Source organism: Actinomadura mexicana (assembly GCF_900188105.1).
Lineage (GTDB): Bacteria > Actinomycetota > Actinomycetes > Streptosporangiales > Streptosporangiaceae > Spirillospora > Spirillospora mexicana.
This window is the reverse complement of record NZ_FZNP01000006.1, coordinates 338,319-450,413: the sequence shown is the minus strand read 5'-3', so window position 1 is coordinate 450,413 and position 112,095 is coordinate 338,319. Positions and strand designations below refer to the sequence as shown.

108 protein-coding genes, 6 tRNA genes and 4 pseudogenes (2 of these 118 running past the window's edge) are annotated in these 112,095 nt (G+C 72.3%); 85 read left to right on the top strand and 33 right to left on the bottom strand.

What is annotated here, in order from left to right; genetic code table 11:
- Together ligA and CHC11_RS18550 are read left to right on the top strand one after the other, a co-directional pair.
- A protein-coding gene (gene ligA, locus CHC11_RS18555; protein ID WP_089312979.1) for an NAD-dependent DNA ligase LigA crosses the window boundary here: on the top strand, nt 1-799 show its end. The gene continues 1,370 nt to the left of window position 1, outside the view; 799 of the gene's 2,169 nt are visible here — the last part of the coding sequence; the start codon falls outside the window, past its left edge; the stop codon is at nt 797-799.
- Between the two features lie 258 nt (nt 800-1,057).
- A complete protein-coding gene (locus tag CHC11_RS18550; RefSeq protein ID WP_089312978.1) occupies nt 1,058-3,172 on the top strand; it encodes a putative bifunctional diguanylate cyclase/phosphodiesterase in 2,115 nt (704 codons plus the stop codon).
- 167 nt (nt 3,173-3,339) lie between these two features.
- Here the strand turns inward: CHC11_RS18550 and CHC11_RS18545 are convergent, their stop codons facing one another.
- Nucleotides 3,340-3,588 (bottom strand): DUF6458 family protein, encoded by a 249-nt coding sequence (locus CHC11_RS18545; RefSeq protein ID WP_089312977.1) that lies wholly within the window; start codon nt 3,586-3,588, stop codon nt 3,340-3,342.
- A 176-nt stretch (nt 3,589-3,764) separates the two neighbouring features.
- Between CHC11_RS18545 and gatC the strand changes: the two genes are divergently transcribed.
- The 3 genes from gatC to gatB all read left to right on the top strand — a co-directional run bounded on the left by gatC (nt 3,765) and on the right by gatB (nt 7,160).
- Nucleotides 3,765-4,064, top strand: coding sequence for an Asp-tRNA(Asn)/Glu-tRNA(Gln) amidotransferase subunit GatC (gatC, locus tag CHC11_RS18540; protein ID WP_089312976.1), 300 nt, complete (start codon nt 3,765-3,767; stop codon nt 4,062-4,064).
- Nucleotides 4,065-4,161: 97 nt separating this feature from the next.
- Entirely contained in the window at nt 4,162-5,661 is a 1,500-nt protein-coding gene (gatA, locus tag CHC11_RS18535) for an Asp-tRNA(Asn)/Glu-tRNA(Gln) amidotransferase subunit GatA (RefSeq protein ID WP_089312975.1), read from the top strand.
- Nucleotides 5,662-5,675: 14 nt separating this feature from the next.
- A complete protein-coding gene (gatB, locus tag CHC11_RS18530) occupies nt 5,676-7,160 on the top strand; it encodes an Asp-tRNA(Asn)/Glu-tRNA(Gln) amidotransferase subunit GatB (protein WP_089313052.1) in 1,485 nt (494 codons plus the stop codon).
- A gap of 204 nt (nt 7,161-7,364) precedes the next feature.
- On the opposite strand, the gene CHC11_RS18525 is transcribed toward gatB, so the two are convergent.
- A complete protein-coding gene (locus CHC11_RS18525) occupies nt 7,365-8,471 on the bottom strand; it encodes a PQQ-dependent sugar dehydrogenase (protein WP_089313051.1) in 1,107 nt (368 codons plus the stop codon).
- 405 nt (nt 8,472-8,876) lie between these two features.
- Here CHC11_RS18525 and CHC11_RS18520 point away from each other — a divergent pair, with 405 nt between their 5' ends.
- The 14 genes from CHC11_RS18520 to CHC11_RS18460 all read left to right on the top strand — a co-directional run bounded on the left by CHC11_RS18520 (nt 8,877) and on the right by CHC11_RS18460 (nt 27,041).
- A complete protein-coding gene (locus CHC11_RS18520) occupies nt 8,877-11,705 on the top strand; it encodes a putative bifunctional diguanylate cyclase/phosphodiesterase (protein ID WP_089312974.1) in 2,829 nt (942 codons plus the stop codon).
- A complete protein-coding gene (locus CHC11_RS41375) occupies nt 11,702-11,854 on the top strand; it encodes a hypothetical protein (RefSeq protein ID WP_179278888.1) in 153 nt (50 codons plus the stop codon). The genes CHC11_RS18520 and CHC11_RS41375 overlap by 4 nt, the downstream gene beginning before the upstream one ends.
- Before the next feature lie 62 nt (nt 11,855-11,916).
- On the top strand, nt 11,917-13,788 hold the full coding sequence (locus CHC11_RS18515) for an acetolactate synthase large subunit (protein WP_281258341.1): 1,872 nt from the start codon (nt 11,917-11,919) through the stop codon (nt 13,786-13,788).
- 5 nt (nt 13,789-13,793) lie between these two features.
- Nucleotides 13,794-14,318, top strand: a complete 525-nt coding sequence (ilvN, locus tag CHC11_RS18510) for an acetolactate synthase small subunit (RefSeq protein ID WP_089312972.1) — start codon at nt 13,794-13,796, stop codon at nt 14,316-14,318.
- Nucleotides 14,319-14,390: 72 nt separating this feature from the next.
- A complete protein-coding gene (ilvC, locus tag CHC11_RS18505) occupies nt 14,391-15,374 on the top strand; it encodes a ketol-acid reductoisomerase (protein ID WP_089312971.1) in 984 nt (327 codons plus the stop codon).
- 322 nt (nt 15,375-15,696) lie between these two features.
- Nucleotides 15,697-16,302 (top strand): PadR family transcriptional regulator, encoded by a 606-nt coding sequence (locus CHC11_RS18500; protein ID WP_089312970.1) that lies wholly within the window; start codon nt 15,697-15,699, stop codon nt 16,300-16,302.
- Nucleotides 16,299-17,015, top strand: a complete 717-nt coding sequence (locus CHC11_RS18495; protein ID WP_089312969.1) for an ABC transporter ATP-binding protein — start codon at nt 16,299-16,301, stop codon at nt 17,013-17,015. Before CHC11_RS18500 ends, CHC11_RS18495 begins: the two co-directional genes overlap by 4 nt.
- Nucleotides 17,012-18,991 carry an FtsX-like permease family protein gene (locus CHC11_RS18490; RefSeq protein ID WP_089312968.1) on the top strand — a complete coding sequence of 660 codons (1,980 nt, stop codon included), beginning with the start codon at nt 17,012-17,014 and terminating at the stop codon, nt 18,989-18,991. Before CHC11_RS18495 ends, CHC11_RS18490 begins: the two co-directional genes overlap by 4 nt.
- 55 nt (nt 18,992-19,046) lie before the next feature.
- Nucleotides 19,047-20,588, top strand: a complete 1,542-nt coding sequence (locus CHC11_RS18485; RefSeq protein WP_089312967.1) for a DUF2079 domain-containing protein — start codon at nt 19,047-19,049, stop codon at nt 20,586-20,588.
- Nucleotides 20,589-20,994: 406 nt separating this feature from the next.
- Nucleotides 20,995-21,687, top strand: a complete 693-nt coding sequence (locus CHC11_RS18480) for a thymidylate synthase family protein (protein WP_245919389.1) — start codon at nt 20,995-20,997, stop codon at nt 21,685-21,687.
- A 172-nt stretch (nt 21,688-21,859) separates the two neighbouring features.
- Nucleotides 21,860-23,449 carry a phosphoglycerate dehydrogenase gene (serA, locus tag CHC11_RS18475; RefSeq protein WP_089312966.1) on the top strand — a complete coding sequence of 530 codons (1,590 nt, stop codon included), beginning with the start codon at nt 21,860-21,862 and terminating at the stop codon, nt 23,447-23,449.
- Nucleotides 23,450-23,986: 537 nt separating this feature from the next.
- Nucleotides 23,987-24,664, top strand: coding sequence for a (2Fe-2S)-binding protein (locus tag CHC11_RS18470; RefSeq protein ID WP_089312965.1), 678 nt, complete (start codon nt 23,987-23,989; stop codon nt 24,662-24,664).
- A 58-nt stretch (nt 24,665-24,722) separates the two neighbouring features.
- Nucleotides 24,723-25,772, top strand: coding sequence for a 3-isopropylmalate dehydrogenase (locus tag CHC11_RS18465; protein ID WP_089312964.1), 1,050 nt, complete (start codon nt 24,723-24,725; stop codon nt 25,770-25,772).
- A 165-nt stretch (nt 25,773-25,937) separates the two neighbouring features.
- Nucleotides 25,938-27,041: a branched-chain amino acid aminotransferase gene (locus CHC11_RS18460; protein WP_089312963.1), complete on the top strand. Its 1,104-nt coding sequence runs from the start codon at nt 25,938-25,940 to the stop codon at nt 27,039-27,041.
- A gap of 56 nt (nt 27,042-27,097) precedes the next feature.
- Here CHC11_RS18460 and CHC11_RS18455 read toward each other — a convergent pair whose 3' ends face one another.
- Together CHC11_RS18455 and CHC11_RS18450 are read right to left on the bottom strand one after the other, a co-directional pair.
- Entirely contained in the window at nt 27,098-27,661 is a 564-nt protein-coding gene (locus CHC11_RS18455; RefSeq protein ID WP_089312962.1) for a hypothetical protein, read from the bottom strand.
- Nucleotides 27,662-27,738: 77 nt separating this feature from the next.
- Entirely contained in the window at nt 27,739-27,978 is a 240-nt protein-coding gene (locus tag CHC11_RS18450; RefSeq protein ID WP_089312961.1) for a cold-shock protein, read from the bottom strand.
- A 395-nt stretch (nt 27,979-28,373) separates the two neighbouring features.
- Here CHC11_RS18450 and cimA point away from each other — a divergent pair, with 395 nt between their 5' ends.
- From cimA to CHC11_RS18400, 10 genes are all read left to right on the top strand, one after another.
- Nucleotides 28,374-29,951: a citramalate synthase gene (gene cimA, locus CHC11_RS18445; protein ID WP_089312960.1), complete on the top strand. Its 1,578-nt coding sequence runs from the start codon at nt 28,374-28,376 to the stop codon at nt 29,949-29,951.
- Nucleotides 29,952-29,987: 36 nt separating this feature from the next.
- Complete coding sequence (locus CHC11_RS18440) at nt 29,988-30,266, top strand: GNAT family N-acetyltransferase (protein ID WP_089312959.1); 279 nt, start codon at nt 29,988-29,990, stop codon at nt 30,264-30,266.
- Between the two features lie 350 nt (nt 30,267-30,616).
- Entirely contained in the window at nt 30,617-30,985 is a 369-nt protein-coding gene (locus CHC11_RS18435) for a hypothetical protein (protein WP_089312958.1), read from the top strand.
- Between the two features lie 81 nt (nt 30,986-31,066).
- The gene (locus tag CHC11_RS18430) at nt 31,067-32,569 is read left to right on the top strand and encodes a cellulose binding domain-containing protein (RefSeq protein WP_143227166.1); all 1,503 of its coding nucleotides are present in this window, start codon (nt 31,067-31,069) and stop codon (nt 32,567-32,569) included.
- Nucleotides 32,570-32,652: 83 nt separating this feature from the next.
- A complete protein-coding gene (locus tag CHC11_RS18425; RefSeq protein ID WP_089312956.1) occupies nt 32,653-33,420 on the top strand; it encodes a fumarylacetoacetate hydrolase family protein in 768 nt (255 codons plus the stop codon).
- Nucleotides 33,421-33,430: 10 nt separating this feature from the next.
- Entirely contained in the window at nt 33,431-34,066 is a 636-nt protein-coding gene (locus CHC11_RS18420; protein ID WP_089312955.1) for a DUF2461 domain-containing protein, read from the top strand.
- Nucleotides 34,067-34,167: 101 nt separating this feature from the next.
- A tRNA-Gln gene (locus CHC11_RS18415) sits at nt 34,168-34,239 on the top strand.
- A gap of 24 nt (nt 34,240-34,263) precedes the next feature.
- Nucleotides 34,264-34,336: transfer RNA gene (locus CHC11_RS18410), tRNA-Glu, on the top strand.
- A gap of 786 nt (nt 34,337-35,122) precedes the next feature.
- Nucleotides 35,123-35,195: transfer RNA gene (locus tag CHC11_RS18405), tRNA-Glu, on the top strand.
- 164 nt (nt 35,196-35,359) lie between these two features.
- Nucleotides 35,360-36,058 carry a phosphatase PAP2 family protein gene (locus tag CHC11_RS18400; RefSeq protein WP_143227165.1) on the top strand — a complete coding sequence of 233 codons (699 nt, stop codon included), beginning with the start codon at nt 35,360-35,362 and terminating at the stop codon, nt 36,056-36,058.
- Here the strand turns inward: CHC11_RS18400 and CHC11_RS18395 are convergent.
- On the bottom strand, nt 35,961-36,683 hold the full coding sequence (locus tag CHC11_RS18395) for a TioE family transcriptional regulator (RefSeq protein ID WP_218826151.1): 723 nt from the start codon (nt 36,681-36,683) through the stop codon (nt 35,961-35,963). The genes CHC11_RS18400 and CHC11_RS18395 overlap by 98 nt on opposite strands.
- A 90-nt stretch (nt 36,684-36,773) precedes the next feature.
- Between CHC11_RS18395 and CHC11_RS18390 the strand changes: the two genes are divergently transcribed.
- The 3 genes from CHC11_RS18390 to CHC11_RS18380 all read left to right on the top strand — a co-directional run bounded on the left by CHC11_RS18390 (nt 36,774) and on the right by CHC11_RS18380 (nt 38,858).
- A complete protein-coding gene (locus CHC11_RS18390) occupies nt 36,774-37,913 on the top strand; it encodes an erythromycin esterase family protein (protein WP_089312952.1) in 1,140 nt (379 codons plus the stop codon).
- 119 nt (nt 37,914-38,032) lie between these two features.
- On the top strand, nt 38,033-38,512 hold the full coding sequence (locus CHC11_RS18385; protein WP_089312951.1) for a MerR family transcriptional regulator: 480 nt from the start codon (nt 38,033-38,035) through the stop codon (nt 38,510-38,512).
- Nucleotides 38,513-38,525: 13 nt separating this feature from the next.
- Complete coding sequence (locus CHC11_RS18380; protein ID WP_089312950.1) at nt 38,526-38,858, top strand: YnfA family protein; 333 nt, start codon at nt 38,526-38,528, stop codon at nt 38,856-38,858.
- A gap of 96 nt (nt 38,859-38,954) precedes the next feature.
- Here CHC11_RS18380 and CHC11_RS43895 read toward each other — a convergent pair.
- The 3 genes and pseudogenes from CHC11_RS43895 to CHC11_RS18370 all read right to left on the bottom strand — a co-directional run.
- Nucleotides 38,955-39,251, bottom strand: a pseudogene (locus CHC11_RS43895) (TipAS antibiotic-recognition domain-containing protein); the annotation flags it as partial.
- Nucleotides 39,252-39,644: a MerR family transcriptional regulator gene (locus CHC11_RS42105; RefSeq protein WP_218826140.1), complete on the bottom strand. Its 393-nt coding sequence runs from the start codon at nt 39,642-39,644 to the stop codon at nt 39,252-39,254. It abuts the pseudogene before it with no gap.
- Nucleotides 39,645-39,907: 263 nt separating this feature from the next.
- Entirely contained in the window at nt 39,908-42,277 is a 2,370-nt protein-coding gene (locus CHC11_RS18370) for a hypothetical protein (protein ID WP_143227164.1), read from the bottom strand.
- A 79-nt stretch (nt 42,278-42,356) separates the two neighbouring features.
- Between CHC11_RS18370 and CHC11_RS18365 the strand changes: the two genes are divergently transcribed.
- Together CHC11_RS18365 and CHC11_RS18355 are read left to right on the top strand one after the other, a co-directional pair.
- Nucleotides 42,357-42,665 (top strand): hypothetical protein, encoded by a 309-nt coding sequence (locus CHC11_RS18365; RefSeq protein ID WP_089312948.1) that lies wholly within the window; start codon nt 42,357-42,359, stop codon nt 42,663-42,665.
- Nucleotides 42,666-43,577: 912 nt separating this feature from the next.
- Nucleotides 43,578-43,961, top strand: a complete 384-nt coding sequence (locus CHC11_RS18355) for a CPCC family cysteine-rich protein (protein WP_089312946.1) — start codon at nt 43,578-43,580, stop codon at nt 43,959-43,961.
- A 69-nt stretch (nt 43,962-44,030) separates the two neighbouring features.
- Here CHC11_RS18355 and CHC11_RS18350 read toward each other — a convergent pair whose 3' ends face one another.
- Together CHC11_RS18350 and CHC11_RS18345 are read right to left on the bottom strand one after the other, a co-directional pair.
- Nucleotides 44,031-45,299, bottom strand: coding sequence for an HNH endonuclease signature motif containing protein (locus CHC11_RS18350; RefSeq protein WP_179278887.1), 1,269 nt, complete (start codon nt 45,297-45,299; stop codon nt 44,031-44,033).
- A gap of 178 nt (nt 45,300-45,477) precedes the next feature.
- The gene (locus tag CHC11_RS18345) at nt 45,478-46,431 is read right to left on the bottom strand and encodes an MDR family NADP-dependent oxidoreductase (protein ID WP_218826150.1); all 954 of its coding nucleotides are present in this window, start codon (nt 46,429-46,431) and stop codon (nt 45,478-45,480) included.
- Nucleotides 46,432-46,525: 94 nt separating this feature from the next.
- Between CHC11_RS18345 and CHC11_RS18340 the strand changes: the two genes are divergently transcribed.
- Nucleotides 46,526-47,503, top strand: a complete 978-nt coding sequence (locus tag CHC11_RS18340; RefSeq protein WP_089312944.1) for a helix-turn-helix transcriptional regulator — start codon at nt 46,526-46,528, stop codon at nt 47,501-47,503.
- A 49-nt stretch (nt 47,504-47,552) separates the two neighbouring features.
- Here the strand turns inward: CHC11_RS18340 and CHC11_RS43685 are convergent, their stop codons facing one another.
- The 4 genes from CHC11_RS43685 to CHC11_RS18325 form a co-directional block, all read right to left on the bottom strand.
- A complete protein-coding gene (locus tag CHC11_RS43685; protein WP_342749995.1) occupies nt 47,553-47,630 on the bottom strand; it encodes a hypothetical protein in 78 nt (25 codons plus the stop codon).
- A 10-nt stretch (nt 47,631-47,640) separates the two neighbouring features.
- Nucleotides 47,641-47,865, bottom strand: coding sequence for a hypothetical protein (locus tag CHC11_RS44045; protein WP_179278868.1), 225 nt, complete (start codon nt 47,863-47,865; stop codon nt 47,641-47,643).
- Between the two features lie 819 nt (nt 47,866-48,684).
- Nucleotides 48,685-50,751: an MMPL family transporter gene (locus tag CHC11_RS18330; protein WP_089312942.1), complete on the bottom strand. Its 2,067-nt coding sequence runs from the start codon at nt 50,749-50,751 to the stop codon at nt 48,685-48,687.
- A 115-nt stretch (nt 50,752-50,866) separates the two neighbouring features.
- On the bottom strand, nt 50,867-51,427 hold the full coding sequence (locus tag CHC11_RS18325) for a winged helix-turn-helix domain-containing protein (protein ID WP_089312941.1): 561 nt from the start codon (nt 51,425-51,427) through the stop codon (nt 50,867-50,869).
- Nucleotides 51,428-51,636: 209 nt separating this feature from the next.
- On the opposite strand from CHC11_RS18325, the gene CHC11_RS18320 reads away from it, so the two are divergent.
- The 9 genes from CHC11_RS18320 (at nt 51,637) to CHC11_RS18280 (ending at nt 59,678) form a co-directional block, all read left to right on the top strand.
- On the top strand, nt 51,637-52,083 hold the full coding sequence (locus CHC11_RS18320) for an XRE family transcriptional regulator (RefSeq protein ID WP_143227163.1): 447 nt from the start codon (nt 51,637-51,639) through the stop codon (nt 52,081-52,083).
- Nucleotides 52,084-52,171: 88 nt separating this feature from the next.
- A complete protein-coding gene (locus CHC11_RS18315; RefSeq protein ID WP_089312939.1) occupies nt 52,172-52,516 on the top strand; it encodes an NADH-quinone oxidoreductase subunit A in 345 nt (114 codons plus the stop codon).
- Nucleotides 52,507-53,385, top strand: coding sequence for a hypothetical protein (locus CHC11_RS18310; RefSeq protein WP_245919384.1), 879 nt, complete (start codon nt 52,507-52,509; stop codon nt 53,383-53,385). Before CHC11_RS18315 ends, CHC11_RS18310 begins: the two co-directional genes overlap by 10 nt.
- Nucleotides 53,378-54,241 carry a complex I subunit 1 family protein gene (locus tag CHC11_RS18305; protein WP_089312938.1) on the top strand — a complete coding sequence of 288 codons (864 nt, stop codon included), beginning with the start codon at nt 53,378-53,380 and terminating at the stop codon, nt 54,239-54,241. Before CHC11_RS18310 ends, CHC11_RS18305 begins: the two co-directional genes overlap by 8 nt.
- Nucleotides 54,242-54,257: 16 nt before the next feature.
- Nucleotides 54,258-54,842 carry an NADH-quinone oxidoreductase subunit J gene (locus CHC11_RS18300; RefSeq protein ID WP_245919382.1) on the top strand — a complete coding sequence of 195 codons (585 nt, stop codon included), beginning with the start codon at nt 54,258-54,260 and terminating at the stop codon, nt 54,840-54,842.
- Nucleotides 54,839-55,144 (top strand): NADH-quinone oxidoreductase subunit NuoK, encoded by a 306-nt coding sequence (nuoK, locus tag CHC11_RS18295; protein WP_089312937.1) that lies wholly within the window; start codon nt 54,839-54,841, stop codon nt 55,142-55,144. The genes CHC11_RS18300 and nuoK overlap by 4 nt, the downstream gene beginning before the upstream one ends.
- A gap of 40 nt (nt 55,145-55,184) precedes the next feature.
- On the top strand, nt 55,185-56,822 hold the full coding sequence (locus CHC11_RS18290; RefSeq protein WP_089312936.1) for an NADH-quinone oxidoreductase subunit 5 family protein: 1,638 nt from the start codon (nt 55,185-55,187) through the stop codon (nt 56,820-56,822).
- Between the two features lie 4 nt (nt 56,823-56,826).
- On the top strand, nt 56,827-58,311 hold the full coding sequence (locus CHC11_RS18285; RefSeq protein WP_089312935.1) for a complex I subunit 4 family protein: 1,485 nt from the start codon (nt 56,827-56,829) through the stop codon (nt 58,309-58,311).
- Nucleotides 58,308-59,678, top strand: coding sequence for an NADH-quinone oxidoreductase subunit N (locus CHC11_RS18280; protein WP_089312934.1), 1,371 nt, complete (start codon nt 58,308-58,310; stop codon nt 59,676-59,678). Before CHC11_RS18285 ends, CHC11_RS18280 begins: the two co-directional genes overlap by 4 nt.
- Here CHC11_RS18280 and CHC11_RS18275 read toward each other — a convergent pair.
- Together CHC11_RS18275 and CHC11_RS18270 are read right to left on the bottom strand one after the other, a co-directional pair.
- Nucleotides 59,675-60,748, bottom strand: a complete 1,074-nt coding sequence (locus tag CHC11_RS18275; RefSeq protein WP_218826139.1) for a glycoside hydrolase family 113 protein — start codon at nt 60,746-60,748, stop codon at nt 59,675-59,677. The genes CHC11_RS18280 and CHC11_RS18275 overlap by 4 nt on opposite strands.
- Nucleotides 60,749-60,968: 220 nt before the next feature.
- Entirely contained in the window at nt 60,969-61,376 is a 408-nt protein-coding gene (locus CHC11_RS18270) for an NUDIX hydrolase (RefSeq protein ID WP_089312933.1), read from the bottom strand.
- A gap of 67 nt (nt 61,377-61,443) precedes the next feature.
- Between CHC11_RS18270 and CHC11_RS18265 the strand changes: the two genes are divergently transcribed.
- A complete protein-coding gene (locus CHC11_RS18265) occupies nt 61,444-62,454 on the top strand; it encodes a LysR family transcriptional regulator (protein WP_245919380.1) in 1,011 nt (336 codons plus the stop codon).
- Here CHC11_RS18265 and CHC11_RS18260 read toward each other — a convergent pair.
- From CHC11_RS18260 to CHC11_RS18240, 5 genes are all read right to left on the bottom strand, one after another.
- The gene (locus CHC11_RS18260; RefSeq protein ID WP_089312931.1) at nt 62,451-63,683 is read right to left on the bottom strand and encodes an NAD(P)-binding domain-containing protein; all 1,233 of its coding nucleotides are present in this window, start codon (nt 63,681-63,683) and stop codon (nt 62,451-62,453) included. The genes CHC11_RS18265 and CHC11_RS18260 overlap by 4 nt on opposite strands.
- Before the next feature lie 111 nt (nt 63,684-63,794).
- Entirely contained in the window at nt 63,795-64,097 is a 303-nt protein-coding gene (locus tag CHC11_RS18255; RefSeq protein WP_089312930.1) for a DUF202 domain-containing protein, read from the bottom strand.
- Complete coding sequence (locus tag CHC11_RS18250) at nt 64,094-64,483, bottom strand: YidH family protein (protein WP_089312929.1); 390 nt, start codon at nt 64,481-64,483, stop codon at nt 64,094-64,096. Before CHC11_RS18250 ends, CHC11_RS18255 begins: the two co-directional genes overlap by 4 nt.
- Before the next feature lie 65 nt (nt 64,484-64,548).
- On the bottom strand, nt 64,549-65,238 hold the full coding sequence (locus tag CHC11_RS18245) for a MerR family transcriptional regulator (protein WP_089312928.1): 690 nt from the start codon (nt 65,236-65,238) through the stop codon (nt 64,549-64,551).
- 127 nt (nt 65,239-65,365) lie between these two features.
- Nucleotides 65,366-66,085 (bottom strand): IclR family transcriptional regulator, encoded by a 720-nt coding sequence (locus tag CHC11_RS18240; protein WP_089312927.1) that lies wholly within the window; start codon nt 66,083-66,085, stop codon nt 65,366-65,368.
- A gap of 133 nt (nt 66,086-66,218) precedes the next feature.
- On the opposite strand from CHC11_RS18240, the gene leuC reads away from it, so the two are divergent.
- The 4 genes from leuC to CHC11_RS18220 all read left to right on the top strand — a co-directional run bounded on the left by leuC (nt 66,219) and on the right by CHC11_RS18220 (nt 69,096).
- Nucleotides 66,219-67,670 (top strand): 3-isopropylmalate dehydratase large subunit, encoded by a 1,452-nt coding sequence (leuC, locus tag CHC11_RS18235; protein ID WP_089312926.1) that lies wholly within the window; start codon nt 66,219-66,221, stop codon nt 67,668-67,670.
- A 9-nt stretch (nt 67,671-67,679) separates the two neighbouring features.
- Nucleotides 67,680-68,267 carry a 3-isopropylmalate dehydratase small subunit gene (gene leuD / locus CHC11_RS18230; RefSeq protein WP_089312925.1) on the top strand — a complete coding sequence of 196 codons (588 nt, stop codon included), beginning with the start codon at nt 67,680-67,682 and terminating at the stop codon, nt 68,265-68,267.
- Between the two features lie 158 nt (nt 68,268-68,425).
- Complete coding sequence (locus tag CHC11_RS18225; protein ID WP_089312924.1) at nt 68,426-68,659, top strand: SCO5555 family protein; 234 nt, start codon at nt 68,426-68,428, stop codon at nt 68,657-68,659.
- A gap of 158 nt (nt 68,660-68,817) precedes the next feature.
- Nucleotides 68,818-69,096 carry an HU family DNA-binding protein gene (locus tag CHC11_RS18220; RefSeq protein WP_026403810.1) on the top strand — a complete coding sequence of 93 codons (279 nt, stop codon included), beginning with the start codon at nt 68,818-68,820 and terminating at the stop codon, nt 69,094-69,096.
- A 115-nt stretch (nt 69,097-69,211) separates the two neighbouring features.
- Here CHC11_RS18220 and CHC11_RS18215 read toward each other — a convergent pair whose 3' ends face one another.
- Both CHC11_RS18215 and cofC read right to left on the bottom strand, forming a co-directional pair.
- A complete protein-coding gene (locus tag CHC11_RS18215; RefSeq protein WP_089312923.1) occupies nt 69,212-69,424 on the bottom strand; it encodes a hypothetical protein in 213 nt (70 codons plus the stop codon).
- A gap of 10 nt (nt 69,425-69,434) precedes the next feature.
- Entirely contained in the window at nt 69,435-70,112 is a 678-nt protein-coding gene (gene cofC / locus CHC11_RS18210) for a 2-phospho-L-lactate guanylyltransferase (RefSeq protein ID WP_089312922.1), read from the bottom strand.
- 84 nt (nt 70,113-70,196) lie between these two features.
- Here cofC and CHC11_RS18205 point away from each other — a divergent pair, with 84 nt between their 5' ends.
- From CHC11_RS18205 to CHC11_RS18195, 3 genes are all read left to right on the top strand, one after another.
- A complete protein-coding gene (locus tag CHC11_RS18205; protein ID WP_089312921.1) occupies nt 70,197-71,171 on the top strand; it encodes a lysophospholipid acyltransferase family protein in 975 nt (324 codons plus the stop codon).
- Between the two features lie 17 nt (nt 71,172-71,188).
- The gene (locus CHC11_RS18200; protein ID WP_089313046.1) at nt 71,189-72,178 is read left to right on the top strand and encodes an NAD(P)H-dependent glycerol-3-phosphate dehydrogenase; all 990 of its coding nucleotides are present in this window, start codon (nt 71,189-71,191) and stop codon (nt 72,176-72,178) included.
- Nucleotides 72,179-72,249: 71 nt separating this feature from the next.
- Nucleotides 72,250-73,374: a D-alanine--D-alanine ligase family protein gene (locus CHC11_RS18195; RefSeq protein WP_089312920.1), complete on the top strand. Its 1,125-nt coding sequence runs from the start codon at nt 72,250-72,252 to the stop codon at nt 73,372-73,374.
- On the opposite strand, the gene CHC11_RS18190 is transcribed toward CHC11_RS18195, so the two are convergent.
- The gene (locus CHC11_RS18190) at nt 73,371-75,221 is read right to left on the bottom strand and encodes a beta-propeller domain-containing protein (protein WP_179278886.1); all 1,851 of its coding nucleotides are present in this window, start codon (nt 75,219-75,221) and stop codon (nt 73,371-73,373) included. The genes CHC11_RS18195 and CHC11_RS18190 overlap by 4 nt on opposite strands.
- 174 nt (nt 75,222-75,395) lie before the next feature.
- Here CHC11_RS18190 and CHC11_RS18185 point away from each other — a divergent pair, with 174 nt between their 5' ends.
- Nucleotides 75,396-75,968 (top strand): acetamidase/formamidase family protein, encoded by a 573-nt coding sequence (locus CHC11_RS18185; protein WP_089312918.1) that lies wholly within the window; start codon nt 75,396-75,398, stop codon nt 75,966-75,968.
- On the opposite strand, the gene CHC11_RS18180 is transcribed toward CHC11_RS18185, so the two are convergent.
- From CHC11_RS18180 to CHC11_RS18165, 4 genes are all read right to left on the bottom strand, one after another.
- Nucleotides 75,965-76,306 carry a carboxymuconolactone decarboxylase family protein gene (locus tag CHC11_RS18180; protein ID WP_245919378.1) on the bottom strand — a complete coding sequence of 114 codons (342 nt, stop codon included), beginning with the start codon at nt 76,304-76,306 and terminating at the stop codon, nt 75,965-75,967. The two genes, CHC11_RS18185 and CHC11_RS18180, sit on opposite strands and share 4 nt — an antisense overlap.
- A gap of 133 nt (nt 76,307-76,439) precedes the next feature.
- Nucleotides 76,440-77,327 (bottom strand): NAD(P)-dependent oxidoreductase, encoded by an 888-nt coding sequence (locus CHC11_RS18175; RefSeq protein WP_089312916.1) that lies wholly within the window; start codon nt 77,325-77,327, stop codon nt 76,440-76,442.
- Nucleotides 77,324-78,058 (bottom strand): SDR family oxidoreductase, encoded by a 735-nt coding sequence (locus CHC11_RS18170; RefSeq protein ID WP_089312915.1) that lies wholly within the window; start codon nt 78,056-78,058, stop codon nt 77,324-77,326. Before CHC11_RS18170 ends, CHC11_RS18175 begins: the two co-directional genes overlap by 4 nt.
- The gene (locus tag CHC11_RS18165) at nt 78,055-79,515 is read right to left on the bottom strand and encodes an aldehyde dehydrogenase (RefSeq protein ID WP_089312914.1); all 1,461 of its coding nucleotides are present in this window, start codon (nt 79,513-79,515) and stop codon (nt 78,055-78,057) included. The genes CHC11_RS18170 and CHC11_RS18165 overlap by 4 nt, the downstream gene beginning before the upstream one ends.
- Before the next feature lie 103 nt (nt 79,516-79,618).
- On the opposite strand from CHC11_RS18165, the gene CHC11_RS41365 reads away from it, so the two are divergent.
- A complete protein-coding gene (locus tag CHC11_RS41365) occupies nt 79,619-79,777 on the top strand; it encodes a hypothetical protein (protein WP_179278885.1) in 159 nt (52 codons plus the stop codon).
- A 64-nt stretch (nt 79,778-79,841) separates the two neighbouring features.
- Here CHC11_RS41365 and CHC11_RS18160 read toward each other — a convergent pair whose 3' ends face one another.
- Nucleotides 79,842-80,546 (bottom strand): enoyl-CoA hydratase-related protein, encoded by a 705-nt coding sequence (locus CHC11_RS18160; protein WP_179278884.1) that lies wholly within the window; start codon nt 80,544-80,546, stop codon nt 79,842-79,844.
- 76 nt (nt 80,547-80,622) lie between these two features.
- On the opposite strand from CHC11_RS18160, the gene CHC11_RS18155 reads away from it, so the two are divergent.
- The 11 genes from CHC11_RS18155 to CHC11_RS18110 all read left to right on the top strand — a co-directional run bounded on the left by CHC11_RS18155 (nt 80,623) and on the right by CHC11_RS18110 (nt 87,959).
- A complete protein-coding gene (locus CHC11_RS18155; RefSeq protein ID WP_089312912.1) occupies nt 80,623-81,198 on the top strand; it encodes a TetR/AcrR family transcriptional regulator in 576 nt (191 codons plus the stop codon).
- Nucleotides 81,199-81,294: 96 nt separating this feature from the next.
- Nucleotides 81,295-82,758, top strand: coding sequence for a protein kinase domain-containing protein (locus CHC11_RS18150; RefSeq protein WP_179278883.1), 1,464 nt, complete (start codon nt 81,295-81,297; stop codon nt 82,756-82,758).
- Between the two features lie 229 nt (nt 82,759-82,987).
- Nucleotides 82,988-83,061 (top strand) — tRNA-Leu (locus CHC11_RS18145).
- A gap of 5 nt (nt 83,062-83,066) precedes the next feature.
- A tRNA-Leu gene (locus tag CHC11_RS18140) sits at nt 83,067-83,139 on the top strand.
- A gap of 25 nt (nt 83,140-83,164) precedes the next feature.
- A tRNA-Tyr gene (locus tag CHC11_RS41360) sits at nt 83,165-83,248 on the top strand.
- A 58-nt stretch (nt 83,249-83,306) separates the two neighbouring features.
- Nucleotides 83,307-83,894: a TetR/AcrR family transcriptional regulator gene (locus CHC11_RS18135; protein WP_245919376.1), complete on the top strand. Its 588-nt coding sequence runs from the start codon at nt 83,307-83,309 to the stop codon at nt 83,892-83,894.
- Nucleotides 83,895-83,904: 10 nt separating this feature from the next.
- Nucleotides 83,905-85,101, top strand: coding sequence for a cytochrome P450 (locus tag CHC11_RS18130; protein ID WP_218826138.1), 1,197 nt, complete (start codon nt 83,905-83,907; stop codon nt 85,099-85,101).
- On the top strand, nt 85,101-85,880 hold the full coding sequence (locus CHC11_RS18125; protein WP_089312908.1) for an SDR family oxidoreductase: 780 nt from the start codon (nt 85,101-85,103) through the stop codon (nt 85,878-85,880). Before CHC11_RS18130 ends, CHC11_RS18125 begins: the two co-directional genes overlap by 1 nt.
- Entirely contained in the window at nt 85,877-87,217 is a 1,341-nt protein-coding gene (locus tag CHC11_RS18120) for a cytochrome P450 (RefSeq protein ID WP_089312907.1), read from the top strand. The genes CHC11_RS18125 and CHC11_RS18120 overlap by 4 nt, the downstream gene beginning before the upstream one ends.
- Nucleotides 87,214-87,408 carry a ferredoxin gene (locus tag CHC11_RS18115; RefSeq protein ID WP_089312906.1) on the top strand — a complete coding sequence of 65 codons (195 nt, stop codon included), beginning with the start codon at nt 87,214-87,216 and terminating at the stop codon, nt 87,406-87,408. The genes CHC11_RS18120 and CHC11_RS18115 overlap by 4 nt, the downstream gene beginning before the upstream one ends.
- Nucleotides 87,405-87,959 carry a Cif family virulence factor gene (locus CHC11_RS18110; RefSeq protein ID WP_218826137.1) on the top strand — a complete coding sequence of 185 codons (555 nt, stop codon included), beginning with the start codon at nt 87,405-87,407 and terminating at the stop codon, nt 87,957-87,959. Before CHC11_RS18115 ends, CHC11_RS18110 begins: the two co-directional genes overlap by 4 nt.
- Nucleotides 87,960-87,991: 32 nt before the next feature.
- Here CHC11_RS18110 and CHC11_RS18105 read toward each other — a convergent pair whose 3' ends face one another.
- Together CHC11_RS18105 and CHC11_RS18100 are read right to left on the bottom strand one after the other, a co-directional pair.
- Nucleotides 87,992-88,465: a DUF3515 domain-containing protein gene (locus tag CHC11_RS18105; protein WP_281258342.1), complete on the bottom strand. Its 474-nt coding sequence runs from the start codon at nt 88,463-88,465 to the stop codon at nt 87,992-87,994.
- Nucleotides 88,458-88,691 (bottom strand): Lrp/AsnC family transcriptional regulator, encoded by a 234-nt coding sequence (locus CHC11_RS18100; RefSeq protein ID WP_089312903.1) that lies wholly within the window; start codon nt 88,689-88,691, stop codon nt 88,458-88,460. Before CHC11_RS18100 ends, CHC11_RS18105 begins: the two co-directional genes overlap by 8 nt.
- A 133-nt stretch (nt 88,692-88,824) precedes the next feature.
- Here CHC11_RS18100 and CHC11_RS18095 point away from each other — a divergent pair, with 133 nt between their 5' ends.
- From CHC11_RS18095 to thiD, 3 genes are all read left to right on the top strand, one after another.
- Nucleotides 88,825-89,745 carry a thiamine-phosphate kinase gene (locus tag CHC11_RS18095; protein ID WP_089312902.1) on the top strand — a complete coding sequence of 307 codons (921 nt, stop codon included), beginning with the start codon at nt 88,825-88,827 and terminating at the stop codon, nt 89,743-89,745.
- A 102-nt stretch (nt 89,746-89,847) separates the two neighbouring features.
- Nucleotides 89,848-90,744: a cellulose binding domain-containing protein gene (locus CHC11_RS18090; RefSeq protein ID WP_089312901.1), complete on the top strand. Its 897-nt coding sequence runs from the start codon at nt 89,848-89,850 to the stop codon at nt 90,742-90,744.
- Between the two features lie 56 nt (nt 90,745-90,800).
- Complete coding sequence (thiD, locus tag CHC11_RS18085; protein WP_089312900.1) at nt 90,801-91,604, top strand: bifunctional hydroxymethylpyrimidine kinase/phosphomethylpyrimidine kinase; 804 nt, start codon at nt 90,801-90,803, stop codon at nt 91,602-91,604.
- A gap of 153 nt (nt 91,605-91,757) precedes the next feature.
- Here thiD and rpmB read toward each other — a convergent pair whose 3' ends face one another.
- The gene (gene rpmB / locus CHC11_RS18080) at nt 91,758-91,952 is read right to left on the bottom strand and encodes a 50S ribosomal protein L28 (protein WP_030164391.1); all 195 of its coding nucleotides are present in this window, start codon (nt 91,950-91,952) and stop codon (nt 91,758-91,760) included.
- A 185-nt stretch (nt 91,953-92,137) separates the two neighbouring features.
- Here rpmB and CHC11_RS18075 point away from each other — a divergent pair, with 185 nt between their 5' ends.
- The 15 genes and pseudogenes from CHC11_RS18075 (at nt 92,138) to smc (ending at nt 109,564) form a co-directional block, all read left to right on the top strand.
- Nucleotides 92,138-93,733, top strand: coding sequence for a DAK2 domain-containing protein (locus CHC11_RS18075; RefSeq protein WP_089312899.1), 1,596 nt, complete (start codon nt 92,138-92,140; stop codon nt 93,731-93,733).
- A 32-nt stretch (nt 93,734-93,765) separates the two neighbouring features.
- Nucleotides 93,766-95,487, top strand: a pseudogene (locus CHC11_RS42715) (LAGLIDADG family homing endonuclease); the annotation flags it as partial.
- 135 nt (nt 95,488-95,622) lie between these two features.
- Nucleotides 95,623-96,978 (top strand): annotated as a pseudogene (locus CHC11_RS42710) (ATP-dependent DNA helicase RecG); the annotation flags it as partial.
- A 57-nt stretch (nt 96,979-97,035) separates the two neighbouring features.
- Nucleotides 97,036-97,116: a putative leader peptide gene (locus CHC11_RS43890; RefSeq protein ID WP_143227168.1), complete on the top strand. Its 81-nt coding sequence runs from the start codon at nt 97,036-97,038 to the stop codon at nt 97,114-97,116.
- Nucleotides 97,117-97,180: 64 nt separating this feature from the next.
- The gene (locus CHC11_RS43455) at nt 97,181-98,044 is read left to right on the top strand and encodes a HEAT repeat domain-containing protein (protein WP_089312897.1); all 864 of its coding nucleotides are present in this window, start codon (nt 97,181-97,183) and stop codon (nt 98,042-98,044) included.
- 406 nt (nt 98,045-98,450) lie between these two features.
- The gene (gene rsmD, locus CHC11_RS18060; protein ID WP_089312896.1) at nt 98,451-99,017 is read left to right on the top strand and encodes a 16S rRNA (guanine(966)-N(2))-methyltransferase RsmD; all 567 of its coding nucleotides are present in this window, start codon (nt 98,451-98,453) and stop codon (nt 99,015-99,017) included.
- 30 nt (nt 99,018-99,047) lie between these two features.
- Nucleotides 99,048-100,499, top strand: coding sequence for a penicillin-binding transpeptidase domain-containing protein (locus CHC11_RS18055; protein WP_089312895.1), 1,452 nt, complete (start codon nt 99,048-99,050; stop codon nt 100,497-100,499).
- Between the two features lie 93 nt (nt 100,500-100,592).
- Complete coding sequence (coaD, locus tag CHC11_RS18050; RefSeq protein ID WP_089312894.1) at nt 100,593-101,075, top strand: pantetheine-phosphate adenylyltransferase; 483 nt, start codon at nt 100,593-100,595, stop codon at nt 101,073-101,075.
- A gap of 106 nt (nt 101,076-101,181) precedes the next feature.
- The gene (locus tag CHC11_RS18045) at nt 101,182-101,826 is read left to right on the top strand and encodes a YceD family protein (protein WP_089312893.1); all 645 of its coding nucleotides are present in this window, start codon (nt 101,182-101,184) and stop codon (nt 101,824-101,826) included.
- 1 nt (nt 101,827) lies between these two features.
- Nucleotides 101,828-102,007 (top strand): 50S ribosomal protein L32, encoded by a 180-nt coding sequence (gene rpmF / locus CHC11_RS18040; RefSeq protein WP_089312892.1) that lies wholly within the window; start codon nt 101,828-101,830, stop codon nt 102,005-102,007.
- A gap of 275 nt (nt 102,008-102,282) precedes the next feature.
- Nucleotides 102,283-103,143: pseudogene (rnc, locus tag CHC11_RS18035) on the top strand (ribonuclease III); the annotation flags it as partial.
- On the top strand, nt 103,139-104,032 hold the full coding sequence (mutM, locus tag CHC11_RS18030; RefSeq protein WP_089312891.1) for a bifunctional DNA-formamidopyrimidine glycosylase/DNA-(apurinic or apyrimidinic site) lyase: 894 nt from the start codon (nt 103,139-103,141) through the stop codon (nt 104,030-104,032). The pseudogene rnc and the gene mutM, both read left to right, overlap by 5 nt.
- 18 nt (nt 104,033-104,050) lie before the next feature.
- The gene (locus CHC11_RS18025) at nt 104,051-104,356 is read left to right on the top strand and encodes an acylphosphatase (RefSeq protein WP_089312890.1); all 306 of its coding nucleotides are present in this window, start codon (nt 104,051-104,053) and stop codon (nt 104,354-104,356) included.
- Between the two features lie 178 nt (nt 104,357-104,534).
- Complete coding sequence (locus CHC11_RS18020) at nt 104,535-104,732, top strand: hypothetical protein (RefSeq protein WP_089312889.1); 198 nt, start codon at nt 104,535-104,537, stop codon at nt 104,730-104,732.
- 1,169 nt (nt 104,733-105,901) lie between these two features.
- Entirely contained in the window at nt 105,902-109,564 is a 3,663-nt protein-coding gene (gene smc, locus CHC11_RS18015; protein ID WP_089312888.1) for a chromosome segregation protein SMC, read from the top strand.
- Nucleotides 109,565-109,576: 12 nt separating this feature from the next.
- On the opposite strand, the gene CHC11_RS18010 is transcribed toward smc, so the two are convergent.
- Entirely contained in the window at nt 109,577-110,680 is a 1,104-nt protein-coding gene (locus CHC11_RS18010; protein WP_089312887.1) for an RICIN domain-containing protein, read from the bottom strand.
- A gap of 179 nt (nt 110,681-110,859) precedes the next feature.
- Here CHC11_RS18010 and CHC11_RS18005 point away from each other — a divergent pair, with 179 nt between their 5' ends.
- A complete protein-coding gene (locus CHC11_RS18005; protein ID WP_089312886.1) occupies nt 110,860-112,077 on the top strand; it encodes a sensor histidine kinase in 1,218 nt (405 codons plus the stop codon).
- On the top strand, nt 112,077-112,095 hold the start of the coding sequence (locus CHC11_RS18000; protein ID WP_089312885.1) for a response regulator transcription factor. It continues 653 nt past the right edge of the window; 19 of the gene's 672 nt are visible here — the first part of the coding sequence; the start codon lies at nt 112,077-112,079; the stop codon falls past the right edge of the window. The genes CHC11_RS18005 and CHC11_RS18000 overlap by 1 nt, the downstream gene beginning before the upstream one ends.

Here is a 112,095-nt window from a genome sequence, read left to right as displayed (position 1 = left end):
CGAGGCGCTCGGGTACGTCGCGGCGACCGCGCTCACCCAGCCGCTGGAGCCGAGCGACCCGCCGGTGAAGGACGAGGGCGACCTGTTCCACATCACCGTCGACCAGCTGCTGCCGATCAGGAGCCTCGTGCTCGACCAGCGGACCGGCACGACCAAGACCGACCCGAAGACCGGCGAGCCGAAGGTGGTCTCGTTCTTCGCCAACAAGGAGGGCGAGCCGAAGAAGACGGTCGAGATCCTCTTCGAGGAGCTGGAGAAGGCCAAGCGGCAGCCCCTGTGGCGGGTGCTGGTGGCGCTGTCGATCCGGCACGTGGGGCCGTCCGCCGCCCAGGACCTCGCGCGCGAGATGCGCTCGCTGGACGCGATCGCCGAGGCGACGCAGGAGGAGCTCGCCGCGGTCGACGGCGTCGGGCCCACCATCGCCGCGTCGATCAGGAAGTGGTTCGAGGAGCCCTGGCACCGCGAGATCGTCGACAAGTGGCGGGCCGCGGGGGTCCGGATGGAGGACGAGGGCGCCGCGGGCCCGCGCCCGCTGGAGGGCGTCAGCGTCGTGATCACCGGATCGCTGGAGGGGTTCAGCCGCGACTCGGCGACCGAGGCGGTGCAGCGGCTCGGCGGGAAGGTGTCCGGCTCGGTGTCGAAGAAGACGGGCTTCGTGGTCGTCGGCGACAGTCCAGGGTCGAAATACGACAAGGCGGTCAAGTTGGGCGTGCCGGTCCTGGCCGAGGAGGGGTTCCGGGTCCTGCTCGCCGATGGGCCAGATGCGGCCAAAAACGTAACTATGCGCGCCGACGCCTAACAGGGTGTGGTTGCGGGGGTTTCGACCAGGGTTGCGTTACTCAGGGGTACACTTCCACTACCCACCGACGAGGGACGGGCGTGGAAAGGAAATAACGGAACGTACGCAACCGGTTTCGCGAAGTTGAGCAAAGGCCGTACTCTCCCTCACATCACGACCCACACCTGAAATCTCCGGACGTAACACCCGGGGGGCGTCCCCCGAGGTCGGGGACGCCCGGTGCCGGGGGCCGACCCCCCGAAGCCCCCCGAGGATGTGATGAAGGACCCGAACAACACGCGGAACACGGCGCCACGCCGCGGCTCCCCGTTGTGGATCTACTTCGTCGTCGTCATCCTGCTCGGCGCCGCCGCCGGGGCCACCGCGTTCTCCGGGCTGACCCGCGCCGACCTGGACGCGCTCGCCGGAACCCCCGTGTTCTGGCTCCTCGGCTGCTTCATCATCTTCGGTGAGCTGCGGCCGATCATCACGCCCGGCAGCACCGAGAACAACGGCGCCACCACCTCGACCACGTTCTCGTTCGCCGCGCTGCTGTACGCGGGGCTGCCCATCGCCGCCGCCCTCCAGGCCGTCGCCGTGATCACCTGCGGGATCTTCCGCGCCCGCTCCCCGCACCGCATCGCCTTCAACGTCGCCCAGTACACCCTCAGCCTGGCCGCCGCCCAGCTCGTCCTCGCGCTCTCCGGCGACCTCGCGACCCCCTCGCAGCTCTGGGTGCCGCACGGCTCCGACCTGCCCGCGATCGCGCTCGCCGGCACCGTCTACTTCGTCTGCAACGACACCCTCGTCGGCGCCGCCGTCGCGCTGCACGCCCGCGTCTCGCTCGTCAAGGCGCTCCGCTGGGACCTCGCCTACCAGGTCCTCGTGCACCTGGCGCTGCTCGGCCTCGCCCCGCTGATGGTCATCGCGATGGACCGGTCCGCCGTCTTCGTGCCGCTGATCGTCCTGCCGTTCATCGCCGTCTACCTCAACGCCTCCGTCTCGGTCCGGCGCGAGCACCAGGCGCTGCACGACGGGCTGACCGGCCTGCCCAACCGCAAGCTGCTGATCGTCCGCACCGAGGAGGCCCTCGCCGAGGCGCGCGGCGCGGACCGGCGGCTCCCGCGCGCCGCCGGCCTCGGGGCCCGGCGGCGCAAGGCGGCCGACCCGCCGGACCACCGCGCCGGGCTGTTCCTGCTCGACCTCGACCGGTTCAAGGAGGTCAACGACACCCTCGGGCACCCCACCGGCGACCGGCTGCTGCAGCTCGTCGCGCACCGGCTCACCCACAGCGTCCGCCCCGGCGACCTCGTCGCGCGGCTCGGCGGCGACGAGTTCGCGGTGCTGCTGCCCACCGTGCGGGACGAGGCCGCCGCCCGCGAGGTCGCCGCCCGGCTGCGCGCCGCGCTCTCCGAACCCGTCCGGCTGGACGGCATGTCGTTCGACCTGGAGGCCAGCGTCGGCATCGCGCTGTTCCCCGACCACGCGCCCGACTTCGAGCTGCTGCTGCAACGCGCCGACGTCGCCATGTACAACGCCAAGGAGGCCCGGTCCGGCGTCGAGACGTACTCGCCCGGCAAGGACCGCAACTCCCCGGCCCGGCTCAGCATGCTCGGCGACCTGCGCCGCGCCATCGACCGCTCCGAGCTTGAGCTGTTCTACCAGCCGAAGATCGCGCTGCGGGACGGCCACCTCGTCGGCATGGAGGCCCTGCTGCGCTGGCGCCACCCCGACCAGGGCCTCCTGGAGCCCGCGGCGTTCCTGTCGGTCGCCGAGCAGACCTACCTGATGCGCTCGATCACCCACTACGTCGTGCAGGCCGCGCTCGCGCAGACCGCCGCGTGGTGGCGGGCGGACATGCCCGTCCAGGTCGCGGTGAACGCCTCGGGACGCGACCTGCTCGACACCGGCCTCACCGAGGTCATCGAGGAGGGCCTGCTGGCCCGCGGCCTGCCCGCCGCCGCGCTCCAGCTGGAGATCACCGAGCGCATCCTGATGAACGAGCCCGCCTACGCCTCCGACACCGTGAGCGCCCTCGCCGAGCTCGGCATCCCGCTCAGCCTGGACGACTTCGGCACCGGCTACTCCTCCCTCGTCCGGCTCAAGCGCCTGCCCGTCGAGGAGATCAAGATCGACTCCTCGTTCGTGCGGCGCCTGGCCGACTCGCCCGACGACGCCGTCATCGTCCGCTCGATCGTCGACCTCGTCCGCACCCTCGGCCTGCGGTCGGTCGCCGAGGGCGTGGAGGACCTCGCGACCGCCGAGAGGCTCCGCGAGATGGGCTGCGACGCCGCGCAGGGCTGGCACTTCTGCCACCCCATGGACGCCGCGACCGCCACCGACTGGCTGTACTCCGTCGCCGTCCCCTCGGTCAAGGCCCCCGGAGGCGCCTGACCCCGCCCGGCGCGCCGCCGCCCTCCAGCAGCCCTGTCAGGAGTGTCGTGCTCTGCCAGGGCGAGCGAGCGCCGTCTTGCAGTAGACGCCCGAACAGGGTGCCGCCTTGATGAAGGCGGCACCCTGCCGTCGGGCGTGCGCGTGCGGCGGTACCCGCGGCGCCGCGGTCAGTAGCGGCGGCGGGCCTCGTAGTCGTCGGGGTAGTACTCCTCGCGCACGGCCGCCGGCGGGGGGCGGCGATCGACGGCGCGGCGGGCGGACATGATCCGCACGATGCCGACGACCAGGCCGATCAGGCCGCCGATCATCAGGATGACGCCGACCAGCCGGATGTCGATGCCGCTGAACTCGTAGTTGACCGCATAAGCCAGGATCGCGCCGATGATGATCAGGGCGATGCTGCCGCCGATGGTCACGGCGGTCTCCTCTCGTCGTCCCGAGGGTGGACGCAAGAACCGTTCCCTCCGTGCGGGGATGAAACGGGCGACCTCGCCGACCTGCCGCGGGCGCGCCCGCGTAAACGGGTCGGGGCGCGGGGGTGCGGGCCCATAGGATGGTCGTGAACCCACTTCATCGCAGGAACGGTTTCTCAATGTCCGCCATCACCCGTGACGAGGTGTCGCACCTCGCCCGGCTGTCCCGGCTGGCGCTCGGCGACGATGAGCTCGACCATCTCGCCGCCCAGCTCGACCAGATCATCTCCGCGGTCGCGCGGGTGCAGGAGGTCGCGGCGGAGGACATCCCGCCCACCTCCCACGCGCTGCCGCTGACCAACGTCTACCGGACGGACGAGGTGCGGCAGTGCCTCCGGCCCGAGCAGGCCCTCGCCGGCGCCCCGGCCGCCGAGGAGCAGCGCTTCCGCGTGCCGCGGATCCTCGATGAGGAGGCCTGACCGGTGACCGGAACGGAGCGCAGCGGAGTGGAGGGCACCGGTCAGGCGGCACGGCCGGGGGGCCTGGGGGGTCGTCCCCCCAGAAAGGACACGACCGGTGAGTGAGCTGGTGAGGAAGAGTGCGGCGGAGCTCGGGGAGCTGATCGCCGCCGGTGAGGCGTCGGCCGTCGAGGTGGCCGAGGCGCACCTGGAGCGCATCGCGGCGGTGGACGGCAGCGTCAACGCGTTCCTGCACGTCGACCGCGAGACGACGCTGGCGCAGGCCCGCGGGGTGGACGAGCGGCGCGCGGCGGGGGAGGAGCTCGGCCCGCTGGCCGGCGTCCCCATCGCGCACAAGGACGTGTTCACCACCGCGGACATGCCCACCACCGCCGGATCCAAGATCCTTGAGGGCTGGCGGCCGCCGTACGACGCGACCGTGACGGCGCGGCTGCGGCAGGCCGGGCTGGTGATCCTCGGCAAGACGAACATGGACGAGTTCGCGATGGGCTCGTCCACGGAGAACAGCGCCTACTTCACCTCCCGCAACCCGTGGGACCTGGAGCGGGTCCCGGGCGGATCGTCCGGCGGGTCGTCGGCGGCGGTCGCCGCGTACGAGGCGCCGCTGTCCACCGGCACCGACACCGGCGGCTCGATCCGGCAGCCCGCCGCCGTCACCGGCATCGTCGGCATGAAGCCCACCTACGGCGGCTCGTCCCGCTACGGCGTCATCGCGTTCGCGTCCTCGCTCGACACGCCCGGCCCGTTCGCCCGCAACGTGCTCGACGCGGCGCTGCTGCACGAGGCGTTCAGCGGCCACGACGTGATGGACTCGACCTCGGTGGACGAGGCCGTCCCGCCGGTCGTGGAGGCCGCGCGCCGCGCCGACGTCAACGGGCTGCGCGTCGGGGTCGTGAAGGAGTTCGCGGGCGAGGGCTACCAGGCGGGCGTCTCCGCGCGCTTCAGCGAGGCGGTCGAGCTGCTGGAGTCCCTCGGCGCGAAGGTCGTCGAGGTGTCCTGCCCGAACTTCTCCTACGCGCTGCCCGCCTACTACCTGATCGCGCCTTCGGAGTGCTCGTCCAACCTGGCGCGCTTCGACGCGATGCGGTACGGCCTGCGCGTCGGCGACGACGGCAGCCGCAGCGCCGAGGAGGTCATGGCGCTGACCCGCGCGGAGGGCTTCGGGCCCGAGGTCAAGCGGCGCATCATGCTCGGCACCTACGCGCTGTCGTCGGGCTACTACGACGCCTACTACGGCAAGGCGCAGCAGGTCCGCACCCTGATCAAGCGCGACTTCGAGGCCGCGTTCGAGCAGGTGGACGTGCTGGTCTCGCCGACCACGCCGACCACCGCGTTCCCGATCGGCGAGCGCGCCGACGACCCGATCGCCATGTACCTGGCCGACCTGTGCACGATCCCGGCCAACCTCACCGGCAACGCCGCGATCTCGGTGCCGTGCGGCCTGGCGGACGGCCTGCCCGTCGGCCTGCAGATCATGGCCCCCGTCCTCGGCGACGACCGCGTCTACCGCGTCGGCGCCGCCGTCGAGCGGGCCCTCGAAGACCGCTGGGGCGGCCCGCTGCTGGCCAAGGCCCCGGAACTGGTGGAGGCGAAGTGACCACTCCGGCCCTGATGGACTACGACGAGGCGCTGGCGAGGTTCGAGCCGGTGCTCGGCATCGAGACGCACATCGAGCTCGACACCGCGTCCAAGATGTTCTGCGGGTGCCCGACGGCGTTCGGCGCGGAGCCGAACACGCAGGTGTGCCCGGTGTGCCTGGGACTGCCGGGAGCGCTGCCGGTCACCAACCACGCCGCGATCGAGGGCATCATCAAGATCGGCCTCGCGCTGAACTGCGACATCGTGGAGTGGTGCCGGTTCGCCCGGAAGAACTACTTCTATCCGGACATGCCGAAGAACTTCCAGATCTCGCAGTACGACGAGCCGCTCTGCGTCGACGGCCACCTGGACGTCGAGGTCGACGGCGAGACGTACCGGATCGGGATCGAGCGCGTCCACATGGAGGAGGACACCGGCAAGTCGCTGCACGTCGGCGGCTCGACGGGGCGCATCCACGGCGCCGAGTACTCCCTCGTCGACTACAACCGGGCGGGCATCCCGCTGGTGGAGATCGTCACCAAGCCGATCCCCGCGACCGGCGACCGGGCGCCGCTGGTGGCGCGGGCGTACGCGACGGAGCTGCGCGAGCTGGTCCGGTCGCTCGGCGTGTCGGACGTGCGCATGGAGCAGGGCTCGATGCGCTGCGACGTGAACGTCTCGCTGATGCCGCGCGGCGCCGAGAAGTGGGGCACGCGGACCGAGACCAAGAACGTCAACTCGCTGCGGTCGGTCGAGCGGTCCGTCCGGTCGGAGATCGAGCGGCAGGCGGGCGTGCTGGACGCCGGCGGCACCATCGTCCAGGAGACCCGGCACTTCCACGAGGACACCGGCCGCACCACGAGCGGGCGCAGCAAGGAGGAGGCGCAGGACTACCGCTACTTCCCCGAGCCCGACCTGGTGCCGATGGCGCCGGCGCGGGAGTGGGTGGAGCGGCTGCGGGCGACCCTGCCGGAGCTTCCGGCCGCGCGCCGCGGCCGCATCCAGCGGGAGTGGAGCCTTTCCGACCTGGAGCTGCGGGACGTCGTGAACGCCGGCGCCGTCGACCTCATCGAGGCGACGATCGCGCAGGGCACCGACGCCGCCGCGGCCCGCAAGTGGTGGATGAACGAGCTGTCGCGGCGCGCCACCGAGCAGGGCGTCGAACTGGCCGACCTGCCGATCACCCCCGAGCAGGTCGCCCGCGTGCAGGCGATGATCACCGCGGGCGAGCTGAACGACAAGCTGGCCCGCAAGGTGTTCGAGGGCGTCCTCGCGGGCGAGGGCGGCCCGGACGAGGTCGTCGCCGCCCGCGGCCTGAAGGTCGTCAGCGACGAGGGCGAGCTGTCCTCGGTCGTCGACCAGGTGATCGCCGGCAACGCGGACGTGGCCGACAAGATCCGCGCCGGAAAGGTCGCCGCCGCCGGCGCCCTCGTCGGCGCCGTGATGAAGGCCACCCGCGGCCAGGCCGACGCCGGCCGCGCCCGCGAACTGATCCTGGAAAAGCTCGGCGCCTCCTGACCCGCGCTGGTCCGGTGGCCCGGGCGGTGGCCCGGGGCGCCTCCGGAGGGGCGAGGACGTCTCGGCGAAGCTCGGGCGCAGGAATGTCGGGCCGTCTCGGCGGTGCCGGACGGCCCGACAGCACCGGGCCGTTCCGGCGATGCCGAGCGTCTCAGCGGAGTCAGGCTTCCTGAGCGCGCCGGGAGGCCCGGTCGCTGTGGGCGCTCAACCGAGGGGGAAGTCGAGGATGCGGTCGTCGCCTGATCTGGGGGTGCCTCGGCCGTCCTGGTTGCTGGTCGTCACCCACAGCGAGCCGTCGGGCGCGCGGACGACTGCGCGTAGCCGTCCGTAGCGGCCCTGGAGGCGGGCGATGGGGCGCCCCGCCCCGCCGTCGTCGAGCGGGATCTGCCAGAGGCGCTCGCCGCGCAGCGCGGCGGCCCACAGGGAACCGTCCGCGTAGGCGAGGCCGGACGGCGACGCCTGGTCGGTCGTCCAGGTCAGGAGCGGGTCGGTGAAGCCCTTGCGGTGGCCGACCCCCTCGACCACGGGCCAGCCGTAGTTGCGGCCCTTGGTGATCAGGTTGATCTCGTCGAAGTGGTCCTGGCCGAACTCGGTGGCGTACATGCGGCCGGCGGCGTCCCAGGCGAGGCCCTGGACGTTGCGGTGCCCGTACGTCCAGACGCGGGTACCGAACGGGTTGCCGGGCGCGGGCGCGCCGTCGGGGGTGACGCGCAGGATCTTGCCGCCGAGGGAGTTCCTGTCCTGCGCCTTGTCGCCCTCGCCGGTCTCGCCGGTGGCGATGTAAAGCATCTCGTCGGGTCCGAACGCCAGGCGCCCGCCGTTGTGGATGCCGCCCTTGGGGATGCCGGTGACGATCGGTCTCAGGTCGCGTAGACGGCCGTCATAGGTGGCGCGCACGACACGGTTGTCGGACGCGGCCGTGTAGTACAGGTAGACGAATTGGTCGGTGTCGTACGACGGGGAGACCGCGACGCCGAGGAGGCCGCCCTCACCTTGCGCGTCCACGCCGGGCACCGTGCCGACCGTCGTCCTGCGGCCGGACGGCGTGACGCGCAGGAGCCGGGCGGTGTCCCGTTCGGTGACCAGCGCGTCGCCTCCGGGCAGGAACGCCACGGCCCAGGGCACCTTGAGGCCGTCGGCGACGGTGCGGGGCGTGCCCGGCTCGCCGCTCGCCGTTCCGGGCGGGGTCCTGGACGCCGGCGGCGGGGTCCGGCCCTCCCCGCCCCCGGACGGCGAGGACGAGCAGGCCGCGAGGAGCGCGGCCGCCGAGACCAGGACGGCCGGGACGAGGATGGTCGTGTGCTGTCGCATGAGCGCCTCCCGCAGGTAGTACGGATGCCCGGTGCTCACCGTTCCCCGTAACGCAGCGTGATCCCGGGCAGGGCGGCGATCCGGTGACGATCGGCTTTCGGACGTCCCAAACGGATCCGCGACGAGGCCGTTCGTCGCGGGAAGGTCGCCCAGCCTCAATCGCTCCGTGACCTACCGAACGTACAGTGAGCGACACGGTGATCCCGTAGTGCAGCAATGTCGCTGATACCCGGCAGGCGAGGCCGGTGCGCTCGCCACCGGTCCGCGCCGATCCGGCGCGGGGCACGATCCGTGACCTTCGGGCCGTTATCCAGGCGGCGGGGGTCGTGGACCCCACTCTCCCCTGGCACGGCGCGGCCTCAGCCAGGGCCGACCGGCCCATCGGGCAGGAAGGGACACGGCGCGATGAGCGGCGACTACGCCAGGCGGGTACGGCCGCGTGCGCTGCCGGTCGCCCTGGCGGCGATCGTCGGTGTGCTGTACGCCACCGGCTCGCTGCTCGGCTGGGGCGGCCGCGCCTTCATCGCCTGGACCGAGGCCGGCGCCGCGGGCGCCGCCGCGATCTCCCTTCTGCTGTCGTCCCGGCGCCCCGACGGCCCGTCCGCCGACCCGGCCGGTGCTCCCGGCGGCATCTGGCGCGCGTCCTGGCGGTGGTACGGCATCGCCGCCGCCTCCTGGTTCGTCGGCGCGGTCGGCGGCGCGCTGGCGTACGGCTCGGGCCGCAGCGCCCTGTCGCTGTCGGTCCCCGACCTGTTCTACCTGGTCGCGCTGGTCGCGCTCGTCATCGGCCTGGTCGCGCCGATCCGGCTGCCCCGCGACGCGGGGACGTGGCTGCGCTACGCCGCCGACACCTACGTCTGCGCCTGCGCGCTGTTCGTCCTCGGCTGGGTGGCCCTGTTCGGGAACCTGTACCACCGGTCGGGGGAGTCGCCGCCGGAGTTCCTGCTGGAACTGCTGTACCCGCTGATCGACATCGTGTTCGTCTGCGGGGCGCTGCCGTTCGTCCTCGGCGCCGCGCGCGGGCACCGCCGCCTCGCCTGGATGGGGTACGGCGCGCTGGCCGCCATCGCGGCGGCCGACATCGTGACCACGTTCGTCCGGCTGGACGGGGGCGGGTCCGCCGAGGACCCCTCCGACATCCTGCGCCTGGCCGGCCTGCTGCTCCTGCTGCTGGTGCCGTGGACGGGCCCGGCCGCCGAGCCGGCGCTGCCCGTCGACGACATCCCCGAGGACGTCGCGGTGCCCGCCGAGGAGTGCGGCCGCATGATCGGCCCCGGCCTCGCGCCCGCCGCGGTGGCCGCCGCGGCCGCGCTGTTCATCGCGGGCCACTCGATCGCCGGCAACGACGGCCTGGAGCCGGCGATCTCGATCGCCGCGGGCTCGGCCGCGCTGGTGCTGATCGCGCGCCTCGCCGCGCTGCTGCGGGAGAACGAGGCGCTGCGCCGGGCCGTGGACACCGGCGAGGAGCACTTCCGGGCCCTGTCGGAGAGCATCAACGACGCGGTGCTCATCTGCGACCTGGACGCCACCGTCCGGCACGCCAGCGCGGGCGCCCTGCGGACCTACCGCTACACCCAGGACGAGCTGCTCGGCCGCCCGCTGAACGAGATCATCCACCCGGAGGACCTGCCGCGCGTCCAGCAGGTGTTCACCGAGTTCCTCGACGAGCCGTCCGGCGACGTCGGCCCGCAGGACGCGCTGCGCGTGTCGTGCCGGCTGCGCGCGGCCGACGGGACGTGGCTGCCGACGGAGTCCACGATCTCCCGCTACAAGGGCTCGGACGGGGCGCCGTCCCGGCTCCTGGTGACCACCCGCGACCTGAGCGAGCAGGCGGCGCTGCAGCGGCAGGTCGCCCATCTGACCTTCCACGACGGGCTGACGGGCCTGCCGAACCGGTCCTACTTCGAGGAGCGCACGCGGGAGGTGCTGTCGCGGCAGGCGTCCGGCGGCAAGGCCGCGGTCGTGTTCGTCGACCTGGACGGGTTCACCGCCGTGAACGACTCCGACGGGCACGCCGCCGGCGACCAGGTGCTCGCGCAGGCGGCCCGGCGGCTGCGCGCGAACGTCCAGGCCGACGACACGGTGGCGCGGTGGGGCGGCGACGAGTTCGCCGTCCTGGTGCAGCTCCCGCCGGACGATCGTGAGACGCGCGCCACAGTCGAACTCGCCGGTCGGCTCCTTCGCGTACTTTCGGTCGACCCATACCAGGTCGGTAACAAGCACATCGTGCTGACGGCGAGTGTCGGCATCGCGTTCGCCGCCGACGCGGAGCAGCCGCACGGCGGCGGATCGGACGCGGGACGCCGGCTCCGCCGCGGCGCCGCCGAACTGATCCGCAACGGCGACCTGGCGATGGCCCGGGCGAAGGAGCTCGGCGGCGGGCGCGTCGAGGTGTACGCGCCGCACATGCACGCCGACGTCGTCCGGCGGCTGGAGCTCGGCAGCGACCTGCAGGCGGCGCTCGCCGAGGAGCAGTTCTCCGTGGAGTTCCAGCCGGTGGTCGAGCTGGCCACGTCGCGGGTGACCGGCGTGGAGGCGCTGCTGCGCTGGCGCCGGGGGAGCGAGGCGGTACCGCCGGAGGAGTTCATCGGCCTGGCCGAGGAGTCCGGCCTGATGATCCCGCTCGGCGACTGGATGCTGCGGGAGGCGTGCCGGGAGGTCGCCCGCTGGCGCGGCGACTCGTGGGACGTGGGCCTGTCGGTGAACTTCACCGCCCGGCAGATCGCCGCGCCCCGGTTCGTGGAGTCGGTCGCGGCGGCGCTGGCGGAGACGGGGCTGCCGCCGCAGGCGCTCACGCTGGAGGTGCGCGAGGAGGTCCTCGTCGAGGACGCCGACCAGAACGTCGAGCGCCTCTCCCAGCTGCGCGACCTCGGCGTCCGGCTCGCGATCGACGACTTCGGCACCGGGTACGCCTCGCTGGCCTACCTCGGGCAGCTCCCGGTCGACATCATCAAGATCGACCCGTCGTTCGTGGCGGGGCTCGGCTCGGACGAGACCCTGACGCTGCTCACCCGGACGATCGTGCGGCTCGGCAGCGACCTCGGGCTGACCGTGGTGGCGGAGGGCATCGAGCGGCCCGAGCAGCTGGAGCTGCTGCGGGAGATGGGGTGCCCGCGCGGCCAGGGGTTCCTCGTGGCGCGGCCGATGGCGGCGCAGCGGGTCGAGTCGCTGGTGCGGACGAACCTCGCCGGCAAGGCCCGTCCGGGCGACGTCCCGCTCCCGCTGCCGGGATGACCGCGGTGCGCGACACGGTCATGGGCGACACGGTCATGGGCGACACGGTCATGGGCGACACGGGCATGCGCGACACGGGCATGCCGGACACGGGCGTTACGGGCGACACACTCGTCTCGACATATGAGACAAAGCGTCCAAGGATTTGACCGGTGGCCGGACATCGGCGAAAGTGGGCACGTGCAGAGCACCTCCACCATCCTCGTAGTACTTGGTCGGCGCGCAGGCTGACCAAGTTTTCCGTCCTGCGCGCCTCCCCTCGACCGCCTCACGGCGGCGGGGGTTTTTTGTTGCCCGGCGAGCCAACACTCACTCCCCAAGGAACCGCAGAATCATGACGACCGAACAGATGACGGGAGCTCAGGCGCTGGTCCGCGCCCTGGAGAACGTCGGCGTCGACACGGTGTTCGGCATCCCGGGCGGCGCGATCCTCCCGGCGTACGACCCGCTGTTCGACTCCAGGAAGCTGCGCCACATCCTCGTCCGGCACGAGCAGGGCGCCGGCCACGCCGCCCAGGGCTACGCGATGGTGACCGGCAGGGTGGGCGTCTGCATGGCCACCAGCGGTCCGGGCGCGACCAACCTCGTCACGGCGATCTCCGACGCCTACATGGACTCGGTGCCGATCGTGGCGATCACGGGGCAGGTCGCGTCCTCCCTGATCGGCACCGACGGCTTCCAGGAGGCCGACATCGCCGGCATCACGATGCCGATCACCAAGCACAACTTCCTGGTCACCCGGGCCGAGGACATCGGGCGCACCATCGCCGAGGCGTTCCACATCGCGGGCACCGGGCGGCCCGGCCCCGTCCTGGTCGACATCGCCAAGGACGCCCTGCAGGCGACGGTCGGGTTCGAGTGGCCGGTCGCGCTGCAGCTGCCCGGGTACCGGCCCGTCACCCGGCCGCACTCCAAGCAGGTCCGCGAGGCGGCACGGCTGATCGTCCAGGCGCGGCGCCCGGTGCTGTACGTCGGCGGCGGGGTGCTGAAGGCGGGCGCGGCCGCCGAGCTGAAGGTGCTCGCCGAGCTGACCGGCGCGCCGGTCGTCACCACGCTGATGGCCAAGGGCGCCCTGCCCGACAGCCACCCGCTGAACATGGGCATGCCGGGCATGCACGGCGCGGTCGGCGCGGTCGGCGCGCTCCAGCGGGCCGACCTGCTGGTCGCGCTCGGCGCCCGCTTCGACGACCGCGTCACCGGGAAGCTGGACGGGTTCGCGCCGCACGCCAAGGTCGTGCACGCCGACATCGACCCGGCGGAGATCTCCAAGAACCGGCACGCCGACGTCCCGATCGTCGGGGACGCCCGCGAGGTGATCGCCGACCTGATCGTGGCCCTGCAGAACGAGCAGGAGGCGGGCCGCAAGGGCGACTACACCGACTGGTGGCGCCAGCTCGGCGCCTGGCGCGACACCTATCCGCTGGGCTACGACACGCCCGCCGACGGCTCGCTGTCGCCGCAGTACGTCATCGAGCGGATCGGCCGGATCGCCGGGCCGGAGGCGTACTACGTCGCGGGCGTCGGCCAGCACCAGATGTGGGCCGCGCAGTTCATCAAGTACGAGCGGCCGGGCGCGTTCCTGAACTCCGGCGGCGCCGGGACGATGGGGTACTCCGTCCCGGCGGCGATGGGCGCCAAGGTCGGCGCGCCGGACTCCACGGTCTGGGCGATCGACGGCGACGGCTGCTTCCAGATGACCAACCAGGAGCTCGCGACCTGCGCGATCGAGGGCATCCCGGTCAAGGTCGCCGTGATCAACAACGGCAACCTCGGGATGGTCCGGCAGTGGCAGACGCTCTTCTACGAGGGGCGCTACTCCAACACCGACCTGCACTCGGCCAAGCGGATCCCCGACTTCGTCAAGCTCGCGGAGGCGTACGGTTGCGTCGGCCTGCGCTGCGAGAAGGCCGAGGACGTCGACGAGGTCATCGCCAAGGCCATGGAGATCAACGACGCCCCCGTCGTGATCGACTTCGTCGTCCACCAGGACGCCATGGTGTGGCCGATGGTCGCGGCCGGCACCACCAACGACGACATCAAGATCGCCCGGGACATGGCGCCCGAGTGGGAGAACGGAGACTGACCCCGATGAGCCTGCACACCCTCTCGGTGCTGGTGGAGAACAAGCCCGGCATCCTGGCTCGGGTCGCGGCGCTGTTCTCCCGGCGCGGCTTCAACATCGAGTCCCTCGCGGTGGGCACCACCGAGCATCCGGAGATCTCCCGGATGACGATCGTGGTGAACGTCGCCGACCTGCCGCTGGAGCAGGTCACCAAGCAGCTCAACAAGCTGATCAACGTGCTGAAGATCGTCGAGCTGGATCCCTCGGCGTCCGTCCAGCGCGAGCTCGTGCTGGTCAAGGTGCGCGCCGACGCCGAGACCCGCTCGCAGGTCCTGGAGACCGTGACGCTGTTCCGCGCCAAGGTGGTGGACGTCGCGCCCGACGCCGTCACGATCGAGGCGACCGGCAACCGCGACAAGCTGGACGCGTTCATCAAGATCCTGGAGCCGTTCGGCATCAAGGAACTGGTGCAGTCGGGCATGGTGGCCGTCGGCCGCGGCGCCCGGTCCATCACCGACCGCTCGCTGCGGGCCATCGAGCGCAGCGCCTGACCCCGCGACCCGGACCGCCGCCCGCGGGCGGCACCAACCACACCAACGAAAGGCAACAGCACTGTGGCTGAGATGTTCTACGACGACGCCGCCGACCTGAGCGTGATCCAGGGCCGGCACGTGGCGATCATCGGCTACGGCAGCCAGGGGCACGCGCACGCGCTCTCGCTGCGCGACTCCGGAGTCGACGTGCGGGTCGGGCTCCGCGAGGGGTCGGCCAGCCGGGAGAAGGCGGAGGCCGAGGGCCTGCGCGTGGTCACCCCGGCGGAGGCCGCCGAGGAGGCCGACCTGATCATGCTGCTGGCCCCCGACCACCACCACCGGGAGATCTTCGAGAAGGACATCAAGCCCGCCCTCGTCGAGGGCGACGCGCTGTTCTTCGGCCACGGCTTCAGCATCCGCTACGACCTCGTCCAGCCGCCGGAGGGCGTGGACGTGGCCATGGTCGCGCCGAAGGGCCCGGGCCACCTCGTGCGCCGCCAGTTCGTCGCCGGGCGCGGCGTGCCGGTGATCGTGGCCGTGGAGAAGGACGCGTCCGGCAACGCCTGGCCGCTGGCGCTGTCCTACGCCAAGGCCATCGGCGGCCTGCGCGCGGGCGGCATCAGGACGACCTTCACCGAGGAGACCGAGACCGACCTGTTCGGCGAGCAGTCGGTGCTGTGCGGCGGCGTCTCCGAGCTGATCAAGACCGGGTTCGAGGTGCTGACCGAGGCCGGCTACCAGCCGGAGGTCGCCTACTTCGAGGTCCTGCACGAGATGAAGCTGATCGTCGACCTGATGTACGAGGGCGGCGTGTCCAAGATGTACTGGTCGGTGTCCGACAACGCCGAGTACGGCGGCTACAGCCGCGGCCCGCGCGTGATCACGCCGGAGACCAAGGCCGCGATGAAGAAGATCCTCGGCGAGATCCAGTCCGGCGAGTACGCCAAGGAGCTGGTGGACGAGTTCGAGGGCGGCCAGAAGAAGTTCACGCAGTACCGCGAGGAGCTGGCCCAGCACCCGATCGAGAAGACGGGCGCGGAGCTGCGCCCGATGATGAGCTGGCTCAACGACTGAGCCCTTCCGCGGCGGCGCGGGGACCGGTGCACGGTCCCCGCGCTTTCGCATGTCCGGGGGGTGCAGGCTCCACGCGCGGGCTCGCGTGCTCGGCGGCGGAAGCGGATCCTGCCGCGATGCGACGCGGGCTGTGCTCTCTGCCGGACGCGCGTCCTCGCAGGATGACGTCGACGAACGTCCGGCCGGACTCGACGCGCGGGGGGAGGCCGCGCTCAGCGTCAAGGCCCCGCTCCGTCGGCCACGGCGAATGCCGGACGGTGCGTCTCCTCGGATGCATACTCGGTATTGCCTGGCGCATACTCGGTATGCATACTTGGTAGGCATGTCCATCCGTCACGGTCTGCTGGCCCTGCTCTCCCAGGGGCCCCGCTACGGCTACCAGCTGCGCGCCGAGTTCGAGTCGTCCACCGGCGCCACCTGGCCGCTCAACATCGGCCAGGTCTACTCCACCCTGTCCCGCCTCGAACGCGACGAGCTCGTCACGCGCGTCGGCGCCGACGACGAGGGCCGGTTCGTCTACCGGATCAGCCCGGCGGGGGAGGAGGACGTGCGGCGGTGGTTCTCGACCCCCGTCGCCCGATCCGACCGGCCCCGCGACGAGCTGGCGATCAAGCTGGCGATGGCCGTCACCACGCCCGGCGTCGACGCCGCGCACGTCGTCCAGACCCAGCGCACCGCCACGCTGCGCACCCTGCAGGACCTCACCCGCCTCAAGGCCGACGCGCCCGCCGTCCCCGCCGACCAGGGCGACCGCGCGTGGCGGCTGGTCCTGGAATCCATGATCTTCCAGGCGGAGGCCGAGGTCCGCTGGCTGGACCACTGCGAGGCCTACGTCCGCCGCGCCGAGCCCGCTGCGCCGTCCGCCCCCGCAGCACCGTCCGCCCCGGGCGAGGCGGCCGCTCCGGCCGACGAGGAGGCGCGGCGATGAGCGCGCTGGCGATGCGGGTGGTGTCCCGCGACCACGGCGCCGGCCCGTCCCTCGTCCACGCGCTGCGCGAGGTGACGCTGGACGTTCAGGCGGGCGAGTTCGTCGCCGTGATGGGCCCGTCCGGCTCCGGCAAGTCGACCCTGCTGGCGCTGGCCGGCGGGCTCGACCGTCCCACGGCCGGGCAGGTCCTGGTGGACGGCGCCGACCTCGGCGGGCTCGGCCGGGCCGGGCGGGCCGCGCTGCGCCGCCGCGGCGTCGGCTACGTCTTCCAGGACCTCAACCTCATCCCGAGCCTCACCGCGTGCGAGAACGTCATGCTGCCGCGCGAGCTGGACGGCGCCCGCGCCCGCACGGCCCGCAGGGAGGCGCGGGAGGCGCTCGCGGAGGTCGGCGTCGCCGAGCTGGCCGACCGGTTCCCCGACGAGATGTCCGGCGGCCAGCAGCAGCGCGTCGCGATCGCCCGCGCGCTGGTCGGCGAGCGGCGGCTCGTCCTGGCCGACGAGCCCACCGGGGCGCTCGACAGCCACACCGGCGAGGACGTCCTGCGCGTCCTGCGGGCCCGCTGCGACGCGGGCGCGTCCTGCCTGATGGTCACGCACGAGTCGCGGCACGCCGCCTGGGCGGACCGGATCGTGTTCCTGCGCGACGGCCGGATCGTCGACGCCACGCCCCGCCCGACCGGCCCCGAGAGCCTCCTGCAGGAGAAGCTGTGAACCGCTACGTCTTCGCGCTGCGCATGGCCCGCCAGGACGCGCTGCGCGCCAAGGGCCGCACGGCGCTCGTGCTGTCCATGATCGGCCTGCCGATCGGCGTCGTCGTCGCCCTGGCCGTGCTGCGCTCGACCTCCGCGGCGGGGATCGAGGAGGGGGGGTCCGGCGCCCCGAGCGGCGCCGAGTCGGCCGTGCTCGCGATGATCATCGCGATGGTCGCGCTGGAGGTCGTCCTGCTCGCCGGGCCGGCGTTCATGGTGGACGTCCGGCGGCGGCGCCGCGACCTCGCGCTCGTCGCGGCGTCGGGCGGCGCGGGCCGGCATCTGCGCGCCGTCGTCCTGGCGAGCGGCCTGCTCCTCGGCGGGACCGCCGCGGTGGCCGGGGCCGGGCTCGGCATCGCCGCCGCGGCCGTCGTCGCGCGGGCCGCGGGCGGACCGGGCGGGTACGGCCCGTTCACCGTGCCGTGGACCATGGTCGCCGTGACGATGCTGCTCGGCGCGGGCAGCGGCCTGCTCGCCGCCCTGGTGCCCGCGTGCCAGGCGGGCCGGATGGACGTCGTCGCCGCCCTCGCCGGGCGCCGCGAACCGCCCGGCCCGGCGCGGCGCGGCCTGCCGATCGCCGGCGGCCTCCTCGTCCTGGCGGGCCTGGCGACGTCGCTGGAGGGCGTCCGGGCGCTGCGCGAGTTCGGCGCCGCGCTCGGCGCCGCGGCGATCATCGTCGGCCTCGTGCTCGCCTCCCCCTGGATCGTCGGGGCGACCGGGCGGCTCGCGCCGCGGCTCCCGCTGCCGCTGCGCCTCGCCGTCCGGGACGGCGCCCGCAACCGGGCCCGCACCGCGCCCGCGGTCGCCGCGATCATGGCGGCCGTGGCGGGCGTCACCGCGCTGGCCATCGGGGGCGTCAGCGACTACCGGCAGCGGCAGGTGGAGTACCAGGCGCAACTGCCGCACGGCTCGGCGCTGATCCGGCTGCCGCAGGACGGGAACGACGGCGCCGCCGCGGCCGCCGTCCAGCGCGACCTGCCGGGCGTGCCCGTCATCCCGCTGCGCACCCTGCCCGGACCGGACGGGGTCTGCCTGTTCGAGGACACATCGAAATGCCCTAGTTTGTCCTTCTCCGCCAAGCCGGACGGGACGGCCTCCGCCGAGATCCTGCAGACCGTGGTCGGCGGCCCCCGGGAGGCCCGGCTGCTGCTCGGCCGCGACGATCCCGCGGTGTCCTCGGCGCTGGCCGCGGGCAAGATCGTCCTGTTCCGGGTGCGCCCGCTCGACCGCGGCACGGTCACCGCCGACGTGACCTACTGGGACGACGACCGCCGGCACACGCTCGCGACCATCAAGGACCTGCCGGCCGTCGCCGCCGAGGGGGACCCGCACGTGCGCGCGATCGTCCCGCCGAAGGCCGCGGAGGACCTCGCCGCGAAGGGCGGCGTGCGCATCCGAACGGAGGCGTACGGGGTGGACCGCGCCGACCACCGGGTCACCGAGGCCGAGGAGACCCGGCTGACCAAGACCATGGGGACCTTCGGCCACGACTCCAGCGCCGTCCACGTCGAGCGGGGCTTCACCGAGTCGTTCGGCAGGATCACGCTGGCGCTCGGCGCGGCCGCGGCCGTCCTGGCGCTCGGCGCCACCCTGATCGCCACCGGGCTCGCCGCCGCCGACGCCCGTCCCGACATGGCCACCCTGCGCGCCGTCGGCGCCCGGCCCCGCACCGGCCGGCTGCTGACGATGGGCCGGGGCGCCTTCATCGCCGCGCTCGGCTGCTGGCTCGGCATCGCCGGCGGGCTCGTCCCCGGCCTCGCGGTGACGCGCCCGCTCACCGACAGCGTGGAGGAGACCGGCGCCGCCCCGCACGGCACGATCGTCGACGTCCCGTGGCTGCTCCTGCTGGCGCTCGCGGTCGGCGTCCCGCTCGTCGCGGCCTGCGCCACCGGCGCGGTGACCGGCGGCCGCCTCCCGGCCCGGCGCACCCCGGGTTAGCGGAGCCCGCCGAGCCGCTCGGCCACGCGCCGCCGCTGGTGATAGCGTCCGGCGCGTGGTCGAGGCGACTGCGGTGCAGGGACCGGCCGGCGGCTCCGCCGCAGGCCGCGGGGGCGCCGCCCGGCGCCGGCGCGCCGCCCTGACGGCGCTGGTCGCGGCGAGCGCGCTGCTCTACGGGGCGTACTCGCTGATGCGGCTGCGCGCCTTCCGGACGGGCAGCTACGACCTGGTGATCTTCGACCAGGCGATCCGGTCCTACAGCCGGTTCGGCGCGCCCGTCGCCATCGTCAAGGGCGTCCACAACGACTTCGGCCCGGACTTCTCGATCCTCGGCGACCACTTCTCGCCGATCCTCGCGCTGCTCGCTCCGCTCTACCGCGTCCACGACGGCCCGGCGACCCTGCTGGTCGCGCAGGCCGTCCTGCTCGCGCTCGCGATCCCGCCGATCTGGCGGTACACCGAGCGCAGGCTCGGCGCCCGCGCCGCCTACTGCGCCGCGGGCGCCTACGCGCTGTCCTGGCCGATCGCCGAGGCGCTCGCCTTCGACTTCCACGAGGTCGCCTTCGTGCCGCTGCTGTCGGCGCTGCTGGTCGAGCGGCACGACGCGGGGCGGCGGCTCCAGGCGGCCGCCGCCGCGTTCGCCCTGCTGCTGGTCAAGGAGGACATGGGGCTGCTGCTCGCGGGCTTCGGCCTCTACCTGCTCACCCGTCCCGCCGGAGGCGGGCGGCGGGGCCTGCGCGGCGTCCTGCCGCCGGGCGACCGGCGGACGGGCCTGGCCTACGTCGCGGTGGGGCTGGCCGCGACCTGGGCCTGCTCCCGCGTGGCCATCGCGGCGTTCGGCGGGGACAACGACTACTACTGGGCGTACGGGGCGCTCGGCCCCGACCTTCCCCACGCGGCGGTGCACGCCGTCACCCACCCGTGGGACGTCGCCAGCGTCCTCGGAACTCCGCCGCAGAAGCTGCTCACCATGGCCCTGGTGCTGCTCCCGCTGCTCCTTCTTCCGCTGGCGTCCCCGCTGACCCTCACCGCCGTCCCGCTGCTCGCCGAGCGGATGCTCGCCAGCCGGTTCGGCAACTGGTGGGAACCGCATTACCACTACAACGCCTTCATCGTCGCCGTGCTCGTCCTGGCGGCGGCGGACGGCGCGACGCGGCTGCGCGGCCGGGCCCGGTTCGCACGAGGCGGTCTGGGACGGCTGCCGTCCGCCGCGCCGATGGCGGGAATCCTCGCGGTCACGGTCGCGTGCGTGCCGTTCTTCGCCTACCGCCACCTGGCCGATCCCGCGCTGTGGCGGCCGAACGAGCGGGCCCGGGCGGCGTCCGCGGCCGTCGCGCGCATCCCGGACGGCGCGCTCGTCGAGGCCGCCAACGGCCTCGGCCCGGCGCTGACGTCCCGCGCCCGCGTGCTGCTGTGGGACGACCGCTCGCACGGCGCGCCCTGGGTGATCGCCCAGGTGGAGCGGTTGGAGTTCCCCTTCGGTTCGCCCGCCGAGCAGCGGCGGAGGGTCGAGGGGCTGAAGGCGGAGGGGTACCGGGAGGTCTTCCGGAGGGACGGTTACGTCGTGCTGCACCGGGACGTCCCCGACCCCTGGTGAGGCGGGTCCTCGGGAGGGCGGATCCGGTAAGGGAACCGCTGATAAGGCGAAACGCGGCTTTTGGACGGATTGTCCGATGACCGATCATCGTCGCACGGGTAAGAATTCCAGTGAAGGCGCCGCCCGGCCAATCATCCCTATCCTTTCTGGGTACTTTGCCAGATACTTGAAGAAAGCCGTTACGACCGCGGTCGGCGCGGGAGAACCCGCGCGAACACCCCGCGACCTCGGCCGGAGCGGGCCTTGGGGCGTGGCATGAGCGGTGTGAGGCTGAACGGCGGCGAGGCGAGGGCACGGGTGGGCGGTGGCCCGGAATTCCTCGCCCGGCGGGCAATGCGACGAGCTGGTGGATCTCCGATGATCCGCGCGGCGGACCGGGGAACCGATCACGGCGAGGAGCCGTGACATGCCGGGGCGGGAGGACATGCCGGGGCGGGCGGACACGCCGGGGCGGGCGGACACGCCGGGGCGGGCGGACAAGGACGTTAGGCGCTTCGAGACGTGCGGGCGGGCGTGGATCGGCGTCCTGCGGCACGTGTGGGCGGCCGGGGAGGCGGGGCTGGAGGACGGCGGGCCCATCATCGAGGGGCCCCCGCTGCTGTTCGAGATCTGCTCCCTGAGCTGGGAGGACCCGATCCTGCGCGAGTACGGCGACCGGGCGCGGCTCGTCCGCAGGGCGCAGGAGCGCACCCGCGGGGTCGTCCGCGGGCGGTTCTGGCCGCGGCTGCACGACCTGCAGGGCCACGACCAGGTCCGGTGGGTGGTGGACCTGCTGCGCGCGAGGCCGTGGACCACCAGCGCGTGGATCTCGCTGACGATCCCCGGCGAGCCGGCCGACGGGCTGCCGGCGCTGACCGCGCTGTCGTTCCGCATCCGCGGCTACCGGCTGATCATGACGGCGATGTTCCGGTCGCAGAACGTCCACCGCGCCTACCTGGCCTACATCCCGCTCCGCGAGGTGCAGGTCCGGGTCGCCGACGAGCTGGGGCTGCCGCCCGGACCGCTGCGGGTGTTCGTGGACGTCCCGCACGTGCACATCGGCGACGCCGAGCGGGTCGCCTCGGTGCTGGCCTCGGTGCCGGAGCCGAACGCCGCCTGACGAAACCGGCGCTGCGGGACGAACCGGAGTTACTGGCGGGTCTTTCCCTGCCGCGAACCGCCGCCTCCGGCGGGTTATACACTCACCGGAGGGGGCGAGGGCACGACGAGGTGACTCGCGACTTCACCTGCACAGCACACGGACATCTACTTTTTCGAAGGACTGTTTTCACTTGAGCAAGCTCGTCGTCCTCGTCGCAGAAGAACTCTCCCCGGCCGGCATCGCCGTCCTGGAGGCCGACTACGACGTCCGCCAGGTCGACGGCAGCGACAAGGACCAGCTGCTGCCCGCCGTCGCCGACGTGGACGCCCTGATCGTCCGCAGCGCCACCAAGGTCACCGCCGAGGTGTTCCAGCACGCCAAGAAGCTCCGGGTCGTCGCCCGGGCCGGCGTCGGCCTCGACAACGTCGACGTGGAGGCCGCCACCAAGGCCGGCGTCATGGTCGTCAACGCGCCCACCTCCAACATCGTCACCGCCGCCGAGCACGCGATCGCGCTGCTCCTGGCCACCGCCCGGAACGTGCCGCAGGGCCACTCCGCGCTCAAGCAAGGCGAGTGGAAGCGCTCCAAGTACACCGGCGTCGAGCTCCAGGGCAAGACCGTCGGCGTGCTCGGCCTCGGCCGCATCGGCGTCCTCGTCGCCCAGCGCCTCGCCGCCTTCGACATGAACGTGGTCGCGTTCGACCCCTACGTCCAGGCCGCCCGCGCCGCGCAGCTCGGCGTGCAGCTCGTCACCCTCGACGAACTGCTCCGCGAGAGCGACTTCATCACCGTCCACCTGCCGAAGACCCCCGAGACCCTCGGCCTCATCGGCGACCGCGAGCTGCAGCAGGTCAAGCCGTCCGTGCGCATCGTCAACGCCGCCCGCGGCGGCATCGTCGACGAGGCGGCCCTCGACCTCGCGCTCAAGGACGGCCGCGTCGCCGGCGCCGGCATCGACGTGTTCAGCACCGAGCCGTGCACCGAGAGCCCGCTGTTCCACCACGACAGCGTCGTCGTCACCCCGCACCTCGGCGCCAGCACCCACGAGGCGCAGGAGAAGGCGGGCACCCAGGTCGCCCGCTCGGTGAAGCTCGCGCTGTCCGGCGAGTTCGTCCCGGACGCGGTGAACGTGCAGGGCGGCGCCGTCGCCGAGGACGTCAAGCCCGGCCTGCCGCTCGCCGAGAAGCTCGGCCGCATCTTCACCTCCCTCGCCGGCGGCGTCCCCGTCCGGCTGGACGTGGTGGTCCGCGGCGAGATCGCCGAGCACGACGTCAAGGTGCTGGAGCTGGCCGCGCTCAAGGGCGTCTTCGTGGACGTCATCGAGGAGGCCGTGACCTTCGTCAACGCGCCGCTGCTGGCCCGCGACCGCGGCGTCGAGGTCACCCTCACCACCAGCGAGGACAGCCCCGACTGGCGCAACGTCGTGCAGGTGCGCGGCACGATGTCCGACGGCTCCGTCGTGTCGGTGTCGGGCACCCTCACCGGACCCAAGCACGCCGAGCGGATCATCGAGATCAACGGCTACAACATGGAGCTCGTCCCGACCGAGCACATGGCGTTCTTCTCCTACGTCGACCGCCCCGGCATCGTCGGCGCGGTCGGCAAGCTGCTCGGCGACGAGCAGGTCAACATCGCCGGCATGCAGGTCGGCCGTGACGCCAAGGGTGGCAAGGCGCTCATCGCGCTCACCGTCGACTCCGCCATCGCGCCCCAGCTCGTCGACGCCATCACCCGCGAGGTGGGCGCCGACATGGGCCGCCGCGTCGACCTGGAAGGCTGACCGGCGCCGTCAGCACGGCTGAGCTTCGGGCGGGCGTCCGGCCATGGGCCGGACGCCCGCCATCTCATATGCCGAGATTTTGAGCCACGGATCGGGACAACCCGCCGGACCGGGGGTAGCCTCGCAGTAGTCATGCGGCGCTTCGTGGTAATCCTTCGCTGCCGCAGCGGGGCCTGATCATCGGCAGGCCGGCACCCGCTGCGGAGGCTCTGCCCGGCCATGAGTCCGATGCCCCCGCCGGACCGTGCGAACCACGGCCCTCCGGCGACGGCCCCTCTGGTCATCAGCTGAGCGATCGGAGCAACCATCATGAACGACATCCAGAACAACGCCCCCGCCGAAGACGCCCAGGAAGAAGCCGCCCGGGCCCTGCAGACGGCCCTGGACAGACGAGCCGATTGATCTTCACCTCCTTCGGGTCCGGCGTTCCTCCACCGCCGAAGAAGCGGGGCGATCGCCGGCCTCGCTCCGGCTCGCCCTGCGGCTCACTGCTGTGCCCAGGGCACTGCCATGAGCACGGCAAATAGCATGGGTGGAGTGACGGGCGAGGTCAGTGGCTTCGAGGTTTCAGGCGTGCTGCGGCGCGTCGCGGGGGCTGGGCCCTACTTCGAGCTCGTCACGGAGGGTGTCTCCGGCGATTCTGCGTGGGGGGCGTTTCCTGGGGATGCCGGGCGGCTGCGGGAGATCGCCCGCGACCATGCCGGCCGGCTCGGGACGGATGAGACCCGGGTGGCGGCCTCGCTGCTCTTCCAGGGGCTTGCGGCGCGGGTGTGGTCGCCGGTCGTCGCGGCGGCGGCGCTCGGGGTCGTCCCCGATCTTTCGGGGGTGCGCTGGCGGGGGGCTCCGGGTGATCCGATCATGCTGGGGCTCGCCGAGGTCCGCGGGTGGCGGGTGGGGAGCGCGGCCGAGGCCGTCGAGATCATCCATCCCATGGTCGTGGACGGGCTGCTGCGGCCGCTGCGGGAGGCGATGCTGGGCTTCGTCAAGCTCGCGGACGGGCTGGTCTGGGGCAACGCCGCCTCGGCTCTCGCCGGGAGCCTGAACGTCGGGCCCGCCGATCCCGGGCGGGCCGCGATCGTGCGGGCGTTGCTCGCACGCGAACCGCTGACCGGGGCCGGCTCTTTCGGGCCGCGCGGGTTCGTCCGGAACAACTGCTGCCTGTACTACCGCGTCCCTGGTGGCGGTATGTGCGGCGACTGCGGGCTCGTGCGTTGAATGCCCGCGATGTGAGACGGAAGCCCAAGCACTGAGACGTTTGGAGTAGAGTGCGCGCATGGCTTCGCGCAGCATTCGTCTGGCCGTCATCCCGGGTGACGGGATCGGCCCCGAGGTCGTCGCCGAGGGACTGAAGGTCCTCGACGCCGTGTCCGGCGACCTCACGTTCGAGCAGACCTCCTACGACCTGGGCGCCGCCCGTTGGCACCGGACGGGGGAGACGCTGCCCGACTCGGTCCTGGACGAGCTGCGCGAGCAGGAGGTCATCCTGCTCGGCGCCGTCGGCGACCCGAGCGTGCCGAGCGGCACCCTGGAGCGCGGGCTGCTGCTGCGGACCCGGTTCGAGCTCGACCACTACGTCAACCTGCGCCCGGTGAAGCTGTTCCCGGGCGTCGGCACCCCGCTGGCCGGCGTGACCCCGGACGACATCGACATGGTCGTCGTGCGCGAGGGCACCGAGGGCCCGTACACCGGCGTCGGGGGCGTCCTGCGCAAGGGCACGCCCCACGAGGTCGCCACGCAGGAGAGCGTCAACACCGCCCACGGCGTCGAGCGCGTCGTCCGGTACGCGTTCGAGGTCGCGGCGTCGCGGCCGCGCAAGCAGCTCACGCTCGTCCACAAGGACAACGTGCTCACCTTCGCCGGGGACCTCTACCAGCGGACCCTGAAGCGGGTCGCCGAGGAGTACCCGCAGGTCACGACCGACTACTGCCATGTGGACGCGGCCACGATGTTCTTCGTGAGCCAGCCGCGGCGGTACGACGTGATCGTCACCGACAACCTGTTCGGCGACATCATCACCGACATCGGCGCCGCGATCGCCGGCGGCATCGGGCTCGCCGCGTCCGGGAACGTCAACCCCGACCGCACCGCGCCGTCGATGTTCGAGCCGGTGCACGGCAGCGCCCCCGACATCGCGGGGCAGGGCAAGGCCGACCCGACCGCCACGATCCTGTCGGTCGCCATGCTGCTCGACCACGTCGGCGAGGGCGACGCCGCCCGCCGCGTCGAGCAGGCCGTCTCGGACGACCTGGCCGAGCGCGCCGCGCTGGGCGCCCGGTCCACGTCCCAGGTCGGCGACGCGATCGCCAAGCGAGTATCCGGCTAGGGGCACGCCGCCTCCGGCCAGACCGGGCGTGCCCTCGCGGCGCGCCCGGTTTTCCGTATGCGCCGCGCATGGAGGAGCAGGTCTAGACGAAGTAGGACAATGGGGACTAGGAAGCCGCTGCGGCGATGGGGCCGCCTGGGCGATCCGCGAGAGGACGAGACCGCGATGAGCGACACCCTGGAATTCGAGATCACGCGCACCGAGCGGCCCGCGACCGCCGAGGACCGCGCGCGGATCATGGCTGATCCCGGTTTCGGCCGGCACTTCACCGACCACATGGTCACGATCCGGTACTCGGCCGATCGCGGCTGGCACGACGCGAAGCTCGAACCCTACGGGCCGATCCCGATGGACCCGGCCTCGCAGGTGTTCCACTACGCCCAGGAGCTCTTCGAGGGTCTCAAGGCCTACAGGCAGCCGGACGGCTCGGTCGTCACCTTCCGGCCGTACATGAACGCGGCGCGGATGAACCGGTCCGCCAGGCGGATGGCGATGCCGGAGATCCCCGAGCAACTGTTCGTGGACGCCGTCGAGCTGCTCGTCCGCACCGACAAGGACTGGGTGCCCGACACCGAGGGGCACAGCCTCTACCTGCGGCCCTTCATGTTCGCCACCACCCGCGCGCTCGGCGTCAACAGCCCGGCCAACGAGTTCCTCTTCATGGTCATCGCGTCCCCGTCCGGCCTCTACTACCCGCGCGGCATCAAGCCCGTCTCGGTGTGGCTGTCGCAGGACTACACCCGCGCGGCGCCCGGCGGCACCGGGGAGGCCAAGTTCGGCGGCAACTACGCCGCGTCGTTCGCCGGCCAGGCCGAGGCCGTCGCGCAGGGCTGCGACCAGGTCGTCTGGCTCGACGCGGTGGAGCACCGCTGGGTCGAGGAGGTCGGCTCGATGAACCTCATGTTCGTCTACGGTTCCGGCGCGCGGGCCCGGCTCCTCACCCCCGCGCTCACCGGCACCCTGCTCGCCGGCGTCACCCGCGACTCGATGCTCAAGCTGGCGCCCGACCTCGGCGTCCCCACCGAGGAGGGCAAGATCAGCATCGACGAGTGGGAGGCGGGCTGCGCCTCCGGCGAGATCACCGAGGTGTTCGGCTGCGGCACCGCCGCGATCATCAGCCCGGTCGGCCGGGTCAAGGGCCGCGACCGCGAGTGGACGATCGGCGACGGCGAGCCCGGGGAGATCTCGATGCGGCTGCGCCAGGAGCTGGTCGGCATCCAGTACGGCACCCGTCCGGACCCCTACGGCTGGGTCCACAAGATCGTCTGATCGGCGGCGCCGGCGGCGCGCGCTCGCAGGCGAGGCGCGCCGCCGGGCCGGGCCGCTCAGCGCCGGATGTGCACCGAGGTCTTGACGACCGGACCCTTGTTCGCCGGGCCGGCGCCCCGCGAGAACGGGTTGACGGCGTAGTGGAACGAGAAGCCGACGAAGGCGCGGCCGGGCCGGCCGCCGACCTGCACCGCGAAGGTGCAGGTGCCCGAGAGCGTGTACACCTTCCGGGCGCGGTGCGGTGCGACGGTGGAGTGCCAGACGTAGCCGACGGGGATGACGTGCCGGTCGTGGTACCGGCCGTTCAGCCCGGTCGCCGTGCAGACGGCGTTGCCGCGCGCGATCGCCCGCAGCTTCGCGCTGGTGATCTGGAACATCCACGGCATCGGGTATCGCCTGGAGTGCGGCCCGGCCAGCTTCACCTGCGCGCGGAACGTGCCGACCGAGTCGTGGTAGGCGAAGGACTGGTTCCGTGGTGTGAACACGTAGTAATGGATGGGTGCGGCGCGTTCCGGGCGGTCGACGGCGGTCGCGGCGGTCGCGGCGGGCGCGATGCCGAGCGCCATCACCAGGGCCGTTCCGGAGGCGGCCGCGGTCCGGCCGAATGAGTGCATGCGCATTCCAGGAATTCCCTTCGAAAAGGTTCGCCGTCCCCCACGGCGGGTGGACGGCCGTGATCAGCCCGCCGTCCCGGTGCTCAGCCGCGGCCGGCCGACCGCACGTCCAGCGCGCGGTAGGCGTAGCCGTCCTGTTCGGCCTCCTCCCAGGTGAAGAGCACGCTCTCGCCCGGATCGAGGGAGGCGAAGGCGCCCGGTTCGGCGCGTACGGCCGAGAAGTGCGCCCAGACCTCGCCGGGCACGTCGGGTGAGACCAGCACCCCCCAGCCGGCCTCGTCGTCCCAGGACGCCACCGTCCCCTGGACCGGTTCGCCGCTCATCGGATCCCCTTCCTCCGGCGGACAGTGCGATCATTCTTCGTTTTACCGTGCAAGCGCAAGTGCATTTCGAGGTGACAAATGTATGGCCTTGAAATTTTGCTTGGTAATCGTTTTTTATTGTGCAATGAACTCCAAGTGGAGAAAAGCGCGATATGGCTTTTCGGTGGTGGGCGGCCGCCGGCGCGGGGGCGGGTCCGGCGGGCGACGTCCCAGAGTGTGAGACGGATGTCCCAGATCCGCGGGCGGTGTGGCAGACTGGGCGCATCATGCGCCACAGCCTCGTGATTATCGGCTGGCGCGCCGGCAGCTAACGGGACAACGCCGGCGCGCAGACCTCTCACGTCCGTGAGGGGTCTTTTTTGTGTCCTGGCGCTGATCCCCCTGGGGGTTCTCACATGCAAGGCGACGCGTTCCACGTCTACGACACCACCCTGCGCGACGGCTCGCAGCAGGAGGGGCTCAACCTCTCCGTGCCCGACAAGCTCGCGGTCGCGCGGCATCTGGACGACCTGGGCGTCGGCTTCATCGAGGGCGGCTGGCCGGGCGCCAACCCCAAGGACACCGAGTTCTTCAGGCGGGCTCGAACAGAGCTCGACCTGAGGCACGCGCAGCTCACCGCGTTCGGCGCGACCCGCCGGGCCGGGGTGAAGGCGGCCGACGACCCCCAGGTCGCCGCCCTGCGCGACTCCGGCGCGTCCGTCGTGACCCTGGTCGCCAAGAGTCACGACAGGCACGTCGAGCTGGCCCTCCGCACCACCCTGGAGGAGAACCTCGCGATGATCCGCGACACGGTCTCCCACCTGCGTGCGGAGGGCCAACGGGTCTTCCTGGACGCCGAGCACTTCTTCGACGGCCACAAGGCCAACCGCGCCTACGCGCTGGAGGCGGTCCGCACCGCAGCCGAGGCCGGCGCCGACGTCGTCGCGCTCTGCGACACCAACGGCGGCATGCTGCCGGACGAGCTGGCCGAGGTCGTGCACGAGGTCGTCGGCCACGGCGTCCGCGTCGGCATCCACTGCCACGACGACTCCGGCTGCGCCGTCGCCAACACGCTCGCCGCCGTCCGGGCGGGCGCGACGCACGTCCAGGGCTGCGCGAACGGGTACGGCGAGCGCAGCGGCAACGCCAATCTGTTCACCGTCGTCGGGAACCTCCAGCTCAAGCGCGGCATGAGCCTCGTCTCCGACGCCCAGCTCGCCGAGATGACGCGGATCGCGCACGCCGTCTCCGAGGTCACCAACGTCGCGCCGAGCTCGCAGCAGCCGTACGTGGGCGTGTCCGCGTTCGCCCACAAGGCCGGGCTGCACGCGTCCGCCGTCAAGATCGACCCCGACCTGTACCAGCACATCGACCCGGCGGCCGTCGGCAACGACATGCGGATGCTGGTGTCCAGCATGGCCGGGCGCGCGTCGGTCGAGCTGAAGGGCCGCGAGCTCGGCTACGACCTGTCCGGCGAGAAGGCGAAGGCCGTCGTGGACAGGGTGAAGGAGCTGGAGTCCACCGGCTACACCTTCGAGGCCGCGGACGCCTCGTTCGAGCTGCTGCTGCGCGAGGAGCTGACCGGCGTCCGGCAGCGGCACTTCGAGGTCGAGTCGTGGCGGTCGATCGTGGAGCGCCGCCCGGACGGGTCCATGGTCAGCGAGGCCACCGTCAAGCTGCACGCCAAGGGCGAGCGGATCATCGCGACGGGCGAGGGCAACGGCCCCGTCAACGCCCTCGACAACGCGCTGCGGATCGCGCTCGGCCGCCTCTACCCGGAGCTGGCGCGGCTGGAACTGGTCGACTACAAGGTCCGCATCCTGGAGGGCGCGCACGGTACCGACGCGCGGACCCGGGTCCTCGTCGAGTCCAGCGACGGCGAGCGCGAGTGGGGGACCGTCGGCGTCGAGGACAACGTCATCGCCGCGTCCTGGCAGGCCCTGGAGGAGGCCGTCACCTACTGCCTGCTCCGCGCCGGATACGAGGCGGGCTGAGGGGAATCTCCTCGCCTGCGCGGGCATTATCAGGGCATGAGCACTGAGATCACCGACAACGCCGAGCAGGGCCGGTACGAGATCAGGCTGGACGGAGACCTCGCCGGGTTCGCCGAGTACGAGCGGGGCGAGGGCGCCGTCGTCTTCACCCACACCGAGGTCGACTCGGCGTTCGAGGGCAAGGGCGTCGGAAGCGCGCTGGCCCGCGGCGCGCTGGACGACGTCCGATCCAAGGGCCTGTCGGTCGTCCCGCTGTGCCCGTTCATCAAGAAGTGGATCGGCAAGCACCCGGATTACCATGATCTGGTGCGTTAGCGGTGCAGCCGGGTGTGTCGGGCCGGTGCTCGCGGATATGCGGGGAGTCATCCCGCTCGTTCGAATGAACGAGCATCTTTCCGTGAGTATCGGTACGGTCACGCAGAAAGTTCGTCAAAGCGGCGAAACCGGTAGCGGATTTCAGTTGAAGGATCCACTATGGGAGCGTGCACGGCACGTGCGAGGCTTCCGCGCGCCGTGTCCCCGAAAGACAGTGTCCTGTAAGACAGTGCCCGGTAAGACAGTGTCCCGTAAGACAATGCCCGGTAAGACAATGCCCGGTAGACAGTGCCCCGTGCCTTGCCCCCGTGACCCGACATCCCTACGACCCGAACTGCCGGAGTGATCGAATGCCTGTCCGCCCCTGGAGCCCCGCGGACCTCGGGCGTCCCACGAACGGGACCTGGGCCGACATGGCGTTCGGCCTCGGCGAGACGTACGAGCGCGAGGGTCGTCTGGAGCAGGCGGCCGGCTGGTACCGGCGGGCGGCCGAGTCCGGGAGCGCCGACGCCGCGCTGCGCCTCGGCGCCGTCCTCGGACGGATGGCCGACGCCGGAGCCGACCACGCGGCCGACGAGCTGCTGGCGGAGGCGACCCGGTGGCTCAGCGGCGCGCAGGACGCCACGACTCCCGACGCGATCGAGCTGATCACCGCTACGCTCAACCGGCAGATGCGGCAGGCCGCGCGCCGCGGACTCGAACCTGCCCCCGCCGGCTGACGCCTTCGGGCGGGTGGTGAACCGATCCGTCGCGCCGGTCGTCGGACTCCATGAGATCGGTGTCAGTGGAAGGTGGACGAGTTGAGCGGCGAGGACTCCGGGTACGTGCCCCCGGACCACAAGACGACCGCCGAGTTCGGCGTCACCAGGAAGTCCGCGGCGCCCGGAGAGCCGGCCCTGCCGGGGACGGCGGCCGAACCGGCCGTCGACGACGATCTGGTGGACGACCTCTTCGACGGGGACGCCACGACCCACGACGTCCCCCAGGCGTACGGCGTGGGGTTCCAGGACCTCCCCTCCGACGACCCTGAAGACGATCTGGAGACGACGTACCAGGACGGCTCGGGCGACGAGCCGGAGGACGACTTCGACACGACGCTCCAGGACGGCCCGCCCGACATCGCCTTCCAGAAGCAGCCGCCCGCGGACACCGTGGACGAGCTGGACATGACCGCGTTTCAGGCACCGGTCACCTTCGCAGACATCCCCATGGAGCAGCCCTCCAAGCCCGCTCCGGTCGTCCCGCCCCAGGCGGCTCCGGCCGTCCCGCCACCGGCGCAGCCGGCCGCCTTCGAGCACGGCGCGAACCCGGCGCCGGTGTACGCCCAGCCTCCCGCTCCTTACCAGGAGCGCGTTCCGGAGCCGGCGCCCTTCCCTGAGCAGATGCCGCCTTCGGAGCAGGCGCCGCCCGCGCAGGTGGCCGCCCAGGCGGCCGCCCCGATGCCGGCCGAGGCGCCGTGGACGGAGCAGTTCGCCTCCGGGGAGGAGGCGGCGAACCGGGCGGGGAGCGGCCCGGCGTTCGCCTACGGGATGCCCGGGGCCCCGCCTCCCGCCCAGAGCACGATGCCCCCGCACCACGAGGCGACCGTCCCGCCGATGCCGCCGCCCGCGATGGTCTCGCCGTCCGGCGGGCTGCCCGGCGGGCCGCCCGCCGGGCCACCGCCGTCCCGCTCGCGGCGGCCGGTGATCCTCATCCTGCTGATCGCCCTGGTGGTGGTCCTCGTCCTGGTCGGCGTCGTGGTGCTGCTGCTCGGCCGCGGCTCCGAGTCGGGGGGCAAGACCGCACCCCAGGCGTCCCCGGCGGGGAGCACTCCGGCGACGGAGGGCGGCGGCGCGACACCCGCGTCACCCGGCGCGCCCTCGCCCGGGGGCGGCGCGCCCGCGACGCCCCCGCAGTCCGGGGTCCCCACGAACCAGCCGCCCGGCGGGCAGCAGCCGGGCGTGCAGCCCGGCGCCCCGCCTCCGGTGACCACCGCCCCGATCGGGCCGCTCGTGCAGGGCAAGGGCATCACGTACCAGCTCGTCCAGCAGGACAGCGGGTACTTCGAGGGCAAGATGGTCATCACGAACCGCACCAAGAAGCCCCTGAAGGCGTGGAAGGTGACGTTCAAGGCCCCGGGCGCGGACGTGAAGAACATCTGGGGCGCCCGGCTCGTGCACGGCGGCTCCACCGTCGAGATCAGGAACCTGGACGGCGTCCCCGCGATCCAGCCCGGCGCGACGTGGGACATCCAGTTCGGCGCGGCCGGAGCGGCGTCCACCCCGAAGTCCTGCGAGCTGAACGGCAGGGCCTGCGGCTTCTGACCGCCCGCGCCCGCGGCCGGACGGCAGAGCCCGGGACCGACCGGCCGGGCTGCGGCTTCTGGTCGGCGTACTAGGCTTTGACCATGCGTATCGCCAGATTCTCCACCGACGACGGCATGTCCTTCGGTGTGGTGGAGGAGAACACCGTCGCCGTCATCGCGGCCCACCCCTTCGGGGAGCTGACCTTCACCGGGCAGCGCCTCCCGCTCGCCGACGTCCGGCTGCTCGCGCCGATCCTGCCCAGCAAGATCATCGCGATCGGGAAGAACTACGCCGACCACGTCCGCGAGATGGGCGGGGACGAGCCGCCCGCCGAGCCGGTGCTGTTCTCCAAGCCGTCCACCGCCGTGATCGGCCCGGGAGAGGCGATCGCGTACCCGCAGAAGCTGTCCGAGCGCGTCGACCACGAGGGCGAGCTCGCCGTCGTCATCGGCCGGATGTGCCGCGAGGTCCCGGCGTCCCGCGCCGCCGACGTCATCCTCGGCTACACCTGCGCCAACGACGTCACCGCCCGCGACCTCCAGGCGAAGGACGGGCAGTGGACGCGGGCCAAGGGCTTCGACACGTTCTGCCCGATCGGCCCGTGGATCGAGACCGAGATCGACCCCGCCGACCTGGCGATCTCCACGACCGTCAACGGGGAGGTCCGGCAGGAGGCCCGCACGTCCCTGCTGCTGCACGACATCCCCACACTGGTCCAGTACGTCAGCCAGGTCATGACGCTGCTGCCCGGCGACGTCATCCTGACCGGCACCCCCGCCGGCGTCGGCCCCCTGGACATCGGGGACGAGGTCACCGTCACCGTGGAGAACATCGGCAGCCTCACCAACCGGGTCATCGCCCGCGACTGAGGGGGCCCAGGTGTTCACCGGCTTCAGCGACGAGGCCTTCGCCTTCTACGAGGGCTTGCAGGCCGACAACAGCAAGACCTACTGGACGTCCCACAAGGTCGTTTACGAGCGCCACGTGCGGGACCCTCTGAGCGAGCTGTGCGCCGAACTCGAAGACGAGTTCGGCGCCGTGAAGCTCTTCCGCCCGTACCGCGACGTCCGGTTCAGTAAGGACAAGTCGCCGTACAAGACCCATCAGGGCGGCCACACCGGCGAAGGCTTCTACCTCCAGGTCGACGCGGACGGGCTCATGGTCGCGGGCGGCATGTACGCCCCGACCCCCGACCAGCTCCGCCGCTACCGCGAAGCCGCCGCCTCCGACGTCTACGGCGCCGAACTGCAGGCCATCGTGGACGGCCTCCGCGCCGCCGGCATGGAGATCGCCGGCGACCGCCTCAAGACCCGCCCGCGCGGCACCGACCCCGGTCACCCCCGGCTGGACCTCCTGCGGCACCGCTCCCTCTACGCCAGGGAGGGCTGGCCCGCCGACCCGTGGATGTCCGACCCCGACGAGGTCATCGCCCGGGTCCGCGCGTCCTGGCGTCGCCTCCGCCCCCTCGTGGCCTGGGGCCACGACCACATCGGACCGCCCGACTTCACGCGCTGACCCTCCGGTCGGCCAATCGTTTTGGCCCAACTCCCGCTGTCCTGTATTCTCATCGAGGCGCGAGCGACCAGCCGGAAACGGCTCGGGAGCGCGTACCTCTCTGGGGTATGGTGTAATCGGCAGCACGAGTGATTCTGGTTCACTTAGTCTAGGTTCGAGTCCTGGTACCCCAGCTGCGTCCGCCCAGGCGGACACACGCCCCCGTCGTCTAGTGGCCTAGGACGCCGCCCTCTCAAGGCGGTAACGGCGGTTCGAATCCGCTCGGGGGTACGTGGCGGTCTTCCCTGCTCGTTGAGCCTCCGGCTCACCTTCGCCGGGGCCCGCAGTGTCTTCCCAGGGGGCGACCCCCTGGAACCCCGACGTGGCGGTCTTCCCTGCTCGTTGAGCCTCCGGCTCACCTTCGCCGGGGCCCGCAGTGTCTTCCCAGGGGGCGACCCCCTGGAACCCCGACGTAGCGGTCTTCCCTGCTCGTTGAGCCCCCGGCTCACCTTCGCCGGGGCCCGCAGTGTCTTCCCAGGGGGCGACCCCCTGGAACCCCGACGTAGCGGTCTTCCCTGCTCGTTGAGCCTCCGGCTCACCTTCGCCGGGGCCCGCAGTGTCTTCCCAGGGGGCGACCCCCTGGAACCCCCCACGTGGCGGGGCGTGCGCCTGGAGGGTTTCATTCTGTGACGTCCAAGAGGCATTTCTTCTGCCGGCGTTCGTGCGGTTTCTTTGTGTCGTGCGTTGGCCGAATTCGGGTCATTCGCGGTGTGTCGGATGCTGGATCCCTTCCTCGCCCAGCTGCGGTTCGCCCGGCTGGACAGCATGTCCAGCGCCCGGGTCGCTGACTTCCTGTCGTGGCGGATCCAGGCTTGTGGTCGTCGCGGAGGTGGGCGCGAGAGGCCGCAGCGCTCGCTCAGGCGGACCGGGGGGCGACCGAGGGACGCGGTCGCGCGGTTGTGGCGCCCTCTGGCGGGGGTGTCTGGGCCTGTGGGCGGTCGAAACCGGTTCGAGGTGGGCGCCGGGTTCCGGTAAGCTAGGCGAGGCCGCGCGGGAGACCGCGAAGGTCATGGTCCTGCCCCCGTCGTCTAGTGGCCTAGGACGCCGCCCTCTCAAGGCGGTAACGGCGGTTCGAATCCGCTCGGGGGTACCTGGCAGATCCAGGACGCGGTTCTGTGCGTCCCCTCTTCGTACAGGTTCTACGAAGAGCACTTTCAGCGCTTCACCAGCGGTTCGATGTGCTCCTTCACGGGGCGCGCCATCCTGACGTCCTGATGAGGGTGCTTCCGGCGCGGGCCGGGGAATGTTCCGGCCGTGAGGTGGGGGTCCAAGGGCTGGTACGCGGTGCTGATGGCGGCCATGGTGCTGGTCACGGCGGACGTCCTGCTGAACGGTCCGCTCCGCCACCTCGACCACGTCGTCCACGACTGGAGCGACGCGCAAGTCCAGGGCCGGCGGCTCACGGCCGTGGACGTCTTCACGACCCTCGGCCAGCGGGGCCACCTGGCGAGAGTCATCGTCCCGCTCTCGGTCATCGCCGCGTTGCGGGCCCGTTCGATGCGGTACCCGCTGGCGAGCGTGCTGATCGTGGGCGTCCTCTCGCTGCTGCAGGTGCTGCTGAAGGCGGCGATCCCCCGGACGTTCCCGATCAGCGACACCGATGTGCTGTTCGTCCGCAGTGACGCCTACCCGTCCGGCCACACCCTCAACGGGATCGTGCTCGTCTGGATCATCCTCGAACTGGTGGCCGTCGCGTTCCCCGCGTCATCCGGGGCCCTGCCGCCGCGCCGCCGCCGCGACATCGCCACGGTGACGGGGACGGTGACGGCGGTGGCCCTCACGGTGGTCGACAAGCACTGGCTCACCGACTGCCTGTTCAGCCTCGCCCTCGGCCCCGTCCTGCTGCAGGGCCTGCTCATCCTGGAACCCTTCGCCATCCGGCGCGGTCGAGAACGCTCAGATAAAGGCTCAGCCGGCCGGACGCGTCGAGCATGGCGCGGCCCCGCGTGGTGAGCCTGCGCCGCCAGTCGTCCAGCGCCTCGGCCAGGGGCCCGGTGCCGCCCGCCGTCCGCACCTGCCGGACCACCATGGCGATGTGCTCCAGCGGGTAGCCGCCGCGCCTGAGGAGGTGGGCGAGCTCGGCGTCGCGGACGTCGCTCGCGCGGAAGACGCGGTAGCCGGTCGCCGGGTCCCGAGCGGGGACGAGGATGCCGGAGCCTTCCCAGTTGCGCAGCGTCGCGGGCGTGACGTCGAGCCGGTGGGCGAGCTCGCCGATCGTCCGCGGCCCGGGGGCGTCCGGCCGCTCGATACCGGGCTCCGCCAGCAGATGGTCCACCGCGTTCTTCACCGCCGCGAGCGTCTCGCGGTCGCGGAGCACCTGCTCGTGGCCGCGGTCGATGACCAGCAGGGCGTCGTCGAGGTCGCCGTCGTGGACCGCGTTCATGATCCGGCCGCCTGCCGCGTGCCCGTACGCCGGGACGAGGGCGAGGAAGGCGCGCAGGGCGGCCGCGTGCACCTCGGTGTAGATCCGGTAGCCGGTGGGCGTGCGCTCCGCGGGCGGGAGGAACCCGTCGCGCTCGTAGTTGCGCACGGCCTGCGCCGAGAGGCCGTGCTCCCGCGCGAGGTCGGACGGTCGCAGGGTGATCACCGCTTTGAGACTTGGGAGGGATGATGGACGGTCACAGGCGGAAAAGTATCAACCGTTTTTTCAACGATACGATTTCACCACATGAGTCAAGACATTCGCGACTTCGTGACCGCTTCATGTGACCTGCTGGCGTTCGGCGAGCCGACGCACCGGGAACCGTCCTTCGGGCGGATCCGCAACGACTTGTTCGCACGGCTGGCCGACAACGGCTTCCGGTCGATCGCCATGGAGACCGACCGGGTGGCCGCACTCGCCGTCGACGACTACGTCCGGGAAGGGAAGGGAAGCCTCGACGCGGTGATGAGCGAAGGCTTCTCGCACGGCTGGGGAGACGTGGACGCCAACCGGCGGCTGGTCGCCTGGATGCGTGAGTACAACGAGGGCCGTCCCTCGCACGAGCGGCTGGCCTTCCACGGCTTCGACGCTCCGATGGAGACCCTCAGCGCCCCCAGCCCGCGCGCCTATCTCGAACACGCCCGCGACTACATGGGACTCGACCTCGACATCGCGGCCCTCGCCGGCGACGACCGGCGGTGGAGCCGCGCGGAGGCGGTCATGGACCCGGCCATGTCGATCGGCGCGACGCCCGAGGCCGGAAAGCTGCGGACGATCGCCGACGACATGCTCACCGCGCTCTACGAGCGGGCCCCGAAACTGATCGCGGCGACGTCGCGATCAGAATGGTCCAGGGCCGAGATCCACCTCACCGCCGGCCTCGGCCTGCTGCGGTACCACAAGCGGGCGACCCAGCGCCTGGATCGGGACGCGCGCATCTCGCGCCTGGCGGCGGCCCGGGACGCGCTCATGGCCCAGAACCTCCTGGCCATCCGGAACGCCGAGGACCGGCGCGGCCCGACGTTCGTCTTCGCGCACAACACCCACCTGCAGCGCAACCCGAGCCTCATGCGCATGGCGGACCTGGAGCTGACCTGGTTCGGCACCGGCGCCATCCTCGCGTCCCTGCTGGACGAGCGGTACGTCTTCGTCGCCGGCAGCCTGGGCCGCAGCGAAACGATCAAGCTCGGGGAGCCGGAGCCGGACACCTTCGAGGGCGGCATGCAGGGCCGCATCACCACCTGGGGCCTGACGCCGGCCGCCGCGGTCCCGTCCGCCCGGCGGCGCGCCGACGCGATCCCCGAGCAGGGCTACTTCCCCCTCGACCAGGCGGTCCTCGACACGGCCGACGCGGTCCTGCACATCAGCGACGGCGCGACCGTCTGAACGTCCCGCCGCCACGCGGCCACCGGCGGCGGGATGCTCTCGGCGGCCTGCGGGGTTGCAACCGGGAGCGAGGTACAGGCTTACCGTCGGAACGTGGGCGGCTAGGACGAGGAGCAGGGATGGCCGAGACACCGATCGCCGTGGGCGGCGGGTACGAGGGGCTGCGATCCGGTCAGGTCGCGGAGGCGGCCGGGGTGAACCCGCAGACGCTGCGCTACTACGAGCGGCGGGGGCTGCTGGCCGAGCCCGCACGGACGCTGGGCGGGCACCGGCTCTACCCGGCCGAGGCCGTCACGGTCCTGCGCGTGATCAAGACGGCGCAGCGGCTCGGGTTCACCCTGGAGGAGGTCTCCGGGCTGCTGGACGCCGCGCGGCACCGGCACGGCCGCCGCGACGCCGGGCTCGCCGCCCGGGCCCGCGCGAAGCTGGAGGAGGTGGAGCGGCGCATCGGCGACCTGGAGGTCATCCGGTCCGCGCTCCGGGGCGCTCTCGACGCCGGCTGCGACGACCTGATCGCCTGCGCGGGGGAGCCGTACTGCCCGCTGCCGTTCGCCGGGCTCGCGGGTCCCGGGGCCGCGCCGGAGCGTTCCCGCACATGAGTACCGTTCCCGTATGACGATCGCCCGCTCCCTGGTCCTGTTCGCCCTCGCCGCGGTCGCGGAGATCGGCGGCGCCTGGATGATCTGGCAGGGCGTCCGCGAGCACCGGGGCGGCTGGTGGATCGGCGCGGGCCTCGTCGCCCTCGGCCTGTACGGGTTCGTCGCGACCTTCCAGCCCGACGCCCACTTCGGCCGCGTCCTGGCCGCCTACGGGGGCGTGTTCGTCGCGGGGTCCCTGGCCTGGGGCATGGTCGTGGACGGTTTCCGTCCCGACCGCTGGGACGTGGCCGGCGCGGCCGTCTGCGTCCTCGGCGTCCTGGTCATCATGTACGCCCCGCGCGGCTGACCCCACTCCCACGTCGCGGCCCGCGGGCCCACGCCGCGGGCCCCCGCGTTCGCGAAGATCACGTCGCGCAGCCAGGCCCCCCAGGCCGAACGCGGACGCGTCGTAGTGCTCGGCGAAGCGGGGGTCGGTGCCGAACGTCCGGCCGAGGCAGACCTGTATAGAGGGCGTGCAGTCGAAATACCGCGAGAGCAGCGCGCGGTGCCGCTCGGCGAGGACGCTCGCCTCGGCTGAGCCGGGCGCGACACCGGCCTCCTTCGCGGCGGCGAGGTCGGCTTCGAGCGCTTTCATCTCCGCCGTGACCTCTTTCCAGTCCTCGGGGGTCATCCCGGCCGCCCGCTCGGCGTACTGCGCCCACCGCGCGCTGTCGTCCCAGCGCTGCCCGGCCTCCTCCACTCAGGAGGGGCGCCCGTCGTCCCCGAAGATCGCGATCTGCTCCGCCGGGCTCAGCCGCATGCCCGTCGCCGGCGCCTCCATCAAGCGGTCGACTGCCGACACCGTCTCCTGGAGGCGAGCGATGCGCTCTGTGAGCTGCGCCCCCCGGTGGCGCAATGGACGTGCGCGTCCGTGCCCGCGTCGTCGAGCGACCGGCCGCTCGGCGAGCGGAAGCCCGAGCTCGCGGTAGACGAAGACCAGGTGCGTCCGGGCGACGTCCTCTCCCGAATACACCCGGTACCCGGCGACGGTGCGCCCGCTCGGCTGAACGAGGCCGATCTTCGAGGTCGTCCGCCGGGCGACCGACGAAGGCTCCGAACCGGACGACCTACGGGAGCGGTGCGTAAACAACACCTCCGGGTTCCACGCCCGGCCACCGCGACACGTAGCCCGAACCCCCACTGAGATGATCTAGCGCTCCATGAGGCCGGCGCGGCCGGAGGGCCCGCGAGGCACGCCTGTCTCGATGCCGGCCCACTCGCGAATCAGCAGCCAGGCGAACGGCTACGCCTGGCCGTGGTCTGGGACGAAACCCATGCCGTAACGCCGGCCCAGCGAAAGTGAGCAGCCGTGGCGGCGTGGATCCGGAGGAGTGGCTTCGTGAGCATCGCCTCAGGTCAGGACCGTCGAAACTCGTTCGCTCGCTCAGCGAACGTGACCGCCTTTTCAGGTATTCCTGCAGCAAGGATCGCATCTCGGAAACTGGCCATGGCGACCAGGTCGTGAATGGGAGCTTCGGCGGCTACTCGTCTGGCGAAGGCCAATGCCTGTTCATCCGCCCCCGACATCTGCATTGCGTTGATGTAATGGGCCACGCTGGAGGCGCTGCGGATAGGCGCATGGATGGCGATGCGGGTAGCGAGCATCGTCGCCTGCTTGTCCGCACCGGCCTTGTGCATTACCTCCAGGAGGCGAGCCATCGCCCCCGCATCTCGAACGGGAACACGCCGAGCCACGCGTTCGGAGAGGGTGCGGATCTGGTCGAACATACCCCCATTGAACATGGCGTCCAGTAGTCGGACGGCATCCGTGGGCTTCCGGACCGATGCGTTAGCGGCAACCCGCCTGGCCAGCGTCTCAGCTTGTTCCCGCATTCCAGCCCCAAGCATCGTGTCGAGGAAGCGGATCACGTCGGTGACGTGGCGGATCGGGGAATCGACGGAAAGAAGGCTCGCGAGTATCACTACTTGCCTCTGCGCCCTTGCACCTAGCAGCAACTCCAAGAGATGCAATGTCGCGGCGACGTCCCCCACCGACCGGGTGTCTATAATGCGCCCCGCCAAAGTTATGGCGTGTTCTACCATCCCCGCGTCCAACATCGTGGCCACCAGGCGTACCGCGGCGGCGACATCCCGCACAGAGCCGGTGAGCGCCGTGCGCCCAGCGAGAGTTATGGCGTGTTGTTCCATTCCCGCGTCCAACATCGTGGTGAGAAGGCCTGCCGTGGCAGTGGCGTCGTGGGTGGGGGTGTGGGTGGCTATCTGTTGGGCGAGTACTAGTGCTTGTTCTTCGGCGCCCATTTTCCACATGGCGTCCAGGAGGCGCGCTGCGGTGCTCGCATCGCGGGTGGGGGCGTGCGTGGCTATCTGTTGGGCGAGTACTAGTGCTTGTTCTTCGGCGCCCATTTTCCACATGGCGTCCAGGAGGCGCGCTGCGGTGCTCGCATCGCGGGTGGGGGCGTGCGTGGCTATCTGCTGGGCGAGTAGTAGCGCCTGCTCCTCGGCACCCGCTTTTCGCATGGCTTCCAACAGGCGGATGAGATCAGCCGTGGAGTGGTTGGATGTAAAGTTGATTTTCGTCTCCACCGCTGCCCGCTCAGCAAACAACACGGCGGGCTCCTGTGCCGATGTGCGGGCTATCGCCTCTAGGAGACGGATCGCGTCGGGAACGCCTCGAACAGGGGTATTGGTGGCAGCGCGCATCGCATAAGACGCGGCATGCTCCTGTGCGCCCGCGTTCAACATCGCCTCCAGCAGGCGGATCACATCTGCGGAGTAGAAGACGGGGGTGTCGATGGCTGCGCGGCTGGCAAGGGTTACCGCCTGCTTTCGTGTGCCGGCCTTCAGCATTGATTCCAGTAGAGAGACCACGTCCGCGGTATCGCGGACGAAGGCTTCGGATGCCACATGTTCCGCGAGAACTACAACCTGCTCCCACATGGCCGCCTTCAGCATCGCGTCCATCAAGCCGGTGACGGCGATCGGATCAGTAAGATCAATACCTTTCAAGATGTCGTCTGGAGCAGTAAGTGAGGGGCTCTCCAGTTGGTCGAGCAGTCTTTCCAGGGTCTGGCAGCGGTTCTCGGCCTCAATGGCCCGCTCCCGGGCCTGACTGAGATGGCGTGCGAGGTTGTCGACCTCACGATCCAGGTGATCTTTCTCGCCCTGCAGTGAGGCTCGGTCGGCGTCCCAGGCCGCCCGCATGCGGCCGTTCTGATCTTTGAGTTCCTCCACCTGACGGATGCGGTCCGCCAATTCCTCTTCTAGGTTTCGAGCATAACGTTCGGCAGCATCGCGTCTGAGGACGGCCAACTCTAGTTCGTCGCTGGCACGACGCACCCGATATTCGCCCGGATGGGCACTTCGTAGCGCGTCCAACTGTAAATGGATCAGGTGGTCGCGGACTTCTTGGGAGACCTCCCGCCCCCGCCCGGCCATGACGGTGAAGAGGGCGTCGAGGAACCACTGACCCGGGGGGACGCGCTTGCCGTTGAGATAACGTGACAAGGTGCCCTTGTCGACGGGGAAGCGGCTGGCGAACCGGTTGATCGAGATCTCTGCCGCACGCCAGATTATGCGCAATTCGGTCGTCCATGCCAAGACTTCGGGGCTCAATGCCGGGTCCAAGGGTTTAAATCCCGTTGATGTTCGGGTCGCTGCCGATGGACTAGAGGCGAGGTCAGTCATGTGCTTCATCATCAGCGGTGAAGCCCGCCTGTGTGAGCCGAAGCGGCGCATTAGCGTTGCCATCTGCTGCAACGCTTCCACGCGTAGCCGTTGCGGCGTGGCGCAACACTCAGCGCATATGGCTTCCTGGTAGCCCTACCATGCGCGACAAGGAGGCTCCATGCGACTGTCTTCTCGCTCAAATGGCCTGATCAGCTTCCGGGCTGCCGCCATCCTGGCGATGGCCCTCGTCGTTGGTGCAATCGTCGGCGCCCTTACCTACTGGTCCGCCCGTTCGATCATCCAGGCGCTGCTTGCCGTCGGCACCACGATCGGCGGCACGAGCGACGTGCTGGACCGGCTTCTCGGAGGAGGCCCGGCGGCCACCGTGTGCCGACTGGAACATCAGCAGTCGTGCTCATGCGGCGGTGAGCGATCTAGCAGGCCTGATCGCCAGGACAGCGGCCGCAGGAGACCGGAGCCCGGGTGAGCCGGACCCGAGAGGTTGAGCGTCGTTTCCTTTGGCGAGTCTGCGCCGGCGGATACGGGTGGCGAGGCGGCGAGAACTAGGAACTGTCCGGGTTTGCTTTTCGGGGGCACTGGTGAGTAGCAGGCCATCCGATAGTTCCACGCCCTGGCCGTCGTCCTGGATTGAGCGTCCAGGTCAGCGCTTGCGAATCAGGACAAGTACGTCACATACCTGATGTACCTGATCTCGTGTCCTGCTGAGGAGCGAACCGAGGGAGACCAATGGAGGGGCTGCGATGTCCGCTGTCACCACGACGGCTACACCGAGGCTCGCAAGCACCTCACGACGCTTTGGGACGCTGTTGAGAGCGGACGCATGGCGACCGTACGGCGCGACTCGTCTTGGGCCACGTACTCGGTCCGCTTGCTCGCCAGGTCGATCCAGCGCAGGAGATCGAGGTAGGCGTCTCTGCGTTCCTTGAAGAAGCGCGCCTTTTCGTCCGCCAAGCGAATTTGCTCGACCATGTGTTCGGCGTGGATGCGGCTCTGTGAGCCGGCAAGCAAATGAAACCCACTCCTATGGCGCCAGCGGCGCCTGTGACGACAGGTGCGACCCACTCCCAAGCCATCCGTTAGTCCTCTTTCTCCGGTGTCCGGTCGCCGGGGCGGGTTCCGGTCCGGGCACGGATCAGGATCAGGCGCCAGCGGCCAGGGCCGAGCGTGTGTTGAGAATCGATCGTTACTCGGACACCGAGACTCCCCAGCTTCCTCGACGGAGGGGGCGGTAGGGGCTCTCGACTGGATCGCCGAGCCGGGCGAACCAGGATCGCCCGGCGCCGTGGCGGGCGCCGGGATCGGTCAGGTCCCAGCTGGTGAACGCGCGGTCACTGCGGCGGCCGCCGCCCGCTTCGGTGGTGTCCGGCAGGATGTTGGCATGAAGCTGAGATATCCATGCGTGTGCTGCGGTCACCTGACCATGGGTAAAGCGCCCGGCTCTTATCAGATCTGCCCGGTCTGTTTTTGGGAGGACGACGATGTGCAGCTGCGCTGGCCCGACTGGGCTGTCGGAGCCAACCGAACCTCACTGATCGAGGCTCAGCAGAATTTCCAGGACTACGGGGCTTGCGATGAGGGTGTACTGGAACACGTCCGGCCGCCCGAGGACGGCGAGTCGTTGGACACCAGCTGGCGCCCTATCGATCCAGAGCGCGACCATTTCGAGCCCCGGGCCGTTCAGCTGGCAGCGTGGCCCGGCGACAGGACTTTCCTGTACTGGTGGCGCTATCGGAATACCGGATTCTGGCGCCCTGCCGGGTGAACCAGGTCATCCGGTCTGCTCATCTACCGAGACAGCCCGAGGCCGGTGGCGCGGAGAGCAGCACGCTTGCTACGCGGCCCGGCTGAGCGTGTTGGGGGGATCGGCGGTTCGTGTGTCGGGTGTTCGCGGGCTGGCTGTGGGTGGGCTGGCTGTTCGTGGGTCGGGTGGTGGGAGGAGGTGGTAGGTGTAGCCGCCGGCGGTATCTCGGTTGGTGTGTATTCGGTGGGGTTTGGTGTGTTTGTAGCGGTTGTGCCATCCGCAGCACAGGGCGAGTTGGTCGATGTCGGTGGGGCTGTTTCCGAGGGACCATCCGTTGACGTGGTCGACCTCGCACAGCGTCCCGGGAACCTCGCACCCTCGTACCGCGCAGGTGGGGTAGAGGGTTTCCAGGACGTGGCGTTGGGCGGCGGTGGCGAAGCGGACCTTGTGACCCAGGTAGAGGGGTGTGTGGCCGCCTGTGAGCAGGAGGGGTGAGACTCCGGCGGCGAGCGCGATGCGGCGGGCCTGGGGTGCGGGGATGGGGGTGCCGTCGGTCAGCCGCGCCGGGGTGTGGCCGCCGGTGAGGGTGTCCAGGTCGCAGATGACGGTGACCTTGGTGGCCTTGTGCCCGCCCGACAGGACGCTGGACAGCGCGGCGGCTGTTCGTTCGGGCAGGTCGCGGTGGTCGTCTTGGCCGGCCGGTTTGACCAGGGGTGCCAGGGTGCCGTCCCAGCTGGCGGTGTCTTCGGGGTTGAGCCAGCCTCGGATGTAGCGGCCGCCGTCCAGGGAGCGGGTGGAGGTGATCCACGACCGCCCATACCCACGCTCAGCGTCCTGGGGAGCGTGCTCTTGTCCGTCGCGTTCGGTGATGACGTCGCGGATGCGGTGTCCGAACGCGGCGACCTTCCCGGGTGGGAAGCCCTGGCCGACCAGGTCCAGCAGCAGCGTCTCGGCCTTGGTGCAGTCCTCATCATCAAGCCGCGCGACGGCGTCGGCGACCGTGGTGGCGTAGCCGTAGGACAACTCGCCTCTGGTCAGCAGCTCGGCCACCGCGGGCAGTCGGTGGCGTTGACGGGCCAGGGTGATGCGTTCTTTGGCGCGCGTGTCGCGCATGCCTATCCGTGACCGCAGCCACGCCTGGGTGGAGGGGAAGCCCCAGCGGCGCATCTCCCCGGCCCCGTCCACTCGCTCGATGAGCCCGGCCAGTGCGCTTTCGTGGACGTCGGAGGCGGCCGCCAGCGTCTCGGCGAGTTCCATGCAAGCCGCAGGCGATTCGGGTGCGGGGCGGGTGGCGAGTTCGGCGGCGATCGCGGCGGCGGCGTTCACCAGTTCTCTGGTGGACGCCTCACCGAGATCCATATCCGTGACCGAACACATACGCAGAGTATATCGAACTGACTATCGAGCGACACCAGAGGTGGGGCTTGATTAGTGTCACCACTGGGATAGCCGGAGCCCAAGGAACTTCGAAATCTGTTCGCGATCTTGACAGTGGACCGCGTCAGCGATCCGGCCGGGCCGACCGCCGGGAGGGTGGTCATGTCAGCCGCACGGAGACGTTGCCTCGGTGGTCGCCGCGGAGCATGGACAGGAAAGCGCCGGGCACGCCGTCGATGCCGGTCTCGACCACGGTCCGCGGATACACGAAGCGACCCTGGTCCAGCGACGTGCGGAAGTGGTGGTGCCAGGCGGAGATCTGCTCGGGCGTGTGGTGGCAGGAGAACGGCAGCAGTTCGACCTGCCTGGCCTGGGCCGCGGTGCGGTCGGGCTCGGGGAAGCGATCGGGTGCACCGCCCAACTGGGTGGACAGTGATCCGCACAGGGCGAACCGTGCTCCTGGCGCGGCGACCTCGAAAGCGGCGTCGTACAGCGGCCCGCCGACGGTGTCGAAGAAGACGGTGATGCCCTCCGGAGCCAGTTCCTTGAGCGCGGCGACCGGGTCGTGGTGGTAGTCGAAGGCGGCGTCGAAGCCGAGCTCGTCGACGAGGTAGTCCGCCTTCGCCTGGCTGCCCGCACTGCCGATGAGCTTCTTCGCGCCCAGGTTGCGGGCGATCTGACCGGCCAGCGAGCCGACGCCCCCGGCCGCGCCGGAGACGAACAGGGTGTCGCCCTGGCCGACCTTCGCCACCTCGGCGATGCCGTAGTAGGCGGTCGGCCCCTGGCCCAGGTGGTAACTGGGGGCGGGGTAGGCGTCCGGGTCCAACGTGAAGTAGGAGGCCGCCGGGCCCGCAGAGTGCGTGCTCCAGCCGCTCATCGACTGGACCAGGTCACCCTCTTTCAGGTCCGGGCAGGCCGAGCGCAGCACGGTGCCGATCGCCATGGCGCCGATCCGCCGGCCCGGCTGCCAGGCCGGGATCGGAAGGTGGCAGTCGGGGCGCATGAGTTCGAGGTAGGTGGCGGCGAGGCCCAGGCAATCGGTGCGCACCACGACCTCGCCGTCGATCTGACTCTGAGCGACGGTGAAATGCTCAGGGCCGGGGACGCCTGCGATCTAGGCGGTCAGGTGGATCTCGCGAGTCATCATGCTGACGACGCTATCCGGCCTTCCGGCCACTTTCTGACCGGAAGTCGAGGATGATGGGGATATGGCCAACACCAGTTCCCGCACCCTCACGCTGCTGTCGTTGCTGCAGTCCCACCGCCACTGGTCGGGCGCCGATCTGGCCGACCGTCTCGGGATCTCCGAGCGCACGCTGCGCCGGGACGTCGATCGCCTGCGTGAGCTGGGATACCCGGTGCGGGCGTCCCGGGGCACCGATGGCGGCTATCAGCTGGCGCCCGGCGCCGTCCTGCCGCCGTTGCTGCTCGACGACGAGGAAGGGGTGGCGCTGGCGGTCGGCATGGGGAATGCCGCGCAGAGCGGGATCGCGGATGTGGAAGAGGCGGCGGTGCGCGCGTTGACCAAGGTGATGCAGGTCCTCCCGCCCCGTCTGCGGGCTCGGGTGAACGCGCTGCGCGCCATGACCGTCTCCGCGACGCCCACAGGACCGGTCGTCCCGGCGGATGTCCTGACAGCGATCGCCCAGGCGTGCCGGGACCAGGAGCGGCTGTGCTTCCAGTACACGGCGCGCGGGGGTTCGCAGACCGAACGTGAGGTGGAACCGCATCGTCTCGTGGCGCTCGGGGGCCGCTGGTATCTGGCGGCCTACGACCTGGCCCGGCACGACTGGCGCAGCTTCCGCCTCGACCGGCTGACCCGGCCGCGCAGCACCGGTGCGGGTTTCCGGCAGCGGCCCCTGCCCGGCGGGGACGCCGCCGCGTTCGTGCGGGCCTCGGCCCAGGTGCCCACCGCTCACACGGTCGTCGCGTTGGTCCACGCCCCCGCCGATCAGATACGCCCGATGGTCGGCCAGTGGGGCAGGATCGAACCGGTCGGCCAGGACCGTTGCCGGCTCACGATGGTGTCCACCAGCCTGGACTGGCCCACGCAGGCGCTCGGCAATGTCGGCGCCGCATTCGACGTGATCGAGCCGCCTGAGTTCGTCGATCACCTGAGGGACTGGGGGACGCGGTTCCTCGACGCCGTCGACAGATCAGCCGCCCCAGCCGAGGACAGGCCCTAGCGGTTCGGGGGAGCCGCCGCGTGGACGGCGGTGCGGAGGGCCTCGCGGGTCAGGAGCAGGACGGGCCGTCCGGGGCCTTGCTGTCCCGCACCGCGACCGCGCTCGGCATCCCCGCCAGCCCGGCCATCTCGACGCAGTCACCGCCGTTGGAACCGCTGTGGGTGCTCTTCCGCCATCGGACTGCTGTCAGGTCCATTTTTCTGGATCACCTTTCTCATCACTTCGCGCGACATCTGCTCTGTGAGTGCCTGTGCACGAAGAACGATCAGGGTCTTGGCCAGGACGGACAGGTCTGCCGGAGCGTCCGTCGTGATGGGACGTATCCCGGTCTCGACATAGGCGATCTCGCTGCGATCATCCATCGTTGCGACCACGAACGCGCCGCTCCGGTACGCGTCGGGGGAGGGCGATGAGGTGATCTTCCGGATCGGGCGGGCCCGGGACGGGGCGGTGTGGGTCGAGGTCCAGGACTCCGACTGCGTGATGCCCCGCGTCCAGAGCGCGGACCTCAACGGGGAGTCGGGTCGGGGACTGTTCGTCGTGGAGGAGCTCACCCGGTGCTGGGGTGCTCGGCCCTGGCGGAGGGCGCCGGCAAGGTCGTCTTCGCGATCCTCGACCTGTGACGGACATGCGAGAGGGGCGGCCCCCCCGACCGCCCCTCCGCGTCCTCGAAAGGACTCTCCGCCCAGCGGGGCCATTCCCGGTCCCCGGGGCGTTCGAACAACATGTTAGTCGAATGGACGTTGTCGAAGAACGGGAAATGAAGAATCTCGTAAGTGAGGAGTAAGGTGACCGGCTTTACCCGTCTGGCCTATTCTCGTACCACTTGGCCGTATGTGTCGGAGAGGTCCCGTCCGTGAGGATGATGGGTGAGGGGAGGTCATTGACGATCACGTCTCTCCGGACGGGGTATTTATGCGGGAATCCTCTCCTGACCTCGGGCGTTACCTGTCATCATGTGCCGGTGTAAGGGTGTGGCGGATGGGCTGTGTGGGCTCACCGCCGTAAGGTGATTCGCGTGTGGTTGGACGTCGGGTTTGTCGCGATCGTCGCATCGGATAACGCGCTTCATAATGGATTCTTCGACGTGATGTGAACCGAGATCTTTGGTTAGGCTTCCCTATGGTGAAAGAAGGAGCGGGCTCTCGGGGGTGGTCGGGTACCGAGAGCCCGCGCGCAATTCACGGCAATTTCGCGCCGATGACTTCCGTCGGCCGCGTGGTCGGGGACGGGGTCTCCGGCCGGCGGGCGGGCCACCAGAAGCGGTGTCCCGCGTCCAGGGCCAGGGCGGGGACGATGACGGAGCGGACGAAGAAGGTGTCCAGCAGTACCCCGAGGGACACCAGGACGCCGATCTGTACCATCATCGTGATCGGCATGACGCCGAGGACGCCGAACGTGGCGGCCAGGACGAACCCGGCGCTGGAGATGACGCCGCCGGTGAGGCCGAGGCCGCGCAGGACGCCCGCGCGGTGTCCCGCAGCGGCGACCTCCTCACGGATCCGGGAGACGAGGAACAGGTTGTAGTCCACGCCCAGCGCCACCATGAACAGGAAGCCCATGAGGGCGACCTGGATGTCCAGGGCGGGGAAGCCGAACCCGTACCGGAACAGCAGCCAGGCGGCGCCCAGCGCGGCGAAGTAGGACGCGACGACCGTGGCGACCACCAGGAGGGGCGCGACCACCGCGCGGAGCAGTGCCGTCAGGATGAGCAGGACGACCCCCAGCACGAGCGGGATCACCACCCGCCGGTCGTGGGACTGCGCGTCGGCGAGGTCGACCAGGAGCGCGGTGCTCGCCCCGAAGTCCGCCTCCGGGACCGCTGCCCGCAACGCACGGACCGTGCCCTTCGCCGCCTCGCTGTCGGGTGGGTCGGACAGGACGACGTCGAGCTTGGTCAGCCGTCCGTCCGTCGAGCGTTCCGGCGTCCCGACGCGGGCGACGCCGGGGGACGTGCGGAGTGCGGCGGCCACGGTGTCCGGTTCGTCGGTGACGACCTGGAGCGGACGCCCTTGGCCGCCCGGGTAGTGCTGCGCCAGCAGCCGTTCTCCGATCGTCGAACCGGGCGTCGTGGTGAGGAAGTGGCCGCGGTCCAGGCCGGTGTTGATGCCGAGGCAGCCTGCGGCGAGGGCGGCGAGCACCGCCAGCCCGCCCACCCAGACCACGCGGGGACGTGCGGCGATGCGGGCGCCGACGCGGTCCCACAGGCCGCGCGAGGGCGGGGCGTCGCCGTAGCGGGGGATGCGGGGCCAGAACACCCAGCGGCCGAGGATCACCAGAAGGGCGGGCAGCAGCGACATGACGACGACGAGGCCGCCGAGGACGCCGATGGCGCCGATCGGCCCGAGCGCGTAGTTGAAGCCCATGCGGGCGGCGAGCAGGCACAGCAGGCCGAGCGACACCGTCGCGGCGGACGCGGCGATCGGGGCGGCGGCGCGGCGCAGCGCGGCGGCCATCGCGTGGTGGCGGCCCGGATGGCGGCGCAGCTCTTCCCGGTAGCGGGCGAGCAGGAGGAGTGCGTAGTCGGTCGAGATGCCGAAGACCAGCGCGTTCAGGATGGTGGACGTCCCGTCCGCGACGTAGAGGCCGGCGTGCTTGCCGAGGAGGTAGACCACGGCGCCCGTCGTCTGGAGCGCGATCGCCGCGTTCACGATCGGCAGCAGCCACAGGATCGGGCTCCGGTAGGTGAGCAGCAGGGCCAGAGCGACCAGGACGACCGTGACGATCAGGACGGGTTTGTCGACCTTCTGGAACGCGTCGCCCACGTCCAGCGCGGATCCGGCCGGGCCTGTGAGCCTGACGTCGAGTCCCGGTGGCCGGTCCCGGTTCGCCTGGTCGCGGAGCTTTCCCGCGTTGCCGACGAGGCCCTCGTCCCGCAGCGGGACGGTCAGCATCAGCGCCTTGCCGTCACGGGACGGGACGGGCGCCGCGATCGGCCCGGCCGCCACCGGGGCGAGGGCACGGCGGTCGGACTCGGCCTTCGCGCGGTCCGCGCCGGTGAGGCCCGACGGCCGGATGTAGGCGAGGATGCCCGGCGCCAGGTCGCCGTCCGCGAACCGGGCCTCCAGTTCGGCGACCTTCGTTGACTGGGCGCCGCGCGGAAGTTCGGCGGACGAGTCGGCCTGCACGACGTCGGGCAGCCGGCTCGCCAGCGGCACGGCCAGCGCCGTGACCGCGACCCAGAAGGCCAGGACCGCCCATTCCAGCAGGCGCCGTCTCGGTGAGGGGCGTTTGCGTGAGAGCAGCATGAGGTGCTCTCCTTTCGGTGGGGGTTCGCGTTGCGTGGAAACACGCCGTTCGGCGTGGTGATGCGGGCTTCCGCCCGTCCGGGCCGGCGAGCGGCAACTCGGCGGCCCGGACTTCTCAGACCTCCGGGAACGCCAGGAACCTGGCGTGGAGGGTGCGCGCGTCGGGCGGCGGATCGTCGTCCGTGCGCTTGTAGCGGTAGAGGAGCGCGATGTACTCCTCGAAGAAGGGACGCACCTGCTCCGGCGTCAGCGTGAGGGTGGAGAACGAGAAGAGCAGGGCGTCCGCCCACGGGCCCATCCCGTCGCGTTCCCGCAGGTAGCGGTCCAGCATCTCCATCTCGTTCGCGAACTCCCGCTGGGTCAGCTCCTCCACGGCCTCGCGCATCCCCGGCGACTGCTCGCTGTAGGCCGGCAGCCGCCGGTCGCCGGGCACCGCCCGCCACCAGCGCTCCCGCCCGCGCGCCAGCTCGGGGACCTCCTCCACGAACCCGTGCCTGGCGAGCTGCCGCAGGTGGTAGCTCGTCGCGCCGGTGCTCTCGCCCAGCTCGCGGGCGAGGGTCGTGGACGAGACGGGCCCGCGCCGCATGATCTCGGCGATCCGCCGCCGCAGCGGGTGCGCGAGCAGCCGCACCCGCTGCGGGTCGGTGATCGTCTCCGGGGCCGGCTGTTCCTTCATGCCCGTGACACTAGAAGTTGCAAAGAGCCTTTGCAAAGTTTCTTTGCGAAGTTCACCGGACAGGACGAGCCGCCGCGACCTGAGAGGGAGCCGCCGTGTGGCTCGCGGGTAGCGGCGCGCCGCGATGGGCCGCGTCCGGGCGCATGTCCTTGGCTGACGGGGGAGGCTGTGGTCAACTTAAATCACCGGCGATGGGGGAGGGGAGCCGAATGCAGCGTCGTGTGGACGAGGTGCCACCGGGAGCGTCGCTCGCCGAGAAGGTCGAGTGGCTGATCCAGAACCTCTGGCCGGCGGACGCGGAGCCGCCGCGCAACAACGTGGAGACGGCCGCGGCCATCGCGCACGCCACCGGTGAGGACATCTCGTCCACCACCGTGTGGAAGCTGCGCACCGGGCGGCAGGAGAACCCGCAGCTGAAGACCCTGACGGCGCTCGCCACGTTCTTCGGCGTGCCGATCGGCTACTTCGGCTTCGCCGGGGAGTCCGAGCCCATCGGCGAGGACCTCACGCTGAAGGCCCTGCGCCGGGACGTCGAGCAGGGCATCATCCGGCCCGAGGTGCTGCGCGCCCTGGTCGACCTGTCCCCGGAGGCGCGCTGGGTCGTGGACGAGATGATCCTCGCCGCCGCCGAGGCCGACCGCGTGCGCCACGGCTGACGCCGCGCGGGCGGTGCCGGGCGATGTTTCACCGGGGACTTGATCAGGTAGAGGGCGACTAGCACCTCACCCGTACTCCGGAGGGGCAATGCCGTCGATCGCCGTCGCCCTCTCGGTACTCGGGCTGGTGGCCGCCCTGGTCGCCGGGGTCTACGCGGTCTCGTTCGCGGTGGCGCCCCGCGGGTTCGAGAGCGGGCCGTTCCTGTCGGGGGCGCGCCCGGCCGAGCACGCGGTGTCGCGCTACCACGTGCGCTGGTACACGGCGTCGATGGTCTTCCTGGCCTTCGACATGGAGATGGTCTTCATGTACCCGTGGGCGCTCGTCGTCGCGTCGATCGGCGTCAAGGCGGTCGTGGAGATGTTCGCCTTCCTGGCGTTGCTGCTGGTCGGCGTCCTCTACGCGTGGCGGGAGGGGGCGTTCCGGTGGGCCTGAGACGGTCCCTGGGACTGGGACGGATCGCCGCGAGGCGCCCGTTCGTCGTCCCGGCGGCGGACGGGACGCGCGACCGGCTCGCGGTCGAGCGCGCGCTGCGCGGACGCCGGTGGCGTCCGGCCCTCTCGCCCGCGGAGACCGGGATGCTCGTGGTGTGCGGGAACCCCGGACCCGCGCTGGCCGAGGCCATCGACGTGGTCTGGCGGGACATGCCGGAGCCGCGCGTGCGCGTCTCGGCCGCCGACCTGGAGGGCGTCGCCGGAGGCCCGCGACCCGCGCTCGACCTGGACGCGGACATGGCCGACCGGGCCGGCGACCGGGACGGACTGAAGCTGGACGTCCTGCATGTGCCGCTCGGGCCCGTGCTGTCGTCCTGGCCGGCGGGCCTGCGGGTGGATCTGACCATGCAGGGCGACGTCGTCCAGGAAGCCGAGGCCACCGCCGTCGACACCGGTGGCGGGACGTTCTGGACGGAGGGGCGCCAGGCCGCGTCCCGTCTCGACGGCCTGTCCCGGCTGCTGCGCGTGGCGGGATGGGAGGCGGCCGGGGAGCGCGCCGCCGTGCTGCGCGATGACGTCCTGGACGGGGCCGCCGGCGACGCGCTGGCGCGACGGTTCGCACCGTTCGCCCGGAAGGTCGGGCGGTCGCGCACCCTGGCATGGATGACGAGGGGCTTCGTCAAGGACCGGCTGGACGGCTGGCTCCGCGACATCGGCGCGGCCCTGGAAGGGCGGCCCGTCCAGCCGCGGGAGACCTGGGACGAGGTGGCCGTCGTCCTGCCGGTGCTCCTCGAAGGGGCGGAACTGGCCCAGGCCCGGTTGATCGTGGCGAGCCTGGACCCCGATCTCGGGGCGGTCGGCGATGGTTGAGGTGCTGGTCCTCGGCGTCCTCGCTGTCGCGGCGGCGGCGCTCGGCGGCGCCCTCGCGGGACGTCCGGCCGAGCCGTTCCGCGAGGCCGCGCGGCTACTGACGGTGCAGCGGCGCGTCACGGCGAGGGCGGACGTGCCGCTCACCAGGATCGGGGTCGTGTCGCTGCCGGTGGCGGCGGCGCTGGCGGCGCTGGTGGTGCCGTTCGGCGACCGCGTCGCGGCCGGGTCGCGGGTCGGCGTCGTCTGGTTCAACGCGATGGAGGTCGTCGCGTGGGGGTCGGTGTGGCTCGCGGGCTGGGGCGTCAACTCGGCGTTCGGGCTGGTCGGCGGGTACCGGTTCCTCGCGCAGGGGCTCGCCTACGAGCTGCCGCACATGTTCGCGCTCATCACCGCCGCGCTCGCCGCGCACTCGCTCGACCTGCGCGCCATCGGGCAGGCGCAGGACGGGCTGTGGTTCGCGGTCTGGATGCCGGTCGCGTTCGCCGTCTACCTGGTCTCGGCCGCGGCGATGGCGTTCTGGGGGCCGTTCGACCATCCCGTGGGCGACGACGTGGCCGGGGGCGTCCTGGCCGAACTGTCCGGGCCCGACCGGCTCGTCTTCCTGGCGGGACGCTACGGGCTGCTGGCGGTGGCCTCGGCCGTCGCCGTCCCGCTGTTCCTCGGCGGCGGCGCGGGGCCGCTGCTGCCGGCGTGGCTGTGGTCGCCGGTGAAGACGTGCGCCGTTCTGGCGCTGCTGGTCTGGACGCGGCGGCGCCTGCCGGTGCTGCGCATGGACCGTGCCATGACCGTGGCGTGGACGGTCCTGATCCCGGCCTCGGTGCTCCAGATGCTCGTCGTCGCCATCGTCGTCGTGTGAGGGGGGAGGAGACCGTGTGAAGGGGGAGACCGTGGAGGCCGTCGCGTTCTGGGTGCTGGCCGTCGCCGCCGTCGGGGCGGGCGTCGCCGTGTTCGTCGTGGACTCGATGGCGCGGGCGACGTTCGCGCTCCTGGCGTCGTTCCTGTGCGTCGGCGGTGAGCTGCTCCTGATCGACCTGCACTACCTCGGCGTCCTGGTCGTCCTCATGATGATCATGGAGATGCTGGTGATGGCCGTCTTCATGGTCATGTACATGATGAACCCGGCCGGGCTGATGCCGATGACGATGCTGCACAACGTGCGCGGTGCGCTCGCCGTCTCCGGTGCCGCCTTCGCCGCCCTGGCCGCCGGGGTGTTCGCCGTCCCGTGGCCGGACCGCGCGGGGCGCCCGCCGCGCGACCCCACGGTGGCGCTCGGCGAGGCGATCATGGGACCGAAGATGCCGGTCATGATGGTGATCGGCGTCGCCATCCTGGCCACCATGATCGCGACGGTGGTGCTGGCCGCGCACCGGGGCCGCTACGACACGGGCCCTGACACACGCCGCCCTGACACGCGCCGCCTTGACACGGGCCGCCATGCCAGGGGCGGATCGCGATGACGCTGGAGGCGTCCCTGCTGCTCGCCGCCGCGCTGTTCTGCACGGGCCTGTTCGGGGCGCTGTCGCAGCAGTCGATCGTGATGGTGATGATGGGCCTCGAACTCATGATCAACGGGATCGTGGTCGCCGGGGGCGCGTTCTGGTTCTGGGTGTCGCCCGGCATGGCCGACGGGCAGGTGCTCGTCCTCGTCGCGATCACGGTGATGGCGCTGGAGATGGCGATGGGGTTCGCCGTGGTCACCGCCCTGTTCCGGGCCCGCGACGTGGACATGACCGACGACGCGGGGGACCTCAGGGGATGAGCGGAGCGAGCAGGGCCGTCCGCCGGCGGGGAGCGTGCGGATGACGTTCCTTCCCGGGTGGCCGGGCGGGCTCGCGGTGGACGGGCTGTCCGCCGTCCTGCTCGTGACGCTCGGCGCCGTCGTGGTGGCGGTCCTCGCCTTCGCGGCGGGGGAGGGGTACGGCGCCCGCTTCTTCGGCCTGATGCTGCTGTTCGCGGCGGCGATGGCCGTCACGGTGACGGCGACCGACCTGGTCCTGCTGCTCACGGGGTGGGAGGTCATGGGCGCGATGTCGTACGCGCTCATCGGCTACGAGTGGTGGGACGCGCGACGAGTCGGGTCGGCGGGCGTCGCGTTCCTGACCACCCGGGCCGCCGACCTGGGCCTCTACGCGGCGGCGGGCTTCGCGGTCGCCGGGGTCCACTCCCTCCGGCTGGACGACCTCGCCGCGGCCGACACACCCTGGCGGGACCTGATCGCCGCCGGACTAGCGGTGTCGGCACTCGGGAAATCGGCGCAGCTCCCGTTCTCGTTCTGGCTGTCGCGCGCCATGGACGGCCCGAGCCCGGTGTCGGCGCTCCTGCACTCGGCCACGATGGTCGCCGCCGGCGCGTACCTGCTGATCCGCGCGCATCCGCTGCTGGCCGCGACCGGCTGGGCCGCCACGCTCGTGACCTGGGCCGGGGCCGTGACCGCGCTGGTCCTGGGCGCCGTCGCGCTCGCGCAGCGCGACCTCAAGCAGCTTCTCGCCGCGTCCACATGCGCGCAGATCGGGTTCATGGTGCTCGGAGCCGGCGCCGGTGCGCTGGACGGCGGCACGGCGCACCTCGTAGCACACGCCGCGGTGAAGAGCCTGCTGTTCCTCTGCGCGGGCGTGTGGCTCGGGGTGCTCGGGACGAAGCGGTTGGACGCGTTGCAGGGCGCGGCGCGGCGCCATCGGACGGTCGGCGCGGCGTTCGGCGTGGGCGCGCTCGCGCTGGCCGGCGTACCGCCGCTGTCGTTGTGGGTCACCAAGGACGAGGTCCTCGCGGGCGACGGCGGCTCGCCGGCCCTCCTCGCGGTGGGGCTCGCGGCGTCCGTCCTGTCGGCCGCCTACGCCGCGAAGGCGTTGCTCGCCGTGTTCCGTCCGGTGGGCGGAGGCGGTGCGTTCCGGGTGCCGTTCGCGCAGCAGGCGCCGCTGGTCCCACTGGCCTTCGCCGCGGCCGTGCTCGGGGCGCTCGGCCTTCCCCCGGTGGCGGACGCCTGGGAGCGGCTGCTCGGCCTGCCCGACGGGAGCGGGCCCGGGCCGTGGACGGCCGCGCTCTCCGGCGTCCTCGCCGTGCTCACGGTGGGCGCGGTCATGGCCGTCCGGCGGATCCCGGAACCCTCGTGGGCGCTCCACTGGCTCTGGCTGGAGGACGCCGCGTCGGTCGTGGTGGTCCGTCCGGCGTTCGCCGCGGCCCGGGCGCTGGCCCGGTTCGACGACCGGGTCGTCGACGGCGCGGTCCGGGGCATCGCACGCGGGGGCCAGGCGATCGCCGGGCTGGCCGGGCGCCGCGTCGAGTTCCGGGTGGACGGCCTCGTCGCCGCGGTCGGCCGGGCGGCGCGCGGCCTGGGCGCCCTGGCGCGGCGCCCGCAGACCGGGCAGGTCCACCTGTACTACGCCCAGGCCGCGGTGGTGCTCGCGGTGCTCGTCGTCGTCGCCGTGCTGGCCGGGTGAGCCGGTGCTGAGTCTGGTGATCTTCCTGCCGCTGGCGGTGGCGCTCGCGCTGCCCGCCGTCCCGCGCCGCGCGGTCCCCTGGACGTGGACCGGTGTCAGCCTCCTGGACCTCGCGCTCGTCATCGGGATGTGGGCCGCGCGCGGCACCGGCGGCGGGATCGCGTACGAGACGAACGTGCGGTGGATCCCGTCCGTCCGGGCCGGTTACCACGTCGGCGCGGACGGCCTGTCGCTGCCGCTGCTGGCCCTGACCGCCGCCCTGTTCGCCGCGTGCGCGGTGTACTCGCTGCGGCACACCCACCGGGCGCGGGCGTTCGCGATCCTGTTCCTCTTCCTGGAGACCGTCTGCCTGGGCCTGTTCGCGGCGCTCGACCTGCTGCTGTTCTTCGTCTTCTTCGACCTGTCGATCGTCGGCATGTACTTCGTGATCCTGCTGTGGGGGCACGGTGACCGGTCGCGGTCGGCGCTGGTGTTCTTCCTCTACACGTTCCTCGGATCGCTCGTCCTGCTGCTCGGATTCATCGGCCTCTACCTGGGCGCCGACCCCCACACGTTCGACATGGTCGAACTGACCCGCATGCCGCCGCTGAGCGGCGGCCCGGCAGGGCTGACGCTCCTCGCCGTCGGGGTCGGCCTCGGCATCAAGACGCCGGTCGTGCCGTTCCACACCTGGCTGCCGCCCGCGCACACCGACGCACCCGCCGCCGGGTCGGCGATCCTCGCCGGGGTCATGCTGAAGATGGGCACCTACGGGCTCATCCGGATCGCGATGCCGATGCTGCCGGACGCCTGGCGGCGCCACGCGCCGGTGTTCCTGATCGTGGGGCTGGTCGGCGTCCTGTACGGGGCGCTGGTCGCGCTGGCCCAGGACGACCTCAAGAGGCTCGTCGCCTACACCTCGGTCAACCACATGGGCTACGTCGTCCTCGCGCTGGGGGCGGCCGGATACGCCACCGGGGACGCCGACGCACGGCGGCTCGCCGTGACCGGCGCGGTCACGCAGATGGTCAGCCACGGCCTCGTCACCGGCGCGCTGTTCCTGCTGTGCGGCGTCCTGTACGACCGGGCCGGCGGCTACGACCTCGGGCGGTTCGGCGGCATCGCGCGCGGCGCGCCCGTCTTCGGCGCGCTGACCGCGGTGGCCGCGTTCGCCTCGCTCGGGCTGCCGGGGCTGTCCGGGTTCGTCGCCGAGTTCCAGATCTTCGCCGGGACGATCGGGAGCGGCACGGCCGCGACGGCGGTGACCGGTGCGCTGGCCGTCCTCGGCATCCTCGTCACGGCCGGGCTGTTCCTGCGCGTCCTGCACCGCGCCGTGCTCGGGCCGCCCGGCGAGCTGACCCCGCTCGTCACCGACGTGCGGCGGCCCGAACTGGCGGCGCTCCTCCCGCTGCTGGCACTGTCGCTGGTCATCGGCGTCGCGCCGCGCGTGCTGCTCGACACGATCGAGCCGCTGTCGGCGGCCGTCGTCGCGCTGGTGGGCCGCCGATGAACGAGAACCCCGCCGACCTCGCCCCCGAACTGTGCGTGCTGGCCGCCGCCGTGGCCGGGCTGGCGGCGGGGATGTTCCTGCCCCGCGCGCGGCAGTGGCCGGTCGCGGCGGTCTGCTCGGCCGGGCTCGTCGCGGGCCTGGCCTTCGCGGGGGCCGCGGCGTCCGGCCCCGGCCTCATGGCGTTCGACGCCTTCTCCGTCGACCCGATCACGCACGTCACCCGGATCGCCGTGCTCGGCTCGACGCTCGCCGCCGTCCTCCTGGCCGCCGGGCCGGTCCGCGGCCATCCGAGGGAGAGCGAGCACCACGTCCTGATGCTGCTGTCCGCGCTCGGGGCGATCATGCTCGGCGCCTCGTCCGACCTGCTCGTCCTCGTCGCCGCGTACCTGCTGGCGAGCATTCCCGCGTACGCGCTCGCCGGATTCGGCAAGGACGCGCTCGGGACCGAGGCCGCGCTGAAGTACTACCTGATGGGCGCGCTGCTGGGCGTGTTCATGCTCGGCGGGGTGACGGTGCTGTCCGGTGTGGGGCGCGGTTCCGCCTACGCGGCGCTGCGGACCGGGCTCGCGGACGCGCCCCCGGCGGCGGTCGCGGCGGGCGTCGTCGCGCTCCTCGCCGGGCTGCTGTTCAAGGCGGGCGCCGTCCCGGGCCACTACTGGGTGCCGGACGTGACCGAGGGCGCCCCGCCCGCCGTCGCCGCGTACGTCACCACCGTCCCCAAGATCGGCGCGTTCGCCGCCCTCTACCGGTTCGGCGCCGAGACCTCCCCGGACGGCTGGCCCGCCCTCCTCGCCGTGATCGCGGCGGCGACGATGACGCTCGGCAACCTCGCCGCGTTCGGGCAGGACAACGTCCGGCGCCTGCTGGCGTACTCGACCGTGAGCCAGGCGGGCTACCTGCTCGTCCCGGTCGCGATGGCGGGACGCACCGATCTGGCACGGCCCGCGCTGCTGTACTTCGTCGCCGCCTACGCGGTGACGAACCTGGGCGCCTTCGCGGTCGTGGTCGCCGCCGGCCGCGACGACCTGGCCGGATACGCCGGGCTGCTGCGCGCCTCCCCGCCCCTCGGCCTGTCCCTCGTCGTCTGCCTGCTCGGCTTCGTCGGGACGCCGCCGACCGCCGTGTTCGTCGGGAAGGTCCTGATGTTCGGCGCCGCCCTCGACGGCGACCACGCATGGCTCGCGGTGGTCGCCGCCGTGAACACGGTCGCCAGCGTCTTCTACTACCTGCGCTGGATCGTCCCGCTGTTCCGGCGACCGTCCGGCCCGCCGCCCCGAGCGCGCGGCGCCACGGTGGTCGCCGCTGCCGCCGCCCTGCTCTCCCTCGCCCTGGGCATCGCCAGCGGAGCCGCCCTCGCCGCCTACTAGGGGGCGTAGCGGCGGGCGAGGGTGCGGAACGCGAGCTTCGGCTCGAAGTGGCCGGTCTTCTCGTAGCCCAGGCCCGTCTCGGGCGGGAGCACCTTGACCAGGGAGAACCCGGCCATGTCGAGATCCCTGGTGGGGTCGGGGGAGTAGGAGCCGTCGGGTTCGATGAAGTCGTAGACGAACGCGCCGTACACGCCCTCGGCCTCGTAGACGTCCAGCAGTTCGGAGATGTAGCGGGCCTGCGCCCCCTCGTCGCGGACGTAGCCCGCCGGGATGACGGGCGGGTCCTGCGACCAGTCGACGATGTCGAACCCTTCGCCGCCGCGCTTGTCCGCGCCCCGGTAGGTGCAGCATCCGAACTCGGTGATGACGACCGGCTTGCCGAACCGGTGCAGGGCCCGGACCTCCTGGACGTAGGTCGCCTCGTTCGTCTCGTCCCGGTACAGGTCGACGCCCACGACGTCGAAGCCGCGCCAGGCGACCTCCTCCCAGACGCCGGAGGTGTAGGTGAGGCGACCGCCGAACAGCGGCCGGACGGTCCTGAGCGCTCGCGCGAGGAACGCGTTCAGCCGCTCGTTGTAGCCCTCGCTCGCCGGGGTCCCGAGGTTGGCCGCCCGCTCCCGCCAGTCCTTGCCGGGCACCAGCCCGTCCATGAAGATCGTCAGCTCGCAGCCCACCGAGATGCCGACACCGGGGTGGGTGCGGCGCAGGCCCTCGGCCGCCTCGGCGACGGCGGTGAGGAACGCCAGCGTCGTCCGCGCGTCCTGGTCGAACTGGCGGGCCTCGAACCACACGAACATGCCCTCCCGCGCCGCGCAGCGGGCCGCGAGCATGAGGCGCCGCAGATCGGAGCCGAGCAGGATGACCGCGCTGCAGTGCAGGTCGCGGCGGATCGCCCGGATCTCGCGTCGCACGTACGCGGGCTTCCACACCTCGCGTTCGGTGTCGTAGTTGACGCCGTGCTGCGGCAGCGGCCGCCCCCGGGCCGGGGCGGCCTGCGCGGTACCGGTCATGGCGTCGTAGGCGATCACCGCCGCCCCCGAAACGGCGGCCGCCGCCGTTCCTGCGAGCACCGTCCTGCGGCTTATCCGTGCCGCGGGTTTCGTCTGTGCCGCGGGTTTCGTCTGTGCCGCGGGTTTCGTCTGTGCCGCGTTCCTGGCCTGTGACAAGGTCTGCTCCTCGCTGGTCGAGCCGCCCGCCACCGAGCCTTCCGGGGACGCCCGTGCCAGGGCAGCGGCCACCGGACCACGCCCGCGGCGACCAAAGTCGCCGGGCGCGGGGTCCGAAGGTCGATCAGGCGAGCAGGCCGTGCCGCTCGGCGAGGTCGAGGGCGGCCCGCGCGGCCGGCGCCAGCAGATGCCGCTCGCCGCGCCCGACGTAGACGTACTCGTCCACCTCGCCGGCCGCCGCCATCGCGCCCCGGTAGGCGGCGGTGAAGCAGGCCATGCGGACGTGGGCGAAGTCGGGCTGGTCATGGGCCGGGGCCCGGATCACGCCCAGTTCCCGGAAGGACGCCCGGTCCAGCTCCAGATCCAGCTCCTCGCGGACCTCCCGGGACAGGGCCGACCAGTCGTCCTCGCCCGGCTCCCGCTTTCCGCCGGGCAGGTACAGCAGGTCGCGGCCCCGCGACCGGACGGCGAGCATGCGGCCGTCCGCCACCTGGACCCACGCGACGACGTCGAGATCTTCCACGGCGGTCATTCTCCTCCAGGACGCCCGGCGGATTCGTGGTGGGGGTTCGCGGTCACGGTGGCCGTATGCTCCGGGGGTGCGCGCCGAAGCCCTCGACCCCGTCCTGCTGCGGACCTTCGTCGCCGTCGCAGACCTGGGCTCCTTCACCGCCGCGGCGGCCGCGGAAGGCTACACGCAGTCGGCCGTCTCGCGGCAGGTCGCGGCGCTGGAGGACGTCTGCGGGGTGGAGCTGTTCGCGCGCGGCGCCCGGGGCGTGCGGCCGACGCCCGCCGGTGAGCACCTGCTCCCGCACGCGCGCGCCCTCCTCGACCGGCTCGCCGACACGGCCCGCGCCCTCGACGGGCTGCGCCGGCTCGACACCGGGACCCTGCGAGTCGGCGCGTTCCCCACCGCCAACGCCGCGCTCGTCCCCCGTGCGCTCGCCCGGTTCCGGGCCCGGCACCCGGGCGTCCGGCCGCTGCTGCGCGAGGGCACCACCGAGCGCCTGCTGCCGATGCTGGAGGCGGGCGATCTCGACATCGCGCTGGTCAGCACGCACAAGGTCCCCTCGATCGTGGCCGACGGCCTGGTGACCCTGCTGGACGACGCGCTGCTCGTCGCGCTGCCGGCCGGCCACCGGCTCGCCGCCCGCGAGCGCCTCCCGCTCGCGGAGCTGGCGGACGAGCCGTGGATCGTCGCCGACGACCCGGAGGCGATCGCGGCGCTGCGCGCCCGGTGCGAGGCGGCCGGGTTCGTGCCGCGGACGCCGCTGCGGGTCGCCGAGTGGATCTCCAAGCTGGGGCTGGTCGCCGAGGGGTTCGGCGTCACGCTCGTCCCGGCGCTGGCGGCCTCCGCCCTGGCGCGGGACGGCGTCGTGCTGCGCGCCGTGACGTCCGGCCGCCCCCGCCGCGCCGTCTACGCGGCGGTGGGACGGCACGCGCGCAGGTCCCCGCCCGTCACCGCGTTCCTGACGGACCTGCGGGACGTGGCCGCCGAGCTGCGGCCCGGGGGCGGCGCCGCCGAGCTGCGGCCCGGGGGCGGCGCCGAGCTGCGGCCCGGGGGCGGCGCCGGGGAGCTTCGCTCCGAGAGCGGGAAGCCGCGGCCTTAGGGAACGGCCGCGACGATCTCCACCTCCAGCAGGGCGTCGGGGTGGAAGAGCCGGGGGACCTCGACGGTCGTGCTGGTCGGCGGCGGTCCGGTGAAGTACCGCCTGCGGACGGCGCCGTACTCGCGCAGCCGGTCCAGGTCGGTGACGAACGTCCGGATGTTGACCACGTCGCCGAACCCGGCCCCGTGCGCGGCGAGGATCCGTTCCAGCAGCGAGAGGATCACCTCCGACTGGCGGGTCATGTCGCCGGGCTCGTCCACCTCGCCGTCCTCGCCGAGGGCGATCTGCCCCGACACGTAGAGCATCGGGCCCTGCGTCACGTACGCGGTGTGGGAGTAGGCCGGGTTCGGCGGGGCCGGAACGGTCCCGGGGTTGCCGAGCGTCACGCGCATGGGCGGGGTCCTCCTGATGTGGTCGGTGAGGGCGACGAGGTCGTGGCCGCCGAGCCCGGCGGCGAGCGCGGCGTCCGTCCGGGCCCGGACGGTGGACAGGACGCCCGCGGGCGGGGAGCCGTCCAGGGCGAGTGCGAGGTCTTTGGCCGCCAGCGCGAGCGTGAAGCGCGGCGAGTCGCCGCCGGTGTGCTCCTTGAGGCGGCGGGCCTGGGGGCTGGTGCGCGCCAGCGCGTCCAGGGCGAGGCCGGGGTCGACGCCCAGCCGGTCGGCCAGGGCCAGCGTCTCGCCGAGAACGGCGAAGTTCCCGACGAGCGCGCTGTTCACCACCAGTTTGAGCGCGGCGCCCGAGCCGGGCGGGCCGACGTGCCGGACGTCCCCGAGGACGGCGAGGGCGCCGGCGCAGCGTGCGAGATCGTCCGGCTCGGCGCCCGCGAGGATCGCCAGTTCGCCCGCCTCCGCCTGCGGGAGGCTGCCGGAGACCGGCGCGTCGACGTGTCCGATCCCCTCGGGCAACCGGCTCCGGATGCGGTGGACGGCGTCCGGGCCGATCGTCGACATGTCGGCGACCACGGCGCCGGGCGGCAGGGCCGGGACGGCGCCGTCCGGGCCGAACAGCACGTCCTCGACGGCGGCCGCGTCGGTGAGCATCGTGACGACCAGCTCGCGGTCCCGGGCCGCCTCGGCGGGCGTGCCGCAGGCGGTCGCACCCGCCTCCGCGAGCGGCGCGGCCCGGGCGGGCGTGCGGTTCCAGACGGTCAGGTCGTGCCCGGCGGCGGCGAGGCGCCGGGCCATCGGGACGCCCATGCGTCCCAGTCCGAGAAAGGCGATTCGTGTCATGGTGCGACCGACGTTAGAGGTCGCGCACTCATGCCACCAGCGAAGACTTCGCACGTTGGCCATGCGCGGCGCGCATGGCTCGAAACACCCGTGACCTCGAAAGTGCGTGATCTAGAAGGCGAAGGCCGCGACGACTCCTGCCAGCAGCATCGCCAGGCCGGTCGTGATCAGGATCGAGACCGGGTCGGCGGCGCCCGCCCCCGACGGCAGGGCGCGCCGGGCGTGGAAGCTCCTGTGGGTGCGGCGCAGCATCAGCGCCGCACCGCCGCTTACGACCGCCGCCGCGAGGACCGTGCCCGGGGCCGAGGGGGCGAGCCGCACGCACAGCAGCCCCGCGCCGATCAGGGCCATGGTGGTGCGCGACCAGGCCAGCGCCGTCCGCTCCGGCACCGCGCCCGGGTCCCGGAGCCTCAACGGGTGACCAGCAGCGCGACCAGCAGGATGATCGCGGCGCCCGCCAGCCCGTAGGAGATGACCGGGGCCAGCGCGGGCGGCGGCAGCGTCTCGGCGCGGCGCAGCGCGCGCTCGGTCCGCAGCCACCGGCGGAACGCCAGCGCGGCGACCAGGGCGCCGCCCGCGGCGAAGCCGACCGCGAGCACCTGCCGCAGCGGCGATTCGATCAGGTCGCCGGCCAGGGCGAGGCCGATACCGCCCGCGATCAGTGCCAGCGCCGTGCGGATCCAGGCCAGGAACGTGCGCTCGTTGGCCATGGTGAAGCGCGGATCGGGGTCGTCGCCCTCGGCGAGCAGGCGGTCGGTCCACCTGCCGCCCGAGGGGCCCGGGGGCGTGGTCGCGGTCATCGCCTTCATATTAGGCGAAGAAAACGAAGCCCTAATTCGGGGGCAAGAATGGCAATTCCGACCGTCTATCCCGGAAATGCCTGGTGGGGCGGGTCAGCCTGGGCGGCCAGGCCGGACGGCTGGGGCCGGACGCGGCCGAAGCGGCGCGCCGAGGCGTCCTCCTGGGCCAGCCGGTGCAGGGACGTGAGGACCTGCTCGTAGAGGATGGTCGAGACCAGCAGCGAATGGACGGTCCGGGCCCGCGGGGCGCCCTCGACGACCCGTCCGATCTCGTGCTCGGCGACCTCGGCGGCCGCCTTCACGTAGGGGCGCAGGTCCTTGAGGGTGATCGGGAAACCGAGCCGGCGCAGCGCCACGAACGCGTGGGCCAGCAGGTCGCGGGCGGGGGCGCGGTCGCCGACCTGCCAGCCGAGCTCGCGGACGAGGGCGTCGACGTCCTCGCGGGCGGCCCGCCAGTGCGGGTCGTGCGGCGCGGCGACGTGCGGGCCGACCGCGTGCTGGGTGGTGGCGAACAGCTCGTGCATGCCGACCCGGTCGTCCTCGATCGCCTCGATGACCTCCTGGATCGCCGAGATCGGCATGTCGCCCGCCTCGCGCAGCGCACTGATCAGCCGGAGCCGCTCCAGGTGCCGCCCGTCGTACTCCGAGCGCGTGGCGCTCACCGCCGAGCCCTTCGGCAGCAGGCCCTCCCGGATGTAGAACTTGATCGTCTGGACCGTCAGCCCGCTGCGGTCGCTGAGCTCGGAGATCTGCACGTTGCACCCCCTTTACCGAAGGCAACGGTAGCGAGGTGGGAGGCACGGAGACCGGCACAATCCCAGGTCCGCCCGGCTTGTGGTGATTCGCACCACGGCCGGATCGGGCCGCGCGTCCGGGCCGGGCTCAGGACGCGGTGCGGCGCATGCCTTCGGAGATCTTCTCCGCGGCGGCGGCGACGGGTGCGGCGTGCAGGCGCCCGGGGGAGCGGGTGAGGCGTTCGAGGGGACCGGACACCGAGACGGCGGCGATCACCCGTCCGGCGGCGCCGCGGATGGGGGCCGAGACGGAGCCGACGCCCTGCTCGCGCTCGCCGATGCTCTGCGCCCAGCCCCGGCGCCGCACGGACGCCAGCGTCGTGGCCTCGAACTTGGCGCCGCGCAGCCCGCGGTGCAGCCGGTCGGGCTCCTCCCAGGCGAGCAGGATCTGCGCGGCCGACCCCGCCGACATCGGCAGCGCCGCGCCGACCGGGATGGTGTCGCGCAGGCCGCTGGTGCGCTCGGCGGCGGCCACGCAGACCCGCACGTCCCCCTGGCGGCGGAACAGCGAGGCGCTCTCGCCGGTATGGTCGCGCAACTGGGCCAGGATGGGCTGCGCGATCGCGAGCAGGCGGTCCTCGCCGGCCGCGACCGCGAGCTCGGCCAGCCGCGGCCCGAGGATGAAGCGCCCCTGCGTGTCGCGGTGGACGAGGCGGTGGTGCTCCAGCGCGACGGCCAGCCGGTGGGCGGTGGGGCGGGCCAGCCCCGTCGTCTGGACGAGCTGGGCGAGCGAGGCCGGACCGGCCTCCAGCGCGTTCAGTACGAGCACCGCTTTGTCAAGTACGCCGACTCCGCTAGAGTTGTCCATGGTTTGATATTGCCGTCTCGTAATTTGAGATGCAAATCGAGGTGACCGGGGCCTCCCGGGGCGGCCGGGACCGCGGCGCGACGCCGCGCCGACGACCAGCACGACCGACGATCAGCACAGGTGAGGTGGAGTGATGGGCCGAACACTGGCCGAGAAGGTGTACGACGCGCACGTCGTACGGCACGCCGAGGGCGAGCCCGACCTCCTCTACATCGACCTGCACCTGGTCCATGAGGTCACGAGCCCGCAGGCGTTCGACGGGCTGCGGATGGCGGGCCGCCAGGTCCGCCGCCCCGACCTGACGATCGCCACCGAGGACCACAACGTCCCGACCACGGACCTGCTCAAGCCGATCGCCGACCCGGTGTCGCGCGCCCAGGTCGAGACGCTGCGCAAGAACTGCTCCGACTTCGGGGTCCGGCTGCACCCGATGGGCGACGAGGGTCAGGGCATCGTCCACGTCATCGGCCCGCAGCTGGGCCTGACCCAGCCCGGCATGACCGTCGTGTGCGGCGACTCGCACACCTCCACGCACGGTGCGTTCGGCGCCCTCGCCTTCGGGATCGGCACCAGCGAGGTCGAGCACGTCCTCGCCACGCAGACGCTGCCGCAGATCCGGCCGAAGACGATGGCCGTCACGGTCGAGGGCGCGCTGCCGGAGGGCGTCACCGCCAAGGACCTGATCCTCGCGATCATCGCCCGGATCGGCACCGGCGGCGGCCAGGGCCACATCGTCGAGTACCGCGGCGAGGCCGTCCGGGGGCTGTCGATGGAGGGCCGCATGACGGTCTGCAACATGTCCATCGAGGCCGGCGCCCGCGCCGGGATGATCGCCCCGGACGAGACCACGTTCGCCTACCTCAAGGACCGCCCGCACGCCCCGCAGGGCGAGGACTGGGACCGGGCCGTCGAGTACTGGGCCTCCCTGCGCACCGACGACGACGCGGTGTTCGACCGGGAGGTCGTGATCGACGCGTCCGAGCTGACCCCGTTCGTCACCTGGGGGACGAACCCCGGCCAGGGCCTGCCGCTCGGCGGGTCCGTGCCCGACCCCGCCACCTACGACGACCCCGTCCAGCGCCAGTCCGCCGAGCGCGCCCTGGAGTACATGGGCCTGACCGCCGGGACGCCCCTGCGCGACATCGCGGTCGACACCGTCTTCGTCGGCTCCTGCACCAACGGCCGCATCGAGGACCTGCGCGCCGTCGCGGGCGTGCTGGAGGGCCGCAAGGTCGCCGACGGCGTCCGGATGCTGGTCGTCCCCGGCTCCATGAAGGTCAAGAAGCAGGCCGAGGAGGAGGGGCTGGACGCCGTCATCTCGGCCTCCGGCGCCGAGTGGCGCGAGGCCGGCTGCTCGATGTGCCTGGCGATGAACCCCGACAAGCTCACGCCCGGCGAGCGCAGCGCCTCCACGTCCAACCGCAACTTCGAGGGCCGGCAGGGGCCGGGCGGCCGCACCCACCTGGTGTCGCCCGCCGTCGCCGCCGCCACGGCCGTCACCGGGCACCTGGCCGCGCCCCATGACCTCGGCGAAGCCGCCGGGGGGGCTGGGGAGTCGTCCCCCCAGAACGAAGCCGACCTCTGAGGAGCCACGATGGAAGCGTTCACCACCTACACCGGGCGCGGGGTGCCGCTGCGCCGCGCCAACGTCGACACCGACCAGATCATCCCCGCCGTGTGGCTCAAGCAGGTCAGCCGCACCGGATTCGACAAGGGCCTGTTCTCGGCCTGGCGCGAGGACCCCGACTTCGTCCTGAACCAGCCGCGGTACGAGGGCGCGGGCATCCTGGTCGCCGGGCCCGACTTCGGCACCGGATCGTCCCGCGAGCACGCCGTCTGGGCGCTGCAGCAGTACGGCTTCCGCGCCGTGATCGCGCCGCGCTTCGGCGACATCTTCCGCAACAACTCCACGAAGATGGGCCTGCTGCCGGTCGTCCTCACGGGCGAGCAGGTCGAGGCGCTGCAGAGCGCGGTCGAGAAGGACCCCGCCCTGGAGATCACCGTCGACCTGGGCGCGCGCGAGGTCCGCTGGGGCGCGCAGACCGCGCCGTTCGAGATCGACGACTACACCCGCTGGCGCCTCATGGAGGGCCTGGACGACATCGGCCTCACGCTGCGCCACGCCGACGCCATCGCCGATTTCGAGGCCGCCCGCACCACGCTGCTCCCCACCACGGTCTAGCCCGCAGAGGTCCGCGACACGCCGCCCATGGCGTCGGATATCGGGAGGTATCCGACGCCACGGGCGCGCCCGAACGTACCCCGGGCGAGACGGTCGGTATGGGCGCGGGGGAGAATCCCCCTAGTGTGCAACGACCGCCGACCGTTGGGGGACTCCAAGTGAGCACGGCCCCGTGGACCGGGCCAGAGTGGGACGATCCGACGTTGACGCAGCTCGCACGCCAGTTGCGTGACGCTCACCGGGCCGTGGCACCGCTCCCGCCACAGGACCGGCAGCGGCTCATCCGGCACCTGCTGGCGATCACCGATCTGGCCAAACGGGACGCCGAACTGGCCGCTCGCAGGCTGGACGCGTTCCTCGCCGATTTCCAAGACGGGCCCGACGTCGGTTAGCGTGCGCAGTGGCCGGATCCGGTCCGGTCACCGGGCGAGACGGGGGCGAGACCGACAAAAACGCCAGCGACACGCCATCGTTTGCGTGCAGGTGATTGTGTCCGTGGTGGTGGTCCCTTAGTTTCGTTCGGGCAAGGGGGGAACTAGAGGAGTAACCCATGAACAAGCGTGAGCTGGTCGACGCGATCTCTGACCGGCTGGGCAGCAAGAAGGCCGCAGCCGAGGCCGTCGACGCCATCCTGGAGGCGATCCAGACCGCCGTCGCCAAGGGCGACAAGGTCGCGATCACCGGGTTCGGTTCGTTCGAGAAGGCCGACCGGCCTGCCCGCACGGCCCGCAACCCCGCAACGGGCAAGACCATCGAGGTTCCCGCGACGTCCGTGCCGAAGTTCAAGGCGGGCGCCGACTTCAAGAACCTGGTGGCCGGAAAGAAGTAATGCCTCACCGCGTCGGCGCCCGGGACCGCAGGGTTCCGGGCGCTGACGCGTTTCCGGGCCCGGTTCCCTGAACTCGGCCGGACCTGTTCAGGCGGACCTGTTCAGGCGGACCTGTTCAGGCGGGCGGGGCGGGCAGAGGGAAGGTCGACAGCGTGACCACCGAGACCCGGTCGCCGTCCAGCGCGAGGTTCACCCGCTGGCCGAAGCGCAGCAGCCGCAGGCCGCCCGCCGCGAACGCCTCGGCGTCGAAGGGCAGCTCGGTCCCGTCATCGAGGAACACGCTCCCCGAACGGGTCTGGGCGTCGAACGCCTTCACGGTCCCCTGCATGCCCCAGACTCTAGGCCAATGAGGGCAGCCGGGACGCGACGGCCGTGGTGCGCGGACCGGTGCCGAGGGCGAGTGCCGCGCGGAGATCGTCCGGGGTGTCGACGTCGCGGCGCACGCTGTCGGTGCCGGGCAGGAGGATCTCCCGGGCGCCGCGGGCGCGGTGGGCGGTCCGCGAGCCGCCGCCGAACGCGGGGGAGAACGGGACGCCCGGGCGGGCCGTGTAGAGCGTCGTGCCGACGCCGGCCGCGTCCGGCACGAACGCTTCGGGGGCGGCGCCGGCGGCGTCCAGGACGCGGGTAAGTTCAAGTGGTCGCAAAGCGGGCAAATCAGCTGAAAGCGCGCCGACGCCGGCGTCGGCGGCGAGCTCGCGGCCGCGGCCGGCGCCGTAGACCAGGGCGGGGTTCAGGCCGGCGTCCGGGAGGTCCGGAACGATCCGGGCGCCGAGGGCGGCGAGCTCGGCCGCCGGAAGGGGATCGTCGGTGACTACGATCACTTCGCGGACCCGGTCGCAGCGCAGCGCGGCGGCGACCGTGTCGGCCGCGACGGCGAGCGCCAGGGCCTCCCGGTGCGGCCCGGCCGCCGCCGACATGCGGGTCTTGGCCCTGGCGAGGACCTTCACGGGGACGACGAGCGACCACCGGAGCGGCGGCGTTCCGTGCGTTTGCGCGGAGGGGGCTGGTGTAGACATGGCAACTCGACACTATGCGCACGCAACCGCGACACTTGAGGACACCCCAGGTTCACCTGAGGGACGGATCGAGGGAGGGGCGGGATGAGCGGAGCGAAGCAGGGGGGCGCCCCCTCGCAGGAGGGCCCCCCGGGCCACCGCTACTCGCCGGGATGGCGCATGCTCACGATCGCCATCCTGAGGCCGCTGCTGTTCGGGCTGCTCGGGCGCGACTGGCGCGGCCGGGGCAACGTCCCGAAGAAGGGCGGCGTCATCATCGCCGCCAACCACATCTCCGAATCCGACCCCCTCGCTCTCGCCCACTTCGTCTACGAGTCGGGCCGGTACCCCGTCTACCTGGCCAAGTCCACGCTGTTCGACGTGAGGTTCTTCGGGGCGGTGCTGCGCGGTACCGGCCAGATCCCGGTCTACCGTGACAGCGCCGACGCCGCCCTCGCTCTCAGGGACGCCGAGAAGGCCCTGCTGGCCGGTGAATGCCTGATGTTCTACCCGGAGGGCAGCTGCACCCGCGACCCCGAGCTGTGGCCCATGACGGGGCAGACCGGCGCCGCGCGGATGGCGCTGAAGACCGGAGCCAAGGTCGTCCCGGTCGCGAGCTGGGGCGCGCACGAGCTGATGCCGTACAGGAAGGGCGAGCAGAAGGGCCTCGCGGGCAGCCTGAAGAAGGGCGTCCACCCGCTGCCGCGCAAGAAGATGAAGGTGATCGCCGGGCCGCCCGTGGACCTGTCGCGGTACGCGGGGCTCCCGCTGGACCGCGAGACCCTGCGCGCCGCCACCGACGACATCATGGCCGCGATCACCGCCCTGCTCGGCGAGCTGCGCGGCGAGGAGCCCCCGGCCGTGCCCTTCGACCACCACAAGGTCCTGGAGGAGCGCCGCCGCGCCGCCGAGGCGGACGCGGCCGGCGCAACCGCGGACGCGGTCGCCGGCCTGGCCGCGGACGCGGTCGCCGACGGCGTGGCCGACGCTGCCGGGGGCGCGGTTCCCGAGCAGGCGGGACCGGCCGGTCCCGAGTCCGCCGGGTGGCGCGCGGCCGAGCCGAAGGCGGCCGACTCGTGACCTTCCGTACCGCGGTGATGGGCTCCGGGTCCTGGGGCACCACGTTCGCGATGATGCTGCACGACGCCGGCGGCGAGGTCACCCTGTGGGGACGCCGCCCGGAGGTGGTCGAGGGCATCAACGAACGGCACGAGAACACCGACTACCTGCCGGGCGTCCCGCTCCCCGGCACCGTCCGCGCGACCCTGGACCCGGCGGAGGCCCTGCGGGGCGCCGACTTCGTGGCGCTCGCCGTCCCGGCGCAGACGCTGCGGCACAACCTCGGCGGCTGGGTCGCGCTGCTGCCGCGCGAGGCCGTCCTGGTCAGCCTGATGAAGGGCGTCGAGCTCGGCACCACCCGCCGGATGTCGGAGGTGATCCGCGAGGTCGCCGACGTCCCCGAGGAGCGGGTCGCGGTGTTCAGCGGGCCGAACGTGGCGCGCGAGATCGCCACCGGCGAGCCCAGCGCCGCCGTCGCCGCGTGCGTCGACGAGGACGCCGCGCGCGGCCTGCAGGCCGCCACCATGACGTCCTACTTCCGCGTCTACACCTCCACGGACGTGATCGGCGTCGAGCTGGGCGGCGCGGTGAAGAACGTCGTCGCCCTGTGCGTCGGGATGTCGGTCGGGCTCGGGTTCGGCTCCAACACCCAGGCGCTGCTGATGACCCGCGGGCTGGCCGAGATCGCCCGGCTGGGCGCCGCCCTCGGCGCCGACGAGCACACCTTCGCGGGCCTCGCCGGGATGGGCGACCTCGTCGCCTCGTGCGTCTCGCCGCTCGCGCGCAACCGGACGTTCGGCGAGAACCTCGGCCGCGGCATGACGCTGGACGAGGTCATCGCCGTCACCAAGCAGACCGCGGAGGGCGTGAAGTCGGCCGAGGCGGTGCTGGAGCTGGCGCGCAAGCACAACGTGGAGATGCCGATCACCGAGGCCGTCACCGCCGTGCTGCACCGCGGCATACCGATCAAGGAGGCGGCGATCTCGCTGATTTCGCGGTCTCCCAAGCCCGAACGGTACGGGGTGTGACGGAATGACCGCGCACCGCGCCCGGTTCGCTCGTGGCCGACCCGTGCTGATCACCGGTAGGGTCGGGCGTCATGTCCCAGGTTTCTAGGATCCGCGTGGCGGTGGTCTTCGGCGGGCGCAGCTCCGAGCACGCCATCTCCTGCGTCACCGCGGGCGCCGTCATGGCCGCCATCGACCGGGACCGGTACGAGGTCGTGCCGATCGGCATCGCCCGTGACGGGCGCTGGGTGCTCCCGCCCGCGGACCTGCGCCTGGCGATCGAGGACGGCCGGCTCCCGGAGGTGACCGGGGAGGGCGGCGTCCTCGCGCTGCCGTTCGACCCCGACGCCCGCGGCCTGATGGTGGTCCGGCCGGGCGAGGTGCCGGCGACCCTCGGCGACGTCGACGTGGTCCTGCCGCTGCTGCACGGTCCCTACGGCGAGGACGGCACGATCCAGGGGCTGCTCGACCTCGCCGGCATCCGCTACGTCGGCGCCGGCGTGCTGGCCAGCGCGGTCGGCATGGACAAGGGGTTCATGAAGCTCGTCTGGCAGGCGCGCGGCCTGCCGGTCGGCCCGTACGTGCTGGTCGGCGACCGGGAGTGGCGGCGCGAGCGCAAGCGCAAGCTCGACGAGATCATCAGGGAGCTCGGCCTCGCCGGCGGGACGCCGGTGTTCGTCAAGCCGGCCCGCGCCGGGTCGAGCATGGGCATCACCCGCGTCACCGGCGAGGCCGGCCTGGAGGCCGCGGTCGAGGCGGCCCGCGAGCACGACCCGAAGGTCATCGTGGAGGCCGCGGTCGAGGGCCGCGAGATCGAGTGCGGCGTCCTGCAGGGCGTGGACGACGGCCCCGCCGAGGCCAGCCTGCCCGCCGAGGTGCTGATGGCGGGCGACCACGACTTCTACGACTTCGAGACGAAGTACCTCGACGGCTCCACCACCATGGCCGTGCCGCCGGACCTGCCGCCCGCGGCGATCGAGGAGGTCCGCCGCATCGCGGTGCAGGCGTTCGACGCCCTCGACTGCGAGGGCCTCGCCCGGGTCGACTTCTTCCACACGCCCGACGGCCGCTGGATCCTCAACGAGATCAACACGATGCCGGGCTTCACCCCGGCGTCGGCGTTCCCGCAGATGTGGGCGGCGACCGGGCTGGACTACCCGGCGCTGGTCGACCGGCTCATCCAGACGGCGCTCCAGCGATCGACGGGGCTGCGCTAGCCGTAGGGGAGCCAGTCGCCGCCCTTGAGGGTGGACGCGTCGACGGCGTGCGCGCCTGCGCCGGAGAACGTCCAGAGGGTGTCGCCGATGACGAGCGAGCGGCTGACGCCGTCGCCGGAGTCCGCGCCCGGGGTCCGGACGGTTCCGAGCCTCGTGACGGTCGTGCCGGTGATTCTGAGGGCGAGGGCCTCGGGCCGGCCGCCGTCCCGAGGCGCCACCGGGACGACCGTGAGGCCGGTCTTCGGCCAGTACAGGAACGCGTGCGGTTCGAACTCCGCCTGGGACGTCGCCCCGGGGAGCTTGTAGGCGCTCAGCCTGCGTGGCTCGGCGGAGACGTCGAAGAGGGACACCTGCAGGCCGCTCGTCCGGCCGGAGGAGTCGGCGTCCTGCCCCACGCCGAGCAGCCTCCCGTCCGCCGTCGGGTGCAGGTGGGCGGAGTAGCCGTTGATCTTGAGTTCGCCGGTGGTCCGGGGGTGGCGGGGGTCCTTGAGGTCGACGACGTACAGCGGGTCGGTCTGCCGGAACGTCACGACGTAGCCGGTGGCGCCGATGAACCGGACGGAGTGGATCTGCTCGCCTTTGCCGAGGCCGTCGAGCCGTCCGATCTGGTCGAGGCGCGCGCCGCGCTGGGCCAGGACGTACACCGAGCTCTGCGACTCCCGGCTGCCGGGCTCGATCCGGCTGGTGGTCGCGGCCAGGCGCAGGTTCCCCTCGTGCTCCGACATCGAGTACTGGTTGAGCAGGAAGCCCTTCACCGAGCCTGAGGCCACGTAACTGGGGCGTCCGCTGCCGCGGATGTCGAACTTGTAGATTTCCGTACGCGGCTCGACCGCCTTCTTGCGCGGCCACGCGAACAGCTCCGGGGGAGTGCCGGTGACATAGAGGCTCTCCCCGTTGCCGTAGACGGTCGAGCCGTCGGCGGTCACCGCGACCGGCTGCGGGTCGCCGAGGCCCCTGGCCAGGTCGAAGGTCAGCATGGTCAGCATCGAGGAACCCGCGCGCGAGGACGGGTGGCTGACCTGGTCGCACGGTGTCCGGTACGTCGTCCCACCCTCCACCTCGAAGGACGGGAGCCAGGCGTCGAGCGGGGCCTTCGACACGGCCTCCCGGTTCGCCGCGGTGGCCTTCTTCTCACCGTCGCCGCCCGGGAAGTAGATGCGCGGCTGGGACCTCACCACCACGCGGACCGTGGAGCCGGTCTGCCGCGCGTCCAGGTAGTCGGCGCCGGACGTCATCGTCCCGGCGACCTTCGGCTCACCGGACAGGTCGACCAGCGTGAGGCGCGTCGTCTGCGTCGGCCCGGGCAGCGGCCGCCCCGGCGCCGGCCCGCCCGGTACCGGCCCGTCGAAGATGACGGCTCCGGTCTGCCGTGTCAGCACGAGCACGCGGTCACCGCTCAGCAGCAGTTCCCCGTTGTCGTAGCGGGTGCCGCCCGGCAGTTCCAGCGAGTGCGTCACCTTGCGCGACGCCGGGTCGATGACCCTGAGCCGTCCCCGGGCGAACGCGACGATCCTGCGGCCGTCGGTCTTCACGAGATCGGGCTCGTCCGCGTCCGGTTCGTGCGAGTTCGTGGTGGAGTGCTCCGGAGTGGGCGGGGGAGCCCCGGGCACCTTGCCCGCGCTCGGCGCCTTCGCCAGGGCCTCGATGCCGTCGCTGCGCACGCCGTCGAGCCCGTAAGGGCCGACCTTGGCCGAGGTGGCGCGGCGCAGCTCGTCGAGGAGCGCGTCACAGCCGCGATAGGCGACGAGCCGTACCGGCGGCGCTTCGGTGTTCCGGTCGTCGACCTGTCCTGACTTGTCGCATCCGGCGATCCCGCCCAGCAGGAGCGTCGTTGCGACCGGGAGCAAGATACGACCACGCATGGACCTTGGACGCTCGCGTCCGCGGCCGGGTTCCCCGGGGTGGGGAATCTTCCGGTGAAGGCCGTCTTACGCGAGCGTCAGCACGCCGAAACCGTCCGGAAACAGCAGCTGGGCACGATCGGAGCACCGTCTGACCCCTGCCGGAAGGAGCTCTGCCCGATGCTCTCCCCAGCCGTGTTCGACCTCGACGACCCCGGGATGCGGGACGTTCTCGGACACTCCCACTGGCACCCCGACATCCCGGGAGTGGCGGAGGTCATCACGGGCGGATCCGTCCGGATGGAGTGCCCCGGCCGGGAACCCGGCGGAGGGATCCTGCTGTGCGGTCCGCTCGTCGTCGTCGGAGCGGAGCCCGGAGACGTGATCGTGGTGGACGTGCTCGCCGTCGGGCGCCCCGGAGGCGGGCACGACGCCGGCGGCCACCCCGGGGTCATCGGCTGCGCGCCGCCCGGCCCCGTGGCCGTGCCCGGCGAAGCGCGCGGTCGCGACGTGGGCGGATGCCTCATCGCACCGCTCTCCGCCGGCTCCCGCCTCCTGCTGCCGGTGCACGTGCGGGGCGCGAAGCTGTCGGTGGGCGACCTGCACTTCCCGCGAAGCGGCGCCTACGACTGCGGCGAGCCCGGCGTGTCCGGCTGGATCGACCTGCGCGTCAGCCTCACCCGGCAGGGCGTCGAACGGTTCCGCGTGACCGGGCCGATGCTGATGCCCGACCCGACCCCGCGCCTGTGCTAACCGTCCCGCCGCTCGCGCTTCTCATGCCTGGCGATCAGCGTGTCGATCTGGACGCTCAACTTCGAACCGAGCGGCCACCCGACGTAGTGGGTGAGGAAGACGCCGATCTCGCGCAGCTCGTCCGGGGACAGCTCCCCGTTGGCCAGCGCCGCCGGGATCTGGATGTCGAGGACGTCGTTCAGCCCCTGACCGGCGAGGACCCCGACGAGCAGCAGCCGCCGGTCGCGCATGCTCAGCCCGGGCCGCGTCCAGATCTCGCCGAAGAGGTGCTCGACGGTGATGCCGAAGAAGTCGCCGGGCCCGTCCGAGACCTCCCAGCCGTAGACCCGGCGCATCATCTCCAGCCCACGCTCACGCCGACCCTCGGCAGACCGGTCCCCAGAAGGACGACCTTCCACGCCCCCCGGTTCGCTTCGCTCGTCTCTGTTTCCTGTGGGGGGGCGACCCCCCACGCCCCCCGGTTCGCTTCGCTCAGTCATTGGCCTCTCCCACCAGACCGAGTCCCGCACCGAAACGATCGAGGGCGATCCGGGCGAGCGGGGCGTCGACCCCCAGCTCGTCCGCCAGCTCCAGCGCGAGGGACAGGTCCTTCTCACCGAGGTCCCGCGTGTGCCGCAGGATGTCGTACAGGTCGTCGTCCGGCGCCAGCGGCGCGGTCGTCGGCCGCAGCATGATGGATCCGGCGCCGCCGGTGATCGCGTCGGTGTGCCGGACGACCCGGCCGAGCTTGCGCAGCGACACCCCGGCCGCCTCCGCGAGCCGCTGCGCCTCCGCGGCGGCGGTGAACGAGATGAAGTGCAGCATGTTGCGGGCCAGCTTCGTGCGGGTTCCCGCGCCGACCGGCCCCATGTGCAGGACGAGGTCCGCCCAGGCGCCGAACGGCTCGCGGCAGCGCTCGAACGCCTCGTCCGTCCCGCCGACCATGACCGCGAGGCTGCCCGCGCTCGCCCCCATGAACCCGCCGCTCACCGGCGCGTCCACCACCTCGATCCCGTAGCGCCGCGCTCGCGAGGCCAGGTCCTCGGCGGTCCGCGCGCGGATCGTCGAATGGACCGCCAGGACCGTGCCCGGACGGGCGCTCGCGAGCACCTCCTCGCCCACCTCCGTCACCTGGGCGTCGTCCCGGACCATGACCGAGACCAGGTCGCAGTGCGCGGCCACCTCGGCGACGCTCTTCGCGGCCCGCGCACCCGCCTTCACCAGCGGCGCCATCGCCTCGGCGCGCGCGTCGTACACGGCCAGCCCCCTGCCGGCCAGGCGGGTCGCCATCGGCGCCCCCATCTGCCCGAGCCCGATGAAGCCGACCGGCACGCGTTCACCCGCCGGGGGGACGCGCCCCTCCGGCTCGTCCCCGCTCATGCCCGGAACACCTCGCCGCCGTCGACGTTGACGATCTGGCCGGTGATCCACGCGGCGTCGTCCGACAGCAGGAACAGGCAGGCACCCACCAGGTCCTCGGGCGACCCCATCCGCTTGAGCGCCATCTTGTCGCGGACGATCTTCTGCGACATGTCGCCCGGCACGACCGTCCGGTTGGCCTCGGTGTCGATCGGGCCCGGCGCGATCGCGTTCACGCGGATGTTCATGCTGCCCAGCTCGTGCGCGAGCTGCTGCGTGAGCCCGTTGACGCCGACCTTGGCCAGCCCGTAGAACCCCGAGTACTGCCACGCGGCCGTGGACGACTGGTTGACGATGGAACCGCCGCCGCGCTCCTGCATGTGGGGGTAGCAAGCGCGCGCGCACAGCAGCGCGCCGTCCATGTTCACCGACATGAACTTCTTGTAGTAGTCCCAGTCGACGGTGAAGAGGAAGTCCAGCTTCATCGTCCCGAAGATGGCGGCGTTGTTGACGAGATGGTCGATCCCGCCGAACCGCTCCACGGCCTCCCCGGCCATGGCGTCCACGGACGCGGGGTCGGACACGTCCGTCCGCACGAACAGGCCCTCGATGTCGTCCGCCACGTCCCGGCCGCGCTCGTCCACGTCCGCGACGACCACGCGGGCGCCCTCGGACGCCAGCGCCCGCGCGTACGCCTCGCCGATTCCCTGCGCGGCCCCGGTGACGACCGCGACCTTTCCCTCGAACCTCACACGCCCTCCGCGATCGACTTGGTCTCCAGGTACTCCTCGAAACCGGCCACGCCCATCTCGCGGCCGATGCCCGACTGCTTGTAGCCGCCGAACGGGACGTCCGCGCCGTACCAGACGCCGCCGTTCACGCTGACCGTCCCGGTGCGCAGCCTCCCCGCGACCCCGCGCGCCCGCTCGACGTCCCCGCCGTGCACCGCGCCCGACAGCCCGTACGGCGAGTCGTTCGCGATCCGCACCGCGTCGTCGTCGCCGTCGTGCGGCAGGATCACCAGCACCGGCCCGAAAATCTCCTCGCGCGCCGCGCGGGAGTCGTTGGTCAGCCCGGTGATCAGCGTCGGCTCGATCCAGAAGCCCCGGTCCCGGCCCTCCGGCCGGCCGCCGCCGCACGCGAACGCGCCGCCGTCCTTGACGGCCAGCTCCAGGTAGCCCTCGATCCGCTCGCGCTGCCGCGCCGAGATGACCGGGCCGCAGATCGTCCGGTCGTCCTGCGGGTCCCCGGCGCCGAGTTTCGCCAGCGCTCCGGCGGTGATCTCGACGGCCTCGTCGTGGCGCTCGCGCGGGACGAGGATCCGGGTCGTGATCGCGCAGCCCTGCCCGGCGTGGGTGATCCCGGCGAACGCCGCGTACGAGCACGCGGCCCGCAGGTCGGCGTCGTCCAGGACCACGAACGCCGACTTGCCGCCGAGCTCCAGGAACACCCGCTTGAGCGTCCCGGCCGCGCTCGCCATCACGTTCCTTCCCGTCGCCGTGGACCCGGTGAACGACACCAGGTCGACGCGGGGGTCCTGCGTGAGCCGGGCGCCCAGCGCGTGATCGGACGACGTGACCACGTTGACCACGCCCGGCGGGATGTCGGTCTCCCCGGCGATGACCTCACCGACCACCGCCGCGCACCAGGGCGTGTCGGGCGCCGGCTTCAGCACCACCGTGTTGCCCGCCGCCAGCGCCGGACCCAGCTTGGCGAGATTGATCTGGTGCGGGAAGTTCCACGGGGTGATGGCGCCGACGACGCCCACCGCCTCCCGCACGACCCGCCGGTGGCTGGGCATCCCCATCGGCTCGGCTCGTCCGAGGTCCCGCTCCCAGCCGTAGTCCTCGACCAGGTCCGCGAACCATGCGAGGTCGTCCACGGGTGCGTCCAGCTGGGCCCCGAACGTCAGGAACCTCGGCGCGCCCACCTCCTTGATCGTGAGTTCGCGCAGCTCGTCGGCCCGCCGTCGCAGCCCCTCCCGGAGCTGCCGCAGGCACCGCGCGCGGAAGGCGTGGTCGGTCGCCCACCCGGTCTCGTCGAACGCGCGGCGCGCGGCCGCGATCGCCCGGTCCATGTCGTCGGCTGAGGCGTCGGCGGCGGTACCGAGCACCTCCTCGGTCGCGGGATTGATCGTCTCGAAGGCGCCGCCGGCCCCGGGGACGAGGCGCCCGTCCACCAGAAGCAAGCGATCGTTTGTTCTGGACACCTGTCCAGACTACCGTTCAGCCCCCGTCGGGACGCAAGGCCACCCCCGCGATTTCGCTCAGGGCGCCCCACAGTGAACTGTGACCTGGCTTCAAGCCAGCTCTGTGCTGCGGGTCCTGAAGAACCGGGGCGTCGAGGTGAGCGAGGAGGAGCGGAAGCGGATCCTCGAGTGCACGGACATCGCGCGGTTGGAGACGTGGCTGGATCGTTCGCTCACCGTCCGGGTCGCTGCGGAGATCTCCGGCCGGGGTGAAGAGCGCTAGATCGCTCGACCCGTAGTTCCGCTCGGGGCCCTCTTTTGCTTCGGTGGACGGCGGGCCCTTGCGGTCACGTGGGACTGGGCAGGGCGGATAGGGCGAGGGCTGTTTCGTTCTTCAAGGCCTCTGGCTCGGCGAGGGGGCCCTGGGTCAGGAGTGACGCTCGGGCGGCCTGGAGGGCGGGGGCGGGGAGGGCCGCTATCCGGTCGGCCAGGGTTTGTGCTGTCCGCAGGGCGTCGCCGGGTGGGGTGAGGGTGGTGAGCAGGCCCCAGTCCGCGGCTTCCCTGGCGGGGATGCGGCGGGCGGTCAGGAGGGCGTCCAGGGCACGGGGCTGCCCGACCAGGCGGGGGAGCCGGACGGTGGCGCCGTCCAGGCACGGGAGGCCGTGCTCGAAGTTGAGCAGGCCGAACTCGGCGGTCTCCGACGCCACGCGGAGGTCGCACCACAGGGCCAGTTCGAAGCCGCCGCCGAAGCAGTAGCCCTCGATCGCCGCGATCACCGGCTTGGACGGGCGCGCGCGCGTGACCGCCATCGGGGGCGGCCCGTCGGCGGTCGGGGCGGGGAAGTCGCCCGCGGCCATCGCCTTCAGGTCGTTGCCCGTGCAGAAGGTGCCGCCGGCGCCGGTCAGCACGGCGACCTTCGCGTCGCCGTCCTCGAAGTCGCGGACCGCCTCGGCCAGCCGTCGGGCGGTCGGTCCGTCGACCGCGTTGCGGCGGGACGGACGGTCGAGCGTGATGACGTGGACGGGCCCACGGCTTTCGGTTCGCACCGTCATGGAGCGGCTCCCCTGTCTAGATCGATCGTCATAGTAGATAGATCGATCTAGTGATGCAAGGGCTAGGGTGGTCGTCATGACGCGCGATACACGGACCCGGCTGCTGGAGGCCAGCGCCCAGCTGTTCCGCGAGCAGGGGTACGCCGGGACGGGGCTCAAGCAGATCACCGCGGCGGGCGAGGCGCCCTGGGGGTCGCTGTACCACTTCTTCCCGGGCGGGAAGGAGCAGCTGGGGGCCGAGGCCGTGCGGCATTCGGGCGGTCGGTACCTGCACCTGTTCGATCTCGTGTTCGCGCAGGCGGACCGGGATCTGGGGCGTTCGGTCCTCGACATGTTCCGGCTGAGCGCGGAGGCGCTGGAGAGGTCGGAGTGGGGCGACGGGTGCCCGATCGCGACCGTGGCGCTGGAGGTCGCCAGCACGAGCGAGCCGTTGCGGCACGCGTGCGCGGAGGTGTTCGCGTCGTGGGAGCTCTCCCTCGCGCGGAGGCTTGCGGGGTCGGGGATCGCGGAAGCGCGCGCGAGGGACGTGGCCACCTACGTGCTGAGCGCCTTCGAGGGAGCGCTCGTGCTCAGCCGGACGGCGCACGACGTCCGGCCGCTGGAGGTGACCGCCGAGATGGTGGCCGGGACGGTGCGGGCCGAGCTCGGCTGAGGCGCGCGGCCCGGGAAATGATCGCGGACGGGGCCGCGTGGAGCATGGGGATGTGCCAGGCTTGTGCGGCCGATCGCCGTCCCGAGGAGAATGTCCGTGCCGCACGCCGACCTGCCGGAACGCATCGGCCCCTACCGGGTCGTCGACCGTCTCGGCGAGGGCGGGATGGGGACGGTGTACGCGGGGCTGGACGCGTCCGGACGCAAGGTCGCCCTCAAGGTGATCCGGCGGGAGTACGCGGCCGACCGGCAGTACCGCGCGCGGTTCGAGGCGGAGGTCGCGGCGGCGAAGCGGGTGCGCCCGTTCTGCACGGCGCCGGTCCTGGACGCCGACCCCGCCGCGGACCCGCCCTACCTGGTGACCGAGTTCGTCAACGGCCCCAGCCTGGACGGCGCTGTGGCGAAGGAGGGGCCGCTGCGCGGCGCCGACCTGGAGGCCGTCGCGGTCGGCATCGCGACCGCGCTGACCGCCATCCACGACGCGGGCGTCGTGCACCGCGACCTGAAGCCCGCCAACGTGCTGCTGTCCACGTTCGGGCCGCGCGTCATCGACTTCGGCATCGCCCGCTCCCTGGGCGGGACGCGCCTCACCGCGACCGGCGGCATCGTCGGCACGCCCGCGTTCATGGCCCCCGAGCAGCTGGACGGGCGCGGCGCGACCCCGGCGTCCGACGTGTTCGCCTGGGGCGCGACCGTGGCCTTCGCGGCGCGCGGCGGGCCGTGCTTCGCCGGCAACTCGCTGCCGGCGGTCATCCATCAGATCATCAGCGGCGAACCCGACCTCGGCGGGCTCGACGGCATGCTGCTCAAGGCCGTCCAGGCGGCGCTGGCCAAGGACCCGGCGCGGCGGCCGTCCGCCCAGTCGCTGCTGGACGGCCTCATCTCCAGCGGGGTCCGGCAGCCCGCGCCCTCCGCGCGGCACACCCAGGCGCCCGGCCGGCACCGTGCCGAGGCGCCGTCCCGGCAGCGGACCGAGGCGCCGTCCCGGCAGCGGACCGAGGCGCCCGGTACGCACGCGCCGGGGGTCGCTCCGCAACTCGCCGCGGGGGAGGCGGCGGCGCTCGTCGAGGGGCAGTACCGGCAGGCCGCGCAGGCCGGCGACCCGGCCGCGATGCGCAGCCTCGCCGTCCTGCTCGGCGGTCAGGGACGGACCGCCGAGGCGGAGAGCTGGAACCGCTACGCCGACGCGATCGACGCCCGGCAGGCCGTCTACCAGCAGCCGACCGGTTACCAGCAGCAGCCCGGGTACCAGCAGCCGACCGGTTACCAGGGCCACCCGGCGCAGGCGCCCCACCAGTACCCGGCCGCGCACCATCCGCACGGCAAGCGGCCCATGAACAGCCTTGCGATCTACGCGGTGTCCATGGGCGCGGTGGGGCTGATCACTTGTGGGCTGCCGTCCATCCCCGCGATCGTCGCGGGGCACGTGGCCTGGGTGCGGCTGCGGCGCTCGGGCGAGCGCGGGCTCGGGCTCGCGGTGACGGGGATCGCGCTCGGCTGGATCATGGTCGCGTTCTGGGCGCTGGTCGCGTTCGGCGCGGCCCTGCCGGACGAGAACTGAGCGGAAAACCCGTTGCGGCCGTCGCGCCGCCGGTGGCACCGTTGACGACGTCGGCCCGTCCGAGACAGAGACGGTGACGCGAGACGTTCGAGAGGAGGACCGGCCATGGCTCTGGAGCAGTATCGACTCCGACTGCCCTCGGCGTCGCACGCCCGCCCCGGCCGGTATCCCGTCTCCTAGAGGCCCCGGCCGAGCAGCCGCGAGCGACGCCCGTCCTCGCGAGTTCCCCGCGGCTCTACTCCAACAGGCAGAGAGGCCACTCTCAGGAAGTGGACGTTCCGGGTTCGAATCCCGGGAGCCGCACGCATGCCTCCGTAGTCCAACGGCAGAGACGGCAGCATGAGGTGCTGTGCGCTGGGGGTTCGAATCCCTCCGGAGGTACGGCGCGGGCCCGCGGCCCGCGCGAGGGGCGGCGCCGACGTTCGGAGAGTCGGGCTTGGCTGTAACCCAAGCGTCGCTGACTGAGTGGGTTCGAATCCCACCCGCCTCACCGGGACGGACGCGCCGGGCGTTGCGCGCGGCCCTCTTCTGAACTAATGTCTGGACACGTGTCCGGAAAACCCGAACCCCTGACCGAGCCCACCCGGCGCCGCCTCACCGAGCGGCAGGCCGACACGGTGCGGCGGCTGACCGCCGCCGCCGTGGTGGAGGTCGGCGAGACCGGCTACGAGGGCCTGACCGTCCGCAACGTGGCCCGCCGCGCCGGCGTGGCGCCCGCGACCGCCTACACCTACTTCGCCTCCAAGAACCACCTGATCACCGAGGTGTTCTGGCGGCGGCTCAGCGCCCTGCCCCCGGTCGAGGCGGACGGGACGCTGCGCGAGCGGGTGGTGGAGACGCTCCGCGAGATCGCGCTGCTGGTGTCGGACGAGCCGGACCTCGCGGCGGCGTGCACCACCGCGCTGCTCGGCACCGACCCCGACGTCCGCGAACTGCGGATGCGGATCGGCTACGCGATCCGCGAACGGCTCCGCGCGGCGCTGCGCGAGCACGACGACCCCAAGATCCTCGGCGCGCTGGAGCTGGCCTACACCGGCGCGCTCCTGTACGCGGGCATGGGCTACACGTCCTACGCCCGCATGGCCGACCGGCTCGCCGAGATGGCGGAGCTCATCCTGCCCGAACCCCCCGAGTGAGGTGACGGCCGTGGACCCTGCCGCGCAGGTCTCCTACAGCCCCTTCGACTACGCCGTCCACGAGGACCCCTACCCCCTCTACGCGCGCCTCCGCGAGGAGGCGCCCCTCTACCGCAACGACGAGATCGGCTTCTGGGCGCTGTCCCGGCACGCCGACGTGTCCGCGGCCTTCCGCGACCACGCGACCTTCTCCAACTCCCACGGCGTCTCGGTGGAGCCGAGCGCCTGGGGCCCGCACGCGCCCCGGACGATGTCGTTCCTCGCGCTCGACCCGCCGCGCCACACCCGTATGCGCGCCCTGGTGTCCAAGGGCTTCACGCCGCGGCGGGTGAAGGAACTGGGGGACGGCATCCTGGCGCTGACCAGGCGCCATCTGGAGCCGGCCCTGGAGAAGGGCGAGTTCGACTTCGTCTCCGACTTCGCCGGCCTGCTGCCCATGGACGTCATCTCGGTGATGATGGGCGTCCCCGAGGCCGACCGGGCCGAGGTGCGCCGGCTCGCGGACACGGTCGTCCACCGGGAGGAGGGGCTGAACGACGTCCCGCCCGCCGGGATGGACGCGGCGCTCACCCTCGTCGGCTACTACCAGGACATGGTCGCCGAGCGGCGCCGCACGCCGACCGCAGACCTGACCTCCGCGCTCCTCGACGCCGAGATCGACGGCGACCGGCTGGACGACCAGGAGGTCATCGCCTTCCTGTTCCTGATGGTGGTCGCCGGGAACGAGACCACCACCAAGCTGCTCGCCAACGCCCTGTACTGGGGCTCGCGCAACCCGGACCAGGCCGCCAGGCCGCTCCGGGACCCGGCCCGCGTGGACGACTGGGTGGAGGAGACGCTCCGCTACGACACCTCCAGCCAGATGCTCGCCAGGAAGGTCGTCCGGGACGTCGAGCTGCACGGGCGGCGCATCCGCGAGGGCGACCGCGTGCTCCTGCTCGTCGGGTCGGCCAACCGCGACCCGCGCGTGTTCGCCGACGCCGACGCCTACGACCTCGACCGCGACACCTCGCAGCTCGTCAGTTTCGGCGGCGGACGCCACTTCTGCCTCGGCGCGAACCTGGCGCGGCTGGAAGCCCGCATCGCACTGACCGAGTTCGTGCGCCGCGTCTCCTCCTACGAGGTCGAGCACGCCGGCGCCGAGCGCGTGCACTCGGTGAACGTCCGCGGTTTCGCCGCCCTGCCCGTGCGCGTGGAGGTGCGCTGATGCCCAGGTTCGACCCCCATCCGCAGCGGCGCGCGGCCGTGGTGACCGGCGCCTCGTCCGGGATCGGCGCGGCGACGGCGACGGCGTTGGCGATGGCCGGGCACCCGGTCGCGCTCGGCGCGCGGCGCGCCGACAGGTGCGAGGAGCTGGCCGCGACGGTCCGGGCCGGCGGGGGAGAGGCGTTCGCGCACCCGCTGGACGTCGCCGACTCCGACTCGGTCAAGGCGTTCGCCGCGGCGGCCGCCGACGCGCTCGGCCCCGTCGAGATCGTCGTCTCCAGCGCCGGCGACCTGGCCGCCGGGCGCCTGCACGAGCTCGACACCGCCGAGTTCCTCGCCCAGGTGCAGGTCCACCTCGTCGGCGCGCACCGGCTCGTGTCGCAGTTCGTCCCGCAGATGGTGGCGCGGCGGCGCGGCGACATCGTGTTCGTCTCCTCCGACACCGTCCCCGCGCCTCGTTCCTGGACGGGCGCCTACGTCGCGGCCAAGAACGGCGTGGAGGGCATGGCCCGCACCATGCAGATGGAGCTGGAGGGGACGGGCGTGCGGGCGTCCATCGTCCGGCCCGGCCCGACCGCGACCGGCATGGGCATGAGCTGGGACGCGGAGACGACCGGCGCCGTCCTGGAGGACTGGGTCAGGTGGGGCCACGCCCGCCACCCCTACTTCCTGCGCCCGTCCGACGTCGCCGCCGCCGTCGCCGCGATCGTCGCGGCCCCGCGCGGCGCCCATCTCCGGCTCGTCGAGGTACAGCCCGAAGCACCGTTGGAGGAGTCGTGACCGCACAGGTGGAGCCGCGCGTCGTGTCGGGCGGGCCCGACCATCTGGAGGAGCTGCGCTCGGACCCGATCGGGCTGATGCGGCGGGTCCGGGACGAGTGCGGCGACGTCGGCGAGTTCCGCCTCGCCGGACGCCGCGTCGTGCTGCTGTCGGGCGCGGAGGCCAACGAGTTCTTCTTCCGCGCCCCCGACGAGGAGCTCGACCAGGCCGAGGCCTACCCGTTCATGACACCGATCTTCGGTGAGGGCGTGGTGTTCGACGCCACGCCGGAGCAGCGCCGCGAGGCCCTGCACAACCAGGCCCTCAAGGGCTCGTTCATGAAGGGGCACGCCGCGACGATCTCCGCCGAGGTCGACCGGATGGTCGCGGACTGGGGCGAGGAGGGCGAGATCGACCTGCTCGACTTCTTCGCCGAGCTGACGATCTACACCTCGTCCGCGTGCCTGATCGGGCGCAAGTTCCGCGAGCAGCTCGACCGCCGGTTCGCCGACCTCTACCACGACCTCGAACAGGGCACCGACGCGATCGCCTACGTCGACCCCTACGCCGACATCGACAGCTTCCGGCGGCGGGACGCGGCGCGTGCGGCGCTGGTGGAGCTCGTCCAGCAGATCATGGATGCGCGGCCCCCGGACCCGCCCAAGCAGGACCGCGACCTGCTCGACGTCCTGATGTCGATCAAGGACGCGGACGGCACGCTCAAGTTCGACGCCGACCAGGTCACCGGCATGTTCATCTCGATGATGTTCGCCGGGCACCACACCACGTCCGGCACCGCCGCCTGGACGCTGATCGAGCTGCTCCGCCACCCCGGCGTCCTGGACGGCGTGGTCCGCGAGCTGGACGAGCTGTACGCCGACGGCCGCGAGGTGTCGTTCCAGGCACTGCGCGCCATCCCGAACCTGGAGTCGGCGATCAAGGAGGCGCTGCGGCTGCATCCGCCGCTGATCCTGCTGCTGCGGGTCGCGCAGTCCGACCAGGAGGTGCTCGGCCACCGCATCCCGGCGGGCACCATGGTCGGTTGCGGCCTCGCCGTCTCCAACCGGATCGAGGACGACTTCCCCGACGCCGACGCCTTCCACCCCGAGCGCTACGCCGCGCCGCGCGAGGAGGACCTGCTCCACCGCTGGACGTGGGTGCCGTTCGGCGCCGGCCGGCACCGCTGCGTCGGCGCGAACTTCGCGATGATGCAGCTCAAGGCCATCTTCTCGGTGCTGCTGCGGGACTGGGAGTTCGAGCCCGCGCAGCCGCCCGAGAGCTACCGCAACGACCACTCGAAGATGGTCGTCCAGCTCGCCCAGCCCTGCGCGGTCCGCTACCGCCGGAGGCGCCGGTGAGGATCGAGGCCGACCTGGACCTGTGCCAGGGCCACGCCATGTGCGAGCTGGAGGCCCCCGACGTCTTCGAGGTGCCGTCCAAGGGCAGGGTCCGCGTCCTGGACGCCGAGCCGCCCGAGGACATGCGCGCCGAGGTGGCCTCCGCCGTCCGCTACTGCCCCACCCAGGCCCTCAAACTGCTGGAGACATGATGCCCGCGTTCCCCCGTGAAGAGCTCGACGCGATGGTCGAGCACTGGCTGGAGGCCAACCGCCGCTGCGAGGAGGCCGGCGACTGGCGCCCGCTCGCCGACCTCTACACCGAGGACGCCACCTACGGCTGGAACATCGGCCCGGGCCAGGACTTCATGGCCGTCGGCCGGGACGAGATCCGCGACATCGCGCTCGGCTCGGAGATGGGCGGCCTGGACGGCTGGACGTACCCCTACCAGAGCATCCTGGTCGACGAGCGCAAGGGCGAGGTCGTCGGGTTCTGGAAGCAGGTCGCCGACGCGCGCCGCCCCGACGGGACGCCGTACGAGGTGCTCGGCATCGGCGGGTCCTGGTTCCGGTACGCGGGGGACCGGCGGTGGTCGTGGCAGCGCGACTGGTTCGACCTCGGCAACGTCACGTCGGTGTTCGTCGAGATGATGAAGGCCGGGGTGCTGTCGGACGGGATGAAGCGGCGGCTGGAGCGGGCGGCCTCCGGCGAGCCGATCCCCGGCTACTACCCGCGGGGGGAGAGCCCCGTCCCGATCTGGTGATCAAGCACGGTCCGGTGATCGGATGCCGATGATCAGATCTGTCCCTCGGGCTTCGCGGGGATCGTCGCCTTGATCGACGGGCCCAGCTCGATCAGCACGTCCCCGGCCGGGTTGTACTTCGGGGGCACCGTCACCTCGACGTAGGACTGCCGCCCCACCGCGGTGAAGGTCACCGGCCGGTCGGCGGGCTGCCCGAACCAGTCGATCCCGTTGATGGTCACCAGTTGCGACATCGGACGGAGCAGGGACGGACGGGGAACGCCGCAGCGCAGCGCGATCGCGGGGGAGCCCCAGGCGGCGGTCAGCGGCGAGTCCGGGGAGGTGTCGCGGCGCTTCTGCCCGTGCACCTTCTCGGGCAGCCGCAGCCCCTGGCAGAGCCGCTGGGTGGCCGCGTCCGGGCTCGGCACCGGGACCTGCACGGCCCCGTCGCCGCACGCCACGGCGAGCAGCGCCGAGCCGCCGAGGACGGCGACGAAGCGGTTCGATGCCGCGAAGCGCTCAGATATGGACGATCGGGCACGTGAGGGTCCGCGTGATGCCCTCGACGGCCTGGATCTGCGCGACGACGAGCTTGCCCAGCTCGTCCACATTCCGCGCCTCCGCTCGGACGATCACGTCGTAGGGTCCGGTGACGTCCTCCGCCCGGGTGACGCCGGCTATGTCGGAGATGTGGCCCGCCACCTCGGCGGCCTTACCGACTTCGGTCTGGATGAGGATGTAGGCCTGCACCATCACGTCCTCCCCAAGCGGAGAATCAACCGTCGGACGGTTCACCGTATCGTGTTACGCGCCGCCACGGGCGGTCGGGGTACGGCGTGCCCGGTGCGAAACAGGAGAAACGCGGGAAAGCGGGGGAACGGCGCAGATGGGCACGATCGGGGAGCTGGGCGAGTTCGGCCTGATCGGCCGCCTGACCCGGCGGCTGCCCCAGGGCCCGGCGGTCCGGCTCGGCCCCGGCGACGACGCCGCGGTGATCGCCGCACCGGACGGCCGCGTCGTCGCCACCACCGACCTGCTCGTGGAGGGGCGGCACTTCCGCCGCGACTGGTCCGGCCCCTACGACATCGGGCGCAAGGCCGCCGCGCAGAACCTCGCCGACGTCGTCGCGATGGGCGCGAACCCCACGGCGCTGCTCGTCGGCTTCGCGGCCCCGCCCGGAACCGGCACCGGCTGGGCCGAGCGGCTCTTCGACGGGCTCGCCGACGAGTGCCGCGCGGCGGGGGCGTCCGTCGCGGGCGGCGACGTCGTGGCCGCGCCGCAGGTCACCCTCGCGATCACCGCGCTCGGCGACCTCGGCGGCGCGGCGCCGCTCACCCGGTCCGGGGCGCGCCCGGGCGACGTCGTGGCCGTCCGGGGCAGGCTCGGCTTCGCCGCCGCGGGGCTCGCGCTGCTTGAGGCCGGGCGGGACGGTCCCGAGGAGCTGATCGCGGCGCACCGCCGTCCCGAGCCGCCCTACAGCGCCGGGGAGGAGGCGCGGACCCACGGCGCCACCGCGCTGCTCGACGTGAGCGACGGGCTCGTCCAGGACCTCGGGCACATCGCCGCCGCGAGCGGCGTCCGGATCGACGTCGACTCCGCGTCCGTGCCCGTCCCGGAGATCCTCGGGCCGGACGGGCTGGGCCGAGCCCTCACCGGCGGTGAGGACCACGCGTTCGCCGGGACCTACCCGGCGGACGCCGCCCTGCCCCCGTCCTGGAGGCGGATCGGGACCGTCGCCGAGGGGGCCGGGGTGCGCGTGGACGGCCGCCCGCCGCCCCCCGGAGCATGGGACCATTTCCCGGCCTGAACGCCCCGGTGCGGTCAGTGCGTAGAGCCGTGTGCGTTGACACATCCGGTAGGCATGCTTGGGACGGGTTTGGTATACATCCTGTGATCGAAGAGGGATGGGATGGGACGACACTCCAGGTTTGAGCGACCGGACGACGACCCCGAACCGGGCGCCGAAGCCTCGCGAGGGCCGTACTTCGGGGCTCCGGTCGACCCCTCCTACGACGTCTTCTCCGGGCCGACCGACGACCGGGTGTACGTGTCGCCGCACGACCAGGTCAGGTCGGGGCCGCCGCCCGTGCAGGTGGACGCGGTCGCCGGACGCCGGCACGACCCGCCGGCCGACCCTTACCCGTTCGCCCCGCTCCCCGGGGACTATCCCGGCGACTACCCGGGCGCCCCCGCGGCGGCGTTCCCCGAGCAGCCGCGCGGGCTCTCGGCCGACCCCGGCGAGGCGCCCGGCATGGCGGAGTCCGAGACGGGCGGCTCCGGCAGGAGCGGCTGGACGAAGATCGTCTCCGTGCTGCCCCTCCCGCTGCTCCCGATCGTCGCGCTCGTCATCGCCGTGGGGATCGTCTCCTACGCGCTGAGCACCCAGCAGATCTCCCTCAACTTCGCGGGCGGCTCCCCGAAGACCAGCCAGACCGACCCGCGCGACAACCAGATCACCCAGCGCGGCCCCGGCGAGCGCGCCAGCCGCGGCGCGGGCCGCCCCGACGGCCTCGTCATCGGCTTCCGCGTCGCCTCCCGGACCCCCGGCGGGTTCAAGGCCACCGCCACCATCGCCAACAAGGGGCAGCGCCCCGTCACCGCGTGGGCGCTGGCCTTCAAGATCCCGAACGCCTCGGTCACGGCCGTCCAGGGCGCCACCGTCGTGCGGACCGGCCAGGTCGCCTTCGTCCGCGGCCGCACCGCGATCGCGTCCGGCGGCAGCGTGCGGATCGTGTTCGCCGCGCAGGGCACGCCGTCCCGGCCGTCCAGCTGCGTCCTCAACAAGCTGCCCTGCGCGCTGGTCTGAGATCAGGCGCCTCCGGCGGATCGCCGCTTCCCGCAGATCACCATAAAGTGGGCAGTATGACGCGCACTGCCTCCGCCCCGCCCCTCGTGCTCACCATCGCGGGCTCGGACTCCGGCGGCGGCGCCGGCATCCAGGCGGACCTGAAGACCATGCTCGCGCTCGGCGTCCACGGGATGAGCGTCATCGCCGCCGTCACCGCCCAGAACTCCCTCGGCGTCCAGGGCTACTGGGAGCTGCCGCCCGAGGCCGTGCGCGCCCAGCTCGGCTCGGTGCTGTCCGACATCGGCGTCCACGCGATCAAGACCGGCATGCTCGCGTCCACCGCCCTGGTCGAGATCGTCGCCGAGGCGCTCGCCGCGTCGCAGGCCCCCGCCGTCGTCGACCCGGTCGGCGTCTCCAAGCACGGCGACTCGCTGCTCGCCCCGGAGGCCGTGGACGCCGTCCGCTCGGCGCTGCTGCCGGCCGCGACCGTCGTCACGCCCAACCTGTACGAGGTGGAGCAGCTCACCGGCGTCAAGGTCGTGGACGAGTCCGGGCTGCGCGAGGCCGCCGAGGCGGTCAAGGCGCTCGGCCCCGCCTGGGTGCTGATCAAGGGCGGGCACCTGCCGGGCGAGCCCGCCGACCTGCTGTTCGACGGGGAGCGCGAGCACCGCTTCACCGCCCCCCGGCACGACAACCGGCACACCCACGGGACCGGCTGCACGCTCGCGTCCGCCATCGCCTCGCACCTGGCGCTCGGCGACGACGTCCCGGCGGCGGTGGCCAAGGCGAAGGAGTACGTGACGGGCGCGATCGCGGCGGGCTTCCCGCTCGGCGGCGGCATCGGCCCGGTCGACCACGCATGGCGGCACCGCGGCTGAGCGGCGGCCGAACTGCGGTGGCGGCGGAACTGCGATGGCGGAACTGCGATGGCGGAACTGCCCGGGAACGCGAAAGTCGGCTCACCGGGAATCCCCGATGAGCCGACCGAAGCCGTGAAGTGGACCGTCCCCGCCGGGACGGGCCGGAAAGGCTCAGACCGTCGGCTTGACGACCTTGCCGGCCTTGATGCAGGACGTGCATGCGTTGATCCGCTTGGTGCTGCCGTTCACGACGGCGCGCACGCGCTGGATGTTGGGGTTCCAGCGGCGCGGGGTGCGGCGGTGCGAGTGGGAGACGCGCATGCCGAAACCGGGTCCCTTGCCGCAGACGTCGCAGACGGAAGCCACGGGAAACTCCAAGTGGTGTCGATGCTCTGATCGGAGCGCCACCCGGCTGCCGCCTCGGGCGGGCCGGGCATCATGGGCGCTCACTGATGAGCGCCACGAACGTGGCGCGTGGACCAGACTAGCCGACAGCGCGTCGGGTTAGCGAATCGGCGGCGCCGCGACGCGGCGGCGCGGAAGGGAGCACGGTGGCCCTCGATGATGCGGCGGTCCTCGACGGTGCGGCGGTGCGGCGGTGGTGCAGGCTCGCGGCGGAGGCCCTCGGACGGACGAGGGCCGAGATCGACGCGCTCAACGTGTTCCCCGTCCCGGACGGCGACACCGGGACCAACCTGCACCTGACCGTCCTCGCGGCCGCCGACGCCCTCGACGAGCCGCCGGGCGGCGCGGACCCGTGGCGGACCCTGGCGCAGGGGGCGCTGCTCGGCGCCCGCGGCAACTCCGGCGTGATCCTCAGCCAGGTGTTCCGGGGGCTCGCCGACGTCCTCGCCGGACTGGAGGCGCCGCCGGACGGCGTGGTCTTCGCGGCCGCCCTCGACCACGCGTCCGTCCTGGCCCGCGGCGCCGTCGAGCATCCCGTCGAGGGCACGATCCTGAGCGTCCTGGCCGAAGCCGCCACGGCCTGCGCGGCGGCGTCCGGAACCGGGCTCGCCGCGGCCGCGCGGGCCGCCTCCGCGGGCGCCCGGCACGCGCTGCGCCGCACCCCCGGCCAGCTGGACGTGCTGGCCCGCAGCGGTGTCGTGGACGCCGGCGCGGCCGGGCTCTGCGTGGTGCTCGACGCCCTCGTCGCCGTGGTCACCGACGAGTACCCCGAGCGGTACGAGGTCCCGCCCCGCACCGCCGGCACGCCCGCGGCCGCGGGGCGGGTCCCGGCGCCGCAGGGCTTCGGCTACGAGGTGATGTACCTGCTGGACGCGCCCGACGACGCCGTCCACACCCTGCGGGAGCGGCTCGACGGCCTCGGCGACTCCCTCGTCGTGGTCGGCGGCGACGGGCTGTGGAACGTGCACGTCCACGTCGACGACGCCGGGGCGGCCATCGAGGCGGGCATGGCGGCCGGACGCCCGCACCGGATCCGCGTCACCTACCTGGACGCCGCCGAGGACGGACCGCACGCGCCGCACACCGGCCGCGCGGTGATCGCCGTCACCGCCGCCGACGGGCTGGCCGCGCTGTTCGAGGAGAGCGGGGCCCGGGTCGTGCGGCGCGAGCCCGGCGCCGTCCCGCCGCTCGCGGTGCTCGCCGAGGCCATCCTCGCCGCCGGCGACGAGGTGGCCGTGCTGCCGAACGAACCGGAGGTCCTCGCCCTCGCCGAGGCCGCCGCGGAGCGCGCGCGGGACGGCGGGGCGCGCATCGCGGTGGTCCCGACGAAGGCGTCCGTCCAGGGGATGGCGGCGCTCGCCGTGCACGACCCGCTGCGCCGCTTCGCCGAGGACGTGATCGAGATGACCCGCGCCGCCGGCGCCACCCGCTTCGGCCATCTGGAGGTCGCCGCGCAGGAGGCGGTGACGAGCGCCGGCCTCTGCCGGCCGGGCGACGTCCTCGGCCTCATCGAGGGCGACGTCGCGACGATCGGCGAGGACCTCGCCGCGGTGGCCCGCGACGTCCTGGACCGGATGCTGGCGGGCGGCGGCGAGCTGGTCACGCTGATCCCCGGGCGGCACGCCCCGCCCGGGCTCGCCGCCGGCCTGGAGGACCATCTGCGCCGGCGGCGCCCCGACGCGGAGGTCGGCGTCTACGACGGCGACCAGGAACGCTACCCCCTGCTCATCGGCGTCGAGTGATTCCCGTCGCCCCCATCGGCTAGAAAAGACCCGTGGCAACTCTCGACGAGCCGTTGCGCAAGGTCCTCGGCGACAAGACGGCCAACGCCCTGAAGAAGGGCCTCGACCTGCACACGGTCGGTGACCTGCTGCACCACTACCCGCGCCGCTACGCCCATCGCGGCGAGCTGACGCAGCTCAGCGGCCTGCAGGACGGCGAGCACGTGACGGTCATGGCCGAGGTGGTGAAGGTGCAGGGGCGCTCCCTCACCCGCAGCCCCGGCTACGTCCTGGAGATCACCGTGACCGACGGGACCGGCGAGCTCAAGCTCAGCTTCTTCGGCCGCAAGGGCTCCTACCGGCCCGAGAAGGAGCTGTCGCCGGGCACCCGCGGCCTGTTCGCCGGGAAGATCAGCACCTACGTCCCCCGCAGCGGCAGGACCGTCCGGCAGCTGACCCACCCGCAGTACAAGGTCGTCCACGAGAAGGGGGCCGAGGAGGCCGCGCAGGAGTGGGCCGACGAGATCATCCCGATCTACCCGTCCACCAAGTCGCTGCCCATCGAGGCGATCAGCACGTCCGTCGAGACCGTCCTGAACCAGCTCGACCTGCCGGACGACCCCATGCCCGGCGCCCTCCTGAGCCGCCGCCGCCTGATCGGCCTGCGCGAGGCGTACGAGGGCATCCACCGCCCCTCCACCTGGGACGAACTGGGCCGCGCCAAGGCCCGCCTCAAATGGGACGAGGCCTTCGTCGTCCAGGTGGCCCTCGCCCAGCGCCGCGTCGCCGCCGCGTCGCTGCCCGCCAAGCCCCGCCCCCCGTCCTTCGCGGGCATCCAGTCGGAGTTCGACGCGCGCCTGCCCTTCGAACTCACCGAGGGCCAGCGCCAGGTGGGCGACGAGATAGCCGCCGACCTGGCCGAACGCCACCCCATGCACCGCCTCCTCCAGGGCGACGTCGGCGCGGGGAAGGCTCAGCCGCTGGATTCCGAGGTGCTGACACCAGGAGGATTCCGGCGGATGGGCGATCTGGCGATGGGAGACGAGGTGACCACGCCCTGCGGCGAGGTCACAGTGGTGAGCGGGATCTTCCCGCAGGGCGAACGTGACGTTTACAGGCTTGTCTTCTCCGACGGCACGTCGGTCGAATGCGACGACGAACACCTCTGGGCCGTCAAGACCGATACGGGCTGGCACAGGGGAAGCCCGCTCCAGGTTCTGACAACGCGGGAACTGCGTCAGGATCTGCTCCGCAAGTCCGGCGGAAGCCAGTGGTACGTGCCCCTGGTCGAGGCCCCCGAGCTGGACTCGCCCGCGGAACGCCCGGTCGACCCCTACCTCTTGGGACTCCTGCTCGGCGACGGCTTCATGAAGGACGGGCGGGTCGAGATCCCGTCCCGTGACCAAGAGATCATCGACGCGGTCGCCGAGCTCGTTCCGGAGGGTTGCAGGCTCCGCCGCGAACCGGACCGGCCGCTCGACTGGTCGATCCCGGGCATGCGTCGCGGGGCCGGGAACCCGTTGATCGCCGCGCTGCGAGATCTCGGCCTGTACGGAAAGGGAGCGCACGACACCTACGTTCCGCGCGCCTATCTGAACGCACCGATCAAGCAACGCCACGCACTGCTGCAAGGCCTGCTGGACACCGACGGGACGCTGCGCGCCGACGGCAGGGACGTCAGCCTGGTGTCCGCGTCGAAGCATCTGGCCGAAGCGACCGCATGGCTGACCCGTTCGCTCGGCGGCTACGCGCGGTGCCGGCGAGTTCGCAAGGGGGGCGAAAACTACTGGATGACCAGCGTTGCGTTGCCGAACGACTACCCGCCCTTCCGACTGTCCCGCAAGGCCGAAAGGCTGCGGCCCCGCTCGGAGTGCGAACGTCGCCGCAAGGGCATCCGCGCCATCGAGTACGTGGGTCGCAAGGTGGTCCAATGCATCTCCGTCGCCCATCCTGAGCGTCTTTATGTGTCGGACGGCTGGACCCCCACCCACAACACGGTGGTCGCGGTGCGGGCGATGTTGCAGGTGGTGGATGGGGGAGGGCAGGCGGCGCTGCTGGCGCCGACCGAGGTGCTGGCGCAGCAGCACCACCGGTCGATCACCGCGATGCTCGGCGACCTGGCGCAGGCGGGGCGGATCGGCGGCGCCGAGCACGCCACCCGGGTGGCACTGCTGACCGGGTCGCAGGGGGCGAAGGCGCGCAAGGAGGCGCTGCTGGATGCGGCGTCCGGCGCGGCCGGGATCGTCGTCGGCACCCACGCGCTGCTGCAGGAGACCGTCCAGTTCGCCGACCTCGGCCTCGTCGTGGTGGACGAGCAGCACAGGTTCGGCGTCGAGCAGCGGGACGCCCTGCGCGAGAAGGTCGACGGCGGCCGCCCGCACGTGCTGGTCATGACGGCGACGCCGATCCCGCGCACGGTGGCGATGACCGTCTTCGGCGACCTGGAGACCTCGGTGCTCGGGCAGCTCCCGGCGGGACGGTCGCAGATCCAGACGCACGTCGTGCCGCCCGAGAAGCCCGCGTTCCTCGCCCGCACCTGGGAGCGGATCAAGGAGGAGGCGGCCAACGGCCGGCAGGTCTACATCGTCTGCCCCCGCATCGGCGGGCAGGAGGGCGACGAGGGCGACGCCGTCGTGGCCGAGGAGGGCGACCGCCGCTCCCCGCTCGGGATCATGGAGGTGCTGCCGAAGCTGGAGGAGCTGCTCGACGGGCTGCGCATCGGCGTCCTGCACGGCAAGCTGCACCCGGACGAGAAGGAGGCGGTGATGCGCCGCTTCACCGCTCGGGAGCTGGACGTCCTGCTCGCCACCACGGTCATCGAGGTCGGCGTGGACGTGCCCAACGCCACCGTCATGGTGATCATGGACGCGGACCGGTTCGGCGTCTCCCAGCTCCACCAGCTGCGCGGGCGCGTCGGGCGCGGCTCCCTGCACGGCCTCTGCCTGCTCGTCACCGACGCCGCGGCGGGCGGCAAGGCCCGCGAGCGGCTGGACGCGGTCGCCTCCACCACCGACGGGTTCAAGCTGTCCCGGCTCGACCTGGAGCAGCGCCGCGAGGGCGACGTGCTCGGCGCCGCGCAGGCCGGGCGCTCCTCCAGCCTGCGGCTGCTCACGCTCCAGCGGGACGAGGACGTGATCCGCGACGCCCGCGAGGAGGCCACCGCGCTCGTCGGGTCCGATCCCGACCTGGCGGACCATCCCGGCCTGGCCACCGTCCTGGCGTCGCTGCTGGACGAGGAGCGCGCGGACTTCCTGGAGAAGACATAACAGATATTGCCGACCTATTTGGTTGACAATAGGGCGCGGGCGGGACACGATGAACGCGTGAACCCGAGTCGTGCCCTGATCGCCCGCCTGCACGTCGACCTCCGGCGCCAGGCGAGCGCCCTGTGTTCCCGTCGCTGATCCCGACCCCTCGGCGGGCCCGTGCCCGCCTCCGGATCCGACGGCCGACCAGGAGGCCACGCCCATGACTCGCCCCATCCGGCTCGACCAGGCGGAGGAGTACCTCCGCGCCGCCGACCCCGCGACACGCGTCGACGCCCTCACGATGCTCACCCGGGCCGCCCGCGCGGGAGAGGCGCCGCGCGGCACCGGCGACACCTTCGCCTGGGCGCTCGCCGACGACCACGAGGACGTCCGCCGCGTCGCCGCCGACGCACTGCGCGACCTGCCCGAACTCTACTTCGGCGACGACGGCGTGGACGCCCTGCTCCTCGCCGCCGCCGGCGGCCGCGACACCGCCGTCCGCGACACCGCCGCCGACCTGATCGGCATCCTCGCCGACGGCGCCGGCGAGCTCTACGCCCAAGGCTTCGAGGACGACGAACCGCAGGTCCGCATCCAGGCCGTCCTCGGTCTGGTGGCGTTGCGCGAGACCGCCCGCGTCGCCGAGGCCGCCGACGACCCGTCCCGCGAGGTCCGCGTCGCCGTCGCCGAGGGACTCGGCCGCCTCGCCCGCCCCACCGGCCTGCCCGCGCTCGAACACCTCCTCACCGACCACGACCCGGTCGTCCGCATCGCCGCCCTCACCGCCGCCGCCGAACTCGGCGTCCCCGAACCCCTCGAAGGACGCGTCGTCACCGCCATCGCCCACGCGGACTGGCAGGTCCGCCGCCACGCCGTCCGCGCCCTGGCCAAGGCCCGCCCCGATGTCGCCGTCCAGCCACTGCTCAAGGCCCTGCACGACCGCACGGTCGACGTCCGCCGGGCCGCCGTCCAAGCCCTCGAACAGTGGGCCACCGACATCCCGGAGGTAGTGACGGCCCTGACCGAATCCCTCGCCGACCCCGACCCAGGCGTCCGAACCCAAGCCCGCTGGAGTTTGGCTTAATCGCCTTTTCGCGGGGGTTGACGTGGCCGGTACTTCGGTCCGGAGTTGAGACCGGTCGCGAGCGGGTCGTCAGCGTGGCACGGCGCTGGCGACCCGCTGTACTTATTGCCTTTTTCTCCTCCTTCGGGCCTGGCGGCCCTCCATCGTCGACAAAGGCGGCGATCGCTGGCATCGCTTCGGCTCGCCTTGCGGCTCGCTGCGCGATCAGATTCTTGCTTCGCTTGAATCTGCCTTCGGACGCGATCGCGGCTTGTGGGGTCGTCGCGGGGCTGCTGTGGTGCTGAGGTTCGTGCACTGCTGGGCTGGTGGGGTTGTTGGTCGTGTTTGTTGGAGGCGGCAGGGGCGTGAAGGGCTGGGCTGGGGGAGCAGTGCGGTGGGTGCGGCTTGGCGGCCCGATACTGGGACGGTGAGTCGGGTCATTGCAGGGGTTGCGGGAGGGCGGCGGTTGGCTGTTCCCTCGGGGCGGGATACCAGGCCGACCAGCGATCGTGCGCGGGAGGGGCTCTTCTCCACCGTTCAGGCGCTGCTCGGTCCGCTGGACGGGCTGCGCGTCGTCGACCTGTACGCGGGCTCGGGGGCCGTTGGTCTCGAAGCCCTTTCGCGGGGCGCCGTCCACGCGCTCCTGGTCGAGTCGCACCCGCGCGCGATGAAGGTGATCCGGCAGAACGCCGGGTCGCTCGGGCTGCCCGGTGCCGTCCCCTGCGCGGACAAGGTGGAGCGGCTCGTCCGCAAGGCGCCGGACGAGCCCTACGACCTGATCTTCGCCGACCCGCCGTACGCGCTGGCGGACGCGTCCGTCACCGCGCTGCTGGAGGATCTGCGCGACAACGGGTGGGCGTCCCCGGACGCGCTGGTCGTCGTGGAACGCGCCGCCCGCGGCCCGGCGCTGGAGTGGCCGGGCGGCTACGAGGCCGAGCGGGAGCGACGCTACGGCGAAGCGGTGTTCTGGTACGGCCGCGCCGCCGGCCGTTGACTTCACGGCGGTGCGGGTAGGGGCCTGCCCATGAAGCCCGGGATCGACCGCGCGGTGGGACGCACCTGGGTGATCACCCTGCTCCTGATCCTCGCGCTTCTGGTGAACGTCACCTACGTGCAGGGCTTCCAGGCGCAGGGGCTGCGGGACGACCCGCTCAACGCCCGCCAGTTCGAGGACCGCTTCAAGATCGACCGGGGGCCCATCGTCGCGGGCGGCGAACGGCTCGCCTGGTCCGAGCAGGTCGGCGGCGACCGCTTCCAGCGCCGCTACAAGGACGGCGCCGCCTTCGCGCCGGTCACCGGCTACTTCTCGGTGTTCTCCCAGACCGGCCTGGAGGAGGCCGAGAACCACTTCCTGGACGGGACCGACGACCGTCTCGCCACCTCGAACCTCGTCGACAAGCTGATCGGCAAGCACGTCCCCGGCGGCACGGTGGTGTCGACCGTCGACCCCGACGCGCAGCGCGCCGCCTACGAGGCGCTGTTGTCGAGCGGTGCGGGCCGGGGCGCCGCGGTCGCCCTCGACGCGCGCACCGGCGCGATCCTGGTGATGGCCTCCACGCCTTCCTACGACCCGGACGAGGTGTCGACGCTCGACCGCAGGGCCGCCACGGAGGCGTTCGACCGGCTCGGCGACCAGCCGCGCAAGCCGCTGCTCAACAAGGCCGCCTACGAGTTGTTCCCGCCCGGCTCCACGTTCAAGACCGTGGTCGCCGCGGCGGCGCTGAGATCCGGAACGGGCGAGGACACGGGGGTGAAGGCCGGACGCAGCTACAGGCCGCCGGGCGCGGGGCAGGCGATCAACAATGACGCGGGCGACATCGGCGGCTCCTGCGACCTCCCGCGGATCCCCCTCATCGAGGCGTACGCGCAGTCCTGCAACACGACGTTCGCCTACATGGGCGCCGAGAAACCCGGCAACGGCGCCGTCAGCGCGCAGGCGGGCAGGTTCGGGTTCGGCGACCGGATCGAGTTCGCGGACGGCCTGAAGAGCGCTTCCAGCTCCTTCCCGGCGACCGGCCAGCCGTCGCTCAGCGCGCTCGGCTCCATCGGGCAGGGCAGCACGGTCGCCACGCCGCTGCAGATGGCCATGGTCGCCGCCGCGGTCCTCAACGACGGGGAGGTCATGCGGCCCCGGCTGGTGGACCGGCTGCGCGCCCCGGACGGCTCGACGGTCGACGAGATCTCGTCGCAGCGGATGTCCCGCGCGCTGACCGGGGACCAGGCGAAGCAGATGCGGGACATGATGGAGGCCGTGGTCGAGCGGGGCACCGGCAAGTCCCTGCGGGGGACGTCCATCCTCGGCGGCAAGACCGGGACCGCCGACGTCGAGGGCGCCTCCTACAACGACCGCTGGTTCATCGGGTTCGGCCCGCGCAGCGATCCGCGGTACGCGGTCGCGGTGATGACCGAGGCGTCCGGGTACGGCATCGAGTCCGGCCCCGTCGCCGCCAGGATCATCGACGCGCTGGGCGGCTGAGGGCGGCCCGGCAAGCCCGGTGGAAACCCGGCCGAATGCGATTTGGTACGTTCACGCCGCAGGTCAGAAACCGGGACCGAAGGGGTTCGCGCCGTGCGCCGTGTCGTCTGTCCGGGATCGTTCGACCCCGTCACCAACGGGCATCTCGACATCATCAGCCGCGCCTCCCGCCTCTACGACGAGGTGGTCGTCGCCGTGCTGATCAACAAGAGCAAGAAGAGCCTGTTCACCGTGGACGAGCGCGCCGACATGATCTCCGAGGTCACCCGGGAGTACGGCAACGTCACGGTCGACACCTTCTACGGGCTCACCGTCGACTACTGCAAGGAGCAGGACATCCCGGTGATCGTCCGGGGCCTGCGGGCCGTCAGCGACTACGAGTACGAGCTGCAGATGGCCCAGATGAACCACCGGATCGCCGGCGTGGAGACGCTGTTCATGGCGACCAACCCCGAGTACGCGTTCCTGTCGTCCAGCCTGATGAAGGAGGTCGTCAGGTTCGGCGGGGACGTCTCCGGCCTCGTGCCCGACAGCGTCCACGACCGGCTGGTGCAGCGGCTCCAGAAGGGCGGCTGACGGTACCGAGCCGGGCCCGCTCCTGGCGGACGGGCCGCGAGTTGGGTCAGCGGCCGGTGTTCGGTACCCTGGGACATCGGCCATCAACGGCGGCCGCCGTTCCACCATGCCTCACGAAAGCAGGAATCCGCTGACACGCAACGACCCCAAGGCCCCGTTCAAGCTCGACACCCGAGCTCTGAGCAGGCAACCCGGGTCGTCGCGGGAGGAGCACCTGTCCGTGCCGGCACCGGAGAACTTCGGCGTCGAGATGGTGGGCGTCCCCGAAGGCGCCGCGATCGAGCTGGACCTCCGGCTCGAAGCGGTCCTGGAGGGGGTGCTCGTCACCGGCACGGCGACGGTCCCCCTCGAGGGGGAGTGCTCCCGCTGCCTCGACCCGATCGCCTCGACCTTCGAGGCGGATTTCCAGGAGCTGTACGTCTACGACGACACCCGCTCGGGCGGGAACGCCGCCGACGACGAGCTCCGCCTCGAGGGCGACCTGATCGACCTCGAACCGGTCCTGCGGGACGCGGTGGTGCTCGCACTGCCGCTGTCCCCGCTGTGCCGGGACGACTGCCCGGGCCTGTGCCCGGAATGCGGTGCGCGGCTCGCGGACGTCGAGCCGGGCCACCGTCACGACGTCGCCGACCCCCGGTGGGCGGCGCTGCGGGACCTTGCCGGCGACATGCCGCCGGCAGCCCCCGACCGGGGGAACGGGCGCTCCGGCGCCCGTGATTCATCGGATCGAGAAGGAAAGCAGGAGGGCTGACGTGGCCGTCCCGAAGCGGAAGAAGTCGCGCAGCAACACGCGGCACCGGCGTGCGCAGTGGAAGACCGCCGCGCCGAACCTGGTCGAGTGCCCGACGTGCCGCGACCAGAAGCTGCCCCACACCGCGTGCGCGACGTGCGGAACCTACGACCGGCGGCAGGTCATCGCCCCGTCGGCCTGAGTCTTCTCGCATCCTGGGGGGCGGAACCGCGCATGCGGCCCGCCCCTCACGGTGCGGAAGGACACGCACCCCGACCACCCGGCGCGTGACGTCGGCGTGGTGACCGGCGCGGAGAATGCGCCCGGAGCCGTGGTGCACGCCGGGATCAGACCGACCGGCGCGCACCTCGTCTTCGCGGACCCTCCCGCCGAGCGTCCTCGCCGTCCCGGCCCATCGGCCGCGCGCCGACAGAGGCGACCGCGTGCTGCGCGGTGCACGGCCTGCGAGGAGGGCCTGTGAGCGCTAAGAAGAGCGAACCCGCGCCGGAGCGCGCGGAACTGACCGGCGCGCTCGGCGTCCTCGTGGACGCCGAGCTGCTCGAACGTGCCCTGACACACCGTTCCTACGCGTACGAGAACGGCGGCCTGCCCACCAACGAGCGCCTGGAGTTCCTCGGCGACTCGGTGCTGGGCCTCGTCGTCACCGACACCCTGTTCCGCGGCCACCCCGACCTGCCCGAAGGGCAGCTCGCCAAGTTGCGCGCCGCCGTGGTCAACATGCGCGCCCTCGCCGGCGTCGCCCGCGGCCTCGGCGTCGGCGCCCACATCCGGCTCGGCCGCGGCGAGGAGGGCACCGGGGGCCGCGACAAGTCCTCGATCCTCGCCGACACGCTGGAGGCGCTGATCGGCGCCGTCTACCTCGACCGGGGCCTCGGCGAGGCGGCCGCCCTGGTGCACCGGCTCTTCGACGCGCTGATCAAGCGGTCGGCGGGCCTCGGCGCCGGCCTGGACTGGAAGACCTCGCTGCAGGAGCTCACCGCCGTCGAGGAGCTCGGCGTCCCCGAGTACCACGTCGCCGAGAGCGGCCCCGACCACCAGAAGACGTTCCGCGCCTCCGTGCGGGTCGGCGGTCAGACCTACGGGTCCGGCGAGGGCCGCAGCAAGAAGGAGGCCGAGCAACACGCCGCCGAGGCCGCCTGGAACGCCATCCGCGAGATCGTCGTCCAGCGGGAGGCGGCCCAGGACGATGCGGCGCCGGGCAGGGCGGCGGCGCCGGAAACGGCATCGGCACCGGAAACGGCAGGGGTTCAGGGCGAGCAGGCCGCCGAGGCCTCGGACACGGCCAGGGAGGCCGGGCAGGCGGCACAGGCCGGTGCCTGAGCTCCCCGAGGTCGAGGTCGTCCGGCGCGGCCTGGAACGCTGGACGACCGGCCGCACGGTCGCGTCCGCCGAGGTTCTGCACCCGCGCTCGGTGCGCCGGCACGCCGAGGGCCCCGCCGACTTCACCGGGCGGCTCGCCAAGCGCACCATGCTGGCGCCCCGCCGCCGGGGCAAGTACCTGTGGATCCCGCTCCGGGACGAGCAGGACGAAGCCCCCGGTGAGGCGGTGCTCGCGCACCTCGGCATGAGCGGGCAGCTGCTCGTCGGCGAGCCCGACCGGGAACGCGAGAAGCATCTGCGGGTCCGCGTCGAGTTCGACGACGGCGGCCTCGACCTGCGCTTCGTCGACCAGCGGACGTTCGGGCACCTCATGGTCGCCGACCTCGTCCCCGACGCCTTCGACGGGCGGGCGCTCGTCCCCGGGCCGATCGCGCACATCGCCGCCGACCCGCTGGAGGACGCCTTCGACGCGGAGGCCTTCTACCGCGCCCTGCGCCGCCGCAAGACCGGGATCAAACGGGCCCTCCTCGACCAGTCGCTCATCAGCGGGGTCGGCAACATCTACGCCGACGAGGCCCTGTGGCGGGCCAAGCTGCACTGGGCGCGGCCGACCGAGACGATGAGCCGGGCGGACGCCGCGCGCGTCCTGGAGGCCGCACGCGAGGTCATGGCGGCGGCCCTGGCGGTCGGCGGCACGTCCTTCGACAGCCTCTATGTGAACGTCGACGGCGAGAGCGGCTACTTCGAGCGGTCCCTGGACGCCTACGGACGGCGGGACGAGCCCTGCCGCCGCTGCGGTTCCCCGATCCGCCGCGACGAGTTCATGAACCGCTCGTCCTACAGCTGCCCGGTGTGCCAGCCGCGCCCCAGGCGGGCACGGTACTAGCGGTACCGAGGGGGAGCGATGAACGAGGACGACGAGATCGTGCGGCTCACGGCCTGGGTGCGCGGACGCGTCCAGGGCGTCGGGTTCCGCTGGTGGGTCAGGTCCCGGGCGCTCGAACTGGGCCTCGCCGGCAGCGCCACGAACCTCGGCGACGGCCGCGTCGAGGTCGTGGCCGAGGGCCCGCGCGCCGGCTGCCGCCGGCTCCTGGAGATGCTGGACGGCGATGCCCCCGGCGGCGTTCCCGGACGTCCCGGCGCTGTGACCGGCGTCGTCGACCGCTGGGGCGCGCCGCGCGGAGAGCCCTCCGGGTTCCGGGAACGCTGACCGCGTAGGGAGTACCGGTTTGTACCTGCTAAACTAGTAGAGGAAGGTTGTTACCGGCCTGTGATGTGCGTCTTGACCAGGACAGCGACCGGTGCGACTCTAGATGGTACGCGCACCTACTTCAGCAGTTTCCCGTGCGCGATCCCTGCTGGTTACTCAGCGTGGAGGACCCTTAGTCATGGCGAAGGCTCTACTCGGCCACGTCGGCGGTCCCGACCCCCGGATGGTCGCGGAGATGCGGCGCCTGCAGCAGCGCGTACGTGACCTGGAGGCCGAACTCGTACGGCTCCAGGCGGAGAACGACGCGCTTGCGACGGCGACGGACGACGAAGTGATGTCGCTTCCGATGAAGGAGCGCGAACCCGCGCTCACTTGATTTTCTCTCCACCCGCTGTGTCTATTGCAGTGCCCTCCTCCTTCGGGCCCGGGGGGCCCTCCATCGTCGGGCACTGCGGGCGATCGCTGGCATCGCTCCGGCTCGCCTTGCGGCTCGCTGCGCGATCAGATTCTTGCTTCGCTCGAATCTGCCTTCGGACGCGATCGCGACCCCTCAGGTCGTCGCGTGGTTGCTGCGGTGCCTGAGGTCGTGAGTATTCCTTGCAGTGCCCTCCATTGGGCCTTGCCGGCTCTCCATCGTCGGGCACTGCGGGCGATCGCCGGCATCGCTCCGGCTCGCCTTGCGGCTCGCTGCGCGATCAGATTCTTGCTTCGCTCGAATCTGCCTTCGGACGCGATCGCGACCCCTCAGGTCGTCGCGTGGTTGCTGCGGTGCCTGAGGTCGTGAGTATTCCTTGCAGTGCCCTCCATTGGGCCTTGCCGGCTCTCCATCGTTGGGCACTGCGGGCGATCGCTGGCATCGCTTCGGCTCGCCTTGCGGCTCGCTGCGCGATCAGGTTCTCGCAAGCTCGAATCTGCCTTCGGACGCGATCGCGACCCTTCGGATCGTCGCGTGGTTGCTGTGGTGGCTCGCGCCGTCGCAGTCGTTGGTTGGGTTCGGTGGGCACTGGTCGCCTTGGCGACTCGTGGACGTCGTCCCAGCCGTTGAGGTCGTCGCGAGGGGTGGGGGTCGTTGCAGCGACCCCTCTGTTCGGCACCTGAACGCAAAATCTTCGGCATCGAGGGTGAACGCGATGGGATCGCCCATCGCGCACGGCGCCCCCTGCCTGGCCACGGTGAGGGCCCGTACCCGCTCGCCAACACCACCGAACCTCGCTCGCCCCCCGAGCGCAGCCATGCCGACTCTCGGCAACCCCCTTTTGCGACCGCCTCAGCCCCCGCAGCAACCCCGCGACGACCTGGGGTCCGCGATCGCGTCCGAAGGCAGATTCGAGCGAAGCAAGAATCTGATCGCGCAGCGAGCCGCCAGGCGAGCCGGAGCGATGCCAGCGATCGCCAGCAGTACCCGACGATGGAGGGCCCCCCGGGCCCGAAGGAGGAGGGCACTGCAATAGACACAGCCCGAAGGAGGAGAGAAAAGCAATGAACACAAGTATCGTGCTTCGGATGCTCCGGGTGTGGATGTCGTAGGAGGGGGACGGCTGGCGCGTGTATCTGAAGAATCTGACGCTGCGCGGCTTCAAGTCCTTCGCGTCCTCCACCACGCTCAGGTTCGAGCCGGGGATCACCGCCGTGGTCGGGCCCAACGGGTCCGGTAAGTCCAATGTCGTGGACGCGCTGGCCTGGGTGATGGGGGAGCAGGGCGCCAAGTCGCTGCGCGGCGGCAAGATGGAGGACGTCATCTTCGCCGGGACGGCCAACCGGGCGCCGCTGGGGCGCGCCGAGGTCGTGCTGACGATCGACAACTCCGACGGCGCGCTGCCGATCGACTACACCGAGGTCACCATCAGCCGGCTGATGTTCCGGTCGGGGTCGAGCGAGTACGCGATCAATGGTGACTCGTGCCGGCTGCTGGACATCCAGGAGCTGCTGTCGGACTCCGGCATCGGCCGCGAGATGCACGTGATCATCGGGCAGGGGCAGCTCGACCGCGTCCTGCACTCGGGGCCGGAGGGGCGGCGCGCGGTGATCGAGGAGGCGGCCGGCGTCCTCAAGCACCGCAAGCGCAAGGAGAAGGCCCTCCGCAAGCTGGACGCGATGCAGGGCAACCTCACGCGCGTGCAGGACCTGACCGGCGAGCTGCGGCGGCAGTTGAAGCCCCTCGGCCGGCAGGCGGAGATCGCGCGCCGGGCCGCGGTGATCCAGGCCGACCTGCGGGACGCCCGGCTGCGGCTGCTCGCAGACGACCTGGTCACGCTGCGGACGAGGCTGGAGCAGGAGGCCGCCGACGAGGCCGCGATCCGGGAGCGGCGCACCGAGACCGAGCGGGCGCTGGCCGGGGCGCAGGAGCGCGAGGCCGTCCTGGAGGCGGAGGAGGCGGAGCAGGCGCCGAGGCTCGCGCAGGTCCAGGACACCTGGTTCCAGCTGTCGGCGCTGAAGGAGCGGCTGCGCGGCGTCGCCGACCTCGCCGCCGAGCGGCACCGCAACGCCGCCGAGGCGCGCGAGGAGGAGCGGCGCGGACGCGACCCCGAGGACATGGAGCGCGAGGCCGCCGAGATCCGCGAGCAGGAGGAGATGCTCCGCGAGGCGCTGGACGGGGCCCGGGACGGGCTCTCCCGCGCCGTGGACGAGCGGTCGGCCGGCGAGGAGGCCCTCGCCGCCGAGGAGCGGCGGCTCCAGTCCGCCGCCCGCGCCGCCGCCGACCGCCGGGAGGAGCTGGCCCGGCTGCGCGGCCGGGTCGAGGCGCTGCGCAGCAAGGCGCAGGCCGGGCGGTCGGAGATCGGGCGGCTCGCGGACGCGCGGGAGGAGGCCGAGCAGCGCGCCGAAACCGCGCAGGCCGAGTTCGAGGCGTTCGAGGCCGAGGTCGTCGAGGATCCCGCGCTCGCCGCCGAGCACGAGGCCGCGCAAGAGGCGCTCGCTGCGGCCAAGGACGCCGCCGAGGCCGCCCGCGCCGCCGTGGACGGCCCGCGCGGCGCGCTGAAGGAGGCCCGGTCGGCCGCGGGCGCGGCCCGCACCGCCGACCAGACGGCGCACAAGCAGGTCGCGGCCCTCCAGGCGCGGATCGAGGCCCTGAACCTGACGCTCGCCAGCGCCGCCGACGGCGGGGAGGCGCTGCTGTCGGCGGGCTCCGACGGGTCGCTCGGCGGGGTGCTGGGCACGGTCGCCTCGCTGCTGAACGTCCGGCCCGGGTACGAGACGGCCATCGCCGCCGCGCTCGGCGGTGCCGCCGAGGCCGTCGCGGTCGGCTCCCTCGACACCGCCGAGGCCGCCCTCGCGCTGCTGCGCTCCCGCGACGCCGGACGCGCCGGGCTGGTCATCGGCGGCGGGCCGCCGGCGCGGGCCGAGCGGGTCGCCGGGGCCGACTACGCCATCGACGCGGTCAGCGTCCCGGACGCCGTGCGGCCCGCGTTCGAGCATCTGCTGCGGGACGTGGTCGTGGTCGAGGACGTCACCGCCGCGGCCGCGCTCGTGCGCGGGGAGGCGTCGCTGCGGGCCGTCACGCGGGACGGGGAGCTCGTCGGAGCGCACTGGGCGCAGGGCGGCGCCGCGGGCGGGGGGCAGAGCCTCCTGCAGATGCGCGCGACGCTCGACCAGGCCACCGAGGACCTCGCCGCGGCCGAGACCGCCGCTGCCGCCGCCGCCGACGGGCTCACCGAGGCGGTGGAGCGCGAGCACGCGGCCCAGGCCGCCGTAGAGGCGGCCGAAGCCGCCGCCGGTGACGCCCGGGCGGGGACCGACCGCGCGCAGGCCGAACTCGACCGCGTCCGCGCGCGGCTGCGGGAGTACGACGCGCAGGCGGCGCAGGAGGCCAAGCGCGCCGCCCGCCTGGAGGCCGACGTCCGGGCCGCGAGGGGCGAGACCGAGCGGCTGACCAAGGCCCTGGACGCGGCCGGGGAGTCCCTCGAACGCGACACCGAGGCGGCCGAGGAGCTGGCGGTGCGGCTCGCCGAGGCCGAGGAGGCCGCCGAGGTGGCCGCCGAGGCCGGGCACGACACCGAGTCGCGCGACGAGCTGAACGCCCGCTGCCAGGAGCTGCGCACCGTGGAGATGGAGGCGCGGCTCGCGGTCCGCACCGCCGAGGAGCGCGTCCAGGCCATCGCCGGACGCGCCGACGCCCTCGAACGCGGCGCCCGCCGCGAGCGCGAGGAGCGCGCCCGCGCCGCCCAGCACCGCGCCCGCCGTGAGGAGCAGGCCCGGGTCGCCAAGGCCGTCCTGCGGGGCGCCCGTGCGGCCCTGGTGCGCATCGAGCACTCCCTCGCCGCCGCGGTGCGCCGCCGCGAGGCCGCCGAGCAGGCCAAGGCGGCGCGCGAGGCCGAGCTGAAGGTCGTCCGGGGGCAGGTCCGCGAGCTGTCCTCGACCCTCGAACGCCTCGTCAACGTCGTCCACGGCAACGAGGTCGCCCGCGCCGAGCAGCGGCTGCGGCTGGAGCAGTACGAGCAGCGGGCCCTGGAGGAGTTCGGCCTGGAGGTCGAGTCGCTGGTGTCGGAGTACGGGCCCGACCAGCCCGTCCCGGCCGACCCGGACAAGGGCGAGGACGCGCCGCCCGCCCCGTACGAGCGGTCCGTCCAGGAGAAGCGCGCCAAGACCGCCGAGCGGCAGCTCAACCAGCTCGGCAAGGTCAACCCGCTGGCGCTGGAGGAGTTCGCCGCCCTGGAGGAGCGGCACGCGTTCCTCACCTCCCAGCTGGAGGACCTGAAGAAGACCCAGCGCGAACTGCTCGGCCTCGTCAAGGAGGTCGACGACCGCGTCCAGCAGGTGTTCGCCGCCGCCTACGACGACACGGCCCGCGAGTTCGAACGGATCTTCGCTCGGCTGTTCCCCGGCGGCGAGGGCAGCCTCTCGCTGACCGAGCCGGGCGACATGCTCGCGACGGGCGTCGAGGTCTCGGCCCGCCCGCCCGGAAAGAAGGTCAAGCGGCTGTCGCTGCTGTCGGGCGGCGAGCGGTCCCTCGTGGCCATCGCGTTCCTCGTCGCCGTGTTCAAGGCCCGCCCGTCCCCTTTCTACGTGCTGGACGAGGTCGAGGCCGCGCTCGACGACACCAACACCCAGCGGCTCATCACGGTCTTCGAGGAGCTGCGCGAGTCGTCCCAGCTGATCGTCATCACGCACCAGAAGCGCACCATGGAGGGCGCCGACGCCCTCTACGGCGTCAGCATGCGCGGCGACGGCGTCACCCAGGTCATCAGCCAGCGCCTGCGCGACCTCGACTGACCCGCCGCGCGGTCACGGCTCGGCGGCGGGCGTGAAGAGGTAGCCGCGCACCCCGGACCGGCCGCACGCGGCGTGGATCGCCTCCAGGCCGCCGGTCTCCCGGATGTCGACCCCCACGCACATGCCGTCGTCGCGCGTCGCCTGCGGAACGATGCGGAAGAGCTGCCCGCCCTTCACCGGCCCGCCCGCCGGCGTCAGCCCGAAGCGCTGCAGCGGATCGTCCCCGCACTCCCTCATGTGCAGCGGGGAGCGCTCGGCGCGGGTGTCGAGCGTCGCGCACCACAGCTTGCCCTCCGCCGTCCACGCCTTCAGCTGGAACGTCCCGGCGCTGTCGGGGACGGAGGCGAGCCGGATCCGCTGGAGCGTGTCCTCCGCCACGCACTTGTCCTGCGCCACCTGCGGGTTCAGCCGGTCGTCCGGCAGGATCGACAGGCAGTCGCCGGATCGCTCGCCGTCGCTCACCGGCATGACCGTGTACCACCCGGGCGGGGGCGGCGCCCCCTTGCCGGACGTCTCCGGCGAGGCCTGCGGCCGGTGCGGCTCGCCGCCGCCGCCGAACACCCCTGCCAGGGTCGAGACGACCACGCCGATCGTGATGATGGCGGGTGCCGCCACCAGCAGCGACACCGGGCGGCGGCCGCTGTGCCCGTGCGGGGACTTCCTGCGGTGGCGCGGACCCGGCGGCGGCACCGCGTGCCGCCCGGAGGCGCCGTTCTCGGGAGCCGGGGCAGGAGTCGGGGGCGGGGCTGGGGCCGGGGTCGGCGCCGGGGATGTCGCCGGGCCCAGGTTGAGCGCCGGCCGTCCGGCGACGCGCCGGTCACCCTCCACGACGGCGGGGCCGCACAGGCGGTCGTAGGCCCGCAGCCACCGCTCGCGCTCCTCCGGGACGAGGCCGCATGTGGTCACGAAGGAGGTCACCAGTCCCCGGCTCGGCAGCATGGTCCCGCTGAGGAGCGCGTCGATTCCGGAAGGGGCGACCACTCCGTCCGCCCGCATCCGCTCCTCGAGCTCGGAAAGGGGCAGGCCGGACCATTGCTGCAGGCGGCGCATCAGGCCGAGCAGATCGGCCGGGCCGCACGCCTCCTCCGGCTGCGGGACCGCTCTCGGAGCCGACACCGGTGTCCTCCCGCGAACGGGAACGCTTGTTCTCGTGGGCATCGTAGCGATCTCCTCGTCCGGAATGACTAATGTTCGCTATGCGGTCTTTGACAAGATCCATGGCGTCATGAGTTCGCCGCTCGTCAACTGGAGGGGCCCCTGCGATGCCGCGCTCCGGTGCACCGGTTCCGTCTGCTGTGCGGCGTTCCGTCGAGACCAGGGTCGGTACCACGTTCGTTCTGCTGGTACAGCTGCGCGTCCTCGTCATCGGGGTGACCGTGCTGGTGGACGGGCAGGTGCGCGGCGACCCCTGGGCGCTCTGCGTGCTCGTCCTCGCGGCCGTGTTCTCCGGCGTGGTGCTGGCGGGCTGGGAGAGGGTCGTGCTGCGGCTGTTCGAGCAGCCCGCACTGCTGGCCTTCGACGTGCTCATCGGTTACGCGGTGCTGCAGGTGGGCGGGATCTTCGGCCCCTACTTCCTCGTGACGGTGGTGACCGCCGGTCTCGCCGGGCTGCTGTACCGGTGGCCGGTCACCGCGCTGCTGTGCGCGCAGCAATCCGTCCTGTACTACGCGGCGCTCTACCGCAACGCGCCCTCCGACGACGGCGGCGGCATCACCATGCCGCTGCTCGTCATGCTGCCGGTCTTCTACGGAGTGGCGGCGCTCGTCGGCACGGTGCTGCGCCGCCTGTTCGACGAGCACGCCGCCGCCGAGGAGACGCGCTGGCGGATGGAGGCGCAGGCGATGGCCGCCGAGGAGCGCAGCCGGCTGGCCCGCGAGATGCACGACTCGCTGACCGCGACGCTGTCGGGCATCGCCCTGTCGGCGAACGGCCTGCCCGGCTGGGTCCGCAAGTCCCCCGACCGCGCCGAGAAGGAGGCGCGGCGCATCGCCACCGCGGCCCAGGCCGCAACCCGCGAGGCGCGCTCGCTCATCACCGAGCTGCGCGACGACTCCGCCGGCGTCCCGCTGGGCGACGCCGTGCGGGAGCTGGCGGGGGAGTGGGAGGGCCGCACCGGCGTCCCGGTCCGGGTGGACGCGGAGGCGGGCGCGGACCTCCCCGCGCCGGCGCGGCGCGAGATGGTCACGATCGTCCGGGAGGCGCTGGAGAACGTGCGGCGGCACGCGGACGCGTCCCGCGTCGACATCGTCACGGCGGTCATCGGCGGCGAACTGGAGGTGCGCGTGCGCGACGACGGCAAGGGCATTCCCGGACGGCCGGACGATCCCGGCTGGCTGGACGCGCTCGCCCGCGGCGGCCATTACGGCCTCGTCGGCATGCATGAGCGGGCCAGGAAGGCGGGCGGCCGGCTGGCCGTGCGCTCCGTCCCCGGCGGCGGCACCGAGGTCACCGCGTCGATGCCGGCGGCGGGCCCCGAGTCCGAACCCGCGCGGGCCGCGCTCGGGAGCCGGTGATGGACGAGCCCGTGCGGT

What these genes read in the sequence shown, in the direction of transcription:
- CHC11_RS18365 (WP_089312948.1), top strand. Translation starts at nt 42,357, where the DNA reads ATGCGACTGTCTTCTCGCTCAAATGGCCTGATCAGCTTCCGGGCTGCC.
- CHC11_RS18250 (WP_089312929.1), bottom strand. Translation starts at nt 64,483, where the DNA reads ATGACCGCGACCACGCCCCCGGGCCCCTCGGGCGGCAGGTGGACCGAC.
- CHC11_RS18330 (WP_089312942.1), bottom strand. Translation starts at nt 50,751, where the DNA reads ATGCTGCTCTCACGCAAACGCCCCTCACCGAGACGGCGCCTGCTGGAA.
- CHC11_RS18180 (WP_245919378.1), bottom strand. Translation starts at nt 76,306, where the DNA reads ATGATGCGCCGGGTCTACGGCTGGGAGGTCTCGGACGGGCCCGGCGAC.
- leuD (WP_089312925.1), top strand. Translation starts at nt 67,680, where the DNA reads ATGGAAGCGTTCACCACCTACACCGGGCGCGGGGTGCCGCTGCGCCGC.
- CHC11_RS18160 (WP_179278884.1), bottom strand. Translation starts at nt 80,546, where the DNA reads ATGACGGTGCGAACCGAAAGCCGTGGGCCCGTCCACGTCATCACGCTC.
- CHC11_RS18220 (WP_026403810.1), top strand. Translation starts at nt 68,818, where the DNA reads ATGAACAAGCGTGAGCTGGTCGACGCGATCTCTGACCGGCTGGGCAGC.
- CHC11_RS18055 (WP_089312895.1), top strand. Translation starts at nt 99,048, where the DNA reads ATGAAGCCCGGGATCGACCGCGCGGTGGGACGCACCTGGGTGATCACC.
- CHC11_RS18045 (WP_089312893.1), top strand. Translation starts at nt 101,182, where the DNA reads ATGCCTCACGAAAGCAGGAATCCGCTGACACGCAACGACCCCAAGGCC.
- CHC11_RS18435 (WP_089312958.1), top strand. Translation starts at nt 30,617, where the DNA reads ATGCCTGTCCGCCCCTGGAGCCCCGCGGACCTCGGGCGTCCCACGAAC.
- CHC11_RS18425 (WP_089312956.1), top strand. Translation starts at nt 32,653, where the DNA reads ATGCGTATCGCCAGATTCTCCACCGACGACGGCATGTCCTTCGGTGTG.
- CHC11_RS18270 (WP_089312933.1), bottom strand. Translation starts at nt 61,376, where the DNA reads ATGACCGCCGTGGAAGATCTCGACGTCGTCGCGTGGGTCCAGGTGGCG.
- CHC11_RS18025 (WP_089312890.1), top strand. Translation starts at nt 104,051, where the DNA reads ATGAACGAGGACGACGAGATCGTGCGGCTCACGGCCTGGGTGCGCGGA.
- gatB (WP_089313052.1), top strand. Translation starts at nt 5,676, where the DNA reads ATGGACTACGACGAGGCGCTGGCGAGGTTCGAGCCGGTGCTCGGCATC.
- CHC11_RS18390 (WP_089312952.1), top strand. Translation starts at nt 36,774, where the DNA reads ATGAGTCAAGACATTCGCGACTTCGTGACCGCTTCATGTGACCTGCTG.
- CHC11_RS18195 (WP_089312920.1), top strand. Translation starts at nt 72,250, where the DNA reads ATGTCCCAGGTTTCTAGGATCCGCGTGGCGGTGGTCTTCGGCGGGCGC.
- CHC11_RS18215 (WP_089312923.1), bottom strand. Translation starts at nt 69,424, where the DNA reads ATGCAGGGGACCGTGAAGGCGTTCGACGCCCAGACCCGTTCGGGGAGC.
- cimA (WP_089312960.1), top strand. Translation starts at nt 28,374, where the DNA reads ATGCAAGGCGACGCGTTCCACGTCTACGACACCACCCTGCGCGACGGC.
- CHC11_RS18240 (WP_089312927.1), bottom strand. Translation starts at nt 66,085, where the DNA reads ATGGACAACTCTAGCGGAGTCGGCGTACTTGACAAAGCGGTGCTCGTA.
- CHC11_RS18465 (WP_089312964.1), top strand. Translation starts at nt 24,723, where the DNA reads ATGGCTTCGCGCAGCATTCGTCTGGCCGTCATCCCGGGTGACGGGATC.
- CHC11_RS18440 (WP_089312959.1), top strand. Translation starts at nt 29,988, where the DNA reads ATGAGCACTGAGATCACCGACAACGCCGAGCAGGGCCGGTACGAGATC.
- CHC11_RS18175 (WP_089312916.1), bottom strand. Translation starts at nt 77,327, where the DNA reads ATGAGCGGGGACGAGCCGGAGGGGCGCGTCCCCCCGGCGGGTGAACGC.
- CHC11_RS43455 (WP_089312897.1), top strand. Translation starts at nt 97,181, where the DNA reads ATGACTCGCCCCATCCGGCTCGACCAGGCGGAGGAGTACCTCCGCGCC.
- ilvN (WP_089312972.1), top strand. Translation starts at nt 13,794, where the DNA reads ATGAGCCTGCACACCCTCTCGGTGCTGGTGGAGAACAAGCCCGGCATC.
- ilvC (WP_089312971.1), top strand. Translation starts at nt 14,391, where the DNA reads ATGTTCTACGACGACGCCGCCGACCTGAGCGTGATCCAGGGCCGGCAC.
- CHC11_RS18290 (WP_089312936.1), top strand. Translation starts at nt 55,185, where the DNA reads ATGACGTTCCTTCCCGGGTGGCCGGGCGGGCTCGCGGTGGACGGGCTG.
- CHC11_RS18260 (WP_089312931.1), bottom strand. Translation starts at nt 63,683, where the DNA reads ATGACACGAATCGCCTTTCTCGGACTGGGACGCATGGGCGTCCCGATG.
- CHC11_RS18380 (WP_089312950.1), top strand. Translation starts at nt 38,526, where the DNA reads ATGACGATCGCCCGCTCCCTGGTCCTGTTCGCCCTCGCCGCGGTCGCG.
- CHC11_RS18095 (WP_089312902.1), top strand. Translation starts at nt 88,825, where the DNA reads ATGGGCACGATCGGGGAGCTGGGCGAGTTCGGCCTGATCGGCCGCCTG.
- CHC11_RS18340 (WP_089312944.1), top strand. Translation starts at nt 46,526, where the DNA reads ATGGCCAACACCAGTTCCCGCACCCTCACGCTGCTGTCGTTGCTGCAG.
- CHC11_RS18280 (WP_089312934.1), top strand. Translation starts at nt 58,308, where the DNA reads ATGAACGAGAACCCCGCCGACCTCGCCCCCGAACTGTGCGTGCTGGCC.
- CHC11_RS44045 (WP_179278868.1), bottom strand. Translation starts at nt 47,865, where the DNA reads ATGGATGATCGCAGCGAGATCGCCTATGTCGAGACCGGGATACGTCCC.
- CHC11_RS41375 (WP_179278888.1), top strand. Translation starts at nt 11,702, where the DNA reads ATGACCGCGGTGCGCGACACGGTCATGGGCGACACGGTCATGGGCGAC.
- CHC11_RS18305 (WP_089312938.1), top strand. Translation starts at nt 53,378, where the DNA reads ATGGTTGAGGTGCTGGTCCTCGGCGTCCTCGCTGTCGCGGCGGCGGCG.
- CHC11_RS18450 (WP_089312961.1), bottom strand. Translation starts at nt 27,978, where the DNA reads ATGAGCGGCGAACCGGTCCAGGGGACGGTGGCGTCCTGGGACGACGAG.
- CHC11_RS18550 (WP_089312978.1), top strand. Translation starts at nt 1,058, where the DNA reads ATGAAGGACCCGAACAACACGCGGAACACGGCGCCACGCCGCGGCTCC.
- CHC11_RS18200 (WP_089313046.1), top strand. Translation starts at nt 71,189, where the DNA reads ATGGGCTCCGGGTCCTGGGGCACCACGTTCGCGATGATGCTGCACGAC.
- CHC11_RS18455 (WP_089312962.1), bottom strand. Translation starts at nt 27,661, where the DNA reads ATGCGCATGCACTCATTCGGCCGGACCGCGGCCGCCTCCGGAACGGCC.
- CHC11_RS18110 (WP_218826137.1), top strand. Translation starts at nt 87,405, where the DNA reads ATGATGCCCGCGTTCCCCCGTGAAGAGCTCGACGCGATGGTCGAGCAC.
- leuC (WP_089312926.1), top strand. Translation starts at nt 66,219, where the DNA reads ATGGGCCGAACACTGGCCGAGAAGGTGTACGACGCGCACGTCGTACGG.
- nuoK (WP_089312937.1), top strand. Translation starts at nt 54,839, where the DNA reads ATGACGCTGGAGGCGTCCCTGCTGCTCGCCGCCGCGCTGTTCTGCACG.
- CHC11_RS18355 (WP_089312946.1), top strand. Translation starts at nt 43,578, where the DNA reads ATGAAGCTGAGATATCCATGCGTGTGCTGCGGTCACCTGACCATGGGT.
- CHC11_RS18350 (WP_179278887.1), bottom strand. Translation starts at nt 45,299, where the DNA reads ATGGATCTCGGTGAGGCGTCCACCAGAGAACTGGTGAACGCCGCCGCC.
- CHC11_RS18525 (WP_089313051.1), bottom strand. Translation starts at nt 8,471, where the DNA reads ATGCGACAGCACACGACCATCCTCGTCCCGGCCGTCCTGGTCTCGGCG.
- CHC11_RS18500 (WP_089312970.1), top strand. Translation starts at nt 15,697, where the DNA reads ATGTCCATCCGTCACGGTCTGCTGGCCCTGCTCTCCCAGGGGCCCCGC.
- CHC11_RS18520 (WP_089312974.1), top strand. Translation starts at nt 8,877, where the DNA reads ATGAGCGGCGACTACGCCAGGCGGGTACGGCCGCGTGCGCTGCCGGTC.
- CHC11_RS18125 (WP_089312908.1), top strand. Translation starts at nt 85,101, where the DNA reads ATGCCCAGGTTCGACCCCCATCCGCAGCGGCGCGCGGCCGTGGTGACC.
- CHC11_RS18020 (WP_089312889.1), top strand. Translation starts at nt 104,535, where the DNA reads ATGGCGAAGGCTCTACTCGGCCACGTCGGCGGTCCCGACCCCCGGATG.
- CHC11_RS18100 (WP_089312903.1), bottom strand. Translation starts at nt 88,691, where the DNA reads ATGGTGCAGGCCTACATCCTCATCCAGACCGAAGTCGGTAAGGCCGCC.
- cofC (WP_089312922.1), bottom strand. Translation starts at nt 70,112, where the DNA reads ATGTCTACACCAGCCCCCTCCGCGCAAACGCACGGAACGCCGCCGCTC.
- CHC11_RS18315 (WP_089312939.1), top strand. Translation starts at nt 52,172, where the DNA reads ATGCCGTCGATCGCCGTCGCCCTCTCGGTACTCGGGCTGGTGGCCGCC.
- CHC11_RS18320 (WP_143227163.1), top strand. Translation starts at nt 51,637, where the DNA reads ATGCAGCGTCGTGTGGACGAGGTGCCACCGGGAGCGTCGCTCGCCGAG.
- CHC11_RS18205 (WP_089312921.1), top strand. Translation starts at nt 70,197, where the DNA reads ATGAGCGGAGCGAAGCAGGGGGGCGCCCCCTCGCAGGAGGGCCCCCCG.
- CHC11_RS18155 (WP_089312912.1), top strand. Translation starts at nt 80,623, where the DNA reads ATGACGCGCGATACACGGACCCGGCTGCTGGAGGCCAGCGCCCAGCTG.
- CHC11_RS18385 (WP_089312951.1), top strand. Translation starts at nt 38,033, where the DNA reads ATGGCCGAGACACCGATCGCCGTGGGCGGCGGGTACGAGGGGCTGCGA.
- CHC11_RS18185 (WP_089312918.1), top strand. Translation starts at nt 75,396, where the DNA reads ATGCTCTCCCCAGCCGTGTTCGACCTCGACGACCCCGGGATGCGGGAC.
- CHC11_RS18495 (WP_089312969.1), top strand. Translation starts at nt 16,299, where the DNA reads ATGAGCGCGCTGGCGATGCGGGTGGTGTCCCGCGACCACGGCGCCGGC.
- CHC11_RS18480 (WP_245919389.1), top strand. Translation starts at nt 20,995, where the DNA reads ATGCCGGGGCGGGAGGACATGCCGGGGCGGGCGGACACGCCGGGGCGG.
- gatC (WP_089312976.1), top strand. Translation starts at nt 3,765, where the DNA reads ATGTCCGCCATCACCCGTGACGAGGTGTCGCACCTCGCCCGGCTGTCC.
- CHC11_RS18090 (WP_089312901.1), top strand. Translation starts at nt 89,848, where the DNA reads ATGGGACGACACTCCAGGTTTGAGCGACCGGACGACGACCCCGAACCG.
- CHC11_RS18460 (WP_089312963.1), top strand. Translation starts at nt 25,938, where the DNA reads ATGAGCGACACCCTGGAATTCGAGATCACGCGCACCGAGCGGCCCGCG.
- CHC11_RS18325 (WP_089312941.1), bottom strand. Translation starts at nt 51,427, where the DNA reads ATGAAGGAACAGCCGGCCCCGGAGACGATCACCGACCCGCAGCGGGTG.
- CHC11_RS43685 (WP_342749995.1), bottom strand. Translation starts at nt 47,630, where the DNA reads ATGGCCGGGCTGGCGGGGATGCCGAGCGCGGTCGCGGTGCGGGACAGC.
- thiD (WP_089312900.1), top strand. Translation starts at nt 90,801, where the DNA reads ATGACGCGCACTGCCTCCGCCCCGCCCCTCGTGCTCACCATCGCGGGC.